General features: G+C 64.4%; 104 protein-coding genes, 2 tRNA genes, 1 pseudogene and 1 riboswitch (1 of these 108 running past the window's edge). Of the genes and pseudogenes, 41 read left to right on the forward strand and 66 right to left on the reverse strand.

What is annotated here, in order from left to right; translation table 11 throughout:
- The 3 genes from KUO17_RS04705 to KUO17_RS04715 form a co-directional block, all read left to right on the forward strand.
- Positions 1-650: ABC transporter ATP-binding protein (locus KUO17_RS04705; protein ID WP_217973947.1), on the forward strand; the 650-nt coding region annotated here is incomplete at its 5' end.
- Positions 647-1,591, forward strand: a complete 945-nt coding sequence (locus KUO17_RS04710) for an ABC transporter substrate-binding protein (RefSeq protein ID WP_217973949.1) — start codon at positions 647-649, stop codon at positions 1,589-1,591. The genes KUO17_RS04705 and KUO17_RS04710, both read left to right, overlap by 4 nt.
- Complete coding sequence (locus KUO17_RS04715; protein ID WP_217973950.1) at positions 1,588-2,601, forward strand: FecCD family ABC transporter permease; 1,014 nt, start codon at positions 1,588-1,590, stop codon at positions 2,599-2,601. The genes KUO17_RS04710 and KUO17_RS04715 overlap by 4 nt, the downstream gene beginning before the upstream one ends.
- A 10-nt stretch (positions 2,602-2,611) precedes the next feature.
- Here KUO17_RS04715 and KUO17_RS04720 read toward each other — a convergent pair whose 3' ends face one another.
- A complete protein-coding gene (locus KUO17_RS04720; RefSeq protein WP_217973952.1) occupies positions 2,612-4,114 on the reverse strand; it encodes a trypsin-like serine peptidase in 1,503 nt (500 codons plus the stop codon).
- A 228-nt stretch (positions 4,115-4,342) separates the two neighbouring features.
- On the opposite strand from KUO17_RS04720, the gene cycA reads away from it, so the two are divergent.
- Positions 4,343-5,764 carry a D-serine/D-alanine/glycine transporter gene (gene cycA, locus KUO17_RS04725; RefSeq protein WP_217973954.1) on the forward strand — a complete coding sequence of 474 codons (1,422 nt, stop codon included), beginning with the start codon at positions 4,343-4,345 and terminating at the stop codon, positions 5,762-5,764.
- Here the strand turns inward: cycA and KUO17_RS04730 are convergent.
- From KUO17_RS04730 to KUO17_RS26545, 3 genes are all read right to left on the reverse strand, one after another.
- Complete coding sequence (locus KUO17_RS04730; RefSeq protein ID WP_217973956.1) at positions 5,755-6,285, reverse strand: hypothetical protein; 531 nt, start codon at positions 6,283-6,285, stop codon at positions 5,755-5,757. The genes cycA and KUO17_RS04730 overlap by 10 nt on opposite strands.
- Before the next feature lie 114 nt (positions 6,286-6,399).
- Entirely contained in the window at positions 6,400-6,726 is a 327-nt protein-coding gene (locus KUO17_RS26540; RefSeq protein WP_255263415.1) for a hypothetical protein, read from the reverse strand.
- Position 6,727: 1 nt separating this feature from the next.
- The gene (locus KUO17_RS26545; protein WP_255263416.1) at positions 6,728-6,922 is read right to left on the reverse strand and encodes a hypothetical protein; all 195 of its coding nucleotides are present in this window, start codon (positions 6,920-6,922) and stop codon (positions 6,728-6,730) included.
- A 245-nt stretch (positions 6,923-7,167) separates the two neighbouring features.
- On the opposite strand from KUO17_RS26545, the gene urtA reads away from it, so the two are divergent.
- The 6 genes from urtA to KUO17_RS04765 all read left to right on the forward strand — a co-directional run bounded on the left by urtA (position 7,168) and on the right by KUO17_RS04765 (position 13,373).
- Complete coding sequence (urtA, locus tag KUO17_RS04740; RefSeq protein WP_217973958.1) at positions 7,168-8,433, forward strand: urea ABC transporter substrate-binding protein; 1,266 nt, start codon at positions 7,168-7,170, stop codon at positions 8,431-8,433.
- 134 nt (positions 8,434-8,567) lie between these two features.
- On the forward strand, positions 8,568-10,070 hold the full coding sequence (urtB, locus tag KUO17_RS04745; protein WP_217973960.1) for an urea ABC transporter permease subunit UrtB: 1,503 nt from the start codon (positions 8,568-8,570) through the stop codon (positions 10,068-10,070).
- Positions 10,070-11,149: an urea ABC transporter permease subunit UrtC gene (urtC, locus tag KUO17_RS04750; RefSeq protein ID WP_217973961.1), complete on the forward strand. Its 1,080-nt coding sequence runs from the start codon at positions 10,070-10,072 to the stop codon at positions 11,147-11,149. The genes urtB and urtC overlap by 1 nt, the downstream gene beginning before the upstream one ends.
- Before the next feature lie 35 nt (positions 11,150-11,184).
- Complete coding sequence (gene urtD / locus KUO17_RS04755) at positions 11,185-12,006, forward strand: urea ABC transporter ATP-binding protein UrtD (protein ID WP_420801209.1); 822 nt, start codon at positions 11,185-11,187, stop codon at positions 12,004-12,006.
- Between the two features lie 111 nt (positions 12,007-12,117).
- Positions 12,118-12,816, forward strand: coding sequence for an urea ABC transporter ATP-binding subunit UrtE (gene urtE / locus KUO17_RS04760; RefSeq protein WP_217973963.1), 699 nt, complete (start codon positions 12,118-12,120; stop codon positions 12,814-12,816).
- A 32-nt stretch (positions 12,817-12,848) separates the two neighbouring features.
- Positions 12,849-13,373, forward strand: a complete 525-nt coding sequence (locus tag KUO17_RS04765) for a GNAT family N-acetyltransferase (protein WP_217973965.1) — start codon at positions 12,849-12,851, stop codon at positions 13,371-13,373.
- Positions 13,374-13,470: 97 nt separating this feature from the next.
- Here KUO17_RS04765 and KUO17_RS04770 read toward each other — a convergent pair whose 3' ends face one another.
- Both KUO17_RS04770 and cbpA read right to left on the reverse strand, forming a co-directional pair.
- Complete coding sequence (locus tag KUO17_RS04770) at positions 13,471-13,776, reverse strand: chaperone modulator CbpM (protein WP_217973966.1); 306 nt, start codon at positions 13,774-13,776, stop codon at positions 13,471-13,473.
- A 2-nt stretch (positions 13,777-13,778) separates the two neighbouring features.
- Positions 13,779-14,738, reverse strand: coding sequence for a curved DNA-binding protein (cbpA, locus tag KUO17_RS04775; protein WP_217973968.1), 960 nt, complete (start codon positions 14,736-14,738; stop codon positions 13,779-13,781).
- A 166-nt stretch (positions 14,739-14,904) separates the two neighbouring features.
- Here cbpA and KUO17_RS04780 point away from each other — a divergent pair, with 166 nt between their 5' ends.
- Genes KUO17_RS04780 through KUO17_RS04790 form a run of 3 tightly spaced genes read left to right on the forward strand, consistent with a single transcriptional unit; the run spans position 14,905 to position 18,050 of the window.
- On the forward strand, positions 14,905-16,170 hold the full coding sequence (locus KUO17_RS04780; protein WP_217973969.1) for an Hsp70 family protein: 1,266 nt from the start codon (positions 14,905-14,907) through the stop codon (positions 16,168-16,170).
- A 27-nt stretch (positions 16,171-16,197) separates the two neighbouring features.
- A complete protein-coding gene (locus tag KUO17_RS04785) occupies positions 16,198-17,112 on the forward strand; it encodes a hypothetical protein (protein WP_217973971.1) in 915 nt (304 codons plus the stop codon).
- A complete protein-coding gene (locus KUO17_RS04790; RefSeq protein ID WP_217973973.1) occupies positions 17,109-18,050 on the forward strand; it encodes a hypothetical protein in 942 nt (313 codons plus the stop codon). Before KUO17_RS04785 ends, KUO17_RS04790 begins: the two co-directional genes overlap by 4 nt.
- Before the next feature lie 124 nt (positions 18,051-18,174).
- On the opposite strand, the gene KUO17_RS04795 is transcribed toward KUO17_RS04790, so the two are convergent.
- Positions 18,175-19,182 carry an AI-2E family transporter gene (locus KUO17_RS04795; protein WP_163947404.1) on the reverse strand — a complete coding sequence of 336 codons (1,008 nt, stop codon included), beginning with the start codon at positions 19,180-19,182 and terminating at the stop codon, positions 18,175-18,177.
- Between the two features lie 166 nt (positions 19,183-19,348).
- On the opposite strand from KUO17_RS04795, the gene KUO17_RS04800 reads away from it, so the two are divergent.
- Positions 19,349-19,888 carry a hypothetical protein gene (locus KUO17_RS04800; RefSeq protein WP_217973975.1) on the forward strand — a complete coding sequence of 180 codons (540 nt, stop codon included), beginning with the start codon at positions 19,349-19,351 and terminating at the stop codon, positions 19,886-19,888.
- Positions 19,881-20,816, forward strand: a complete 936-nt coding sequence (locus KUO17_RS04805) for a hypothetical protein (RefSeq protein ID WP_217973976.1) — start codon at positions 19,881-19,883, stop codon at positions 20,814-20,816. The genes KUO17_RS04800 and KUO17_RS04805 overlap by 8 nt, the downstream gene beginning before the upstream one ends.
- A gap of 2 nt (positions 20,817-20,818) precedes the next feature.
- On the opposite strand, the gene KUO17_RS04810 is transcribed toward KUO17_RS04805, so the two are convergent.
- The 3 genes from KUO17_RS04810 to KUO17_RS04820 form a co-directional block, all read right to left on the reverse strand.
- Positions 20,819-21,247: a hypothetical protein gene (locus KUO17_RS04810; RefSeq protein WP_217973978.1), complete on the reverse strand. Its 429-nt coding sequence runs from the start codon at positions 21,245-21,247 to the stop codon at positions 20,819-20,821.
- A gap of 112 nt (positions 21,248-21,359) precedes the next feature.
- Complete coding sequence (locus KUO17_RS04815; RefSeq protein ID WP_163947414.1) at positions 21,360-21,653, reverse strand: PsiF family protein; 294 nt, start codon at positions 21,651-21,653, stop codon at positions 21,360-21,362.
- A 62-nt stretch (positions 21,654-21,715) separates the two neighbouring features.
- On the reverse strand, positions 21,716-22,609 hold the full coding sequence (locus KUO17_RS04820; protein WP_217973979.1) for an esterase/lipase family protein: 894 nt from the start codon (positions 22,607-22,609) through the stop codon (positions 21,716-21,718).
- A 135-nt stretch (positions 22,610-22,744) separates the two neighbouring features.
- Between KUO17_RS04820 and osmE the strand changes: the two genes are divergently transcribed.
- Both osmE and KUO17_RS04830 read left to right on the forward strand, forming a co-directional pair.
- Positions 22,745-23,086 carry an osmotically-inducible lipoprotein OsmE gene (osmE, locus tag KUO17_RS04825; protein WP_217973981.1) on the forward strand — a complete coding sequence of 114 codons (342 nt, stop codon included), beginning with the start codon at positions 22,745-22,747 and terminating at the stop codon, positions 23,084-23,086.
- An 87-nt stretch (positions 23,087-23,173) separates the two neighbouring features.
- Positions 23,174-23,704, forward strand: a complete 531-nt coding sequence (locus KUO17_RS04830) for a ferritin-like domain-containing protein (RefSeq protein ID WP_217973983.1) — start codon at positions 23,174-23,176, stop codon at positions 23,702-23,704.
- Between the two features lie 101 nt (positions 23,705-23,805).
- Here the strand turns inward: KUO17_RS04830 and KUO17_RS04835 are convergent, their stop codons facing one another.
- The gene (locus KUO17_RS04835; RefSeq protein ID WP_217973984.1) at positions 23,806-25,878 is read right to left on the reverse strand and encodes an AsmA family protein; all 2,073 of its coding nucleotides are present in this window, start codon (positions 25,876-25,878) and stop codon (positions 23,806-23,808) included.
- 155 nt (positions 25,879-26,033) lie between these two features.
- On the opposite strand from KUO17_RS04835, the pseudogene KUO17_RS04840 reads away from it, so the two are divergent.
- The 4 genes and pseudogenes from KUO17_RS04840 to KUO17_RS04855 all read left to right on the forward strand — a co-directional run.
- Positions 26,034-26,258, forward strand: a pseudogene (locus tag KUO17_RS04840) (hypothetical protein); the annotation flags it as partial.
- Positions 26,259-26,376: 118 nt separating this feature from the next.
- Positions 26,377-27,009: a TetR family transcriptional regulator gene (locus KUO17_RS04845; RefSeq protein WP_217973986.1), complete on the forward strand. Its 633-nt coding sequence runs from the start codon at positions 26,377-26,379 to the stop codon at positions 27,007-27,009.
- Between the two features lie 147 nt (positions 27,010-27,156).
- Positions 27,157-28,266, forward strand: coding sequence for an AGE family epimerase/isomerase (locus KUO17_RS04850; RefSeq protein ID WP_217973987.1), 1,110 nt, complete (start codon positions 27,157-27,159; stop codon positions 28,264-28,266).
- A 107-nt stretch (positions 28,267-28,373) separates the two neighbouring features.
- On the forward strand, positions 28,374-28,613 hold the full coding sequence (locus KUO17_RS04855; protein WP_217973989.1) for a hypothetical protein: 240 nt from the start codon (positions 28,374-28,376) through the stop codon (positions 28,611-28,613).
- Positions 28,614-28,624: 11 nt separating this feature from the next.
- Here the strand turns inward: KUO17_RS04855 and KUO17_RS04860 are convergent, their stop codons facing one another.
- From KUO17_RS04860 to KUO17_RS04885, 6 genes are all read right to left on the reverse strand, one after another.
- On the reverse strand, positions 28,625-29,389 hold the full coding sequence (locus tag KUO17_RS04860) for an SDR family oxidoreductase (RefSeq protein ID WP_217973991.1): 765 nt from the start codon (positions 29,387-29,389) through the stop codon (positions 28,625-28,627).
- A gap of 705 nt (positions 29,390-30,094) precedes the next feature.
- Positions 30,095-30,811 (reverse strand): ABC transporter ATP-binding protein, encoded by a 717-nt coding sequence (locus KUO17_RS04865; RefSeq protein WP_217973992.1) that lies wholly within the window; start codon positions 30,809-30,811, stop codon positions 30,095-30,097.
- Positions 30,808-31,683 (reverse strand): ATP-binding cassette domain-containing protein, encoded by an 876-nt coding sequence (locus KUO17_RS04870; protein WP_217973994.1) that lies wholly within the window; start codon positions 31,681-31,683, stop codon positions 30,808-30,810. Before KUO17_RS04870 ends, KUO17_RS04865 begins: the two co-directional genes overlap by 4 nt.
- Entirely contained in the window at positions 31,680-32,963 is a 1,284-nt protein-coding gene (gene livM, locus KUO17_RS04875) for a high-affinity branched-chain amino acid ABC transporter permease LivM (protein WP_217973995.1), read from the reverse strand. The genes KUO17_RS04870 and livM overlap by 4 nt, the downstream gene beginning before the upstream one ends.
- Before the next feature lie 2 nt (positions 32,964-32,965).
- A complete protein-coding gene (locus KUO17_RS04880) occupies positions 32,966-33,880 on the reverse strand; it encodes an ABC transporter permease subunit (RefSeq protein ID WP_217973997.1) in 915 nt (304 codons plus the stop codon).
- Positions 33,881-34,043: 163 nt separating this feature from the next.
- The gene (locus KUO17_RS04885) at positions 34,044-35,180 is read right to left on the reverse strand and encodes a branched-chain amino acid ABC transporter substrate-binding protein (protein WP_217973999.1); all 1,137 of its coding nucleotides are present in this window, start codon (positions 35,178-35,180) and stop codon (positions 34,044-34,046) included.
- 457 nt (positions 35,181-35,637) lie between these two features.
- On the opposite strand from KUO17_RS04885, the gene pncB reads away from it, so the two are divergent.
- Together pncB and nadE are read left to right on the forward strand one after the other, a co-directional pair.
- Positions 35,638-36,840 carry a nicotinate phosphoribosyltransferase gene (gene pncB / locus KUO17_RS04890; protein WP_217974001.1) on the forward strand — a complete coding sequence of 401 codons (1,203 nt, stop codon included), beginning with the start codon at positions 35,638-35,640 and terminating at the stop codon, positions 36,838-36,840.
- A gap of 3 nt (positions 36,841-36,843) precedes the next feature.
- Positions 36,844-37,671: an ammonia-dependent NAD(+) synthetase gene (gene nadE / locus KUO17_RS04895; RefSeq protein ID WP_217974003.1), complete on the forward strand. Its 828-nt coding sequence runs from the start codon at positions 36,844-36,846 to the stop codon at positions 37,669-37,671.
- 108 nt (positions 37,672-37,779) lie between these two features.
- Here the strand turns inward: nadE and azu are convergent, their stop codons facing one another.
- The 11 genes from azu to rnr form a co-directional block, all read right to left on the reverse strand.
- Complete coding sequence (azu, locus tag KUO17_RS04900) at positions 37,780-38,226, reverse strand: azurin (RefSeq protein WP_217974005.1); 447 nt, start codon at positions 38,224-38,226, stop codon at positions 37,780-37,782.
- Positions 38,227-38,620: 394 nt separating this feature from the next.
- Positions 38,621-39,523: a transglutaminase family protein gene (locus KUO17_RS04905; protein ID WP_217974006.1), complete on the reverse strand. Its 903-nt coding sequence runs from the start codon at positions 39,521-39,523 to the stop codon at positions 38,621-38,623.
- The gene (locus tag KUO17_RS04910) at positions 39,523-41,994 is read right to left on the reverse strand and encodes a circularly permuted type 2 ATP-grasp protein (RefSeq protein ID WP_217974008.1); all 2,472 of its coding nucleotides are present in this window, start codon (positions 41,992-41,994) and stop codon (positions 39,523-39,525) included. The genes KUO17_RS04905 and KUO17_RS04910 overlap by 1 nt, the downstream gene beginning before the upstream one ends.
- Positions 41,995-42,173: 179 nt before the next feature.
- Positions 42,174-44,477 carry a YgiQ family radical SAM protein gene (locus tag KUO17_RS04915; protein ID WP_217974009.1) on the reverse strand — a complete coding sequence of 768 codons (2,304 nt, stop codon included), beginning with the start codon at positions 44,475-44,477 and terminating at the stop codon, positions 42,174-42,176.
- Between the two features lie 100 nt (positions 44,478-44,577).
- The gene (dnaB, locus tag KUO17_RS04920; protein WP_217974010.1) at positions 44,578-45,975 is read right to left on the reverse strand and encodes a replicative DNA helicase; all 1,398 of its coding nucleotides are present in this window, start codon (positions 45,973-45,975) and stop codon (positions 44,578-44,580) included.
- A gap of 110 nt (positions 45,976-46,085) precedes the next feature.
- Positions 46,086-46,532 (reverse strand): 50S ribosomal protein L9, encoded by a 447-nt coding sequence (rplI, locus tag KUO17_RS04925; RefSeq protein WP_163946422.1) that lies wholly within the window; start codon positions 46,530-46,532, stop codon positions 46,086-46,088.
- Positions 46,533-46,553: 21 nt separating this feature from the next.
- Entirely contained in the window at positions 46,554-47,444 is an 891-nt protein-coding gene (locus KUO17_RS04930) for a hypothetical protein (protein WP_217974012.1), read from the reverse strand.
- Between the two features lie 36 nt (positions 47,445-47,480).
- The gene (gene rpsR, locus KUO17_RS04935) at positions 47,481-47,711 is read right to left on the reverse strand and encodes a 30S ribosomal protein S18 (RefSeq protein WP_003171373.1); all 231 of its coding nucleotides are present in this window, start codon (positions 47,709-47,711) and stop codon (positions 47,481-47,483) included.
- A 28-nt stretch (positions 47,712-47,739) separates the two neighbouring features.
- A complete protein-coding gene (rpsF, locus tag KUO17_RS04940; RefSeq protein ID WP_010221605.1) occupies positions 47,740-48,165 on the reverse strand; it encodes a 30S ribosomal protein S6 in 426 nt (141 codons plus the stop codon).
- A gap of 273 nt (positions 48,166-48,438) precedes the next feature.
- Positions 48,439-49,191 carry a 23S rRNA (guanosine(2251)-2'-O)-methyltransferase RlmB gene (gene rlmB, locus KUO17_RS04945; protein ID WP_217974013.1) on the reverse strand — a complete coding sequence of 251 codons (753 nt, stop codon included), beginning with the start codon at positions 49,189-49,191 and terminating at the stop codon, positions 48,439-48,441.
- Entirely contained in the window at positions 49,188-51,836 is a 2,649-nt protein-coding gene (gene rnr / locus KUO17_RS04950) for a ribonuclease R (protein WP_217974015.1), read from the reverse strand. Before rnr ends, rlmB begins: the two co-directional genes overlap by 4 nt.
- Before the next feature lie 264 nt (positions 51,837-52,100).
- Here rnr and KUO17_RS04955 point away from each other — a divergent pair.
- The 4 genes from KUO17_RS04955 (at position 52,101) to KUO17_RS04970 (ending at position 55,193) form a co-directional block, all read left to right on the forward strand.
- A tRNA-Leu gene (locus KUO17_RS04955) sits at positions 52,101-52,187 on the forward strand.
- Between the two features lie 87 nt (positions 52,188-52,274).
- Positions 52,275-52,361: transfer RNA gene (locus KUO17_RS04960), tRNA-Leu, on the forward strand.
- A gap of 253 nt (positions 52,362-52,614) precedes the next feature.
- Positions 52,615-53,628 (forward strand): extracellular solute-binding protein, encoded by a 1,014-nt coding sequence (locus tag KUO17_RS04965; RefSeq protein WP_217974017.1) that lies wholly within the window; start codon positions 52,615-52,617, stop codon positions 53,626-53,628.
- Entirely contained in the window at positions 53,628-55,193 is a 1,566-nt protein-coding gene (locus tag KUO17_RS04970) for an ABC transporter permease (RefSeq protein WP_217974018.1), read from the forward strand. Before KUO17_RS04965 ends, KUO17_RS04970 begins: the two co-directional genes overlap by 1 nt.
- 114 nt (positions 55,194-55,307) lie before the next feature.
- Here the strand turns inward: KUO17_RS04970 and KUO17_RS04975 are convergent, their stop codons facing one another.
- From KUO17_RS04975 to KUO17_RS05030, 12 genes are all read right to left on the reverse strand, one after another.
- Entirely contained in the window at positions 55,308-57,242 is a 1,935-nt protein-coding gene (locus KUO17_RS04975) for a methyl-accepting chemotaxis protein (RefSeq protein WP_217974019.1), read from the reverse strand.
- 273 nt (positions 57,243-57,515) lie between these two features.
- Entirely contained in the window at positions 57,516-58,805 is a 1,290-nt protein-coding gene (locus KUO17_RS04980) for an adenylosuccinate synthase (RefSeq protein WP_217974021.1), read from the reverse strand.
- Positions 58,806-58,859: 54 nt separating this feature from the next.
- The gene (locus tag KUO17_RS04985) at positions 58,860-60,047 is read right to left on the reverse strand and encodes an ATP phosphoribosyltransferase regulatory subunit (RefSeq protein WP_217974023.1); all 1,188 of its coding nucleotides are present in this window, start codon (positions 60,045-60,047) and stop codon (positions 58,860-58,862) included.
- Between the two features lie 277 nt (positions 60,048-60,324).
- Positions 60,325-61,194, reverse strand: a complete 870-nt coding sequence (gene hflC, locus KUO17_RS04990; protein ID WP_217974025.1) for a protease modulator HflC — start codon at positions 61,192-61,194, stop codon at positions 60,325-60,327.
- The gene (hflK, locus tag KUO17_RS04995) at positions 61,194-62,360 is read right to left on the reverse strand and encodes an FtsH protease activity modulator HflK (RefSeq protein ID WP_217974026.1); all 1,167 of its coding nucleotides are present in this window, start codon (positions 62,358-62,360) and stop codon (positions 61,194-61,196) included. The genes hflC and hflK overlap by 1 nt, the downstream gene beginning before the upstream one ends.
- 66 nt (positions 62,361-62,426) lie before the next feature.
- Positions 62,427-63,758 (reverse strand): ribosome rescue GTPase HflX, encoded by a 1,332-nt coding sequence (gene hflX, locus KUO17_RS05000; RefSeq protein WP_217974028.1) that lies wholly within the window; start codon positions 63,756-63,758, stop codon positions 62,427-62,429.
- A 12-nt stretch (positions 63,759-63,770) separates the two neighbouring features.
- A complete protein-coding gene (gene hfq / locus KUO17_RS05005) occupies positions 63,771-64,031 on the reverse strand; it encodes an RNA chaperone Hfq (protein ID WP_043863535.1) in 261 nt (86 codons plus the stop codon).
- 92 nt (positions 64,032-64,123) lie between these two features.
- A complete protein-coding gene (gene miaA / locus KUO17_RS05010) occupies positions 64,124-65,098 on the reverse strand; it encodes a tRNA (adenosine(37)-N6)-dimethylallyltransferase MiaA (protein WP_217974087.1) in 975 nt (324 codons plus the stop codon).
- A gap of 1 nt (position 65,099) precedes the next feature.
- Positions 65,100-66,995 carry a DNA mismatch repair endonuclease MutL gene (gene mutL, locus KUO17_RS05015; protein WP_217974029.1) on the reverse strand — a complete coding sequence of 632 codons (1,896 nt, stop codon included), beginning with the start codon at positions 66,993-66,995 and terminating at the stop codon, positions 65,100-65,102.
- Complete coding sequence (locus KUO17_RS05020; RefSeq protein WP_217974030.1) at positions 66,992-68,416, reverse strand: N-acetylmuramoyl-L-alanine amidase; 1,425 nt, start codon at positions 68,414-68,416, stop codon at positions 66,992-66,994. Before KUO17_RS05020 ends, mutL begins: the two co-directional genes overlap by 4 nt.
- A 3-nt stretch (positions 68,417-68,419) precedes the next feature.
- Positions 68,420-68,890 (reverse strand): tRNA (adenosine(37)-N6)-threonylcarbamoyltransferase complex ATPase subunit type 1 TsaE, encoded by a 471-nt coding sequence (tsaE, locus tag KUO17_RS05025; RefSeq protein WP_217974031.1) that lies wholly within the window; start codon positions 68,888-68,890, stop codon positions 68,420-68,422.
- Entirely contained in the window at positions 68,878-69,738 is an 861-nt protein-coding gene (locus KUO17_RS05030; protein WP_217974032.1) for an NAD(P)H-hydrate dehydratase, read from the reverse strand. The genes tsaE and KUO17_RS05030 overlap by 13 nt, the downstream gene beginning before the upstream one ends.
- Before the next feature lie 64 nt (positions 69,739-69,802).
- Between KUO17_RS05030 and queG the strand changes: the two genes are divergently transcribed.
- The gene (gene queG, locus KUO17_RS05035; protein WP_217974033.1) at positions 69,803-70,870 is read left to right on the forward strand and encodes a tRNA epoxyqueuosine(34) reductase QueG; all 1,068 of its coding nucleotides are present in this window, start codon (positions 69,803-69,805) and stop codon (positions 70,868-70,870) included.
- Between the two features lie 109 nt (positions 70,871-70,979).
- Here queG and KUO17_RS05040 read toward each other — a convergent pair whose 3' ends face one another.
- A complete protein-coding gene (locus KUO17_RS05040) occupies positions 70,980-71,591 on the reverse strand; it encodes a trimeric intracellular cation channel family protein (protein WP_217974034.1) in 612 nt (203 codons plus the stop codon).
- Positions 71,592-71,681: 90 nt separating this feature from the next.
- On the reverse strand, positions 71,682-72,224 hold the full coding sequence (gene orn / locus KUO17_RS05045) for an oligoribonuclease (protein WP_217974036.1): 543 nt from the start codon (positions 72,222-72,224) through the stop codon (positions 71,682-71,684).
- 101 nt (positions 72,225-72,325) lie between these two features.
- Between orn and rsgA the strand changes: the two genes are divergently transcribed.
- Complete coding sequence (rsgA, locus tag KUO17_RS05050) at positions 72,326-73,357, forward strand: small ribosomal subunit biogenesis GTPase RsgA (protein WP_217974037.1); 1,032 nt, start codon at positions 72,326-72,328, stop codon at positions 73,355-73,357.
- A 3-nt stretch (positions 73,358-73,360) separates the two neighbouring features.
- On the opposite strand, the gene KUO17_RS05055 is transcribed toward rsgA, so the two are convergent.
- A complete protein-coding gene (locus KUO17_RS05055; protein WP_217974038.1) occupies positions 73,361-73,648 on the reverse strand; it encodes a DUF3077 domain-containing protein in 288 nt (95 codons plus the stop codon).
- A 147-nt stretch (positions 73,649-73,795) separates the two neighbouring features.
- Positions 73,796-74,023, reverse strand: a complete 228-nt coding sequence (locus tag KUO17_RS05060) for a hypothetical protein (protein WP_217974039.1) — start codon at positions 74,021-74,023, stop codon at positions 73,796-73,798.
- A gap of 473 nt (positions 74,024-74,496) precedes the next feature.
- Between KUO17_RS05060 and KUO17_RS05065 the strand changes: the two genes are divergently transcribed.
- Entirely contained in the window at positions 74,497-74,955 is a 459-nt protein-coding gene (locus KUO17_RS05065) for a toll/interleukin-1 receptor domain-containing protein (RefSeq protein WP_217974040.1), read from the forward strand.
- Positions 74,956-75,022: 67 nt separating this feature from the next.
- On the opposite strand, the gene motB is transcribed toward KUO17_RS05065, so the two are convergent.
- Both motB and motA read right to left on the reverse strand, forming a co-directional pair.
- Positions 75,023-76,021 (reverse strand): flagellar motor protein MotB, encoded by a 999-nt coding sequence (gene motB, locus KUO17_RS05070; protein WP_217974041.1) that lies wholly within the window; start codon positions 76,019-76,021, stop codon positions 75,023-75,025.
- Between the two features lie 3 nt (positions 76,022-76,024).
- A complete protein-coding gene (motA, locus tag KUO17_RS05075) occupies positions 76,025-76,876 on the reverse strand; it encodes a flagellar motor stator protein MotA (RefSeq protein ID WP_217974042.1) in 852 nt (283 codons plus the stop codon).
- Between the two features lie 131 nt (positions 76,877-77,007).
- Here motA and KUO17_RS05080 point away from each other — a divergent pair, with 131 nt between their 5' ends.
- From KUO17_RS05080 to asd, 3 genes are read left to right on the forward strand one after another with little or no spacing between them, the layout of a single operon-like run.
- Complete coding sequence (locus KUO17_RS05080) at positions 77,008-78,546, forward strand: HDOD domain-containing protein (protein ID WP_217974043.1); 1,539 nt, start codon at positions 77,008-77,010, stop codon at positions 78,544-78,546.
- Positions 78,547-78,592: 46 nt separating this feature from the next.
- On the forward strand, positions 78,593-79,402 hold the full coding sequence (locus KUO17_RS05085) for a rhodanese-like domain-containing protein (RefSeq protein WP_217974044.1): 810 nt from the start codon (positions 78,593-78,595) through the stop codon (positions 79,400-79,402).
- Between the two features lie 9 nt (positions 79,403-79,411).
- Entirely contained in the window at positions 79,412-80,278 is an 867-nt protein-coding gene (gene asd, locus KUO17_RS05090; RefSeq protein ID WP_217974045.1) for an archaetidylserine decarboxylase, read from the forward strand.
- Positions 80,279-80,443: 165 nt separating this feature from the next.
- Here the strand turns inward: asd and serB are convergent, their stop codons facing one another.
- Positions 80,444-81,658 (reverse strand): phosphoserine phosphatase SerB, encoded by a 1,215-nt coding sequence (serB, locus tag KUO17_RS05095; RefSeq protein WP_217974046.1) that lies wholly within the window; start codon positions 81,656-81,658, stop codon positions 80,444-80,446.
- A 135-nt stretch (positions 81,659-81,793) separates the two neighbouring features.
- Between serB and KUO17_RS05100 the strand changes: the two genes are divergently transcribed.
- The gene (locus KUO17_RS05100; protein ID WP_217974047.1) at positions 81,794-83,293 is read left to right on the forward strand and encodes a histidine kinase; all 1,500 of its coding nucleotides are present in this window, start codon (positions 81,794-81,796) and stop codon (positions 83,291-83,293) included.
- A 167-nt stretch (positions 83,294-83,460) separates the two neighbouring features.
- On the opposite strand, the gene KUO17_RS05105 is transcribed toward KUO17_RS05100, so the two are convergent.
- From KUO17_RS05105 to KUO17_RS05145, 9 genes are all read right to left on the reverse strand, one after another.
- Complete coding sequence (locus KUO17_RS05105; protein ID WP_217974048.1) at positions 83,461-84,168, reverse strand: PqiC family protein; 708 nt, start codon at positions 84,166-84,168, stop codon at positions 83,461-83,463.
- Positions 84,169-84,340: 172 nt separating this feature from the next.
- The gene (parC, locus tag KUO17_RS05110) at positions 84,341-86,605 is read right to left on the reverse strand and encodes a DNA topoisomerase IV subunit A (protein ID WP_217974049.1); all 2,265 of its coding nucleotides are present in this window, start codon (positions 86,603-86,605) and stop codon (positions 84,341-84,343) included.
- Positions 86,606-86,615: 10 nt separating this feature from the next.
- Positions 86,616-87,134, reverse strand: a complete 519-nt coding sequence (locus KUO17_RS05115; RefSeq protein ID WP_217974050.1) for a retropepsin-like aspartic protease family protein — start codon at positions 87,132-87,134, stop codon at positions 86,616-86,618.
- Positions 87,131-88,117: an esterase-like activity of phytase family protein gene (locus KUO17_RS05120; protein ID WP_255263418.1), complete on the reverse strand. Its 987-nt coding sequence runs from the start codon at positions 88,115-88,117 to the stop codon at positions 87,131-87,133. The genes KUO17_RS05115 and KUO17_RS05120 overlap by 4 nt, the downstream gene beginning before the upstream one ends.
- Positions 88,114-90,018, reverse strand: coding sequence for a DNA topoisomerase IV subunit B (gene parE / locus KUO17_RS05125; RefSeq protein WP_217974052.1), 1,905 nt, complete (start codon positions 90,016-90,018; stop codon positions 88,114-88,116). Before parE ends, KUO17_RS05120 begins: the two co-directional genes overlap by 4 nt.
- A gap of 36 nt (positions 90,019-90,054) precedes the next feature.
- A complete protein-coding gene (locus tag KUO17_RS05130) occupies positions 90,055-90,663 on the reverse strand; it encodes a YqiA/YcfP family alpha/beta fold hydrolase (RefSeq protein ID WP_217974054.1) in 609 nt (202 codons plus the stop codon).
- Positions 90,664-90,774: 111 nt separating this feature from the next.
- Positions 90,775-91,590: a 3',5'-cyclic-AMP phosphodiesterase gene (gene cpdA, locus KUO17_RS05135; protein WP_217974056.1), complete on the reverse strand. Its 816-nt coding sequence runs from the start codon at positions 91,588-91,590 to the stop codon at positions 90,775-90,777.
- Positions 91,591-91,688: 98 nt separating this feature from the next.
- A complete protein-coding gene (locus tag KUO17_RS05140; RefSeq protein ID WP_217974057.1) occupies positions 91,689-92,141 on the reverse strand; it encodes a DUF1249 domain-containing protein in 453 nt (150 codons plus the stop codon).
- Positions 92,132-92,749 carry an NUDIX domain-containing protein gene (locus KUO17_RS05145; RefSeq protein WP_217974059.1) on the reverse strand — a complete coding sequence of 206 codons (618 nt, stop codon included), beginning with the start codon at positions 92,747-92,749 and terminating at the stop codon, positions 92,132-92,134. The genes KUO17_RS05140 and KUO17_RS05145 overlap by 10 nt, the downstream gene beginning before the upstream one ends.
- Before the next feature lie 181 nt (positions 92,750-92,930).
- Between KUO17_RS05145 and KUO17_RS05150 the strand changes: the two genes are divergently transcribed.
- The gene (locus tag KUO17_RS05150; protein ID WP_217974060.1) at positions 92,931-93,677 is read left to right on the forward strand and encodes an RsiV family protein; all 747 of its coding nucleotides are present in this window, start codon (positions 92,931-92,933) and stop codon (positions 93,675-93,677) included.
- Here the strand turns inward: KUO17_RS05150 and cytX are convergent.
- Complete coding sequence (cytX, locus tag KUO17_RS05155) at positions 93,646-94,929, reverse strand: putative hydroxymethylpyrimidine transporter CytX (RefSeq protein ID WP_217974061.1); 1,284 nt, start codon at positions 94,927-94,929, stop codon at positions 93,646-93,648. The genes KUO17_RS05150 and cytX overlap by 32 nt on opposite strands.
- Positions 94,930-95,079: 150 nt before the next feature.
- The gene (gene thiC / locus KUO17_RS05160; protein WP_217974062.1) at positions 95,080-96,960 is read right to left on the reverse strand and encodes a phosphomethylpyrimidine synthase ThiC; all 1,881 of its coding nucleotides are present in this window, start codon (positions 96,958-96,960) and stop codon (positions 95,080-95,082) included.
- Between the two features lie 148 nt (positions 96,961-97,108).
- Positions 97,109-97,214: riboswitch (TPP riboswitch) on the reverse strand.
- A gap of 142 nt (positions 97,215-97,356) precedes the next feature.
- On the opposite strand from thiC, the gene KUO17_RS05165 reads away from it, so the two are divergent.
- The gene (locus tag KUO17_RS05165; RefSeq protein WP_217974063.1) at positions 97,357-98,787 is read left to right on the forward strand and encodes a TolC family outer membrane protein; all 1,431 of its coding nucleotides are present in this window, start codon (positions 97,357-97,359) and stop codon (positions 98,785-98,787) included.
- 84 nt (positions 98,788-98,871) lie between these two features.
- Here KUO17_RS05165 and waaA read toward each other — a convergent pair whose 3' ends face one another.
- The gene (gene waaA / locus KUO17_RS05170) at positions 98,872-100,146 is read right to left on the reverse strand and encodes a lipid IV(A) 3-deoxy-D-manno-octulosonic acid transferase (RefSeq protein WP_217974064.1); all 1,275 of its coding nucleotides are present in this window, start codon (positions 100,144-100,146) and stop codon (positions 98,872-98,874) included.
- 141 nt (positions 100,147-100,287) lie between these two features.
- Here waaA and KUO17_RS05175 point away from each other — a divergent pair, with 141 nt between their 5' ends.
- From KUO17_RS05175 to KUO17_RS05190, 4 genes are all read left to right on the forward strand, one after another.
- Complete coding sequence (locus KUO17_RS05175) at positions 100,288-100,620, forward strand: DMT family transporter (protein ID WP_217974065.1); 333 nt, start codon at positions 100,288-100,290, stop codon at positions 100,618-100,620.
- Positions 100,621-100,688: 68 nt separating this feature from the next.
- Positions 100,689-101,864 (forward strand): NAD(P)/FAD-dependent oxidoreductase, encoded by a 1,176-nt coding sequence (locus KUO17_RS05180; protein WP_217974066.1) that lies wholly within the window; start codon positions 100,689-100,691, stop codon positions 101,862-101,864.
- Positions 101,861-102,673 carry an aldo/keto reductase gene (locus KUO17_RS05185; protein ID WP_217974067.1) on the forward strand — a complete coding sequence of 271 codons (813 nt, stop codon included), beginning with the start codon at positions 101,861-101,863 and terminating at the stop codon, positions 102,671-102,673. Before KUO17_RS05180 ends, KUO17_RS05185 begins: the two co-directional genes overlap by 4 nt.
- Positions 102,674-102,713: 40 nt before the next feature.
- Positions 102,714-103,667 (forward strand): metal ABC transporter ATPase, encoded by a 954-nt coding sequence (locus tag KUO17_RS05190; RefSeq protein WP_217974068.1) that lies wholly within the window; start codon positions 102,714-102,716, stop codon positions 103,665-103,667.
- A 123-nt stretch (positions 103,668-103,790) separates the two neighbouring features.
- Here KUO17_RS05190 and hldE read toward each other — a convergent pair whose 3' ends face one another.
- Both hldE and msbA read right to left on the reverse strand, forming a co-directional pair.
- Positions 103,791-105,212: a bifunctional D-glycero-beta-D-manno-heptose-7-phosphate kinase/D-glycero-beta-D-manno-heptose 1-phosphate adenylyltransferase HldE gene (gene hldE / locus KUO17_RS05195; RefSeq protein ID WP_217974069.1), complete on the reverse strand. Its 1,422-nt coding sequence runs from the start codon at positions 105,210-105,212 to the stop codon at positions 103,791-103,793.
- A gap of 122 nt (positions 105,213-105,334) precedes the next feature.
- Complete coding sequence (gene msbA / locus KUO17_RS05200; protein ID WP_217974070.1) at positions 105,335-107,137, reverse strand: lipid A export permease/ATP-binding protein MsbA; 1,803 nt, start codon at positions 107,135-107,137, stop codon at positions 105,335-105,337.
- 115 nt (positions 107,138-107,252) lie between these two features.
- On the opposite strand from msbA, the gene KUO17_RS05205 reads away from it, so the two are divergent.
- Positions 107,253-107,891: a BUD32 family EKC/KEOPS complex subunit gene (locus KUO17_RS05205; protein WP_217974071.1), complete on the forward strand. Its 639-nt coding sequence runs from the start codon at positions 107,253-107,255 to the stop codon at positions 107,889-107,891.
- Between the two features lie 33 nt (positions 107,892-107,924).
- Here the strand turns inward: KUO17_RS05205 and KUO17_RS05210 are convergent, their stop codons facing one another.
- The 5 genes in view from KUO17_RS05210 to KUO17_RS05230 are tightly spaced (at most 34 nt apart) and all read right to left on the reverse strand, a layout consistent with a single transcriptional unit that may run on beyond the window.
- A complete protein-coding gene (locus KUO17_RS05210) occupies positions 107,925-109,091 on the reverse strand; it encodes an O-antigen ligase domain-containing protein (protein ID WP_217974072.1) in 1,167 nt (388 codons plus the stop codon).
- Complete coding sequence (locus tag KUO17_RS05215; RefSeq protein WP_217974073.1) at positions 109,081-109,848, reverse strand: glycosyltransferase family 2 protein; 768 nt, start codon at positions 109,846-109,848, stop codon at positions 109,081-109,083. The genes KUO17_RS05210 and KUO17_RS05215 overlap by 11 nt, the downstream gene beginning before the upstream one ends.
- Before the next feature lie 34 nt (positions 109,849-109,882).
- Complete coding sequence (locus KUO17_RS05220; protein ID WP_217974075.1) at positions 109,883-110,839, reverse strand: glycosyltransferase family protein; 957 nt, start codon at positions 110,837-110,839, stop codon at positions 109,883-109,885.
- Positions 110,836-112,287 carry a PIG-L deacetylase family protein gene (locus KUO17_RS05225; protein ID WP_255263419.1) on the reverse strand — a complete coding sequence of 484 codons (1,452 nt, stop codon included), beginning with the start codon at positions 112,285-112,287 and terminating at the stop codon, positions 110,836-110,838. The genes KUO17_RS05220 and KUO17_RS05225 overlap by 4 nt, the downstream gene beginning before the upstream one ends.
- A protein-coding gene (locus KUO17_RS05230) for an antimicrobial resistance protein Mig-14 (RefSeq protein WP_217974078.1) crosses the window boundary here: on the reverse strand, positions 112,254-112,766 show its 3' portion. The gene runs 384 nt beyond the window's last position; the window shows 513 of its 897 coding nt (coding positions 385-897); its start codon lies beyond the right edge, outside the window; the stop codon is at positions 112,254-112,256. The genes KUO17_RS05225 and KUO17_RS05230 overlap by 34 nt, the downstream gene beginning before the upstream one ends.

Consider the following 112,766-nt stretch of genomic DNA (forward strand, 5'->3'; position numbering starts at 1 on the left):
GCAAGACCAGCCTGCTGCGCTGCGCCTACCGCTTCAATGCGCCCGAACGCGGCCATGTCACCCTCGACGGTCATGACCTCTGGCAGCAAACCCCGCGCTGGTGCGCCCAGCGCATCGCGGTGGTGCTGCAGGAGTTCCCCGACGCCTTTGGCCTGAGCGTCGAGGAAGTGGTCGCCATGGGCCGCACTCCGCACAAGGGGCTGTTCGACGGCGACAGCGCGCAAGACCGCCAGCGCGTGCAGCAGGCCCTCACCGCCGTGGGCCTGCAAGGCTTCGACGGGCACGCCTTCGCCACCCTCTCGGGCGGTGAAAAGCAGCGCGTGATCCTGGCCCGCGCCCTGGTCCAGCAACCCCAGGTGCTGATCCTCGACGAACCCACCAACCACCTCGACCCGCGCTACCAGCTGGCCCTGCTGCACCAGGTGCGCCAGCTGCGCATCGCCACCCTGGCCAGCATCCATGACCTGAACCTGGCCGCCGCCTTCTGCGACCGCCTATATGTGCTCGACCACGGCGGCGTGATCACCAGCGGCACGCCGCACGAGGTGCTCACCGCCGAACTGCTGCGCGAGGTGTTCGGCGTCGAGGCGCTGATCGACCGCCACCCGCTGGCCGACCATCCACGCATCACCTGGATAACCCCACGATGATCCGAACTGCCCTTCTGCTCGGCCTGTGCCTGCTGGCCGGCAGCGCGCTGGCCGAGGCCACCCGCTACCCGCTCACGGTGACCAGTTGCAACCGCGCGGTGACCTTCGCCAAGGCCCCCGAACGGGCCCTGAGCCACGACATCAACATGACCCAGATGATGCTCGCCCTCGGCCTGCGTTCGAAGATGGTCGGCTACAGCGGGGTCAGCGGCTGGAAGGCGGTGACCCCGGCACTGCGCAAGGAACTCGATGGCCTGCCGGAACTGGCCAGCAAGTACCCGTCGGTGGAAACCCTGCTCAACGCCAACGTCGACTTCTTTTTCGCCGGCTGGGACTACGGCATGCGTGTGGGCGGCGACCTCACCCCGCAAAGCCTGGCGCCGCTGGGCATCGCGGTGTATGAGCTGACCGAGTCGTGCGCGTTCGTGATGAAGCGCCCGCCGGCCAGCCTCGACGACACCTACACCGACCTGCGCAACCTGGGCCGGATCTTCGACGTGCAGGCCCGCGCCAGCCAACTGATCGAACAGATGCAGCAGCGCGTGGCGCGCGTGCAGCAGCACCTGCCGGCACACCGCCCGCGGGTGTTCCTGTACGACAGCGGCGAGGACCGCGCCATGACCTCCGGGCGCCTGGGCATGCCCGAGGCACTGATCAACGCCGCCGGCGGGCGCAACATTCTCGATGACGTCGAGGCCAGCTGGACCCGCGTCAACTGGGAGAGCGTGGTGGCGCGCAATCCCGAAGTGATCGTGATCGTCGATTACGGCGAAATCAGCGCCGCACAGAAGCAGCAGTTCCTCGAACAGCACCCGGCGCTGCAGTCGGTGGATGCGGTGCGCAACAGGCGCTTCGTGGTCATCCCGTATGTCGGTGCGACGCCCAGCCTGGACAACGTCGAGGCGATCGAGGCGATCGCCCAGAGCCTGCACGGCGCATGAGTGGCCGCTATCGCCTGATGCTGCTGGCCCTGGCCGGCCTGTTGCTGGTGTCGTGCGTGCTGTCGCTGGGTTTCGGTTCCGCGCCAGTACCGGTGAACGTAGTGTGGCAGGTGCTGCTGTTCAAGGTGTTCGGCATCGCACCTGAAACCCCCGCCTGGACCGCCGGGCAGGAACACATCGTGTGGCTGATACGAGTGCCGCGCATGCTGCTGGGCGCCCTGGTGGGCGGTGGCCTGGCGCTGATCGGCGCGGTGTTGCAGGCGGTCACGCGCAACCCGCTGGCCGACCCGCACCTGCTCGGCGTGACCTCCGGTGCAACCCTGGGCGCGGTGCTGGTGGTGCTGCACGTGGGCGAATTGATCGGCGTGCTCACGCTACCGCTGGCGGCCTTCGTCGGCGCCTTGTGCAGCATGCTGCTGGTGCTGGCGATCGCCAGCCGGCACGGGCGCCTGGACAGCGACCGCCTGCTGCTGTGCGGCGTGGCGGTGGCGTTCGTGATGATGGCGCTGGCCAACCTGCTGCTGTTTCTGGGCGATCACCGTGCCAGCTCTGCAGTGATGTTCTGGATGCTCGGCGGTTTGGGCCTGGCGCGCTGGGAGCTGCTGGCGGTGCCGGCCGCCAGCGTGCTGCTGGGGCTGGTGTTGCTGCTGGGCATGGCCCGTGCGCTCAACGCCCTGATGGCCGGCGAGCAGACTGCCGTGACCCTGGGCCTGAATGCCCGCTCGGTACGCCTGATGGCGTTTCTGATCTGTTCGCTGCTGACTGGCGTACTGGTGGCCATCAGCGGCTCGATCGGTTTTGTCGGGCTGATGGTGCCGCACATCGCGCGGCGCCTGGTGGGCGCCGAGCACCGGCGGTTGTTGCCGGTGTCGTTGCTGCTGGGCAGCCTGTTCCTGATCTGGGTGGATGTGGCGGCGCGCACGCTGATCGCGCCGGAAGACCTGCCGATCGGCATCGCCACGGCGGCCATCGGCGGGTTGTTCTTCATCGGCATGATGCGCCGGCGCTGAGGCCGGGCGCTCAGCGCGCCTGGGCAGCCGGGGTGAAGTCCTCCTGCAACACCGGCCCGCGATTTTCGGCAAGGTCCAGGCCATAGGCACAGAAGCGCCAGGCACGGCCCTTGTCGAGCGTGTGATAGTGATTATTGAGTTGCGGCCGGTAGTCCTGCGCAGCAGCGCAATCCACGGTTTCCAGTGGGCCGTACTTGTACATTACGCTGGACAGCTCGTTGGGCGCCGAGGTGGCCATGACACGCCAGGCTTCTTCACTGTCGCGACGCCCCAGGGCGGGTTTGGCCGTGGGCGGCGTATCGTCGATTTCGCGTAGCGCGAACGAGGCATGCTGCTGCCAGGGTGCGCCCACCGGTTTGCCAATCACACACGCGATGTACACACCCTCTGCCGCCGGTGCCGCCCTGTTCAGCAGCGGCTGCTGGGCAATCGGCACTGCCTCGCCGTAGCCTTGCGGGCTCTCGCAGTCGGTGGCCTGTGCGCCGCCGGTCTTGAACCGCACCTGCTCGAATGCACCGCCCAGGCGCAGGTCCCAGCGCGAGGGGTGCAACGTGCCGTCCGCATCCGGCACCTGGCTGCGGGTGGTCCAGACATGCTGGAAGGGCCGCTCGAACAGCACCTTGGGTTCGGTATCCAGGCCAGCGGCATCGAACGAGCCATCGGCCTGGAAGGCAGGTACCAGGCGTTCGACCGTGGTGAAGTAGCTGCTGCCCTCGCGGGCATGGGCCTGCTGCTGAGCATCGATCTCGCACGGGCGGGCCAGGCCGCAGCCGTTGAACGTGCGCTCGAGGGTGGTATTGAGCACGCCGATGATCCGGTTCTGCAGGCGCTCCACCACCGGGCCGCCTGAGGAGCCCCCCGCTACCCCGTCACACTCATTGCCCACCGCTCGGGGCCAGAACCACGGTGCAAAGGACTCGTAGATCGCCTGGCGCGGCTGCGTGGAACATTCGGCATGGCGCAGAAACTGCTCCTGGGGAGCCACCCCGATCACGGGCACCTGCAGCAGTTCGATCGGGCGTATGTCAGTGTCGAATGTGCGCAGTTGCAACGGTTCGATACGCCGCCTCTTCAACTCTCCGTAGGTGGTGTCCAGTTCCAGGACCGCCAGGTCGACGGCTTTCATCGTGGCATACAGGATGCGCTTGATCGGATAGGCGCGGTGCTGGGCCTGGGTGTCATGGAAGAATGCCGGCGTGAAACGCCAGTGCGCCTCGCCGGGGCGGTCTACCCACACCTCGTTCTGGTCGAAGTAGTTGACACAGTGGCCTGCGGTGAGAATCAGCGCAGGCGCATTGGCCGGCGGCGAGTCGCTCGCCGCGACCAGGGTGGCCGTGCAACTGCTGGCCGCTCGCAACTGCCCCACACCGTGAAAACGCCCCGCGTAATTGTCGGTGGATGCCAACAGGCGTGCAGATGCTGCAGCATCGAGCGCAACCTCGCCTGGCAGTCGCCCGTCAGCGCCCGCCAACGACACCGTACCGAGCCCCGAAACCAGCAGCAGGCAGCTCATCGTATGTAGCGTGCAACCGTGGCGGCCGTCCATACCTTCACCTCACGTGGCGTTGTCCTGTCCTGGGGGCCATGTTGGTGAGAATGCACCCATGCGTCTACTGACAGAAATGCCAGATGCCGCGGGTCAAAGGTTGAGACGTATTGTCGCGGTTCAACAGCAAAAGCCCGTGATAGCCTAACGAGCGTTTGATCCACAATAAGACTGCCCTCAATGGAATGCCAGCCAATGACCGTACATCAGCCCCCCGACACCCCCTCGCACGACCTGCAACGCAACCTCACCAACCGTCACATCCAGCTCATCGCCATTGGCGGTGCCATCGGTACTGGCCTGTTCATGGGCTCGGGCAAGACCATCAGCCTGGCCGGGCCGTCGATCATCTTCGTCTACATGATCATCGGCTTCATGCTGTTCTTCGTCATGCGCGCCATGGGCGAACTGCTGCTGTCGAACCTCAACTACAAGTCGTTCATCGATTTCGCCTCCGACCTGCTCGGCCCCTGGGCCGGCTACTTCACCGGCTGGACCTACTGGTTCTGCTGGATCATCACCGGTATCGCCGACGTGATCGCGATCGCCGCCTATTCACAGTTCTGGTTCCCCGACCTGCCGCAGTGGGCGCCGGCACTGGCCTGCGTGGGCGTACTGCTGTCGCTCAACCTGATCACCGTGAAACTGTTCGGTGAAATCGAGTTCTGGTTCGCCCTGATCAAGATCATCGCGATCCTGGCCTTGGTGTGCACCGGCCTGTACATGGTGTTCGTCGGCTTCCAGTCGCCCGGTGGCAGCAGCGCGCAACTGAGCAACCTGTGGAACGACGCGGGCATGTTCCCGCATGGCCTGATGGGCTTTTTCGCAGGCTTTCAGATTGCCGTGTTCGCCTTTGTCGGCATCGAGCTGGTGGGCACCACCGCCGCCGAAGCCAAGAACCCCGAGCGCACGTTGCCGCGGGCGATCAACTCGATCCCGATCCGCATCATCATGTTCTACGTGCTGGCGCTGATCGCGATCATGGCGGTGACCCCGTGGCGCGACGTGGTGCCGGGCAAGAGCCCGTTCGTCGAACTGTTCGTGCTGGCCGGGTTGCCGGCGGCGGCGAGCATCATCAACTTCGTGGTGCTGACCTCGGCGGCGTCCTCGGCCAACAGCGGCGTGTTCTCCACCAGCCGCATGCTGTTCGGCCTGGCCCAGCAGGGTGATGCGCCAAAAAGCTTCGAGACCCTGTCCAGCCGCAAGGTGCCGGCCAACGGCCTGTACTTTTCGTGCACCTGCCTGCTGCTGGGTGCGGCGCTGATGTATGTGATTCCCGACCTGATCGAAGCCTTCACCCTGGTGACCACGGTGTCGGCGATCCTGTTCATGTTCGTGTGGACGCTGATCCTGCTGTCCTACCTGACCTACCGCAAGGAGCGCCCGGCGCTGCACCAGGCCTCGAAATACAAGATGCCGGGCGGGCGCTTGATGTGCTGGGTGTGCCTGGCCTTCTTCGCCTTCATCCTGGTGCTGCTGTGCCTGGAGAGCGATACCCGCCAGGCCCTGCTGGTGACGCCACTGTGGTTCGTGCTGCTGGCCGTCACCTACCAGAGCGTGCGGCGCAAGCGTCAGGCGCGTGCACCGCTGCCCGCTGCCGCGCCGCGTCAGTCGTAGTCGTATTGTTCCTGCTGGAGGGCCTCGGCAAGCCCCTCCAGCACGCCATCGGCCTCGGCCCGCTGCTCGGGCGAAGGGCCGCTGGCGAACTGGCTGCGCTGCTGGCCCAGGGTGAGGAACGCATTGTCGCCATCACCCCAGATGTACGAATAGACCAGCAGGAAGCTGTCTGACTCCGGCTTGGCGTACTGCGCCATCTGGCGCAGAGGGGCCAGCAGCTGGATCATCTCGCCGTAATTGTTGGTGAACTCCACCAGCGCAAACTGCCAGACCTGCGACGCCTCGTCGTACTGCATCAGGCTCCCGTACATGCAGTCGACCCAGCCCTGGAGCAAATCGCCCAATGCCGGCGCATGTTCAGGCGCCTTCTGCTCAAGATCACGTACCCCGTGCACCTCTGCAGCGTCCAGCCATTGCTGCCAGTCATCGAACTCGCCGGCGCCCACCGCAGGTGAGGTGATCGCGGCCTTATATTGGGCAGGGGTGATGTTGCAGCGAAAGTACAGCGATGACGCTTCCATGGCGAAAATCCTTGAGCCGAGGTGAAGTGAGGGCGCAAGGGTAAACCAAAGCCATGCTCGATGGCTGCGCACAGTTCATCGACACAACCTGGCGCGCCACCCGCGCGAACGGATTCAGTCGTACATCTGCTGGACGGTGTGCATCAGCCCTCCCAGCACGGCATCCGCTTCTGCGCGCTGCTGCGCCGAGGGTGCTTCGGCAAACTGGCTGCGCTGCTGATCGAGGGTGATGAAGGCATCGTCGCCATCCCCCCATAGGTACGAATAGATCAGCACGAAACTGTCGGCCTCGGGGTCGGCGTACTGCGCCGCCCTGCGCAGCGGTGCCAGCAACTGGAGCATCTCGCCATAGTTGTCGGTGAATTCCAGCAGTGCGAACTGCCAGACGCCCTGCGCCGCGTCGTACTGCAGCAGGCTGCCGGGCGTGTCCTGCGTCCACACCTCAAGCCACTCGCCCAGCGCCCCCCCGGCCGCCGCTGTCCAGGTCCTGCTCAGAGAACTCGCCCGCCCCGATGGAGCGCTCCAGCCACTGCTGCCAGTCGTCGAACTCGCGCGGCCTTGCGGCGGGTGCCGCCATCGCGGCCTGGTACTGGGTGGGGGTAAGGGTACAGCGGAAATACAGCGAAGACTGTTCCATGACGGGCGTCCTTGAGCCTGGGCGTGAGAGGGGGCAAGGGTAAACCATCGGTGTGAACTATTGCAGTGCAGGCCTGCGCGCACTGCACCACGGCGGGCGCCATCACGGTGCGCCTGCCCTGCCCTCCAGCGTGCCCACACGCGTCTGGCAGGCCTGTACACGACATCGGCACAGCCCTTGCTAAAGCTCTGTGCAGAAGTCGCCATCGGCCCACCAGAACCATCCGATTCCATGGAGAGAGCACTATGAAGCGTCGCAGTCTGATCAAGGCATTCACCCTCAGCGCGTCGATTGCCGCGATGGGCCTGAGCTGGACGATCCAGGCCGCCGAGACCATCAAGGTCGGCATCCTGCATTCGCTGTCGGGCACCATGGCGATCTCCGAGACTTCGCTCAAGGACATGGCCCTGATGACCATCGAGCAGATCAACGCCAAGGGCGGGGTGAACGGCAAGATGCTCGAGGCGGTGGTGGTCGACCCGGCGTCGAACTGGCCGCTGTTCGCCGAGAAGAGCCGCCAGCTGCTGACCCAGGACAAGGTGGCGGTGGTGTTCGGCTGCTGGACCTCGGTGTCGCGCAAGTCGGTGCTGCCGGTGTTCGAGGAACTCAACGGGCTGCTGTTCTACCCGGTGCAGTATGAAGGTGAGGAGATGTCGCCCAACGTGTTCTACACAGGCGCCGCGCCCAACCAGCAGGCGATCCCGGCGGTGGACTACCTGATGAGCGAGGACGGCGGCGCAGCCAAGCGCTACTTCCTGCTGGGCACCGACTACGTCTACCCGCGCACCACCAACAAGATCCTGCGCGCGTTCCTGCACAGCAAGGGCGTGGCCGACAAGGACATCGAAGAGGTGTACACCCCGTTCGGCCACAGCGACTACCAGACCATCGTCGCCAACATCAAGAAGTTCTCGGCCGGTGGCAAGACCGCGGTGATCTCCACCGTCAATGGCGACTCCAACGTGCCGTTCTACAAGGAGCTGGCCAACCAGGGCCTGAAGGCTACGGATGTACCGGTGGTGGCGTTCTCGGTGGGTGAAGAAGAGCTGCGCGGCATCGACACCAAGCCGCTGGTGGGGCACCTGGCGGCGTGGAACTACTTCGAGTCGGTGGACAACCCGGTCAACACGCAGTTCGTGTCCGACTGGAAGGCCTACGCCAAGGCCAGGAACCTGCCGGGCGCCGACAAGGCCGTGACCAACGACCCGATGGAGGCCACCTATGTGGGCATCCATATGTGGGCGCAGGCCGTGGAAAAGGCCAAGTCCACCGACGTGGACAAAGTGCGCGAGGCGCTGGCGGGGCAGTCGTTCAAGGCGCCGTCGGGCTTCACCCTGACCATGGACAAGACCAACCACCACCTGCACAAGCCGGTGATGATCGGCGAGATCCAGGATGACGGGCAGTTCAGCGTGGTGTGGCAGACCGAGCAGCCGCTGCGTGCGCAGCCGTGGAGCCCGTTCATTCCGGGCAATGACAAGCGGCCGGATTATGCCGTGAAAGGTAACTGAGGCTGGGGGCCGCCTTGCGGCCCCTTCGCTGGCAAGCCTGCTCCCACAGGGATCCAAGGCGCTCACACAACCTGTGGGAGCTGGCTTGCCAGCGAAGAGGCCTGACAGTCACCTCACTTCTCAAGGAAGCCGCCATGCCCAAGGCACTCCACACTCTGCTGCTCGCCCTGCTCCTGCTGCTGCCCCTGGCCGCGCAGGCCGCCGGCGACGCCGACTTCTTCATCGCCGCCAAGCCCAACGAGCAGGCCAGCCTGCTGCAAGGCTGGGCGGCGCAACCCGACCCCGCGCGCCTCGAGCTGCTGACGTCCCTTCAGCAAGGCCGCCTGGGCCCCGACGACAGCCGCAAGCTGCGCCTGAACAACCGCCTGCGCGGGCTGGTCGACAATGCGCTGGCCAGCCATCAACTGCTCAGCAGTGACGTCAAGGTGCGCCTGAGTGCTGCCCAGCAACTGCAAAAAAGTGCACAACCCGCCCAGGTCGCCTTCCTCGACCGGCGCTTCGCCAGCGAGACCGACGCCGCCGTGCACGCCGCACTCGGCCTGGCCCTGGCCAACCTGCAACTGGTCGCCACCGACCCGGCGGTACGTCTGGCCGCCGTGCGCCTGCTGGGCGAAACCGGCGACCCGATGGCCCGCACCCGCCTCGAAAGCCTGCTCGAGCCCGGCGTCGAAACCGACCCCACGGTGCGCACCGCCGCCGAAACCAGCCTGGCCCAGGTCAAGCGCAAGCTGCTGATCGGCGAATTGCTGGGCCAGGCCTTCAGCGGCCTGTCGCTGGGCTCGATCCTGCTGCTGGCCGCGCTGGGCCTGGCGATCACCTTCGGCTTGCTGGGAGTGATCAACATGGCCCACGGCGAAATGCTGATGCTCGGTGCCTACAGCACCTATGTCGTGCAACTGCTGGTACAGCGCTATGCGCCCGGTGCCCTGGAGTTCTACCCGCTGCTGGCACTGCCGGTGGCCTTCGGCGTCAGCGCCGGGGTCGGCATGCTGCTGGAGCGCACCGTCATCCGTCATCTCTACGGCCGCCCGCTGGAAACCCTGCTGGCCACCTGGGGCATCAGCCTGATCCTGATCCAGGCCATCCGCCTGCTGTTCGGCGCCCAGAACGTCGAGGTGGCCAACCCGGCCTGGCTGTCCGGCGGCCTGCAGGTGCTGCCCAACCTGGTACTGCCCTACAGCCGTATCGTGATCATCGGTTTTGCCCTGTTCGTGGTGCTGCTGACCTGGCTGCTGCTGAACAAGACACGACTGGGCCTGAACGTGCGCGCCGTCACCCAGAACCGCAACATGGCCGCCTGCTGCGGCGTGCCCACCGGTCGCGTGGACATGCTCGCCTTTGGCCTGGGCTCGGGTATCGCCGGCCTGGGCGGCGTGGCCCTGAGCCAGATCGGCAACGTCGGCCCGGACCTGGGCCAGAGCTACATCATCGACTCGTTCCTGGTGGTGGTGCTCGGCGGTGTCGGGCAGCTGGCCGGCACCCTCTGGGCCGCCTTCGGCCTAGGGATCGCCAACAAATTGCTGGAGCCGCAGATCGGTGCGGTGCTCGGCAAGATCCTCATCCTTGCGCTGATCATTCTGTTCATCCAGAAGCGCCCGCAAGGTCTGTTCGCCCTCAAGGGACGGGTAATCGACTGATGAACCAGCCACTGCTTGTCACTGCCACGCAAAAAGCCGGCCCGCGCCTGACCCTGGCCATCGGTGCCCTGGTACTGCTGGTGCTGATCGCCCTGCCGCTGCTGTCGCTGCTGCCGGCCGGGCACAGCCTGCAGGTGTCGGCCTACACCCTGACCCTGGTGGGCAAGATCCTCTGCTATGCCGTCGTTGCCCTGGCGCTTGACCTGGTGTGGGGCTACGCCGGGCTGCTGTCGCTGGGCCATGGCCTGTTCTTCGCCCTGGGCGGCTATGCCATGGGCATGTACCTGATGCGCGAAGCGGCCGGTGACGGCCTGCCGGCGTTCATGACCTTCCTCTCGTGGACCGAGCTGCCGTGGTACTGGGCCGGCACCCAGCATTTTGCCTGGGCGCTGTGCCTGGTGGTGCTGGCGCCGGGGCTGCTGGCGCTGGTGTTCGGCTACTTCGCGTTCCGCTCGCGGATCAAGGGCGTGTATTTCTCGATCATGACCCAGGCCCTGACCTTCGCCGGCATGCTGCTGTTCTTTCGCAACGAGACCGGCTTTGGCGGCAACAACGGCTTCACCAACTTTCGCCGCATCCTGGGCTTCGAGATCACCGCCCAGGGCACCCGCGCGGTGCTGTTCCTGCTCACCGTGGCGCTGCTGGTGGGCAGCCTGTACCTGGGCTGGCGGCTGGCGCGCAGCAAGTTCGGGCGGGTGCTCACGGCGCTGCGCGACGCCGAGAACCGCCTGATGTTCTGCGGCTACGACCCACGCGGCTTCAAGCTCTTCGTGTGGGTGCTCAGCGCCGTGCTGTGCGGCCTGGCCGGGGCGCTGTACGTGCCGCAGGTGGGCATCATCAACCCCAGCGAAATGTCCCCGACCAACTCCATCGAGGCCGCCGTGTGGGTCGCGCTCGGCGGGCGCGGCACCCTGATCGGGCCGCTGCTGGGCGCAGGCCTGGTCAATGGCATGAAGAGCTGGTTCACCGTGGCGTTCCCCGAGTTCTGGCTGTTCTTCCTCGGCGCGCTGTTCATCCTCGTGACCCTGTACCTGCCCAAGGGCGTGGTCGGCCTGCTGAAGAAAAGGGGCGAACAATGAGAAGCGTACCGCTGCCCGCCGTGCACCCCGAATTCATGCTCGAACCGATCCTCGACGCCGGTAGCGGGCGCGACGCCATTGGCCTGGGGCAAAGCCGACAGCCGGGCCTGGACGTACGCCACGGCACCGTGCTGACCCTGGAAGACATCAGCGTCAGCTTCGACGGTTTCAAGGCCCTGAACGACCTGAACCTGTACATCGGCGTGGGTGAACTGCGCTGCATCATCGGCCCCAACGGCGCGGGCAAGACCACGCTGATGGACGTGATCACCGGCAAGACCCGGCCCAGCGCCGGCAAGGCCTGGTTTGGCGAGACCCTGGACCTGACGCGTATGAGCGAGGTACAGATTGCCCAGGCCGGGATCGGGCGCAAGTTCCAGAAGCCCACGGTGTTCGAGGCCTTGAGCGTGTACGAGAACCTGGAACTGGCGCAGAAGGCCGACAAGTCGGTGTGGGCCAGCCTGTGCGCGACGTTGAGTGGCGAGCAGAAGGATCGCATCGGCGAGGTGCTGCAGACCATTCGCCTGACGAGCTCGGCGCAGCGCCCGGCGGGGTTGCTCTCGCATGGGCAGAAGCAGTTCCTGGAGATCGGCATGTTGCTGATGCAGGACCCGCAGTTGCTGCTGCTGGATGAACCGGTGGCGGGCATGACCGATGCCGAGACCGAATTCACCGCCGAGCTGTTCAAAAGCCTGGCCGGCAAGCATTCGCTGATGGTGGTGGAGCACGACATGGGCTTTGTCGGCAGCATTGCCGACCATGTGACGGTGCTGCACCAGGGCAGCGTGCTGGCCGAGGGTTCGCTGGAGCAGGTGCAGGCCGATGATCGGGTGATCGAGGTGTATCTGGGCCGCTAAAAAGCTTCGCTGGCAAGCCAGCTCCCACAGGGATTTGCGGCGCTCACAAAACCCTGTGGGAGCCGGCTTGCCAGCGAAGGCGTCGCAACCGTCAGCACAGGATCAACACGCATGTTAAAAATCGACACCCTGCACCAATACTACGGCGGCAGCCACATCCTGCGTGGCCTGTCGTTCGAGGCCAAGGTGGGCGAAGTCACCTGCCTGCTGGGCCGCAACGGCGTGGGCAAGACCACCCTGCTGCGTTGCCTGATGGGCCTGCTGCCCGCCCGTGAAGGTCAGGTGCACTGGGAAGGCCAGCCGATCACCACGCTCAAGCCGCACCAGCGCGTGCAGGCCGGCATCGCCTACGTGCCCCAGGGCCGCGAGATCTTCCCGCGCCTGACCGTGGAGGAGAACCTGCTGATGGGCCTGTCACGCTTCGGCGCGAAGGAGGCACGGGAAGTGCCGGCCTTCATCTACGAACTGTTCCCGGTACTGCTGCAGATGAAGCACCGCCGTGGCGGCGACCTGTCCGGCGGTCAGCAACAGCAACTGGCCATCGGCCGTGCGCTGGCCAGCCGCCCGCGCCTGCTGATCCTGGACGAGCCCACCGAGGGCATCCAGCCGTCGGTGATCAAGGAAATCGGCGCGGTCATCAGCACGCTCGCTGCCCGTGGCGACATGGCGATCCTGCTGGTGGAACAGTTCTACGACTTTGCCGCCGAACTTGCCGACCAGTACCTGGTGATGTCGCGCGGCGAGATCGTGCAGCAGGGGCGTGGGGAAAATATGGAGGCCGAGGGTGTACGCGGCCTGGTAACGATTTAATCTGTTGGCCTGTCCAGTTTCGAGAGCCTTTCATGACTCACCTGATCCGCGACGCCGTACACGCCGACCTGCCGGCCATCCGTGACATCTACAACGACGCGGTACTCAACACCCTGGCGATCTGGAACGAACAGACGGTCGACCTGGGCAATCGCCAGGCGTGGTTCGCGGCGCGTCAGGGGCAGCATTATCCGATTCTGGTGGCTCGCAATGACGCAGGTGACGTGCTGGGCTATGCCTCGTTTGGCGACTGGCGGCCGTTCGAGGGCTTTCGCCATACCGTGGAGCACTCGGTGTACATCCGCAGCGATCAGCGTGGCCAGGGGCTGGGGCCGTTGCTGATGCAGGCGCTGATCGAGCGCGCCAAGGGCTGTGGCAAGCATGTGATGGTGGCCGCGATCGAGAGCGGCAACACCGCCTCGATCCGCTTGCATGAACGGCTGGGGTTCAGGGTGACCGGGCAGATGCCGCAGGTGGGGGTGAAGTTCGGCAAGTGGCTGGATTTGACCTTCATGCAACTGATGCTGGCGCCGGAGGCTGAACCTCCACAGGTTTGAGGCCGCCTTCGCTGGCAAGCCAGCTCCCACGGGGTTGGCGTTGCTCTCAAGCGCCCTGCAGTACCTGTGGGAGCTGGCTTGCCAGCGAAGAGGCCAGTCAGCCTTGCACGAACCTGCCCAGGCGCTGCTTCAACATCGAATTCTCGCTGCGCAACTGCTGCACTTGCTCCAGCAACTCCAGCGCCAGCGCCACCCCTTCCCACTCCAGTTCCAGCTCCTGGTGCAGCTTGACTGCGCGCTTGGCCAGCACCGGCGCACGGTCGTCGAACACCCAGTCCTCCGGCGTTCGCCCCGACGGTTCAACGATGCCATGTTCGACGATCTCGATCACATAGTCGGCCGGTACACCGGCCTCCTGACACAGGGTACGCATGTCCAGTTGAACGATCAGGGTGCTGCTCATGGTCACTTACTCCATTGATTTCGCGGGTTGAACCCGGCCTTCTCCGACAGTTTTGTCCACAATTCACGGGTCGCGGCATCCGACTGCGCCGGCATCACCACCTTCAGTTGCGCGTACAGGTCACCACGCTGGCCCTGCTTGTTGCTCAGGCCCATGCCCTTGATGCGCAGGCGCTGGCCACTCTGGCTGTCCGGGCGAATGGTCAGGTTGAGCTTGCCGGTCAGGGTCGGCATCTCGACCTTGGTGCCCAGCGCGGCCTCCCACGGTGCCAGCGGCACGGTGATGATCAGGTCATGACCTTCGACATCGAACAGCGGGTGAGGTGCCAGGCGAATGATCAGGTACAGGTCGCCATTGGCCCCGCCGCCCACGCCCGGAGCGCCCTGGCCCTTGAGGCGGATACGCTCGCCGTCGGTCACCCCGGCCGGAATCTTCACGTTAAGGGTCTTGGTGGTGTCACCGGTACGCTGCCCGGCCGCGTTGTACTGCGGCACCTGGAAGCTGATCTGCTTCGACTCGTTGGCCAGGGTTTCCTCGAGGAAAACCGCCAGTTCCATTTCCACGTCCTGCCCTCGCCGACCGGCACTGCGTTGCTGGCCGCGGCCAAAAGGGTTGCCGTTGCCACGCCCGGCCGAGCCGAAGATGGAACTGAAGAAGTCCGAAAAATCACCGCCGCCGCCAAAATCGGCACCGCCACCGCCACGGCTTTCCCAACCTGGCGGGCCCTGGAACGGCCGGCCGTGCTGGCCGTACTTGCGCAGTTCGTCGTATTCGGCGCGTTTCTCCGGGCTGCTCAGGGCCTCGTAGGCCTCGTTCACCTCTTTGAACTGGTTTTCGGCGTCACGCTCTTTGCTGACGTCCGGGTGATACTTGCGCGCGAGCTTGCGGTAGGCGGCCTTGATCGCCTTGTCATCCGCCGTCGGCTCAACGCCAAGGATCTTGTAATAGTCTTTGAAGTCCATCTTTACGATTCACCATCGGTTATCGAATGCATCACTGCTGTGAAGATTGGGGTCAAGCATAGCCTTTCAAGTCGGACAAAGGATTGCTGCCAAGCAGATATTCGGTCTTGATTCTGCTGATGGCTGGCATAAACTGCGCGGCCGTTTTTCCCCCGGAAGCACACCCATGAGTCTCACAGCACCGGCCCGCGCCTGCGGTATCGACTTCGGCACCTCCAACTCCACCGTCGGCTGGCACCGCCCCGGCGTGGATTCGCTGATTGCCCTGGAAGACGGCAAGATCACCTTGCCTTCGGTGGTGTTCTTCAATATCGAGGAGCGGCGCCCGGTGTACGGCCGCCTGGCCCTGCACGAGTACCTGGAAGGCTACGAAGGCCGCCTGATGCGCTCGCTCAAGAGCCTGCTGGGCTCCAAGCTGATCAAGCACGACACCAGCGTGCTGGGTACCGCGCTGCCCTTCAAGGACCTGCTGGGGATGTTCATCGGCGAGCTGAAAAAGCGCGCCGAAGCCAATGCCGAGCGTGCCTTCGATGAAGTGGTGCTGGGCCGTCCGGTGCATTTCGTCGACGACGACCAGGCCGCCGACCAGGAAGCCGAAGACACCCTGGCCGAGGTGGCGAAGAAGATCGGCTTCAAGGACGTGTCTTTCCAGTACGAACCGATCGCCGCGGCCTTCGACTACGAGTCGAACATCCAGGGCGAAGAGCTGGTGCTGATCGTCGACATCGGCGGGGGTACCTCGGACTTCTCGCTGGTGCGTCTGGCGCCCGAGCGGCACATGCTCGATGACCGTCACAGCGACATCCTGGCCACGGGCGGCGTGCACATCGGCGGTACCGACTTCGACAAGCAGCTCAGCCTGCAGGGCGTGATGCCGCTGTTCGGCTACGGCAGCCGCATGAAAAGCGGTGCGTTCATGCCCACCAGCCACCACATGAACCTGGCCACCTGGCACACCATCAACTCGGTGTACTCGCAGAAATCACAGCTGGCGCTGGGCAGCATGCGCTACGACATCGAGGACACCGACGGCATCGACCGCCTGTTCAAGCTGATCGAACAGCGCGCCGGTCACTGGCTGGCGATGGAAGTGGAAGCCACCAAGATCGAACTGACCCACAGCGACAGCCGCCTGGTCGACCTCAAGCGGGTGCAGCCCGAGCTCAGTGTCGAGTTGACCCGCGCCCTGTTCGAAGCGGCCATCGACAACCAGCTCGAACGCGTACGTGGCAGTGTCAGCGAACTGCTGAACAAGGCCGGCGTAGGTGTAGCGCAGGTCGATACGGTATTCTTCACCGGCGGTTCCAGCGGCATTCCGGCGCTGCGCCAGAGCGTGGCGGCAATGCTGCCCAATGCACGGCACGTCGAAGGCAACATCTTCGGCAGCATCGGCAGCGGCCTGGCGATCGAAGCCCGCAAACGCTACGGCTAGCCCGCCTTCCCACAAGGATGTGAACAGATGAGTTTCAAACCCCTGGCGCTGCTCGGCGCCCTGCTGCTGGCCGGCTGCAACGATGACCTGATGACCCTGCGCTTTCAGGATTCGGCAGGCTCGGCGGCCGCCGGCCTGGGCACGCTCAAGCAGGCGCAGATCGACGCGCTGCTCACGGCGCGCCAGATCGATCCGCAAAGCCTGCGCTGGCGGGTCGATCTGGAAGACAAGCACCTGGTGTACGTGAGTGAGCTCAAACCGCTCAGCGATGCACAGCACGACGCACTGCGCACGCTGTTCGACCCCCTCATGCAGGCGCGGGCAGCGAGCACGATGGACATCGAGGTGACCCTGGACATCCCGGCGCAGCAGCGCCAGGAGCTCAGCCCCGTGCAGCGCGAGCAGATCGATGGGCTGCCCCAGCCACTGATCATAAAGCTGGCGCTCGACCCCGACATACTGACCATGGCGCAGATGCCCAGAGGCAACGACGACGTGCCGGGGGACCTGATGGAACAGGTCAACTCCAAGGTCAATTGCCAGTTGCAGGCACGCCCGGTGGAGCCCTTGCCGGCCGGCGTGACGGCACTGTGGACGGTGACGCTGGACACGGCGGGCCAGGTCAGCGTGGAGATGGGTGAGTGGAGCTACCCGGCCCGCTACCGCTTCAAGGATGCCGACCTGCAGCGTCGGGTGCAGAGCGGTGAACTGTGGCTGCTGCCGGCCACGTACATGACGGTCAGCTCGCTGACCGTGGAACTGGGCTTCGCTGAGCTGGGGCAGCACCGCCTGTACAGTCATTTCCCGTTGCAGCAGAACGCCTCGGCGCTGATCCGCGAGTGTGAGGTGGCCGCCAATGCATTGCCGCGGCCACTGAGCTTTCATGTGGGCGAAGGCCTGGATCGGCTCGAAACCGTTACCTACAAGGATGCCTCGCAATGAACCTGTGCAAAGCCCTCGCACTCTCCAGCGTGCTGCTGCTTGGCGGCTGCGGTGATGACGCCTTCATGACAGTGCGTTTTCAGGACAAGATCGGCACGGCGCGCTGGGGTCTGGACCCGCAACAGATCGAGCGGCTGAACAAGGCCCTCGAACAGCGTCATATCGACCCCAAAAGCCTGCGCTTCGATGTCGACCGCGAGGACGAGCAACGGGTCCACGTGATCCTCGTACAGCCGCTGGACGAGCAACAGCAAGGCGCCTTGCGCGGGTTGTTCGAGGACATCGTGCAGGCGCGCAATGCCGTCACGTTCGATATCGAAGTGACCCTGCTGCCCACCGCGGCCGAGCGCCAGCGCCTCACGCCCCGGCAGTTGCAGGCGCTGGAGGCAATGCCCGCCTCGTTCACCCTGCCGGCCGGGCTGGGCGACGAAGTGAGCACGGTGGCCGGCATGCCGCAGCAATGGCCTGGCACCACGATGGACGTCAACGAAAGGGTCCTGGCCGAGGTCAGTTGCCTGCTGTACGTCAGCCCTCGCCAGTACTACCCGGGCATGACCGACCTGTATGCGGCCAAGGGCGATGACCCGCAGCGCGTGGTGCTGGAGTTTGGCGAGACAGATGAGGCGCACGAGTTCAGCCTGTGGACGGTGAGTGCGCAGTACCGCTTCAAGCAGGCCAGCCTGCAACAGCAGGTGGACAAGGGCGAGCTCACGCTGTTGCCGGCTGACGAGCAGAACCGCAAGAGCCTGAGCATCGCGTTCAAGCTGGCGGACCTGGGTGAGCACGAGCTGATGCGCGCTTACCAGATCGACTATCGGGTCAAGGATTTGAACAGCCAGTGCTATGCCGAGCAGGAAAAGCTCGGGCGGCCGTATACCTTCTTCCTGGGCTCTGGGCTGGACCGGGTGGAAGCGGTCACCTACCCGCCCAAACGCTGAGCCAGGCTGTACCGGCCCTTTCGCTGGCAAGCCAGCTCCCACAGGTATATCACCATGCTTGAGCGCAGTGATTACCTTGTGGGAGCTGGCTTGCCAGCGAAGGCGGCACCGGAGCTCTCGCGCCCTACACCAGCTCGGCCCGGCGCAACTCGCTCTTGAGGTACGCATAGTAGATCGGCCCCGCCACCACCCCCGGCAAGCCGAACGCCGCCTCGAACACCAGCATCGCCAGCAGCAGCTCCCACGACTTGGCCCGGATCTGCCCACCGACAATGCGCGCGTTCAGGAAGTACTCGACCTTGTGGATGACGATCAGGTAGCCCAGCGCCGCCATCGCCACCCAGATCGACAGCGACAGCCCCACGATGGTGATCAGCGTGTTGGACATCAGGTTGCCGATCACCGGCAGCAGGCCCAGCAGGAAAGTCAGCACGATCAGGGTCTTGGTCAGCGGCAGGTGCACGCCGAACAGCGGCAGCACCACCGCCAGGAACACCCCGGTGAACGCGGTGTTGAGCAGCGAGATCTTGATCTGCGCGAACACGATGTTGCGAAACGCCTGCACCAGCAGCGACAGGCGCTCGAACAGCGCCCCCGCCAGCGGCTTGCGCTGGGTCAGGTCGGGGATGCGCTGCAACGCCACGATGGCGCCCAGGATCATGCCGATCAGCAAGGTCACGAACATGTGCGCCGCGCCCTTGCCCACCAGTTGCAGGTCCGCCAGGTGGGTCCTGAGCCATTCGCCGATGGCGACCTTGAACTCCGCCGCACTGGCCGGCAGGTAGGCGTCGATGAACGGCGGCAACTGCCCGCGTGCCTGGTCCACCAGCAGCATGAACTTGTCCAGCGACGCGCCGGGGTTCTCCGCCTCGTGCAGCAGGAAACTGATCGCCCCGGCGAACAGCAGGGTCAGGGTGCTCACGATCAGCGTGCCCAGCAGCGCCACCGCCAGCCAGCGCGCGCGCTGCCCGGCGATCAGGTGCTGCAGCTTGGGGGTCAGCATGTTGACCAGCTCGAACACCAGCAGGCCGGCCAGCAGGCTCGGCAACAGCTTGAGCGGCAACACCAGCAACAGCCCGGCGAACACGATGATCCAACTGGCCAGGACGACTTGGCGCTGGGTAAAAGTCATACAACCTCGACAGGATGACGAACAGCAAAGAGGGCAGTCTGCCAGCCTTCACCGGGCAGGCATAGGGGCAGGCAAGGCGCAGTGCGCTGGTATTGGCGGGGCAATCTTTCTATGATGCCCGCCCCCAAGGAATGGTGCGCCCCGGGCGCAGATCGCAGGAGCGCGAATGCGAGCAAAGGATATCCTCGAAATACTGGTACCGATCTTCTGTGTGCTGGTGGCGTGGCGCGTCACGCCGATCTTCTGGCGCTTCTTCAAGGCCTGGTACAACGGGATCAGGTACCGCTACAGCGCCACGCCGACACGCCAGCTCAACGAGCAGGAGCGCAAGGCGCTGGCGTTTCTCGGCGGCCCGGCCTACCACTTTCGCGCGCTGGTTGGGGTCACCGACCTGCCCTGGAAGAAGCTCGCCCACGTCACCGGCAAGCGCGCCAACGTCTACCCACTGCAAGGCCCGCTGGTAACCTGGGGCTACACGATGCATCACTTCGGCGAAGTCCACCGCTGCATCCAGGGGGTGCAGGTGCACATGCCGCTGGAAAACATCGACGAGAAGACCGACCCGCACAACGTGGTCGAAGTGCTGTTCAGCAAAGGCGTGGGGATCATTCTCACCTGCAACGGGCGCCCGACCCTGATCCAAACCCACCAGCACTGGCAGTCCCTGCTGGTGCCCGACGATCAAGCCGATACACCCCATGCGTAGGGTACTGCTGTGCGCCCTCGCACTGCTGCTGGCAGGCTGCGAAAAAGAGTTTCTGGTGCTGCATTTCCAGGCTCCGGTGGGCGATCTGTATGCCAGCCAGGACGTGCACTACAGCTTTCGTGACTCGATCCGGGAGGTACTGCACGCACGCAACATCCCCACCGACAGCCTGGTGATGGAAATGGACGCGCACAACGACAAGGTAGTGCACCTGCGCCTGGCCGACGATTCGCTCAGCCCCCGGCAACTGGACGAGATCCGCGAGGTGTTCGAAAGCATCCTGCCGGCGCGCAACGCGGTCACCCTCAAGCTGCGCATGAGCTTCGACACCGAGCGGTTGCAGGGGCTGGACATCAACCGCCGCGCCACCGGCCAGCCGCCGCGCGACTTCGACAAGGCCGTGCTGAGCCCGCTGGACCTGAGCATCGTGCTGGGCCGCGACTACAGCACACCACCGTTCCGCAACACCTTCCTGCACGTGCAGCCAGGCAGCGGCGACGACATGCTCTGCACCCTGGAGACCGTCATCGCGCCGGCCCTGCCGTTCAACCTGATCGGGTTCACACCCGCCACCGCCGGCACGGCTGAGCACGGCCTGTTGCGCGTGGTCAGCCGCAACTTCCAGGCCGCCCAGGTACCGGTCCACCTGAGCTTCATCGACGCGGCACTGCGCCGCCAGATCGACGACGCCAGCCTGCGGGTGACGCTCGGCGCCAAGGACTGGACCGACTTCAAGAGCCCGGACAAGGACCGCCTGTACTTCGTGCTCGGTGCGCCGCTCGAATCGACCGGTTCACCCAGGGCAGATGCCGCCCGGATGTACAGCGAGTGCCATCGGCGCCTGCGTGCACTGGGGCGTCCCTTCTCGTTCTTCCTGGGGGCCGGCGTGGACCGGCTGACCTACGTGGGCCTGCCGGCGACCGACTGACCTCACGCCACGACGATGTCGCCGGCCTTGGCCTGCATCAGGTAGTCGCCAAACGCCTCGGCGTTCTCGATATTGAAGCGCGCCAGCCGGCGCGAGCCGGTGAAGTCGACGATCAGGCGGTTGCACAGCAGCAGGTTCTGTACCTTCACGCCGGTGACCTCGGCCACCGGTACCGACACACGGTACTGCTTGCCGTCGAAGTAGCACACCTGGTCACCCTCGACGCTGAGCGTGGTGGCCACGTCCGCGCTGCAAAGGATGTTGAACAGGCCACTGATGCCCAGCAGGCCCATCAGGCCGAAGAACAGCACGTCGTTGACGCTGGTCCAGTAGTTGAAGATGGCGATGCTGTAGAGGCCGAAAAGGCCGGCGCAGGTGGCCGACACATAGAACAGCGTGCGCTGGCGCTTGAAATTCAAGTCCGTTTTCATGGATATCCCGTGTATGAAACCCCGAGGGCGCTCGGGGCACGGGATGATGGGAGCAATTGCCCGGTGATTCAAGCGCCACCGGCAATTGCTCGCACTGGCGTTCAACCTCGGGTCATTTTTTCTTCAGGCACGTACTCATGAATGCCTTGCGCTCGTCGCCCTTGAGCGCCTGGGTGGTGGCGTCCTTGTTGCAGAAGGTCATCTTCTCCTGCTGGGTCATTGGCTTGGCCGGTTCGGCCTTCTTCAGGCAGGTGCTCATGAATGCCTTGCGTTCGTCGCCCTTGAGCGCCTGGGTGGTGGCGTCGGCGTTGCAGGTCTTCATCTTTTCCTGCTGGGCAGTGGCGGCAAAGCCTTGTGAACACATCAGCACACCCAGCAGCAACAGCGGCACACGCAACATTTTCATGGCGTTTTCTCCTGGTCGCCACGCCGTTCGCGCAGCCTCGACACCAGTGTAGACAAGAATCTTTACAGCCCCGCCGCCTTCAGCCGCGCCGCATGCTCAGTGAACAACCTCACCGGCTGTGCGCCTTTGCCTACCGCCCCGAGCGACTGGTTGACGATGTCCAGGTGGTCGAGCGGGTAGTCGTCACCGATCACCTGGCCCAGGTGCGAGCTGAAACGCCCGACCATGCCGTCGCACTGGCCAGGCTCACGCACGAAGGTGCGGGCGAACAACCGGCAGAAGCGGTTGCTGCCATCGAAGCGGTTGCGCCCGCTGTCGGTGATGCCCGGCTGCAAGGTGCCGGACCAGGAGTAATAGCGCACACCGTTGACCTCGGCCGGGCCCTCGCCGCCCCAGGTCAGTGGCAGGCCCTGTGGATAACGCTGGTTGAAGCGCGCCACGCCCTCGAAGGTCAGCGCCTGGTGCGAAGCGTGCACATCGATCGGCAGGCCAGCGCCGCGCCAGCCGGTCTCCAGCCAGCCCATCAGCCGCGCCAGGCCATGCAGCAGCACCTTGAGCAGACGCCCGCGAACAGAGTGACCAGGCGCGTGCTTTTCCAGGTAGTCGGCCAGTTCCGAGCCGTGGTTGGGGCCGGCGATGGAGGTGACCGAGGCCACCCATTCCGGGCGTTTGGCCGCCGCATAGCGGGCGGTCAGTGCGCCCTGGCTGTGGCCGATCAGGTTGACCTTGTCGGCGCCGGTGGTGCGCCGCAGGTGTTCGATGATGCGCAGCAACTGCTCGCCGCGTACCTCGTCGCCGTGAAGGGGCGATACCTGCACCGGGAACACCGTGGCGCCGCCACGGCGCAGGGCCCCGACGATGCCGAACCAGTAGGGGTACAGCAGCAGGCGCACGAAACCGAGCATGCCCGGCACCAGTACCAGTGGATAACGCGTTGCAAGCGCTTGCGACGACATGGCGGCACTCCCCCGATCCGTGGAACGAAGCCCACCCTACAGGCATAGCAATGGCAACTGCAATCGAACTCCCGGCACGCGCTGCGGTTCCAATCCAGTATCGGGCCACGAGGGCCTCAACGAGGGAGCGAGACCATGTACAAGCACGCCCTGGCAGCACTGCTGGCAAGCGCCACCCTGGTCGGTTGCGGCAGCCGTCCGGAAAACCCGGTGGACTACGTGACCTATCGCGATGAGCCGCTGGTCAAGCAGGTCGAGAACGGCATGACCATGCAGCGCGTGATCGCCATTGGCGGCAGCCCCTCGACGGTGATCGACCTGCCCCATGGCGGCACCTGCAACAACTACGTGCTCAACCGCGAAGGCCACCAGCAGCCCTATTACGTGCGCTTCGATGCCACCGGGCACGTGGACAGCAAGGGCTTCAAGACCTGCGAGCAGCGCGAGAAGGATGAGAAAGCCATCTCTGGCGCGTAAAACTTTTTGTCGCGCCCGCCACTCACACCCTGGTGCACCCGACGCGCCGTCAGAGCGTGAAACCCCGTATTGAGCTTGGAGAACATGATGAGCAACGTTGAACTGACCGATGTACAGACCTTGCGCCAGCGCGCCCGCCAGAACGTCGAAGACGGCGCGGTCACCCAGGGCTACAGCGCAGACCGTGAAGAGATCCTGCGCTTGCTGAACGAGTCGCTGGCCACTGAATGGGTGTGCGTGCTGCGCTACAAGCGCCACTACTTCATGGCCGAGGGGATCAAGGCGAACGTCGCCGCCGAGGAGTTCCTGGAGCATGCCAACCAGGAGATGCAGCATGCCGACAAGCTGGCCGAGCGCATCGTGCAGCTGGGCGGCGAGCCGGACTTCAACCCCGACAACCTGAGCAAGAACTCCCACGCGCAGTACGTGGCGGGCAAGAACCTCAAGGAGATGGTGCTCGAAGACCTGGTCGCCGAGCGGATCGCCATCGACAGCTACCGCGAGATCATCCAGTACATTGGCGAGAGCGATCCGACCACGCGGCGCATCTTCGAAGACATCCTGGCCCAGGAAGAAGAGCACGCCGACGATATGGCCGACTTGCTCAAAGGGCTGTAAACCGCGCGCCCCCTTCGCTGGCAAGCCAGCTCCCACAGGGTAACCACTGATCTTGATGGCAGTGCGGTACCCGTGGGAGCTGGCTTGCCAGCGAAGCTCTTTCAGCGGGCCTTCACGGTCTTGGGCGCCTTGCCTGCCTTCATCTGCTCCAGCAACGGCGTGCACTGGTTCGGCTCACCCCCACTGGGCGCCACCAATGCCAGCAACCCGGCCGCCGGTGCCACCGCAACGGCCAACGCAACCATCCCCGCCCCACGCAATGCCAGCGGAATCGCCTGCACCCCGGCATCGGGCCTGGCGAACGGCCCGCGCACATACAGGGGCGAGCGCAGCGAGAACAGGCGCAGGCCCTTGGACTCGGGGTTGATCTTCAGATCCAACTGCTCGGTGGCGAAATTGGCCGTGCCATCGATGTAGATGATCGCGTTCTCGGTGTCGAACACGAACAGGCGGGTACTGGCCAGGCCATCCTTGATGCCGAAGTCCGCCGCCGCGCAGTTGATCTTCACCTCATTGTCGCCAAACAGCTTGCCGACCACGTAGTTGCCCACGTTGAGCCCGGCAATCTCCATCAGCCCGCGGCTGATCGCACCGTCGTTGATCAACAGCTTCAGTTCGCCGTTGGAACTGCCCAGCAAGGCCGCCACCGAGTTGCCACGGCCACTGATGTCGGCATCGCCGTTGAGCGCGCCGAAGCTGGTCTTCATCGGCTCGAAGGTAGGGAACAACTGCTTGAGCTTGAAGTTGCGCGCCGTCAGCCGGGCGCGGCCCTGCATCGGCACCGCGCGGCCATCGAGGCGGATCTGCGCATCGAGCTTGCCGCCGGCCACGCCGAAGCTCAGCGGCTCCAGGCGCAACACGCCATCGTCGAGCACGACATGCGCGTTCAGGTCCTTGAACGGCAGCTCCTCGCTGTGCACGATGCGCTTGCCGCTGAAGGTGACGTCTGCATCCATGGCCCGCCAGCGTTCGGTACGGAACGCTTCCACCGGCAGCACCTTGCCCGTGGGCTGTTTGCTGGCGCCGCCGCGGGCTTTCTGTTCGGCATTCGAGTCGGCACCGATCAACGGCCCGAGGTCCTTGAACAGCAACTGGTTGGACACCAGCTTGCCCGTGAGCCTGGGCCGCGGCTGGCTGGCGACGAAGGCCAGGTCGCCATGGATATCGCTGTCGCCGATCTTGCCGTTGAAGCCGTCATAACGGAACAGCGCGCCACCGGGCTCATGCAGCTTGGCGATCAGGTGACCATCGGTGGCGTAGGCCGGCGAGTCGGGCAGGGTCACGCCGGTCAAGGGGTACAGGTTGCCTAGGCTGGCGCCCGACAGACGCAGGCGCAGGTCCAGCGCACCGAGGTTGCGCGGGTCGGTCAGGGTACCGGCCACGGCGATGCGTGTATCGGCGATGCGCACGTCGGCCTGCAACGGAAACGGCAGGCTCGCGTCCTGCAGCGCCAGCAGGCCGCCGATCTTGCCGGTACCGCTGAGCGGCTGGCCCTTGTAGCGGCCGTCGACCTTGAGTGCAAACGCATAATCCTGCGGCGCTGTGCCCGCACTGGCGGCCTTGTCGGCCGACGCCTTGCCGACGATGTCGCTGTAGGCGATGGGCTTGCCCAACGGGTCGATCTGTACCTTCAGCGCAGTCTTGAGGGTTTGGTCATCCAGGCTCACCTGGCCCTTGTCGAAGCCGATGGCGCCGATGTCCAGCATCCACTTCGAGGGCTCTGCGTTCTCGTCCTTGGCCCCGAAGTCGAAGGTCCAGTTGGCACGCCCGTCGGCCAGGCGCTTGAGGCTGGCACTGGGCAGGGTCAGGTCGATACGCGGGATCACGATGCGCTGGGCCAGCAACGGCAGCGGCGACAGGCGAAACTCGACGCGCTGCAGGGTGACCATCTGCGGCGCCTTGAGCCACTCGGGATTGCCCAGGGTAAGGTCGTCGGCAATGAACCGCGGCCACGGCAGCCAGGCGCGCCAGCCCCCCTCCTCGGGCTCGCGCTGCCAGCGCACGGCGAGGTTGCCATTGATCGCGAAGGGACGGTGCAGGGCCTCGGAGACCTTTGCGTTGAGGGTCGGCTTGATGCGGTTCCAGTCAAAGGTGGCGATGACGATGACCAGGACCGCCAGCACCAGCAGCAGGCTGGCGAGGGTCCAGGAAATGATTTTGGCGGGGCGCGTCATTGCACGAATCTCCTGATGACAGCAGTGGCACTTAACAGCTGGGACTATCAACGCCGTCGATTGTTACCATTATGTTTATGAACTTTTCTATCTGACGCCCAAGCGTAGCATTGGCCCCGTACCCACTTTCCAGCCCTCCCAAGGAGCGCCAGACCATGAAACGCCAATTGCTGCTCAGCCTTACCCTGTCCCTGCTGGCCGCCAACGCCTTCGCCGTACCGGCAACCGAACAGAACCTGTCTGCCGAGGCCCGCGACAGCGCCACGGTCATTTCCCAGCCGCTCGGCAGCCTGGCCGAAGGCGGTTCTGACCGCCTGATCGAACGCAGCAAACGCGTTGCCGAAGGTGGCTCGGATCGCCTGCGTGAACGCAACAGCCGGTCGAGCTGAGCCTGTGCGCCAGCGTGGCGGCACCACGCCCGGTCCATTGACCGGGCTTTGTTTTTACCTGCCGACACAATAAAGTGCAGGGCTGTTTGACTGTGAACCGATACTCGCCATGCTGCCGCGCGCTGAACAAAAGCAACAGACCCGACAGGCCCTGCTGGATGCCGCCCGCCACCTGATGGAAAGCGGCCGAGGCTTCGGCAGCATCAGCCTGCGCGAAGTGGCCAGGAGCGCCGGTATCGTGCCGACCGGGTTCTACCGTCACTTCACCGACCTGGATCAACTGGGCCTGGCCCTGGTCAACGAGGTCGACGACACCTTCCGCCAGACCATCCGCCTGGTGCGCCACAACGAGTTCGAGCTGGGGGGGATCACCGATGCGTCGGTGCGCATCTTTCTCGACGTGGTGGCGGCCAATCGGGCGCAATTCCTGTTCCTGGCCCGCGAGCAGTACGGCGGTTCGCAGCCGGTGCGCCAGGCGATTGCCAGCTTGCGTGAAGCGATCAGCTCGGACCTGGCCGCCGACCTTGGGCGCATGCCGCGCTGGCAGCACCTGGACGAGGCGGCACTGGAAGTGATGGCAGACCTGGTGGTCAAGACCGTGTTTGCCACCTTGCCCGAACTGATCGATGCGCCGGTCGAGCCTGAGCCGGGGCAGTTGAGTGCGCAGGCGAAGATTACCCAGCAGCTGCGGTTTATCTTTGTCGGGGCCAAGTACTGGCAGGGACTCGGGGACCGGCGGTGAGCCCTTCGCTGGCAAGCCAGCTCCCACAGGGTTCTGCGCTGCTCACAATACCCTGTGGGAGCTGGCTTGCCAGCGAAGGGGCCCTCAAGCCGAACCGCAATTCCTGCTACCATGCGCCACAAACGCCCACCGCGACGACGCCTTTCCATGCCAGACCTTCGTACCGCACAGCCTGAACTCCCTGCCCTGCTCGACAGTGCCCAGCAGCACTTCGCCCAGCGCATCGTGCCGCTCTGGCAAGGCCCGGGCTGGAACGCAGACATGGCGCTGCCGTTCGAAGCCCTCGACGCACAGCACCAGCCCCTGCCGGTGCAGCGCTACCGCGCGATGGCCTGCGCGCGCCAGCTGTACCTGTTCAGCAGCCGCATCGAGCAGCCCGGCGCCGCCGAGCGCGCTGGCGCCCTGCTGCGCACCCTGCAACGTCACTTCCACGATGCCGAGCACGGTGGCTGGTTCTACAGCATCGACGCCCAGGGCAAGCCGCTGGACCGTACCAAGGATCTGTATACCCACGCCTTCATCGTGTTCGCCTGCGCGCATTACTGGGGCAAGGTGAACGAGCCGATGGTCGAGTCGACCTTGAATGCCGCCCTCGAAGTGGTACTGGAACGCTTTGCCACTGACGATGGGCTGTACCAGGCCAGCCTGGCCGAAGACTGGTCTAGCCTGGGTAGCGGGCCGTTGCAGAATCCGCTGATGCACCTGGCCGAAGCCTTCCTCGCAACCCTGGCGGTACGTCACGACACGCAAGTGCAGCAAGCGCTGCTGAACCTCACCGAGGCCCTGCAGGCACGCTTCATCGACCCCACGCACGGGGTCATGCTGGAAAAACCGCGCGAGGCTGTGGATAACTGGTTCGAACCGGGGCACCAGTTCGAGTGGTTCTACCTGCTGGAGTCTTCACCGCTGCTGCGTGGCAGCGCGCTGCACGGCTCGCTGAGCCGGGCGTTCGGCTATGCCGAGCAGTGCGGTGTAAAAGACGGCGCGGTACTGGCGATGCTCAATGTCGATGGCAGCGTGCGCGATGCCACCCAGCGCATCTGGGCCCAGGCCGAATACCTGCGTGCACTGGCCTTGCGGTCCGACAGCGCGGGCAAGGTGCTGGCGCAGTTGCAGGCCTTGCAGCAGAACTTTTTGCATGCCGGTGGCTGGCATGAATGCCGCGACGCCAGCGGCGCGGTGAGCCGGCACGATATGCCGTCGACCACGCCGTATCATCTGGCGACGTGCCTGGAAGGGTTGCAGCGCGCCCTCTGACGCCTTGCTGGCGAAGGGGCCACTCGCCCCACCTGTCATTTATGCCAGTATCAGCCAAAGCAGCAGTTTGCTAGGTTCGGCTCTCCTGTCACGCAAGGAGCGCCATCATGGACCTGAGCAAACTGATCGCAGACACCGCCGACTACCAAAGCATCACCAAACCCGACAAGCAGGCCTTTACCAAGGCCAAGCACGACTTCTATCTAAGCCTGCAGCGCATTCTGGAGAAGAAAGCCGACCATGCCGACGCCGGGCTGCACGATGCCATCAATGACCTGCTCAAAGATCAGGGGCTGCTCAAGACCAAGTACTACTACGATGGTCTGAAATCGGCCCCTGCGCAGTAGGCCACCTGGCCTCACGCCTTCGAGCGATCGATCGAGAACCCCGCCCACGCCTGGCTCACCGGCATCAGCTCGAGGCTGTTGATGTTGATGTGGGCCGGCTGGTTGAGAATCCAGAAGATGGTCTCGGCGATATCCTGCGGCTGGATCGGCTCGGCGCCAGCATAGGTGGCGTCGTAACGCGCCTTGTCGCCCGCGAAGCGCACCAGCGAGAACTCGCTTTCGCACAGCCCCGGCTCGATATTGCTCACCCGCACGCCAGTGCCCTGCAAGTCGCAGCGCAGGCTCAGCGAGAACTGCCCGACGAATGCCTTGGTGCCGCCATACACGTGGCTGCCCGGGTACGGGTAGTTGCCCGCCACCGAACCGACGTTGAGGATGGTCGCACCACGCCCGTGGGCGATCAGGCGCGGCAGCAACAGGCGGGTGCTGTACATCAGGCCCTTGATGTTGGTATCGACCATGGTGTCCCAGTCGTCCAGGTCGCACGTGGGCGCAGGGTCCGCGCCCAGGGCCAGGCCGGCGTTGTTGATCAGCCCGCGCAGCGTGGCAAAGGTGGGCGGCAAACCTTCGATGGCCGCTTCCATGGCCTTGCGGTCACGCACATCGAGCACCAGGCCGTGCACTTCGGTCTGTTGCGACAGCTCCGCACACAGCGCCTCCAGGCGCTCCTGGCGCCGACCGGTCAGCACCAGCGACCAGCCGGCCTGGGCGAAGCGACGCGCACAGGCTTCGCCGAAACCGGACGTGGCGCCGGTGATGAATACGGTGGAAGTCATCGAAATCTCCTTGGGAAACAGTGGAACGACAAGGTTTGCAGCATGCCCCGCCGGCCATCTGGGCAGCAAGCCGAATATCAACTGTACAAAAAACGAACAAACCTTGGAAACCCTTGCTGCACAAGGCCCCGCACAAGCTGTGCGCATCTTATCCACAGGCCTTTGCACACAGACTGGGGGCAACTGTACAACGCTGGAAGCCACGACTTTCGTGGGTCGCAGCCGGCTTTTGCAAGTATTTAGCTTGACCTGGGACGGGTCACTTGAGCAACGGCGCCGGACAGGTCGATAAAGGATAACTTCGGTGATGGCCAGAGGCCTTGAACTACGGCCCCTGCGCCACTCTTTCCAAGGCTTGCCCACAGACTTATCCACAGGCCTTGATGCGCCTTGACCAGGGAAATGACGCCCCGATAAAAGCCTTGACAAATAACCTTGCAGGCGTCAGAAAAACCACTGATCAAAAAACGAACAACAGCCTGGAAGCCTTATGATACGTGGCCTGCAGCGAGGTACTACCAAGTTACCCACAGTCACCTCCACACGAAACGGGGACAACTCCAAACCCCGTGAAAACAAGCGCTTGGAGCGACGTTGTGTCGCGCCACTTGCACAGGTTCAAATAACTTTTCCACAATGTCCAAGCGGCCTGCACGCACACAAAGAAAGACCCCGGCAAGCCGAGGTCCCTTTTACCAGCCGCTGTCAGTGCCCGCCCAGATACGCGTTGCGCACCTCTTCGTTCACCAGCAGCTCCTGCCCCGTACCGGTCATGCGGATCTGCCCGTTGACCATCACATAGGCACGGTCCGACAGCTTGAGCGCATGGTTGGCGTTCTGCTCCACCAGAAAGATGGTCATGCCGGTCTTGGCCAGCTCGCGCAGCGTCGAGAAGATCTGCTTGACCACGATCGGCGCCAGCCCCAGCGACGGCTCGTCCAGCAGCAACAGCTTGGGCCGGCTCATCAGCGCACGGGCGATCGCGAGCATCTGCTGCTCGCCACCGGACATGGTCATCGCCCGCTGGTTGCGCCGCTCCTTGAGCCGCGGGAACAGCTCGAACATGCGCTGCATGTCCTCACCGGCGAACGTGTCGCCGATCGGGATGGTGCCCATCATCAGGTTCTCTTCCACCGACATGTCCGGGAACACCCGGCGCCCCTCCGGCGACTGCGCAATGCCGTTGGAGGCAATGTAGTGCGAGGACTTGTGGGTAATGTCGGTGCCGCGGTAGATGATCTGCCCCGACGCCGCACGCGGCTGGCCAAAGATCGACATCAGCAGCGTCGACTTGCCCGCGCCGTTGGAGCCGATCAGGCTCACCGTCTCGCCTTCGTCGATGTGCATCGAAACCTGCTTCAGGGCCTGGATCGGCCCGTAGAACACGTCCAGCGCCTTGAGCTCGAGGATCGGTCCGCTCATGCCAGCTCCTCTTCGTCAGCACCCAGGTAGGCCGCGATCACCGTCGGGTTGTTGCGGATGTCCTGCGGCGCGCCCTCGGCAATCACGTTGCCGTGGTCCAGCACCACGATATGGTCGGAAATGCTCATTACCATGCCCATGTCATGTTCGATCAGTACCACCGTCAGGTCATGCTCGTCGCGCAGCACCCGGATCATCTTGCTCAACGCCTCGGTCTCCTGCGGGTTGAGGCCCGCTGCCGGTTCGTCCAGGCAGATGATCTGCGGCCGCGTGCACATGGCCCGGGCGATCTCCAGGCGCCGCTGCTGGCCGTACGACAGCTCGCCGGCCAGGCGGTTGGCGCAGTCGACCAGGTCGACCACCTCCAGCCAGTAGAAGGCATGGTCCAGCGCATCGCTCTCGGCCTTGCGGTAGGCCTTGGTGTTGAGCACCCCGGCCAGCAGGTTGCGGTTGACCCACATGTGCTGGGCCACCAGCAGGTTCTCCACCACCGACATTTCCTTGAACAGGCGAATGTTCTGGAAGGTGCGCGCCAGGCCGGCACGGTTGACCAGATGGGTGCCGCCGAACATCTTGTAGTACAGCCGGCTGGCGAAGCGAGCGGGCGACACGAAGTCGGTCGCCCGGAAACGCTCGCCCAGCAGCTGGATCACGTTGGTGCGGCTACCGCGCAGGTTCAGCTCGATCCTGCCACCACTGGCCTTGTAGAAGCCGGTAAGGCAGTTGAACACGGTGGTCTTGCCCGCGCCGTTGGGGCCGATCAAGGCGAAGATGGCGTTGCGCCTGACCTTCAGGCTCACGTCGCTGAGCGCCTTGATGCCGCCGAACTGCATCATCAGGTTGTCGACCGAAAGAATCACTTCGTCGCTCATGGCGCCACTCCTTTACGCGGGACCACACCGGCACGACTGATGCGGATCAGCCCACGCGGTCGCCAGATCATCATCAGCACCATCAGCACGCCGAACAGCAGCACGCGGTACTCGGAGAAACTGCGCAGCAGCTCTGGCGCCACGGTCAGCACGAAGGCGGCGATCACCACCCCGACCGTCGAGCCCATGCCGCCGAGCACCACGATGGCCAGGATCAGCGCCGACTCGAAGAAGGTGAACGAGGACGGGTTGACGAAGCCCTGGTAGCTGGCGAAAAACACCCCGGCAAGGCCCGCGGTAGAGGCCCCGATGGTGAACGCCGAGAGCTTGACCAGCACGTGGTTCAGGCCCATCGAGCGGCACGCGATCTCGTCTTCGCGCAGCGCTTCCCAGGCGCGTCCTACCGGCATGCGGGTGAGCCGATGTTTGATGTAGAGCACCGCCAGCACCACCAGGAACAAGACGATGTAGATGAACAGGAATTTGAGGTTGGGGTTGTAGTCCACCCCGAAGAACTCGTGGAACGGCACCCCGCCGTCCTTGGCCCGGCGCCCGAACTCAAGGCCGAAGAAGGTCGGCGACGGCACCGGCATGCCGTTGGGCCCACCGGTGAACGACAGCCAGTTGTTGAGCACCAGGCGGATGATCTCGCCAAAACCCAGGGTCACGATGGCCAGGTAGTCACCGTGCATCCTGAGCACCGGGAAGCCCAGGATGCACCCGGCCAGCGCCGCGGCAATCGCCGACAGCGGCAGTACCGTCCAGAAGCCCAGGCCCAGGTACTGGTAGCCCAGCGCCAGGCCATAGGCACCGATGGCATAGAACGCCACGTAACCCAGGTCGAGCAACCCGGCCAGGCCCACCACGATGTTCAGGCCAAGGCCCAGCAACACGTAGATCAGCCCCAGGATCACCACGGTAAGCAGGTACTTGTTGGCGAAAAAGGGGAACACGATGGCGATCACGATCAGCGCCGGGATGATCCAGCGCAACCGCGACTTGTAGTCCGGCGCCAGCACATGCACGCCGGAGCCGCTGCTCTCGAAGCCCTGCAGGATGGCCTGGCCCTTGGGGGTCTGCAGGAACAGGCTCAGCGCGAAGCGCCCCAGCATGACCCCGGCCACCAGCCAGGCGACGCGGGTGGGTTGCAGGTTGAAGCTGTAGCCGTCGAGCACCACGCCGACGATGGGGCCGAACACGATGAGGGAAATCAGCCCGGCAAGAACCGCATCGACCAGGCTGCGCTTGATGTCGATGGAAGCGTTATTGGCAGCAGACATACTTACACCTTCGCCACGAGTGGGCGACCCAGCAGGCCTTGGGGACGGAAGATCAGGATCAGCACCAGCAGCGAGAAACTGAACACGTCTTTGTAGTCGGAGTTGATCATGCCGGCGAACAGCGACTCGGAAATACCGAGGATGATGCCGCCCAGCATCGCACCGGGCAGCGAGCCGATGCCGCCCAGCACCGCCGCGGTAAACGCCTTGATGCCGATGATGAAGCCGGCGTAGAAGTCGAACGTGCCGTAGTTCATGGTGATCAGCACACCGGCCAGGGCGGCCATCACCGCACCGATGATGAACACGTAGGAGATCACCCGGTCGGTATTGATGCCCAGGATCGAGGCCATCTTGCGATCCTGCTGGGTGGCCCGGCACATGCGCCCCAGCTTGGTGAACTTGATGATGTAGGTGAGCGCCGCCATGCCGACGAAGGCCGCCACCAGAATGAAGATCTTGGTGTAGGTCAGTTGCACGAAGCCGGTGCCCACGTCGAGGCGCCAGGCGCCTTCGAGCAAGGTCGGTACACCCTGTTGGCGGGCGCCCTGGCTGATCTGTGCATAGTTCTGCAGGATCAGCGAAATGCCGATGGCACTGATCAGCGGTGCCAGCCGGGTGGAGTTGCGCAGGGGTTTGTAGGCGATGCGTTCGATGGTCCAGCCGTATACACCGGTGACCACCACCGTGAAGATCAGCGTCCCGAGCATCAGCAGCGGGAAGGATTCGATACCGAAATACGCCAGCAATGCCAGGCTGATTGCCGCCAGGTACGCGGAAATCATGTACACCTCGCCGTGCGCGAAGTTGATCATGCCGATGATGCCATAGACCATTGTGTAGCCGATGGCGATCAGACCATAGACCGACCCCAGGGTCAGCCCATTGATCAGTTGCTGCAGGAAAATACCATCCATAACGCGATCTCACGTATTTGAGAGTGCACACCCGCCGACCCCGTCGTACCGCGGATGAAGCGGCCCAGACGGCGCCGGGTTGTGCAGCTCCACGAGAAAAGACAGGTACGGCAGAAAACCGGGGCGCGCCCCGGGCAGCGAAGGCCCGAGGCGCCGGCCGTTGTTATTTTTGTTTTTCCAGTTGGTGGTACTTGCCGTCCTTGTCCCACTGGTAGACCACGTAGTCGGACACGGTCAGGTCGCCCTTGGCGTCCCACTTCTTCTCGCCCATCACGGTTTTCACCGGGTTGGCCTTGAGCCATTTGGCGGCGTCTTCGCCCTTGGTCGACTTGGCGCCGTTGAAGGCGGCGGCCAGGGCCTGGACCGAGGCGTAGGCATACAGGGTGTAGCCCTCGGGTTCGGTACCGGCCTTGCGGAACTCGTCCACCACTGCCTTGCTGTCGGGCAGCAGGCGCGGGTCGGCGCCGAAGGTCATGTACACCCCATCGACGAACTTGGCGCCGCCGGCGGTGGCCACCAGCTCGTCGGTCACGATGCCGTCGTCGGACATGAACTTGACGTCGTTCAGCCCCGCCTCACGCAGTTGCCGCACCAGCGGGCCGGCTTCCGGGTGCAGGCCACCGAAGTAGACCACGTCGGCACCGGCGCCGCGGATCTTGGTGACCACGGCGCTGAAATCCTTCTCGCCACGGGTCAGGCCTTCGTACAGCACCGGCTTGACGCCGCGTTTTTCCAGCTGGGCCTTGGTCGCATCCGCCAGGCCCTGGCCATAGGTGTCCTTGTCGTGCAGCACCACGACCTTCTTGCCCTTGAGCACATCGACGATGTAGTCGCCGGCCACGATGCCCTGCTGGTCGTCACGCCCGCACATGCGGAACATGGCGCTCAGGCCGCGTTCGGTGACCTGCGGGTTGGTCGAGCCCGGGGTGATCGCGATGATGCCGGCCTCGTCATACACCTCGGAGGCCGGGATGGTGTTGGAGGAGCAGAAGTGCCCGACCACGCCCACGACCTTTTCCTGGTCGACCAGGCGGTTGGCCACGGCCACGGCCTGCTTGGGCTCGCAGGCATCGTCACCGGCCACCAGCTTGATCTGCTCGCCATTGACCCCGCCCGCCTTGTTGATGGCATCGGCCGCGGCCTGGGCACCTTTCATGTATTGCTCGCCAAACGCTGCGTTGGCACCGGTCATCGGGCCCGCTACGCCGATCTTGATGTCGGCCTGTACATACGAAGACACGCCCAGCGCCGTTGCCACGGCGAGGGCCAGAAAGCCTTTCTTGTAAAACGTCTGCGACATGAGGTGGTGCTCCTGAGTTTTTTTGGTTGGCACTACAACGTTCAGCAATTGCGATGAGCAAGGGCCGTGCCATTGGATTTTTATTCTGGAAAAACTCGCGATCAGGTTCCGATACGTCGGCTTGCACGCCTTCTTTACAGGTCGTGAAACCGTCTGCGGTGCACATGGCGCCACCGACGAAGCAGATAAAGCGCAACCTTGCCGTGCCATCATTGCAACCCTGACCTGTGTTTACGTGCAACCAGCCTGTAACAGGATGCGTAACCGAACTGCACATCCTTGGTGCGCCTCTGCAACAGCGGGCACCATTAGAGGCTAGCTGGCCAACGCGAAACGTGCCGCTACCCATAGCCTGCTACCGAATTACCCTGCGCCGGCCGGCAACACCGGCGAAAAGACTGGCACAATGGGCGCCATTGGCGGCCTGGATGGCGGCACGCCCGACCTGGAGTGTTTTATGAGCGAAAGCGCATTTGCCGACCGCATCGTGCAGAGCCTGCTCGATACCGATTTCTACAAGCTGACGATGATGCAGGCGGTGCTGCACAACTACCCCAACGTCGATGTGGAATGGGAGTTCCGATGCCGTAACGGCGAAGACCTGCGCCCTTATCTGGCGCAGATCCGTACCCAGATCGAGCACCTGTGCGACCTGAGCATCAGCCCTGAGCAATTGGATTTCCTGGAACAGATCAGCTTCATGAAGCCGGACTTCCTGCGCTTTCTGGGCTTGTTCCGCTTCAACCTGCGCTACCTGCACCTGGCCATCGAGCACGATGAGCTGGTGCTGCGCCTGCATGGCCCGTGGCTGCATGTGATCCTGTTCGAAGTGCCACTGCTGGCAATCATCAGCGAGGTGCGCAACCAGCATCGTTATCCCCTGGTGAAGGTCAGCGACGCACGCGACCAGTTGCACCGCAAGTTCGACTGGCTGCGCGCCAACGCCAGCAGCGAAGAGCTGAGCGAGTTGCAGGTGGCCGATTTCGGCACCCGCCGGCGCTTCTCCTACAAGGTCCAGGAAGAGGTGGTGCAGGTGCTGGCGGCCGACTTCCCGGCACGCTTCGTGGGTACCAGCAACGTGCACCTGGCACGCAAACTGGATATCAAACCGCTCGGCACCATGGCCCACGAATGGATCATGGCGCACCAGCAACTGGGGCCACGGCTGATCGACAGCCAGATCGCCGCCCTCGACTGCTGGGTGCGCGAGTACCGTGGGCTGCTGGGGATCGCCCTGACCGACTGCATCACCATGGACGCGTTCCTGGGCGATTTCGACCTGTACTTCGCCAAGCTGTTCGACGGCCTGCGCCATGACTCCGGCGACCCGGTGCAGTGGGCCGAGAAGGCCATCGCGCACTACCGCAAGCTGGGGATCGACCCGATGACCAAGACCCTGGTGTTCTCCGACGGGCTGAACCTGACCAAGACCCTGGAGATCTTCCGGGCGTTGCGCGGGCGCATCAACGTCAGCTTCGGCATCGGCACCAACCTGACCTGTGACATTCCCGGGGTGGCGCCGATGAGCATCGTGCTTAAAATGACCGACTGCAACGGCCAGCCGGTGGCGAAGATTTCCGACGAGGCGGCCAAGACCCAATGCCGCGACGCCAACTTTGTCGCCTACCTGCGCCACGTATTCAAAGTGCCCAAGGAGTAACCCATGCAAGCCGTCCAGCGAGAGATTGCGCAGCAGCTCAAGGTTCAGCCGCCGTTCGCCGACGCGGCCGCGCTCGAGGCCGAGAAGGCCCGGCGTGTGGCCTTTATCCAGCAGTGCCTGAAAAATGCCGGGCTCAAGACCCTGGTGCTGGGCATCAGCGGCGGGGTCGACTCGCTGACCGGCGCCCTGCTGGCCCAGCGTGCGGTGGCGCAGCTGCGCGAGCAGACGGGTGATGCGCAGTACCGTTTCATTGCCGTGCGCCTGCCGTACCAGGTGCAGCATGACGAGCATGATGCCCAGGCGTGCATCGACTTCATCCAGCCGGACGAATGCCACACCGTGAACATCGCCCCGGCCGTGCAGGCGCTGGCGGCCGAGGTCGAGGCGCTCAAGGACGGCAAGCCGGCGATGGTCGATTTCGTGGTGGGCAACACCAAGGCACGCATGCGCATGGTGGCGCAGTACACCATTGCCGGTGCGCGCGGCGGGCTGGTGATCGGTACCGACCATGCGGCCGAGGCGGTAATGGGGTTCTTTACCAAGTTCGGTGATGGCGCGTGCGACCTGGCGCCGTTGAGCGGGCTGGTGAAAAACCAGGTACGCGCGATTGCACGCAGCTTTGGCGCGCCCGAATCACTGGTGGAGAAGGTGCCGACGGCCGACCTGGAAGACCTGGCGCCGGGCAAGCCGGACGAGGCGTCGCATGGGGTGAGCTATGCGCAGATCGATGCGTTCCTGCAGGGCGAGGCGGTGAGCGAGGAAGCGTTCGAGATCATCAAACGTACGTACGAGAAGACCCATCACAAGCGCGAGATGCCCTTCGCCCCTTGAGCTCCATTCGCTGGCAAGCCAGCTCCCACAAGGACAGTGCAGTACCTGTGGGAGCTGGCTTGCCAGCGAAGAGGCCAGGTCAGGCAACCCTGAACTGGCACTTGAAGCTTACTTCAGCGTAACAGTGCCTTTCATCATCGAGATGTGCCCCGGGAACGAGCAGAAGAAACCATACTTCTCGTTGGCATCGAGCTTGGACACGTCGAAGGTCACCGCGTCGGTTTCCTTGGCGCCAATCACCTTGGTGTGGGCGATGATGCGTGCGTCGCCTTCCTTCAGGTAATCCTTGTCGATACCGGCGCTCAGGCCGTCGGTGGCGATCGGCTGCATGTCAGCTTCTTTGCTGATCACCAGGTTGTGGCCCATGACGTTCTTCGGCAGGTTGCCGGAGTGGGTCAGCTCGACGGTGAAGGTCTTGCAGCTCTTGTCGATTTCAATGGCCTTGGTGTTGAAGGACATCTGGTCGGTGGAGTCGACCGTGACCTTGCACTCGGCGGCGAACACCTGGGCGCTGGCGAGGGTCAGCAGGGATACCGCTACAGCTTTGGCAAACATCGTGAATCTCCTTGGCAGGGGTTTTTTATCTGTTTCGATACTGCCCCAAACGTCTGCACGGGCGCCTGATATGAGTCAAAGGCGGGTCGAGGCGTTTGGTAGTAAATTTTCGCTATGGATTGTATACACAAAATCCGCACGACCATCATGCTCCAATCAGGGACGATGAGACAACCTCTCATTTAGGAGTATCGAACATGTCCCTTGGTAGCTTGATGCGCGGCCTGCTGGCCGCTTATGCCTGTGGTGCCACTGGCAGCCATGTGGAATTTGCGCGGCCGGAGTGATGCGCCAGCAGGTCTGGCCCCTTCGCTGGCAAGCCAGCTCCCACAAGGTCAGCGGTGCTCACAAAACCTGTGGGAGCTGGCTTGCCAGCGAAGGGACCGGTGCGGTATCAGACCTGGCCTTCATCCAGCGGCAACACCGTCACCTGCACCTGCGGGTCATGGCTGCCGCCGCCCAGGATCACCCCGCGCAGCGGCGACACATCGGAAAAGTCCCGGCCCCACGCCAAAGTGATGTGCTCAAGTGCCGGCAGCATGTTGTTGGTAGGGTCGAAATCCACCCAGCCCTGCACCGGGCAATACACCGATACCCACGCGTGCGAGGCATCCGCACCGATCAGCCGCGCCTGCCCCGGCGGGGGGCGGGTCAGCAGGTAGCCACTGACGTAACGCGCCGCCAGGCCACGCGAGCGCAGGCAGGCGAGCATCAGGTGGGCGAAGTCCTGGCACACCCCGCGACGGCGCTCCAGCACCTCCACCAGCGGCGTGGCGACCTGGGTGGCCCCCGCGTCGAAGGTGAACTCGCTGAAGATCTTCTGCATCAAGGCCTGCACGCCCAGCAGCAACGGCCGGCCAGGCGGGAAGCACGGCTCGGCGAACGCCACGAAGCGCTGCTTGAGGCGCACGTAGGGCGACTCGAAACGAAAGCGGCAGGCATCCAGCATGGCCACCGACAGCGCCTGGCCCGAGTAGGTCAGCGCCTGGCACGCCTGCTCCCAGGGCAGCGACGCGTCCAGCTCGGGTAGCGGCCGTGTCAGCACCTCGACCTGTACCCGGGTCACCACGCGCAACTGATCATGCGGACGCTCCAGCGCCAGGCGCGTCAGCGGGTTGCCGAAGCCGTCGAACTCGTCGCGCCGCCGCGTAGGCAGCGGGTCGACCTGCAACTGCTGGTCTTCGCACTGCTGCCAGGCGCACGCCCGCGGCCACAGGTGCACCAGTTGCTGGGCCAGCGACACCGGGCTGTCGTAGCGGTAATGGGTATCGTGCAGAACCTGGTAGCGTGCACTCATCAGGCAGACACCGTCTGTTGGCTTACATCGTCGACATGCACGAAGTGGCGCAGCGCCAGGCGCTCGGAGGCCTGCACACTGGCCTGCACGACGTCTTCAAGCAAGCCGGCCAGGCCATCGAGCACCGCCCGCACGCTGGCATTGCCGAACAGCGGGTGCTCCAGGCTGGCGAGCTCGAAATGCTGCAGCCGCTCGGCCAGCACGCCCAATGCAGGGTCACGCGGGCTGCCGAACTCCTTGCTGCAGCGCTCCAGCGAGCGCACCAGCAACTTGAGCTGGAACAGCACCGCATGCGGGTTCTGCGGGTCGAGCAGGAGCAGGTCGAGCACCGGGATCAACTGTGCCACCGCCAGGTAGCGCGAGCGGTAGGTGATGCTGCTGTTACCCAGCTCCAGCAGCCATTCCAGGCCGGCCTGATCGAACACGCCAGGGCCACGCAGAAAGCTCGCCAGGCTCAGGCTCAGCGATTGCAGGCGCTCGATGCGGCGTCCGATCATCAAAAAACGCCAGCCTTCATCGCGGGTCATGTCGTCCAGGGCAAAGCCCGACAGCGCCGCCAGCGACATCACCAGGCGGTTGAGAAAGTCCAGCAGCTCGCCCAGATCCGCCGTGTCACCGTCCAGGGTCTGGGCTTCACGCTGCAGCTCCACCAGGGCCTGCCAGTTCTCGCGCGAGAGCTTGCCGCGCACCTGCGCGGCGGTCCACTGCAGGCGCTGCAGGTTGGCGCGCAGGCTGAACACCCAGTCGGGGGCCAGCAAGGCGGCACGCAGGCGTTCGGCCAGGGACCCCTGGGGCGGCAGCAGTTCCAGCTCTTCGGCCAGCGCCACCGCCGCCTGCCAGGTCGAGGGATGGTCGCCGTCCAGGTAGCGGCTGAGCAGCACCCGCAGCAACCGCGCACTGCTGTCGCAGCGCTCGCAGTAGCGGCCGAACCAGAACAGGTTTTCCACCACCCGCGAGGGCAGGTACGGGTCCTGGCGCACCAGGTCGGCGACCCCGAGGCTGCGGCTGGCCTGCCATTGCTCGCCGACCGGCGCGGCATCACCCAGCACCCAGGTGTCCTTGCTGGCACCGCCGCGCTGCATCGACACCACTTCGGCATCGGCCTGCGCGGCCACTCGGCTCAGGCCACCGGGCAGCACCCGGTAACCGTCAGCAGTGGCCACTGCATACACGCGCATGCCGATGGGGCGGGCCTGCAACTGGCCCTGCCAGACCGGTGCCTGGGACAACTGCGCCAGTTGCTGTGCAACATAGGCGTACGGGCGTGCGCGCAGGCGTTCGGCCAGGGCTTCGCGCGCCACACTGTCCAGGTCGCGCCCCAGCAGCGGGGCGAAACTCTGCGACGGGAACGCCGGCTTGATCAGCAGTTCAGGCAGTTTCTCCAGGGCCTGGGCCAGGGCCGCAGGCTCGCCGCACCACCAGGTGGCAATCGACGGCAGGCTCAGCTCTTCGCCAAACAGGCGCTGATTGATCGCCGGCAGAAAGCCCAGCAGGCCGGGCGACTCCAGCACGCCACTGCCCAGCGCATTGGCCACCAGCACCCGGCCCTGGCGTACCGCATCGAGCAGGCCCGGCACGCCGAGCGCCGAGTCGGTGCGCAGCTCCAGCGGATCGCAGAAGTCGTCGTCCAGGCGCCGCATGATCGCGTGCACCCGGCGCAGCCCGCCAAGGGTCTTGAGGTACACCGTGGCATCGCGCACGGTCAGGTCGCTGCCTTCGACCAGCGGGTAGCCCAGCTGGCGGGCAAGGAACAGGTGTTCGAAATAGCTCTCGTTGAACCGCCCGGGCGTCAGCAGTACCACCAGCGGCGGTTCCTGGTCGCTGGGCGCCAGGCGCAGCAGGCTTTGCTGCAGGCTGCGAAAGAAGCCGGCCAGGTGCTGCACGTGCAGGTCGCGGTACAGGTCGGGCAGCGTGCGGGTCACCAGGGTGCGGTTTTCCAGCGCGTAGCCGGCCCCGGAGGGCGCCTGGGTACGGTCGGCAGTGACCCACCAGCGCCCGTCGGGGCCGCGTGCCAGGTCAACCGCGTACAGGTGCAGAAAGGTCCCGCCGGGCGGGCTGATGCCCTGGCAGGGCCACAGGAAGTTGTTGTGCCCATACACCAGTTCGGCGGGCAGCAGGCCTTCGCCGATCAGCTGTTGCGGGCCGTAGATGTCGGCCAGCACCGCGTTGAGCAACTGCGCACGCTGGGCGATGCCGGCGGCCAGCGCTTGCCATTCCTGCGCCGGGATCAGCTGCGGCAGCAGGTCCAGCTCCCAGGGGCGATCGGTACCCTCGGGGTCGGCGTAGATGTTGTAGGTAACGCCGTTTTCCTGCAGGTGGCGCGTCAGCAGGGCCTGGCGCTGGGCCAGCTGGGCCGGGCCGCTGCGCTGCAAGGCGTCATGCAGGCGCTGCCAGTGCGGGCGCACGCTGCCGTCTGCCGCGAACATTTCGTGGTAGGTAGCGGGGCTTGGTGAGGCCAGCGGGTCAGCCATGGGCGTGCTCGGGAATGGCGGGTGATGCAGGGTAGCGTGTAGCGAGGGCCGGGTGAAGGATAGATGTGGCCTTGCGGGCCTCTTCGCTGGCAAGCCAGCTCCCACAGGGTAATCAGTGGCCTATGGATCTGCACTGTACCTGTGGGAGCTGGCTTGCCAGCGAAGGCCGCGACGCGGTATCAGCGTGGCAACACGGGCTCGCGGGTTTTCTTGCCTTTGCCCTTGCCGCCCTTGGCTGCATCCTTGCGCGCCTTGGCCGCTTCCTGGTTCTTGGCAAACGCCGCCGCCTTGGCCTGCTCGCGCTTGTCCCACGGCTTGGCGCCATCGCTGGCACGCGGTGGCAAGCCGGTGTGCTGGGTCAGGATCTTCTGTTCCTTGGCCACCTTGTGGCTGCCCGCCGGCGTCGAGTTCTTGCGCCGTGCACTCTGGTAGCTGTCGGTCGCCGGCTGGTGCAGCGGGATCAACTGGTGCTTGGCAGGCCCGATCAGGTCGGCACGGCCCATGCGCTGCAGCACTTCACGCAGCATCGGCCAGCCCTTCGGGTCGTGATAGCGCAGGAACGCCTTGTGCAGGCGGCGCTGCTCTTCGCTCTTGACGATGGTCACCGCATCGCTCTTGTAGGTGACCTTGCGCAGCGGGTTCTTGCCCGAATGGTACATGGCCGTGGCAGACGCCATCGGCGACGGGTAGAACGCCTGCACCTGGTCGGCACGGAAGCCGTTGCCCTTGAGCCACAGTGCCAGGTTCATCATGTCTTCGTCGGTGGTGCCCGGGTGCGCTGCAATGAAGTACGGGATCAGGTACTGCTCCTTGCCCGCCTCCTTGGAGTACTTCTCGAACATGCGCTTGAAGCGGTCGTAGCTGCCGATACCAGGCTTCATCATCTGGTTCAGCGGGCCTTCCTCGGTGTGCTCCGGGGCGATCTTGAGGTAGCCACCGACGTGGTGGGTGACCAGCTCCTTGACGTACTCCGGCGACTCGACCGCCAGGTCGTAGCGCAGGCCCGAGGCGATCAGGATCTTCTTCACCCCCGGCAGGTCACGCGCACTGCGGTACAGCTGGATCAGCGCCGAGTGGTCGGTGTTCAGGTTGGGGCAGATACCCGGGAACACGCACGACGGCTTGCGGCACGCGGACTCGATCTCCGGGCTCTTGCAGGCAATGCGGTACATGTTCGCGGTCGGCCCGCCAAGGTCGGAGATGACCCCGGTAAAGCCCGGCACCTTGTCGCGAATTTCTTCGATCTCGCGAATGATCGAGTCGTGGGAACGGTTCTGGATGATGCGCCCCTCGTGCTCGGTGATCGAGCAGAAGGTGCAGCCACCAAAGCAGCCACGCATGATGTTCACCGAAAAGCGGATCATGTCGTAGGCCGGGATCTTCTCCTTGCCGTACGCCGGGTGCGGGACGCGCGCATAGGGCATGCCGAACACGTAGTCCATCTCTTCGGTGGTCATCGGGATGGGCGGCGGGTTGAACCACACGTCCAGCTCGCCATGGCGCTGCACCAGCGCACGGGCGTTGCCCGGGTTGGTCTCCAGGTGCAGCACGCGGTTGGCGTGGGCATACAGCACGGCGTCGCTGCGTACCTTCTCGTACGACGGCAGGCGGATCACGGTCTTGTCGCGGGTCATGCGCGGGCTGGCCAGGATCTGCACCACCTTGGCTTCCTGCGGGTCTTCGACCGGGCCCTTCTCCTGCTCGATGGCGCAGGCCTGGGTGTCCTGGGTGTTGACGTACGGGTTGATGATCTTGTCGACCTTGCCCGGACGGTCGATCCGCGTGGAGTCCACCTCGTACCAGCCCTGCGGGGTGTCACGGCGCACGAACGCGGTGCCGCGGATGTCGGTGATGTCTTCGATCTTCTGGCCGTACGACAGGCGCTGGGCCACTTCGACGATCGCGCGTTCCGCGTTGCCGTACAGCAGGATGTCGGCGCAGGCATCGATCAGGATCGAGTGGCGCACCTTGTCCTGCCAGTAGTCGTAGTGCGCGATGCGGCGCAGCGACGCCTCGATGCCGCCGAGCACGATCGGCACGTGCCTGTAGGCTTCCTTGCAGCGCTGGCTGTAGACCAGGCTGGCGCGGTCGGGGCGCTTGCCGGCCAGGCCGCCGGGGGTGTAGGCGTCGTCCGAACGGGTCTTCTTGTCGGCGGTGTAGCGGTTGATCATCGAGTCCATGTTGCCGGCCGCGACACCGAAGAACAGGTTCGGCTCGCCCAGCTTCATGAAGTCGTCTTTGCTCTGCCAGTTGGGCTGGGCAATGATGCCGACCCGGAAGCCCTGGGCTTCGAGCAGACGGCCGATGATCGCCATGCCGAACGACGGATGGTCGACGTAGGCATCCCCGGTCACGATGATGATGTCGCAGGAATCCCAGCCGAGCTGATCCATCTCCTCCCTGCTCATGGGCAGGAATGGCGCTGGCCCGAAGCATTCGGCCCAGTACTTGGGATAGTCGAAAAGTGGTTTGGCTGCTTGCATGTCAGTGACCGGTTCTTGGTATCAGGGAAATCGCGGGCGCGGAATATAGCACAAATTTTGACCAATTCCGACGTCAGGAGTCGGAATTGATCATCTGTGCTTATTCGTCGTCGTCGAAGTTGTAGCTGCCCGGTGCCAGGTTCTCGAAGCGTGTGTACTTGCCGATGAACGCCAGGCGGATAAAGCCGATCGGGCCGTTACGCTGCTTGCCGATGATGATCTCGGCAATGCCCTTGTGCTCGGTCTCGGGGTGATACACCTCGTCGCGGTAGACGAACATGATCACGTCGGCGTCCTGCTCGATTGCACCCGATTCACGCAAGTCGGAGTTCACCGGGCGCTTGTTGGGGCGTTGCTCCAGGGAGCGGTTGAGCTGCGACAGGGCGATGACCGGGCAGTTGAATTCCTTGGCCAGGGCCTTGAGCGAGCGCGAGATCTCGGAAATCTCGTTGGTACGGTTGTCGCCGCTGGAGCCCGGGATCTGCATCAACTGCAGGTAGTCGATCATGATCATCGCGATATCGCCATGTTCACGCACCAGGCGTCGGGTACGCGCACGCATCTCCGAGGGGCTGATGCCAGCGGTGTCGTCGATGAACAGCTTGCGGTCGTTGAGCAGGTTGACCGCCGAGGTCAGGCGTGGCCAGTCATCGTCGTCCAGTTGGCCGGAACGTACCTTGGTCTGGTCGATACGCCCCAGCGAGGAAAGCATACGCATGATCAGCGATTCGCCTGGCATCTCCAGCGAGTACACCAGCACGGCCTTGTCGCTGCGCAGTACGGCGTTCTCCACCAGGTTCATGGCGAAGGTGGTCTTGCCCATCGATGGACGGCCGGCAACGATGATCAGGTCGGCCGGCTGCAGGCCGCTGGTCTTCTCGTCCAGGTCGGTGTAGCCGGTGGAAATACCGGTGATCGCGCTGTCGGAGTTGAACAGCGTGTCGATGCGGTCGATGGCCTTGGTCAACAGCTCGTTGACCCCTACCGGGCCGCCGGTCTTGGGCCGCGCCTCGGCGATCTGGAAGATCTGGCGCTCGGCCTCGTCGAGGATCTCGGCGGCGTTGCGCCCTTGCGGGTTGAACGCGCTGTCGGCGATCTCGCTGCTGATGCTGATCAGCTGGCGCAGCGTGGCGCGCTCGCGAATGATCTGCGCATAGGCCTTGATGTTGGCCACCGACGGGGTGTTCTTGGCCAGCTCGCCCAGGTAGCCCAGGCCGCCGATCTGCGAGCTCTGGCCTTCCTTGTCGAGCTGCTCGTGCAGCGTCACCACGTCGAACGGGGTATTGAGGTCGGCGAGCTTGTGGATCGCGCGGAAGATCAGACGGTGGTCATGCCGGTAGAAGTCGCCATCGGAGACTTGATCGAGCACGCGCTCCCAGGCGCTGTTGTCCAGCATCAGGCCACCGAGCACGGCCTGTTCGGCCTCGATGGAATGCGGCGGCACCTTCAGGGCAGCGGTTTGCAGATCATATTGCTCGGGGGCGGTTATCTCGTTCATGGCCACTTGGAAATCAGGGTGTTGAAAAAGACAAAGGGCACGACCTGCAAAGCAGGATCGTGCCCGATGTTAACCGGCCGGCACCTGGGGTGCCAGTCGATTAGTCCAGCTTAGGCTGCGACAACAACCACACGTACGGTGGCTTCTACGTCGCTGTGCAGGTGCACGGCTACGTCGAATTCGCCAACGTTACGGATGGTGCCGTTCGGCAGACGCACTTCAGACTTGGCCACTTCAACGCCGGAGGCGGTCAGGGCGTCAGCGATGTCGTGGGTGCCGATCGAACCGAACAGCTTGCCTTCGTCACCGGCGGTGGCAGTGATGGTCACTTCCAGCTCGGCCAGTTGGGCAGCGCGGGTTTCAGCCGAAGCTTTCTTGTCTGCAGCCAGTTTTTCCAGCTCGGCACGACGCTCTTCGAACGCAGCCAGGTTGGCAGCGGTCGCAGCGGTAGCTTTGCCGAATGGCAGCAGGTAGTTACGGCCGTAACCGGCCTTAACGTTTACCTTGTCGCCCAGGTTGCCCAGGTTGGCGACTTTTTCCAGCAGGATCAGTTCCATTAGGTATAAACCTCTTAACTTTTAACCTTCACCGTTCGCGTCATCTGCACCCTTGGATGCAGAACGACCGCGAAAATCAATCAGGCTGTCGACAATGGCCAGAACCACGAGCAACGGATAAATCAGCTGCATGAACAGCACCAGCGTTACGTACATCCCCACCAGCCAGAACCTGGCCAGTCGCTTTTGCGCCACCAGCCCATGCATCAGGGCCAGCCCGGCGAACACCAGCGGTACGCTGCACAACGGTGTCAGCATGGCCAGTTCGGTACCGAAATTCGGCGCCACCAGCATGCACACCAGCAACAGCAACGCCGGCATCAGCGGCAGTCTTGTGGCGCGAAACTCGCTGCCAAAGCCTCCCGGGTTATACAACGCGGCCTGCCAGTAGCGACCCAGCATCAGGGCCAGCAGACTGACAGCTTGCAGCAACGACGCAATCAGGCCGGTAAGCACCGGTGCAATGACGCTGCCGAGGCGGGCCCGCTCTTCTACCGACATCTGCTGGTAGAGCCCGTCGAGCATCTGCGGCAGGGCTTTTTCAAGCGCCTGCGCCAATGCATCGATCGGTTCGCGGAACACCGAACCCAGAACAACCCCGTACACCAGGCCCCAGGCGATGCTGAACAACAGCACCCGGTTCCAGGACTGCCCGGCGCGTAGCAACGCAGCCAGACCAAAGGTACCCAGCAACACCATCAAGGTGCGCGGCTCACCGAAGAACCACCAGACCAGCGCCGGCAGCAATGCCAGGGCGAGGATCCCGGAGGCGTCCTTGAAACCGCGCCGCAGCAGCACAAGGCTCCCGGCGGCGGCACTCAACCAGAACAACAGCGGCATTGCCGCACAACCGACCACTACCAGCGTGGCCTGCACGCGACCGCGCATGATGAAATCAGCTAACGCTCGCATGCACTTTATCCCTTGCTACCTGTCGACGACCCGGTCTCAGCGGCCGTGGCTGTCGGTGTAGGCCAGCAGGGCCAGGAAGCGGGCGCGCTTGATAGCGGTAGCCAGCTGACGCTGATAACGAGCTTTGGTACCGGTGATACGGCTTGGAACGATCTTGCCGGTTTCGGATACATAAGCTTTCAGGGTGTTGAGATCTTTGTAATCGATCTCTTTCACTTCTTCAGCAGTGAAGCGGCAGAATTTACGACGACGGAAGAAACGTGCCATGTAATAGGCTCCTCAAAAGGTCCGTGGATTACTCGTCAGCGTTATCGCTGTTGTCGCTGTCATTGCTGTCGTCGCCATCGGCGCTGTCAGCATGCTCAGGACGGTCGCGACGCTCACGGCGCTCACTGCGGTTTTCTTCAGCCTTGAGCATCTCGGACTGGCCGGTAACGGCTTCGTCGCGACGGATGACCAGGTTACGGATCACGGCATCGTTGTAGCGGAAGTTGTCTTCCAGCTCGGCCAGGGCCTTGCCGGTGCACTCAACGTTCAGCATCACGTAGTGAGCCTTGTGAACATTGTTGATTGCGTAGGCCAGTTGACGACGGCCCCAATCTTCCAGACGGTGGATTTTGCCGCCGTCTTCTTCGATCAGCTTGGTGTAACGCTCAACCATGCCGCCGACTTGCTCGCTCTGGTCAGGGTGGACCAGAAAGATGATTTCGTAATGACGCATGAATGCTCCTTACGGGTTGTAGTCTGCCACCAGGGTGGTCAGACAAGGAGTGAATGACACTGTTTGTCTTGCCTTGGGCGGTGGGCACTTGCGCGCCCGCCAGCGTGGCAAGGGGCGCAATTGTAGAGAAGCGCCGATGCACACGCAAGGTAATTGGTGATTATTTGAACAGATCCTGAGGCCCCTTCGCTGGCAAGCCAGCCCCCACAGGGTTTCGCGGCGCACGCAAAAACTGTGGGGGCTGGCTTGCCAGCGAAGGACACAACGCCACTATCAGGCCTTGCGCTTGGCCTGACGCTGACGCACCGCCTCGAACAGGCACACGCCCGTCGCTACCGACACGTTCAGGCTGCTGACGCTGCCTGCCATCGGCAGCTTCACCAGGAAATCACAGTGCTCGCGGGTCAAGCGGCGCATGCCCTTGCCCTCGGCGCCCATGATCAGGATGGTCGGGCCGGTCAGGTCCTGCTGATACAGCTCCTGCTCGGCCTCCCCTGCCGTGCCCACAACCCACAGGCCGCGCTGCTGGAGTTTCTCCAGGGTCCGCGCCAGGTTGGTCACCGCCACCAGCGGAATCACTTCGGCCGCGCCACACGCTACCTTGCGCACCGCAGGGGTCAGGGTCGCCGACTTGTCCTTGGGCACCACCACCGCCAGTGCACCCGCCGCATCGGCGGTACGCAGGCAGGCGCCCAGGTTGTGCGGGTCGGTCACACCGTCCAGCACCAGGATCAGCGGCGCGCCTTCGGTACGGTCCAGCAGCTCTTCGAGCATCGCCTCGCCCCACACCTGGCTCGGGCTCACCTCGGCGACCACGCCCTGGTGCACGCCCTCGACCCAGGCATCCATCTCGCGTCGCTCGGCCTGGCCGACCGAAACGCGGTTCTGCGCTGCCAGCTCCAGCAGCGCCTGCACCCGCGGCTCGCTACGGCTGTCGGACAACCACACCTGCTTGACCCGCTTGGGGTGGTGACGCAACAGCGCTTCCACGGCATGCACGCCGTAGATCTTTTCCAGCTGACTCATGACTTGGCCTTGGGTTTACGTGGGGCGCCACCCGCCTTGGGTGGCCCCTTGCGGTGCTTGCTCGGCTTGTCCGACGATGCCTTGGAACCCTTGGCCGCAGGCTTGCCGCCGGCGTTCTTGGCATCGGACAACAAGGCCTTTTTCATTTCCCGGCTCTTGCGCACTTCGGCGTTCTTGGCCGCGGCATCGGCCGGGAAGTAGGCGTCGGAGGCTTCGTTCTTGCGGCTGCGACGCGGCGGCTCGGCGGCAGTGACCGGTGCGGTTTCAGCCTTGGCCGCCTTGGCAGGCGAGGTGTACGGCTTGGCAGCACCATTGGACTTGACCGGGGCGGCGCCCGACTTGCCCTTGGCAGCAGGCTCGGCACCCCGCGGCTTGCGACCGATCGGCGCATTCAGGGTGTTTTCGGCCATCTCGAAGTCGATCTTGCGCTGTTCCAGGTCGACGCGCATCACGCGCACCTCGACCGTGTCGCCCAGGCGGAAGCTGCGCCCGGTGCGCTCGCCCGCCAGGCGGTGGTGTACCGGGTCGAAGTGGTAGTAGTCACCTGGCAAGGCACTGACGTGCACCATGCCTTCGACGTAGATGTCGGTCAGCTCGATGAACAGGCCGAAACCGGTCACCGCGGTGATCACGCCCGGGAAGCTCTCACCCACGCGGTCCTTCATGTACTCGCACTTGAGCCAGTTGGTCACGTCGCGAGTGGCTTCGTCGGCGCGTCGCTCGCTCATCGAGCACTGCTCGCCCAACTGTTCCAGCGCCGCCTCGTCGTACGGGTAGATACGTGCCTTGGGAATGCTCATCGCGCCGGCCCGCTTGACGTGCGGGGTTTCCTGACGCGAGCGGATCACGCTGCGGATCGCACGGTGGGTGAGCAGGTCCGGGTAGCGCCGGATCGGCGAGGTGAAGTGGGTGTACGCCTCGTAGTTCAGGCCGAAGTGGCCGTTGTTGTCGGCGCTGTACACCGCCTGGCTCAGCGAGCGCAGCATCACGGTCTGGATCAGGTGGAAGTCCGGGCGACCGGCGATCTGCGACAGCAGTGCCTGGTAATCCTTGGGCGACGGACCGTCCTTGCCCTTGTGCAGCGACAGGCCCAGCTCGCCGAGGAAGGCGCGCAGTTTTTCCAGGCGCTCTGGCGGCGGGCCATCGTGCACCCGGTACAGCGCGGGGATTTCATGCTTCTTGAGGAACTCGGCGGTGGCCACGTTGGCCGCCAGCATGCACTCTTCGATCAACTTGTGCGCATCGTTGCGCACGGTCGGGCGAATTTCCGCAATCTTGCGCTCGGAGCCGAAGATGATACGGGTTTCCTGGGTCTCGAAGTCGATCGCGCCACGGGTGTGACGGGCCGCCAGCAGCACCTTGTACAGCGCATACAGTTGCTTGAGGTCCGGCACCACATCGCTGTACTGCTCGCGCAGGGCCTTGCCCTCACGGGTGCGCGAGTGCTCCAGCATGCTGCTGACCTTGTTGTAGGTCAGCCGTGCGTGGGAGTGGATCACCGCTTCGTAGAACTGGTAGTCGACCATCTGGCCAGACTTGTTGATGGTCATTTCACAGACCATCGCCAGCCGGTCGACGTTCGGGTTCAGCGAGCACAGGCCGTTGGACAGCTCCTCGGGCAGCATCGGGATCACGCGCTCGGGGAAGTACACCGAGTTGCCGCGCACCTGGGCTTCGTTGTCCAGGGCAGAGCCCAGGCGCACGTAGCTGGACACGTCGGCAATCGCCACGAACAGGCGCCAGCCGCCGGAGAACAGGCGCAACTTGCCCAGGCTCTCGCAGTACACGGCATCATCGAAGTCGCGTGCGTCTTCGCCGTCGATGGTGACGAACGGCAGGTGACGCAGGTCGATGCGGTTCTCCTTGTCCTTCTCCTCGACTTCAGGCTTGAGCTTGCGCGCCTCCTTGATGACCGCTTCGGGCCATACGTGCGGAATGTCGTAGCTGCGCAGCGCCACGTCGATTTCCATGCCCGGCGCCATGTAGTTGCCGATCACTTCGACGACATCGCCCTGCGGCTGGAAGCGTGCAGTCGGCCAGTGGGTGATCTTCACCTCGACGAACTGGCCGACCTTGGCGTTGGCGTTGCGGCCCGGGGTGACCAGCACTTCCTGCTGGACCTTGGGGTTGTCGGGGGTCACGAACCCCACGCCGCCTTCTTCGAAGTAGCGGCCCACGATGCTTTCGTGGGCACGCGAGATCACTTCGACGATCACGCCTTCGCGCCGGCCGCGCCGGTCCAGGCCCGACACACGTGCCAGTGCGCGGTCGCCATCGAACACCAGACGCATCTGCGCCGGGCTCAGGAACAGGTCGTCGCTGCCATCATCAGGGATGAGAAAACCGAAACCGTCGCGGTGGCCACTGATGCGACCCAGGATCAGGTCCAGCTTGTCTACCGGGGCATAGGTGCCGCGCCGGGTATAGATCAGCTGACCATCACGCTCCATGGCACGCAGACGGCGGCGCAGGGCTTCGATCTGGTCCTCGGTGTGCAGGCCGAACTCCTCGGCCAGCTCCTCGCGCGCAGCGGGAGAGCCACGCTCGTCGAGGCGCTGGAGGATCAGCTCACGGCTAGGAATAGGGTTTTCGTATTTTTCCGCTTCACGAGCGGCCTCGGGATCGAGGGTCTGCCAATCGGCCATTAGTAGGGGTTCACCTTGTCTATATAGGGTTAGTTTGGCATAGGCGTATTGAAACCGGAAATTTCAGGCTTGGACAGCCCTGTCAGAGCCCTCGAACGATGCCAAAACAGCCCAAGGAACAACGACTTGAATTTTTTGAGATTTTTTCCAAACGGGGCTTTACAGCCCTTTGGAGCATCCGTATAGTGCGCACCACAACGACGAACACCGTCGTTATAGTTGAGAAGCGCCGTGATGTGAAGCATCATGAAGCCTCAGCGAAATGCCCAGATGGTGAAATTGGTAGACACGCCAGCTTCAGGTGCTGGTGACCTTACGGTCGTGGAAGTTCGAGTCTTCTTCTGGGCACCAATTTCAAATTTCAGATGCATTTTCAAGTCTGGAATTTACGCGACACGCTACACCGTTTTCTGTTTCAATGCTTCAACTGCTTTACTTGCCCAGATGGTGAAATTGGTAGACACGCCAGCTTCAGGTGCTGGTGACCTTACGGTCGTGGAAGTTCGAGTCTTCTTCTGGGCACCATATTCTAGAGAAACCCGCGAAAGCGGGTTTTTTTATGCCTGGGATTTGCCCCCATGCGCCCGGGCAGCCCCTCCCCTACTCGCCCATCGGTTGCATCCCTTGCATCGTGTTTCTCCATTGACCTGCAAAAACAGCCGCTTCGCCCGCGTGACCGGTAGGCGGCTCATGAATTTTTCCTCACGGGCGTACTTGAGAACCTATATCGTTTATTATTGTTTCAAGATTTGTAGCCCGCAAGCGAGGAAATACCCGCATGACGATCCGCTCTAACCCGATTCTGCGCGGCCTGGCCGTTTCCGTTTTCAGCCTGGTACTGGGCGCACCCGCCGCCATGGCGGCCGACCCGGTGGCGCTGACCTTGTACAACGGCCAGCACAAGGAAATCGGCGAAGCCATCGCCAAGGCCTACGAGGCCAAGACCGGTATCCACATCAATATCCGCAAGGGCAGCAGCAACCAGCTGGCCAGCCAGATCATCGAAGAAGGCGAGCGTTCGCCCGCCGACGTCATCTACACCGAAGAATCCCCGCCGCTGAACAACCTCGGTCAACTGGGCCTGCTGGCCAAGATCGACGATACCACCCTGCAGGTGCTGCCCAAGGAATACGTGGCCAGTAATGGCACCTGGATGGGCGTGACAGCGCGCACCCGTGTGGTCGCCTTCAACCCCAAGGTGATCGACGAGAAAGACCTGCCCGCCTCGGTCATGGACTTCGCCGACCCCGAGTGGGACGGCAAGGTCGGCTTCGTGCCCACCAGTGGCGCGTTCCAGGAACAGGCCGTGGCCATCCTCAAGTTGCACGGGCGTGAAGCCGCCGAAGAATGGCTGACCGGCCTCAAGGCGTTCGGCAAGACCTACACCAACAACATGGTCGCCCTCAAAGCGGTGGAGAACGGTGAAGTCGCGGCCGTACTGGTGAACAACTACTACTGGTACGCCCTGAAAAAAGAGCGCGGCCAACTCGATTCCAAACTGTATTACCTGGCCGACGGCGACGTCGGTGGCCTGGTGACCATCTCCAGCGCCGCCGCCGTCAAGGCCAGCAAACACCCCAAGGAAGCCCAGGCTTTGCTCGCGTGGATGGCCAGCGAAGAAGGCCAGCGCGTGATCACCCAGACCACCGCCGAGTACCCGCTGCACAAGGGCATGGTCTCCGACCAGGGCCTGAAGCCGTTCGAAGACCTGCGCCCGCCGAAAATCACCCCGGCAGACCTGGGTAACGCCGAAGAAGCCCTGGAACTCGAGCGTGAGGTCGGCCTGCTCTGATGGACGCCGTACTGCCTGCGCCGGCCCTGCCGCGCTTTGTACCCCGGCGCAAGCGCCCCTCGATCTGGGTGGTGCTGCCGGTGCTGTTGCTGGTGGGGCTGAGCCTGCTGCCGCTGCTGTATGTCGGGCTCAAGGCCTGGCAGGCCGGCTGGCGCGAAGCGCTGTACCTGCTGTGGCGGCCCTTCGTCTGGGGCCTGATGAAGAACACCCTGCTGCTGATGGCCGGGGTCACTGTGGCGTGCGCGGTGGTCGGCCTGGCCCTGGCCTGGCTGCTGGAGCGCAGCGACCTGCGCGGGCGCCGCCTGTGGGGCGTGATCCTGTGCCTGCCGTTCGCCGTGCCGGCGTTCGTCAGCGGCTTTACCTGGGTCTCGCTGAGCCCGCGCTTCGAAGGCCTGGGCGGAGCGATCCTGGTGATGGCACTGTCCAAGTACCCGCTGGTGTTCCTGCCGGTGGCCGCCACCCTGCGCAACCTCGACACCTCGCTGGAGGAGTCGGCGCGCACCCTGGGCTACAACCGCTGGGGCGTGTTCCGCCGGGTCACCCTGCCGCTGCTGTGGCCGTCGATTCTGGGCGGCAGCCTGCTGATCGCCCTGCACATGCTGGTGGAGTTCGGCGCGCTGTCGATTCTGGGCCTGCAGACCTTCACCACCGCGATCTACCAGCAGTTCGAACTGGAGTTCAGCAACGCCAATGCGGCGATGCTGTCGGCAGTGCTGCTGTTCATGTGCCTGCTGATGCTGTGGCTGGAACTGCGGGTGCGCGGCAAGGCCCGCCACGTGCGCATCGGCCAGGGTGTGGCGCGCCGTGCCAAGCCGATCCGCCTCGGCGGCTGGAGCCTGCTGGGCCAGCTCAGTTGCCTGCTGCTGGCGGTGCTGGGCAGCGGCATCCCGCTGGGCATGCTGGGGTACTGGCTGAGCGTGGGTTCGTCGGCGGCGTTCCCGGTGGCCGACATCAGCCGGGCGCTGTTCTCGTCGCTGTCGCTGGCACTGGGCGGTGCCGGGGTGAGCCTGCTGCTGGCGTTGCCGGTGAGCTTCCTGGTGGTGCGCTACAAGGGCCGCCTGGCGATCTGGGCCGAACGCCTGCCGTACCTGTTGCATGCGCTGCCGGGGCTGGTGATTGCGCTGACCCTGGTGTACTTCGCGCTGCACTATGTGCCGGCGATGTACCAGACCACCGGCCTGTTGCTGCTGGCGTATGCGCTGCTGTTCCTGCCGTTGGCGCAGGCACCGGTGCGCACGGCACTGACCAAGGCGGCGCCGCAGCTCGAAGAGGCGGCGCGAACCCTGGGGGCGACACCGTTCAAGGCGTTCTGCCGGGTAACCCTGCCGATTATCTTCCCGGCACTGGCCGCGGCGTTTGCGCTGGTGTTCCTGGATGCGATGAAGGAGCTGACGGCGACCCTGCTGCTCAGCCCGACCGGGATGACCACGCTGGCGACCGAGGTGTGGGCGCATACCGCCAACGTCGAGTTCGCGGCAGCGGCGCCCTATGCGGCGCTGCTGATTCTGGTGTCGGGGTTGCCGGTGTATCTGCTGACGACGCGGATGTACCTGAACCGGGCCTAGACCGCGTCGCGCCCTTCGCTGGCAAGCCAGCTCCCACAGGAACCCACTGTATTCAAGGGCAGTGGAGAACCTGTGGGAGCTGGCTTGCCAGCGAAGGGGCCGGTACAGCTGACCTCAGGCCCGGAACTGCCCCAGGCTGGCCTTCAACTGCGCCGCCAGGTCGTCCAGCACCTTGCTGCTGGCCGTGGTCTGCATCACCACCTGCGCCGCGCGCTCGGCCTGCGCATGAATCGTCTCGACCCGACCGCGTACCGCCTGCGCCCCTTGCGCCTGCTGCTCGGCCGCGCGCGTGGCCAGGCCAATCGCCGCATGCACCTGCTCCACCGACACCTGCACCGACTGCTGCAGCCGCGCATTGTCCTTGAGCACCGTCAGCCCTTCGCTGGCCTGGCGCCCGGCCTGGCTGATCGCCGCCACCGCTTCGCGCGCGCCCTGCTGCAAGGCACCGATATGCGCCTGGATATCGCCCGTGGAGCTTTGGGTCTTGCTCGCCAGTGCACGCACCTCGTCGGCCACCACGGCAAACCCGCGCCCGGTCTCACCGGCTCGCGCCGCCTCGATCGCCGCATTGAGCGCCAACAGGTTGGTCTGCTCGGCAATCCCGTGAATCACCTCCAGCACCACTTCGATCTGCTGGCTCTGCTCGGCCAGCCGCTCGATCACCTTGGCCCCGGCGCCCACCTGCCCGGCCAGCGCCTCGATCAGCTTGGCGACCTGAGCAGAAGTACGGCTGTTCTCATCGGTGGCCTGGCGAATGTCGACCACCTGCTGCAACGCCGCCTGCATGGCATGGCTTTCAGCCTGGGCCTCATCGGCCATGCTCGACAGCGCACGCAGGCTCTCGGCCACTTCATCGCGCTGGGAGGCCGCGGCCGCATCGGCGCCGGCATTGTGCTGCGCCATGGTGCCGATCTCGACCCCGGTGCGCTGCGCCACTTCTCCGGCTTCGCGCACGATCGGTTGCAACTTGTCGACGAACTGGTTGACCGCCGCCGCCATGTCGCCGATCTCGTCGCGGCTGTCGATCTGGACACGCTTGGTCAGGTCGCTTTCACCGGCCGCCAGGTCATTGAGTGCGGCAATCAGCAAGCGCAACTTGCTCAACACCCGGCGCCCGAGCACCACGGCCACGACCAGCAGCACACCCAGGCCCACCAGTGCCAGGCCCAGGCCGATGTTCCAGCGCAGGGTTGCCGCCGCTTGCTGCACGGTCTGCGAGGTGTTGGCCTGCATGCCCGCCGCACTCGCCTGGGCCGCCTGCAAGCGGGCTCCCAGGGCCTTGTTGCTGTCTGCCGCGGCGCCCACCAGGCTATCGCCCACCAATTGCCCGGCGCTGGCGATCAGCGTCGAGAAACGTCCGTCCAGGGCCTTGAGTTCAGTCTCCACTGCGGCGGTCGAGACGCCCATCACCACCTTGCCGATCTCGGCGCCGTTGGGGTTGATCGGTGCCTCGATGATGTACACCCCCGGGTCGTTGCGCGCCGCGTCCAGCACCCGGTCCAGCGCACGCTCGCCCTGGCCTTTTTCCAGCAGGGCCTGGTTGATCGGGTTCTGCCGGTTCAGGTAGCGGGTAAGGTGCTGGCCCTGGGCGTCGTCGTAGACCACGAACAGCACGTTGGGATTGCGCTGGGCGCGCCGGGAGAACTCCGACAGCGCCGGCACATCGTTATCCCACATGGCGCGCGGGGCAACGGAGGCCAGCAGCTCGGCCATGTCGTTGGCCGACTCCTTGAGGTTTTTCTGCAGGCTGGCGCGCAACTGCGCCTGCTCCTCTTCGAGACGCGCCGACAGCCCGGCGCTCAAACGCTCGCGCGTACTCGCCGAAAGGCTGTCCAGACCCGAGCTGAGCTCGCGCCCGGCCTGCTCCAGTTCGGCTGACAGTTTTTGGCTGTCGGCGCCCAGACGCTCACCCAAATCGGCTTCCAGTGCAGTCACCGTGCTCCGGGTCAGCGCGACCGCGACCAGCACCTGCACCAAAAGAGCGATACCCAAGGCAACAAACACAGGCCGCAACAGGCGGCTTCGTAACAATGAGAGTACGGCCGACACAAAAGAACCCTCCACATCGCGGGGCCATTATAGTGATGGCACCTATAAGGGGATTCTTACAGCAAAGGTCGTGCCGAACAGCAGGCATACTGGTCAAATACATCGCCAGGAGTGACCGTTATGGCCCTTTCGCTGGCAAGCCAGCTCCCACAGGTGCTCCACCGACCTCAAGATCAGTGCTATCCCTGTGGGAGCTGGCTTGCCAGCGAAGGGGCCAAAAAAAAACGCCGCTGCCCCAAAGGGGCAACGGCGTTTTCGACTGCCTACAGCGAATCAGGCAAACGGATGACGCAGCACGATGGTCTCGTTGCGGTCCGGGCCGGTGGAAACGATGTCGATCGGCGCGCCGATCAGCTCTTCCACGCGCTTGATGTAGGCACGGGCATTGGCCGGCAGTTCTTCCAGGGTCTTGGCACCCACGGTCGACTCGCTCCAGCCTGGCACTTCTTCGTATACAGGCTGCAGGCCCACGTAGCTGTCGGCGTCAGTCGGCGCAACGTCCTTGCCTTCTGCATCCTTGTAACCGACACAGATGTTGATGGTTTCCAGGCCGTCGAGCACGTCCAGCTTGGTCAGGCAGATGCCCGAGATGCTGTTCACATCGATGGCACGGCGCAGGATGACCGCGTCGAACCAGCCACAACGACGAGCACGGCCGGTGGTTGCGCCAAATTCGTGACCTTGCTTGGCCAGGTGTGCACCGACGTCGTCAAACAGCTCCGTCGGGAACGGGCCCGAACCTACGCGCGTGGTGTAGGCCTTGGTGATGCCCAGGATGTAGTCCAGGAACATCGGGCCAACGCCCGAACCGGTCGCAACGCCACCGGCGGTGGTGTTGGAGCTGGTCACGTACGGGTAGGTACCGTGGTCGATGTCGAGCAACGAGCCCTGGGCACCTTCGAACATGATGTCTTTGCCGGCGCGGCGCAGTTCATGCAGCTCGGCAGTGACATCCAGCATCAGCGGCTTGAGCAGCTCAGCGTATTCCTTGCACTCGGCCAGGGTCTTTTCGAACTCGATGGCGGGCTCTTTGTAGTAACCCACCAGCATGAAGTTATGGTAGTCCACCAGCTCACGCAGCTTGTGCTCGAAGCGCGGCATGTTGAGCAGGTCGCCCACACGCAGGCCACGACGCGCGACCTTGTCTTCGTAGGCCGGGCCGATGCCGCGACCGGTGGTGCCGATCTTCAGCTCGCCACGGGCCTTTTCACGAGCCTGGTCCAGCGCGACGTGGAAGGACAGGATCAGCGGGCAGGACGGGCTGATGCGCAGGCGCTCGCGCACCGGTACGCCCTTCTCTTCCAGCTTGGTGATCTCGCGCAGCAGGGCATCCGGTGCAACCACCACGCCGTTGCCGATCAGACACTGCACGCCTTCGCGCAGCACGCCCGACGGGATCAGATGCAGTACGGTCTTCTCACCGTCGATCACCAGGGTGTGGCCCGCGTTGTGGCCACCCTGGTAGCGCACTACGGCGGCAGCATGTTCGGTCAGCAGATCAACGATCTTGCCTTTGCCCTCATCACCCCATTGGGTGCCCAGGACTACGACATTCTTACCCATAACACTTGTCCTCATTCGCGCAAACTTGGCGCCGGCTCATACCGGCGGGGAATCTCAAATGGCCAGCGGCAGAACCTGCCAAAGCCCGTTTTGCTGAATCAATTGCCGATCGCAATCCGCCTCGACGGCGGCGGCCTGCGGCTGCCCAGGCAAGGCCTGTACCACCCGCTGACCCTCGCTGCGCAATTGGCAGACCAACTGCCAAAGTGCTGCGTCGGTGCTGTCGGGCATCCAGATCCCGCCAGACGGCAACACCACCTCGGCTCGCCCCAGTGTGACCAGGGTCTTCAAATCCGTGGAGAAACCGGTGGCCGGGCGCGCCCGGCCAAAGTCCGCGCCGATGTCGTCATAGCGACCGCCCTGGGCGATCGACTGGCCGACACCCGGGACGAACGCGGCAAACACCACACCGGTGTGGTAGTGGTAACCACGCAGTTCGCCCAGGTCGAAGTACAACGGCAGCTCGGGGTAACGCGCCGACAGCCGCTCGGCAATCGACAGCAGGTCATCCAGCGCTGCCAGCACCGCCGCCGGCGCTCGGCCCAGGCGTACGCGTGCCGCCTCCAGTACTTCACGCCCGCCACACAGCTCGGTGAGCGCGCGCAGCATGCCGGCAAGGTCGGCCGGCAGGTCGGCGGTGAGCGCAATCACTTCGTCGATGGCCTTGCGCTGCAGGGCATCGAACAGCTGCTGCTCGACCGAACCGGACAACCCGGCGGCACGCGCCAGGCCGCGGTAGATCCCCACATGCCCCAGGTCCATGTGCACATCCGGCACATCGGCCAGTTGCAGCATGCCGAGCATCAGGCTGATGACCTCGACGTCGCTGACCGGGCTGGCATCGCCGTACAGCTCGGCGCCCAGCTGGATCGGGCTGCGCGAGGTCGACAGGGCACGCGGCTGGGCGTGCAGCACGCTGCCGGCGTAGCACAGGCGGCTCGGCCCTTCACGGCGCAGGGTGTGCGCATCGATGCGCGCAACCTGTGGCGTGATGTCGGCACGAAAGCCCATCTGCCGGCCCGACTGCGGGTCGATCACCTTGAAGGTACGCAGGTCCAGGTCCTGGCCGGCACCGGTGAGCAGCGATTCCAGGTACTCGATATGCGGGGTCACGACGAACTCGTAACCCCAGCTCTGGAACAGGTCCAACACCTGACGACGCGCGATTTCGATACGCGCCGCCTCAGGTGGCAGTACTTCTTCGATGCCATCTGGCAGCAGCCAGCGGTCTACCGTTGCCATTACGCCATTTCCCCTATGGTCCGGGCGGCCTGCCCACGGGCGAGCCTTGAGTGAAGCAGGTATCGGCAGACAATGACGGGCAGCGCTGATTCCAGCGAAACCGCCGTGCCAATACCCTCTTAGATCCTGGGTCGCGCCACAAGCCTGCGGCCCTTGCGGGCCAATCGATCTTGCAGACGCAAAAAAGCCGGGAATTTCCCGGCTGCCGCATCATACACCCGTTTTCTCGCGGGGGCACCCCGCCCGACGTTTTAGCCGCCGGGCGGGGTGTGCATGCTTACGGTTTGGTCTTGCCCATGAAGCGGAAGAACTCGCTGCTCGGGTCCAGTACCAGTACGTCGCTCTTGTCGGCGAAGCTTTCGCGGTAGGCCTTCAGGCTGCGGTAGAACGCATAGAAGTCCTGGTCCTGGCCGTAGGCCTTGGCGTAGATGGACGCTGCCTGGGCATCGCCATCACCACGGGTTTCTTCCGACTCGCGATAGGCTTCGGCCAGCAACACGCGGCGTTGACGATCGGCGTCGGCACGGATGCCTTCGGCCAGCTCGTTACCCTTGGCGCGGTGCTCGCGAGCTTCACGCTCACGCTCGGTGCTCATACGTTCGAACACGCTGCGGTTGACTTCCTTGGGCAGGTCGATGGCCTTGACGCGAACGTCGACCACTTCGATACCCAGCTCCTTGCTGGCCATGCGGTTCAGCGAGGCAGTGATATCAGCCATCAGCGCGTCACGCTCACCCGACACGACTTCGTGCAGGGTGCGCTTGCCGAACTGGTCGCGCAGGCCGCTTTCCAGACGACGCGACAGGCGCTCGTCGGCGATCTGCTTCATACCCGAGGTAGCGGTATAGAAGCGCTCGGCGTCCTGCACGCGCCATTTGGCGTAGGCATCGACCATCACCGCTTTCTTCTCCAGGGTCAGGAACCGCTGGGTCGGGGCGTCGAGGGTCATCAGCCGCGCGTCGAACTTGCGCACCTGGTTCACGTACGGCACTTTCACATGCAGGCCAGGCTGGACATCGGCCTGTACCACACGGCCGAATTGCAGCAGCACGGCACGTTCGGTCTGGGCCACGATGTAGAAGCTGTTCCAGGCGACGATCGCCAGCACCACGGCGACGATCACGGCGATCAGGGATTTATTGCTCATCAGCGGCTCTCCCTGGAGCGCGTCTCGCGCTGTTGCTGTTGCAGGTCTGCGGCGGCACGGTTGGCGGCGTCATTGGCCGACGGCGTTGCGCTGGTGACCGGCGCGCTGCCACTGCGGCGGCTGTCGATCATCTTGTCCAGCGGCAGGTAGAGCAGGTTGCTCTGACCGTCCTTGCCCGATACCAGCACCTTGCTGGTGTTGCTGTAGACTTCCTGCATGGTGTCCAGGTACAGACGCTGACGGGTCACCTCAGGGGCCTTGCGGTACTCGGTGACCAGCTTGGTGAAGCGGTCAGCCTCACCCTTGGCACGCGAGACCACTTCATCGCGGTAGCCATTGGCATCCTCGATGATGCGCTGCGCCTGACCACGGGCCTCTGGCACCACGCCATTGGCGTAGGACTCGGCCTGGTTGCGCGCACGCTGCTCGTCTTCACGGGCACGGATCACGTCGTCGAAGGCTTCCTGCACTTCACGCGGGGCTGCCGCGCTCTGCACGTTGACCTGGGTCACGGTGATACCGGTGCGGTAGGTATCGAGGAAGCGTTGCAGGCGCTCCTTGATTTCCACGGCCATCTGCTCACGGCCTTCGGTCAGCACCTTGTCCATCGCGGTGGAACCCACCACATGGCGCAGGGCACTGTCGGTGGCGTGCTGCAGGCTGACTTCAGGCTGATCGACGTTCAGCACGAAATCCTGCAGGTTGGTGATCTTGTACTGCACGGTCAGCGGCACCTCGACGATGTTCTCGTCTTCGGTCAGCATCTGCCCCTGCTTGGTATAGGCACGCTCACGGGTGACGTTTTCCATGTACTTGCGATCGATCGGCGGGAAGTAGATGTTCAGGCCCGGCCCTACCGTCTCGTAGTACTTGCCGAAGCGCAGCACCACGGCCTGCTCCTGCTCGTCGACCACATACACGGCACTGTACAGCCAGATAGCCGCCAGCACGGCCAGGCCGATACCCAGCAGACCCAAGCCGGCACCCTTGCCCGAGCCGCTGTCGCCGCCCCGTTTCTTGCCACTGCCGAACATGCCGTTCAGGCTATCCTGCAGCTTGCGGAAGGCCTCGTCGAGATCCGGTGGACCCTTCTTGTCGCCGCCACCACGGCGCCCACCCCAAGGATCCTGATTGTTCGAGTTGCCACCCGGCTCATTCCAAGCCATAGCGCTCTCCATCTGATAAAGCAAAGACGCGCCCACGGCGCGCCGTCCAATGCTACAGAATGCCTGTCACGGCTGCCCGACCGCGAGGTCAGGCTTGTATTGCAAAGTGTGTTGCTCGATGAACTCCAGCGGCTTCATCCCCTCGCGGCTCACCAGGCGATTGAACTCGACCCGGGACAAGCGCACCGCCAGCAAGGTGTTGCCGTCTTCGTCATGTGCTTCGCTCTGCACCGCACCGAGGTCGAAGAACAGCGCGCGCAACCGCGCGAAACGCTGCTCCAGGCGCAAGGTGCCGATGAAAAGATCATCCCCCAGCAGTTCGGCGACGGCCTGCCCCACCAGCTCCAGGCCACGCCCGTCACGGGCCGAGACCCAGACCCGCTGCGGCTTGCCGTCGGCATCGCGCTGAATCTGCGGCTCGACCCCTTCGAGCAGGTCGAGTTTGTTATACACCTCGAGGATCGGCAAGCCTTCGGCACCGATCTCGCCCAGTACCGCCATGACCTGTTCGATCTGCTCCATGCGGTCCGGCTCGTGGGCATCGATCACGTGCAGCAGCAGGTCGGAGTTGCTCGACTCTTCGAGCGTAGCCCGAAATGCCTCGACCAGCTTGTGCGGCAGGTGACGAATGAAGCCCACGGTGTCGGCCAGCACGATCGGCCCGACGTCATCCAGCTCGAGCCGGCGCAAGGTCGGGTCGAGGGTGGCGAACAGCTGGTCGGCCGCGTAGACCTCGGACTGGGTCAGGGCATTGAACAGGGTGGACTTGCCGGCGTTGGTGTAGCCCACCAGCGATACCGAGGGGATATCTGCGCGCTTGCGCCCGCGGCGTGCCTGCTCGCGCTGGCTGCGCACCTTCTCCAGGCGCCCCTTGATCTGGCGCAGGCGAACCCGCAGCAGGCGCCGGTCGGTTTCGAGCTGGGTTTCACCCGGCCCACGCAGGCCGATACCGCCCTTCTGCCGCTCCAGGTGAGTCCAGCCGCGCACCAGGCGCGTGCTCATGTGCTCGAGCTGGGCCAGTTCGACCTGCAGCTTGCCTTCATGGGTACGGGCGCGCTGGGCGAAGATATCGAGAATCAGACCCGTGCGGTCAAGCACGCGACACTCGAAAACGCGTTCGAGGTTACGTTCCTGACTGGGCGTGAGGGTGTGATTGAAAATGACCAAATCGGCCTGTTCGGCTTTGACCAGGTCGCGAAACTCCTCGACCTTGCCGCTGCCAATCAGGAACTTGGCGGTAGGCTGGTGTCGCGCCACATTGGCGAACGCGACAATGTCGGCACCGGCCGACAAGGCCAGCTCACGGAACTCCTGCGGGTCTTCGCGCGCCTCAGGGCTCTGACCTTCCAAGTGAACGAGGATCGCCCGTTCACCACCACCGTGGCGCTCAAAGAACAAAGCAGACTCCTATCAGGCGTTACCTGGCTCAGCGTCGCCCTGTTCGGCATCGGCTGCGCTTGGCAGACGGATCGGACGAACCGGCACCACTGTCGAGATCGCGTGCTTGTAGACCATCTGGCTGACGGTGTTCTTCAGCAGGATCACGAACTGGTCGAACGATTCGATCGTGCCTTGCAGCTTGATGCCGTTGACCAGATAGATCGAAACACCGACCTTCTCTTTTCTCAAAGTATTCAAGTAAGGGTCTTGTAGCGAATGCCCTTTTGACATATGCCGCACTCCTGTAAGGATCAATAATAAAAAATCAAGAAATCTGATGGCTTTGGCCGCCCCACCCAAGCGTAGACGGCAATTGCAGGGACTCAGCCCAATATGGAGACCGTTCCCAGGTATTTCAAGGTGCGCGGCAGATTGTCGCAAGCCAGGCTGTCCAACCAGTGCAGATCGGCCCAACTGCGCAACCAGGTAAACTGCCGCTTCGCCAACTGGCGGGTGGCAATGATGCCGCGCTCCTGCATTTCAACCGCACTCAACTTGCCATCAAGGTGATCCCAGACCTGGCGATAACCGACTGCCCGTATAGACGGTAGCCCTGCATGCAAGTCACTTCTGGCACGCAGCGATCGGACCTCGTCAACGAAGCCCTGTTCCAGCATTTGCTCAAATCGTAGCGCAATTCGCGCATGCAGCACCTGCCGGTCCTGCGGGGCGATTGCCAGGCTGGCGACAGTATAGGGCAATTGTTCATGCGCCGAAGCGCCTGCGACGCTACTTTGCGCCAATTGACGCTGGCGATGTGACGTCATCGTCATGCCGCTGACCCGGTACACCTCCAGCGCCCTGACCAGCCGCTGCGGATCATTGGGGTGAATGCGCGCCGCCGACTCCGGGTCGACCTCGGCCAATTGTGCGTGCAGCGCGTGCCAGCCCAGGCGGGCGGCCTCGGCTTCAAGCTCGGCACGCACCTGCGCATCGGCCGCCGGCATGTCGGCCAGGCCCTCCAGCAACGCCTTGAAATACAGCATGGTGCCGCCCACCAGCAGCGGAATATTGCCGCGCGCGGTGATTTCGCCCATGGCCTGCAGCGCATCACGCCGAAAATCGGCGGCCGAATAGCTTTGCGCCGGGTCCAGAATATCGATCAGCCGATGCGGGTGCGCCGCCAGCAGCTCCCGGGAGGGCTTGGCGGTACCGATGTCCATGCCGCGATAGACCAGCGCCGAGTCGACGCTGATCAGCTCGCACGGCAGCACCTTGGTCAGCTCGATGGCGAGGTCGGTCTTGCCGGCGGCGGTGGGGCCCATCAGGAAGATGGCCGGGGGATTGCGAACTGCCATATCAGCGACCGCGCAGGAACAGTTTGTCCAGATCGTCCAGGCCCATCTGGGTCCAGGTCGGTCGGCCATGGTTGCATTGACCGCTGCGCTCGGTGTTTTCCATATCGCGCAGCAGGCCGTTCATTTCAGGCAGGGCCAGACGCCGGTTGGCGCGAATCGCGCCGTGGCAGGCCATGGTGCCGAGCAGTTCGTTCAGGTGCGCCTGGATACGGTCGCTGGTGCCGTACTCCATCAGGTCGGCGAGCACGTCCTGCACCAGGCGGTTGGCCTCGGCCTGCTTGAGCAGTGCCGGGATCTGCCGGATCGCCAGGCTTTCCGGGCCCAGGCGCTGCAACTCGAAGCCCAGGCGCTGGAACCACGCGGCGTGCTCTTCGGCGCAATCGGCCTCGCGCTGGCTGAGGGCCAGGGATTCGGGCACCAGCAGCGGCTGGCCGCTCAGGCCTTCGCTGGCCATGGCCACCTTGAGGCGCTCGTACATGATGCGTTCGTGAGCAGCGTGCATGTCCACCAGCACCAGGCCCTGGGCGTTTTCGGCGAGGATATAGATGCCCTTGAGCTGCGCCAGCGCGTAGCCCAGCGGCGGAATATCGCCCTGGCCCTGGGGCAGGCTGCTCGGCTCGGCCCCAGGCAACGGGGCGAAGAACTCACGGTACACGCCCTGGGCTTCGGCCGCGGGCAAGGCCTGGGCCGGGCGCGGGGTGTACGGGTACTGATAGCCGGCGCCCGCACCGCTGCCGGCAGGCTGCAGCGTCGGCTGCGCCTGGGGCTGTTCGAGCAGGTTGGCGGCCAGGCGCATTTCGCCCTGGGGGCCGAACTCGCCGGCCTGCAGGCCACTGGGGCGCTCCTGCTCAGGCGCGGCAGCCGGGGCGCCCTGATGGTCCTGCGGACGCACATCGGCCAGCGCACGGTGCAGGGTGCCGTAGAGGAAGTCATGCACCATGCGCCCGTCACGAAAGCGCACTTCGTGCTTGGTCGGGTGCACATTCACGTCGACGCCGGCGGGGTCGACCTCCAGGAACAGCACGAAGGTCGGGTGCCGGCCGTTGAACAGCACGTCACGGTAGGCCTGGCGTACCGCGTGGGCGACCAGCTTGTCGCGCACCGCACGGCCGTTGACGAAGAAGTACTGCAGGTCGGCCTGGCTGCGCGAAAACGTCGGCAGGCCGACCCAGCCCCACAGGTGCAGGCCATTGCGTTCCACTTCGATGGGCAGGGCCTGCTCCAGGAAGCCCGGGCCGCAGATCGACGCCACGCGGCGCGCGCGGGCGGTGTCGTCGTGGGCCTCATGCAGGCTGAGGATGCTCTTGCCGTTGTGGCGCAGGTGGAAGGCCACGTCGAAACGCGCCAGCGCCAGGCGCCGGATCACTTCCTGCAGGTGGTCGAACTCGGTCTTTTCGGTCTTGAGGAACTTGCGCCGCGCCGGGGTATTGAAGAACAGGTCGCGCACCTCGACCGAGGTGCCCACCGGGTGCGCGGCGGGCTGGACACGCGGGGCCATGTCGCGGCCCTCGGTTTCCACCTGCCAGGCCTGCTCGGCGTCACGGGTACGCGAGGTCAGGGTCAGGCGCGCCACCGAACTGATCGACGCCAGCGCCTCACCGCGAAAGCCCAGGCTCATTACCCGCTCGAGGTCTTCAAGGTCGCGGATCTTGCTGGTGGCATGACGGGCCAGCGACAACGGCAGGTCTTCGGCGGTGATGCCGCTGCCATCGTCACGCACCCGCAGCAGCTTGACGCCGCCCTGCTCGACCTCGACGTCGATGCGCCGGGCACCGGAGTCGAGGCTGTTTTCCAGCAGTTCCTTGATCACCGAGGCCGGGCGCTCGACCACCTCGCCGGCGGCGATCTGGTTGGCCAGGCGCGGGCTGAGCAGCTCGATGCGGGCGCTGCTGCTCATGGCTGGCCAGCCAGGGTGGTGGCCGGTACATCGAGGTTCTGGCCGACTTTCAATTCGTCGGTCTTGAGCCCGTTGGTACTGCGCAGGCTGGCCACGCTGACCTGGTAGCGCACGGCGATCATGGCCAGGGTTTCACCCGGGCGCACGGTGTGCTCGCGCGGCCCCTGGGCGATCTTGCCGCTGTCACGCAGGAAGGCGATGTAGGTACCCGGCGGCGGGTTCTGCTGGAAGAACTGGCGCACGCCACTGTGGATCGAGCGCGCCAGCGACTGCTGGTGGCTGGCGGTGGCCAGCTTGGAGGCTTCGTTGGCGTTGGAGATGAACCCGGTTTCCACCAGGATCGACGGAATGTCCGGCGACTTGAGCACCATGAACCCGGCCTGCTCGACGCGACGCTTGTGCAGCGGCGTGACCCGGCCGATGTTGCCCAGCACCTTCTGCCCCACGTTCAGGCTGGAGCTGAGCGAGGCGGTCATCGACAGGTCCAGCAGTACCCCGGCCAGCATGCGGTCCTTGTCATCGAGGCTGACGTTGCCGGCACCGCCGATCAGGTCGGAGCGGTTTTCACTGTCGGCCAGCCAGCGCGCGGTCTCGGAGGTGGCACCACGGTCGGACAGGGCGAACACCGAGGCGCCGAAGGCGGCCTTGGACGGCGCGGCGTCGGCGTGGATCGAAATGAACAGGTCGGCGCCCTTCTTGCGGGCGATCTCGGTGCGCTTGCGCAGCGGGATGAAATAGTCGCCGGTACGCGTCAGTTCGGCGCGGAAGCCTTTTTCAGCGTTGATCTGGCGCTGCAGTTCCTTGGCGATGGCCAGCACGATGTCTTTTTCATGCTGGCCACGCGAACCCGAGGCACCGGGGTCTTCACCGCCGTGACCGGCGTCGATGGCAATCACGATGTCACGCTTGCCGTTGGGCACCGGGGTCAGCTTGATCGCCGGCTGTGCCGGGGTCACCGGCACGGCCGGGGTGGTGGCCACCGACGGCGTCGGGGGCGGCGGCGTGGCATCGGCTTCCTGGTCGAACAGGTCGACCACCAGGCGATTGCCGTACTGCGCGTTGGGCGCCAGGGTAAAGCTCTTGGGCGTGACCGACTTTTTCAGGTCGATGACCACGCGCAGGTCGGTGGGCGTGCGCTGCGCCGAACGCACGCTGGTGATCGGGGTGTTGGAGGTCGACACATTCAGGGGCGCGGCCAGCGTCGCGCCATTGATGTCGATCACCAGCCGGTCCGGTGCGGACAGGGTGAACACACTGTGCTGCACGGGGCCCGAGAGGTCGAACACCAGACGTGTGTTGTCTGGCGCACGCCATAGACGGACACTCTTGACTTGCGTGATCGCGAAGGCGTCCACCGTGACTGCCATCATCAACAGTCCTACAACGCCAACCAGTGCGCGAAAGCGCATACCTATCCCCATTTTCTAATTGAATTCCAAGGCCAGAGCGGCACACCAGGCTTCACCGCGCGAACCCTGCGCCGACAAGTTCAGCGAACGACCGCCCGCCTGGGGGCTTATGGTAATGGTCAGGTCAGGCTTTGGCAAAATGCCCGCCCCTTTCTCGGGCCATTCGAACAGGCACAAGGCGTCGCCTTCGAAGTAATCACGAATGCCCATGTACTCGAGCTCCTCGGGATCGACCAGTCGATACAGGTCGAAATGGAAGGCACGAATGTCACCAATCTCGTAGGGCTCAACCACGGTAAAGGTAGGACTTTTCACCGCACCCGCGTGCCCCAGCCCACGAATGATGCCCCGTGACAGGGTCGTCTTGCCCGCCCCGAGGTCGCCCTCGAGGAAAATCACGCCGTGACCTTGGGTCACACTGGCGATACGGTGGCCGAAGGCGACCATGGCCGCTTCGTCGACCAGAAACAGGGTTACACCTGACACGCTGAATGCTCCTCCAAAACTTGTCGAATCGCCGGTACCAGGTCGCTGGCGGCAAGCCCCCGGCCCTGTACGCCCAACCGCTCACCGGCGCAGGCATGCAGCCACACGCCCAGGCAGGCAGCATCCCAGGCGTGCATGCCCTGGGCCAGCAAGGCAGCGAGCACACCACTGAGCACATCGCCCAGGCCCGCACCGGCCATGGCCGGGTGGCCGCGGTCGCATAGCGCCAGTTGCCCGGCCGGGCTTGCCACCAGCGTGCCTGCGCCCTTGAGCACGCACACGGCGGCGTATTTGCGCGCCAGCTTGCGCGCAGCACCGGGGCGGTCGACCTGCACCGCCTCGGTAGAGATCCCCAGCAGGCGCGCGGCCTCCCCCGGGTGCGGCGTGATGATGCTGCCCGGCGCCAGCGGCAACGGTGCGCGTGCCAGCAGGTTGAGTGCATCGGCATCCCACACCTGCGCAATCGGCGCACCCACCACCGCCGAGAGCAGGCTGCGCCCCCAGGCGGCCTGCCCCAGCCCAGGTCCGACCACCAATACCGACGCGCGTTCGATCGGCGCCATCAACTGATTGGCCGAGTGCACGCCCAGGCTCATCACCTCGGGCAGGCGTGCCAGCGCTGCCGGCAGCTGTTCGCTGCGGGTAGCCAGCGAGACCAGGCCGGCGCCGCAACGCAACGCCGCTTCTGCACTGAGCAGCACCGCACCGCCCGTGCCACGGTCACCGCCCACCACCAGCACATGGCCGAAATCGCCCTTGTGCGCGGCGTGCGCGCGCGGCGCCAGGCTCGCCAGCGTCACGCGGGTAAGTAATTGCGGCTGATTTGCAGGGTGTTTGGTCTGAGGCATGCGTCGTTCGGCTCCGATGTCTGGCAGAATTATACGCACCTGAGTCACCGTTGCCCTATTTCGCATGTCTGCTCCCCTGATCGATCTACCTGCCCTCGCCCATTCCATCAAGGAGTGGGGCCGTGAACTGGGCTTCGCGCACGTCGGCATTGCCGGCGTGGAGCTGGGCGAGCACGAACAACACCTGGAACGCTGGCTGGCCGAGGGCTACCACGGCGAGATGGAGTACATGGGTGCGCATGGCAGCAAACGCTCGCACCCGGACGAGCTGGTGCCGGGTACCTTGCGCGTGGTGTCGCTGCGCATGGATTACCTGCCCGGTGACACGCAGATGGCGCAGTTGCTGGCCCAGCCTGAAAAAGCCTACATCTCGCGTTACGCCCTGGGCCGCGACTACCACAAGCTGGTGCGCAAGCGCGTGCAGCACCTGGCCGAGCGCATCCAGAAAGACATCGGGCCGTTCGGCTTTCGCGCCTTCGTCGACAGCGCACCGGTGTTGGAGAAGGCCATCGCCGAACAGGCCGGGCTGGGCTGGATCGGCAAGAACACCTTGCTGCTCAACCGCAAGGCCGGCAGCTACTTCTTTTTGAGCGAATTGTTCGTCGACTTGCCGCTGCCGGTGGACGAGGCCCAGGCCACCGAGCATTGCGGGCGCTGCAGCGCCTGCCTGGAGATCTGTCCCACCCAGGCGTTCGTGGGGCCCTATGTGCTGGATGCGCGCCGGTGCATTTCGTACCTGACCATCGAACTCAAGAGCGCGATCCCCGAAGAGCTGCGGCCGCTGATCGGCAATCGGGTGTTCGGTTGCGACGATTGCCAGATCGTGTGCCCGTGGAACCGCTTTGCGCGGCCGACCGGCGAGGCGGACTTCAAGCCGCGCCATGGGCTGGACAATGCCGGGCTGGCCGAGCTGTTCATGTGGGATGAAGAACGCTTCCTGGCCAGCACCGAAGGCTCGCCGCTGCGCCGGGCGGGGTACGAACGCTGGTTGCGCAACTTGGCGGTGGGGCTGGGCAATGCGCCCTCCACCATACCGGTGCTGGAGGCACTGCAGGCGCGGCGCGAGTATCCGTCGGAGCTGGTGAGGGAGCATGTGGAGTGGGCGTTGCGCCAGCATGCGGCACGCGCCTAGAGCGGCGGCGCGGCCTTCGCTGGCAAGCCAGCTCCCACAGGGTCTTGGGTGCGCGGCATAACCCTGTGGGAGCTGGCTTGCCAGCGAAGAGGCCAGCACCGGCGATAGATCAATGCTCGTCGTTGTACTGGAACTTCGGCATTTCCCAGTGAAAGCGGATCGCCAGCAACCTGATCAGGAACCCGCCAAACAGCGTCAGCAGAATCGCCTGCTCACCCGGCACCTTGAAGTACACACAGCCCAGGTAGAACCACGCGGCCAGGAACGACACGCTGGCATACAGCTCGCGCCGGAAGATCAGCGGAATATCGTTGCAGAAGATATCCCGCAAAATCCCGCCAAACACCCCGGTGATCACGCCGCTGATCGACGCCACAAGCATGCCCTGGCCCATTTCCAGTGCCGTCATGCAGCCGATCAGGGTAAAGGCCACCAACCCCAGCGCATCGAGCACCAGGAACAATGAACGCAAGTGGCGCATCAGCGGGGCGATGAAGATGGTGGTCAACGCCGCCACGCTGGTCAGCACCAGGTACTCCGGGTGCTTGACCCAGGTGAGCGGGTAGTGCCCCAGCAGCACATCACGCACCGAACCGCCCCCCAGGGCGGTGACGCAGGCGATCAGCACCACGCCGAACCAGTCCATGCCGCGCCGGCCAGCCGACAACGCGCCAGTCATGGCTTCGGCGGTGATGGCAATCAAGTAGAGCATCAACAACATGGTGCAGGTCCGTGCAAAGAGGCGCGCAGTCTACCCAGTTGCCTCAGGCACCAAAAGGGGGCGCGCCAACGATTGTTGACGCAACCCGGGTCAGAACTTGATGAAGTGCTCGCGGTAGTGACGCAGTTCGGCGATCGACTCGCGAATATCGTCAAGCGCCAGGTGCGTACCGCCCTTCTTGAAACTGTCGCGTACCTCCGGGGCCCAGCGCGCGGCCAGTTCCTTGAGGGTCGAGACATCCAGGTTGCGGTAATGGAAGAAGTTCTCCAGCTCGCGCATGTGGCGGTACAGGAAACGGCGGTCCTGGCAGATGCTGTTGCCGCAGATCGGCGACTTGCCCTTGGGCACCCACTGCTCCAGGAAGCTGATGGTCTGGGCCTGGGCCTGGGCCATGCTGACCTTGCTCTCGCGCACGCGCTGGGTCAGGCCCGAGCCGCCGTGGGTGCGGGTGTTCCACTCGTCCATGCGCGCCAGCACTTCATCGCTGTGGTGGATGGCGATCACCGGGCCTTCGGCCAGGGTGTTCAGGTCACTGTCGGTGACGATGGTGGCCATCTCGATGATGACGTCGCTGTCCGGATCCAGGCCGGTCATTTCCAGATCGATCCAGATCAGGTTTTGTGGATTCTGCATGGTTATGCTCCTCGGTAGGTGCGCAGTTTAGCCTAGTGGGGCGTGCTAGACTCGACGCCGTTGCACCCTCACACGCTTTGCTTTAACGACACGAGACTTTCATGGCCAAACGCCAGCTCAATCGCCGCCAGAACTGGCGCATCGAAAAAATCCAGGGTGAGCGCGCCGCCCGCGCTGCCAAACGCGAACAGCACACGCTGGACACCCTTGAAGGCGGTGATTTGGGCGCCGAGCAACTGGGCCTGGTGATTGCGCACTTTGGCGTACAGGTCGAAGTCGAGGCCCAGGACGGCGACGTGGCGGGCCAGGTGTTCCGTTGCCACCTGCGCGCCAACCTGCCGGCGCTGGTCACCGGCGACAAGGTGGTGTGGCGCGCCGGCAACCAGGGCATTGGCGTGATCGTGGCGCAGATGCCACGCCATACCGAGCTGTGCCGCCCCGACAGCCGTGGTCAGCTCAAGCCGGTGGCGGCCAACGTCGACCTGATCGTGATCGTGTTCGCACCGGCGCCCGAGCCGCATGCCAACCTGATCGACCGCTACCTGGTGGCGGCCGAGCATGCCGGCATTCGCCCGTTGCTGCTGCTGAACAAGGCCGACCTGATCGACGAGCAGAATGCGCCGGCGCTGAATGCGCTGCTGGCGGTGTACCGTCAGTTGGGTTATCCGTTGCTGGAAGTGTCGGCGCACCACGGTGACGGCATGCAGCAGCTGCAAACGCTGCTCGATGGGCACATCAGCGTGTTCGTCGGCCAGTCTGGCGTGGGCAAGTCGTCGCTGGTCAACAGCCTGCTGCCCGATGTCGACACCCGCGTGGGCGAGCTGTCGGAGTGGTCGGGCCAGGGCCAGCACACCACCACCACCGCACGCCTGTATCACTTCCCGGGGGGCGGTGAGCTGATCGACTCGCCGGGTATTCGCGAGTTTGGCCTGGGGCATGTGAGCCGTGCGGATGTCGAAGCCGGCTTCATCGAGTTCAACGACCTGATCGGCACCTGCCGCTTCCGTGACTGCAAGCATGACCGCGAGCCAGGTTGCGCGCTGCTCAAGGCGCTGGAAGACGGGCGCGTGCAGCAGCAGCGCATGAACAGCTACCGCTCGATCATTGCCAGCTTGCCGCAGGACACCTACTGACGGTCATGGCGCACGCGTTTGCTCGGTGAACATCGCGTGCGCCACATCCTCGACCAGCGCCTTGGACATACCGGTCAGGTAATGCGCCGCCCAGATCAGCTTACCGTCCGGCTCGATACCGGCTTGCAGGGTGAGCTTGCAGGCGCAACTGAGCAGCAGGGCCGATTGCTCCAGCGCGTAGTCGGCATTGTGGCCGGGCTGTACGCGAAACAGGCACTCGGCGGTTGGCCCGCCCTCACCTTCACCGAAGGTGCCCACGCCCAGGGTGACGAAGACTGAATCGTTTTCCATTCGTGAATCTCCCGAAGAACACCTTTCATTGACTGTTCCGACGCTTTCGCTGGCAAGCCAGCTCCCACAGGGATAGCGCTCATCTTGAGGGCGGCGGGTTACCTGTGGGAGCTGGCTTGCCAGCGAACGAGCGCGAAGCGCTCGCGATCAGTGCCTGACCTGAACCTTGCTCAGGGCCATTTCAAGCAGGCTGCGCGCATGCTCGATCTCGTGCATGGCCGCCATGCTCAACTGCAACTGGGGTGGTTTGGCATGCAACTGCACCGCCTGCTGGGTCACGGTGAGTGCGCAGGACAGGTACTCCGATACCTGGACGAGGATGTCCTCAAGGGAGAGATGAATGTGATGCGGTGGATCGGGGACGATTTTCAGCATGGGACCTCCGGTGGTGGAGTCGCCCACATCTGCTGTCAAACAAATGGGTGGCAACTGTACGCGGGTTGACAGACCGATCACCGGGACTCGGCGCACACGAGTGTGCCCCACGCACAGTCGCCATAAGCGCTTGCATGTCCACGATAAGATCGGCCTGTCAAAACCGGTCGCTGAGTGTCAACGACCACCTGAGACTAGAGCCCTACCGTGACCACCGCAATGGCTGAAAAGCGGCAAAAGTATGATTGGGAAGGAGCCTACAGGGAATAGGGAAATTCCGAAGATTCTTGTCATCCACAGCCCTGTAGGAGCCGGCCTTGCCGGCGAAGGTGGCAGGGGCTGCAACAAACTTGTAAGCCCTTTCTCTTGGTCGCGTAGGCAACGTCCTGATTCCATCCAGTGACTTGCACCAGGGGCCGTAATCATCAAAGGTAGCCCGGCCCTGAACACTGCCTCCACCAAGGGACACCCGGATGCCCGTCTCACTCCTCTACTGCCGCACCGACCTGGACGCCGCCCTGGCCATCAGCGAGCACCTGCGCCTGGAAGGTGTCACCACCTGCCTTGAAGCCATCGACACCCCGGCCGACGATGCCTGCACCGTCAGTGCACGGGTGCGGCGCAACCTGCACCACTGCACACACCTGATCGCGCTGGTGTCCAGCAACACCTGCAACGCCTGGTGGGTACCCTTCGCGCTGGGTGTGGCCTGCGCCGTCGAACGCCGCGTGAGCACGTTCCAGCTGGCCGCTCCGGATGCCCCCGGCTACCTCCATGCGTGGCCGCGAATGGCCCACGCCTGGGACCTGGACCTGTTCATCAGCGCCTATCGCCTGGAGCACACACTGGGCCGACTGCACGGCACCGGCGCCGAGGACAGCGCACAGCGGTTCCATGCCGAGCTCAAGGCCAGCATCGGGCGCGGTTACTGAAATGCCAACGCCCACACAGCACAAGGCCCGCCAGGATCACTCCGGGCGGGCGCCGCCGACAGCCGTTCTACGGCTGCTTGGGCTCGTCCATCTTCAACACGCCATCCTCGAAGATGTTCAGCTTCTCGCGCAACTCGCGCGGCTGCATCGGCTCGGGGGCCGGCACCGCAGGTGCCGCACCAGGCTCAGGTGCAGCGTCCGGGGTCGCCGGCGAAGTCTGCTCGCCTTCGATGTTGCGCTGCGCCTTCTTGGTCAGCACGATGATGTCGATACGACGGTTCACCGGGTTGAACGGGTGCTCGCGGTCGAACAGCGACGAGGACGCATAGCCCACCACACGCGCCACCTGCGGGTCCGGGTAGCCACCGGCAACCAGCGCACGACGCGCCGCGTTGGCCCGGTTGGCCGACAGCTCCCAGTTGCCGTAGTCACCAGTGCCGGCGTACGGCTTGGCATCGGTGTGGCCACTGATGCTGATCTTGTTCGGCACCGCCTTGATGGTGTCGGCCATGGCCAGCAGGATGTCTTCGAAATACGGCTGCAGGCGCGCACTGCCCAGGTCGAACATCGGCCGGTTCTCGGCATCCATGATCTGGATGCGCAGACCGTCCTGGGTGATCTCGAACAGGATCTGGTCCTTGAACTTCTGCAGTTGCGGGTTTTCTTCGACCTTGTTCTGCAACTCCTGCAGCAACAGATTCAGGCGCTCTTTCTCGACCTGCTCGGCCATGGTCTCGACCTTGTCCTGGTCCATCTGGAGGCTGGTGTCAGGCGTCGGCTCGGACTGTACCTCGGGGTTGATGGTCTTTTCCGGCGCAAGCTCGGGCGAACCACCCAGGTCGATGATGTACGGCGTACCGCTCTCGGAGAACCCGATCGGGTCCTTGAAGTAGCCGGCAATGGCGATCTTCTGCTCGGGTGTGGCGGTCGACAGCAACCACAGCACCAGGAAGAACGCCATCATCGCCGTGGCGAAGTCGGCGAACGCGATCTTCCAGGCGCCGCCGTGGTGGCCGCCGCCAAAGCGCTTGACGCGCTTGATGATAATCGGCTGATTGTTTTCCATGGATCAGCGACCGCGAACTGCTTGTTCCAGCTCGGCAAAGCTCGGACGGTGCTTGGGGTACAGCACCTTGCGACCGAACTCCACGGCCAGCGACGGCGGCATGCCGGACGCCGACGCCACCAGCGACGCCTTGATCGCCTCGTACACGTTGACCTCTTCCTTGGCATCGTGGGCCAGGGAGGTGGCCAGCGGGCCGAAGAAGCCGTACGCCGCCAGAATACCGAAGAAGGTACCCACCAGCGCCGCCCCCACGTGCAGGCCGATGGACGCCTGGTCGCCCTCGCCCAGCGAGGCCATGGTCACCACGATACCCAGTACCGCCGCGACGATACCGAAGCCGGGCATGCCGTCGGCGATGCCGGTGACGGCGTGCGACGGATGCTCGAGCTCTTCCTTCATGCTCAGCAGCTCCATGTCGAACAGGCCCTCGAGTTCGTGCGGGGCCATGTTGCCGGTGGACATGATGCGCAGGTAGTCGCAGATGTACGCGGTCATGCGGTCATCCTTGAGCACCGCCGGGTACTTGGCGAAGATCGGGCTGGCCGAGGCGTCTTCGATGTCGCCCTCGATCGCCATCATGCCTTCGCGGCGGCTCTTGTTGAGAATTTCGTAGACCAGGCCCAGCACTTCTATATAGAAGGTGTGCGAGAAGCGCGAACCGAACATGCTCAGCGACTTCTTGATCACATGCATGGTCATGTAGCTGGGGTTGGCCTGCAGGAACGCACCGAAGGCCGCACCACCGATGATCAGCACTTCGAAAGGCTGAATCAGTGCCGCGATCTTGCCGTGAGAAAGAACATATCCGCCAAGCACGCTCGCGAATACGACGATGATGCCGATAATTTTAGCCATAGATTGGAAGCACTTACTGTCGTGGTCAGGGTCGGGGGCGCAAGTTCGTAAAACTCTTCTTCTACTTATCGGCAGTTCTGCGCCAGACTATAGCCAGTCAAAGTGAAAAGCCAGTTCGGCCACCGTCCAGCATGCCTAGTGAAACTAACGTGCCAACTCAAACTCCGAAGACGCTAGACGCCTGGGTCAGATTGCTCGACAACGTGCAACTGCCGGTTCCGCTGGACAGCCACGAGCGGGTGCGCAACGCCATCGGCGACAGCCGCCGCTCGCTGCGCGACATCGCCGACCTGATGCAGGACAGCCCTGCGCTGGTGCTCAGCGTGATGCGCGAGGCCAACCGACACACCCATGGCAGCATGGCCGAGCCCGCCGAAAGCCTCGAAATCGCCCTCAACCGGCTGGGCCTCAAGCGTGCCGAAGAGCTGTTGCAACGCCTGCCCACCTCGCCACCGGCACAGATCCCGCCGGCCTTGCGCCACTTGCAGATGATCAGCCAGCACGCCAGCCAGCAGGCCAGCGGCCTGTTCGCCAGTCAACTGGCCAGGCTCTGGCAGGAAATCCACTGGGGCAGCCTGCTGTTTCTCTCGCCGCTGTGGCCACTGGCGCTCGCCTGCCCCAAACTGCTCGAAGAGTGGGAGCTGCGCGTGGTGCACAAGGGCGAGCCGGCGCTGCGGGTCGAGCGCGAGCTGTTCGGCGTGCCGTTGCTTGCGCTGTGCCGCACCCTGGCCGACTTCTGGCGCCTGCCGGCCTGGGTCACCCAGGGCTACCGGGTGCTCAGCGAAGAACGCCGGCTGCTGGTGAAGGTGATGCACATCGCCCGCCTGCACGAACAACCGCTGCGCCAACAGCAACGGCTGGATGCCGACCCGGCCCTGCGCCGCTGGCTCAACCAGCCGGCCAACACAGTGTTGATGGCCAACGGCCTGGCCCTGGCCGCTCAACACGCCTGGGACTGCCCGCACAGCCAGCGCTGGCAGCGCCTGACCAGCCTGTACCTGCAGGCACCGCTGAGCGAGGTGCAGCAACAGGTCCACCAGCAGGCCGCGCACAGCGCGCGCCTGCATGCCGACCCCGACCTGTATCACCCTGCCGAGTCGCTGATCTGGCCAACCGGCACGCAACGCGTGCATCGGCGCCTGTTACCGGCCGACGTGCCCTCCACCGAGTCGCTCGGGGCCTGGCGCAAGTACTGCGCCGACCTGCTGGTGGAACCAAGCGCCTTCAGCAACGCCATGCACCTGACCACCTATGCCCGTGACGCCCTGGCAGCGTGCGGCATGCAGCGGGTGATGATGCTGATGGCCGACAAGGGCCACACCCACCTGCGGGTGCACCAGATCTGCGGCCTGCCCCCCGAGACGGCCAGCCTGGTGATACCGGTGGCCCAGAGCAAACTGTTGCAGCGCTTGCTGAGCCAGTCGGCGCAACTGCGCCTGACCCCCGACAACTACGCCCAGTTCGGCGCCCTGCTGCCGGGCAACCTGCGCGTGCTGTTCCGTGGCGAGCACCTGCTGCTGCGGTCACTGTCGAGCAACGGCAAGGTGATCATGCTGGTGCTGGCCGACCAGGGCGGCGGGCCGTTCTCCGAGATCAGCGTGCAGGCGTTCGCCAAGACGGCCCAATGCGTGGAGCGCGCCCTGACCGCCTTCAGCAACCGCAGCGCCTGAGCCATGCGCTACAATCGCCCACTCTGTTCCGCTCTGGAGACTCTGGATGACTGACTTTTCCGGCTTGCCCCTGGTGATTGAACCCACCGACCTGCAAGCCCGCCTGGCGGCGCCGGGGCTGATCCTGGTCGACCTGACCAGCATCAACCGCTATGGCAGCGGGCACATCCCAGGAGCTCGCTTCGTCGACCCCAAGCGCACCCAGCTGGGCCAGCCCCCGGCACCGGGGCTGCTGCCGGCCAAGGGCGACCTGGAAAAACTGTTCGGCGAGCTGGGCCACAGCGCCGACGCGGTGTACGTGGTGTATGACGACGAAGGCGGCGGCTGGGCCGGGCGTTTCATCTGGTTGCTGGATGTGATCGGCCATACGCGCTACCACTACCTCAATGGCGGTGTGCAGGCCTGGCCGGCCGACAACCTGTCGACCGAGGTGCCCGCGCCTGCCATCGGCAGCGTCAGCCTGACCTTGCACGACGAACCCACCGCCACCCGCGAATACCTGCAAAGCCGCCTCGGCGCTGCCGACCTCGCGATCTGGGATGCGCGCAGCCCCGGGGAATACAGTGGCCAGAAAGTGCTGGCGGCCAAGGGCGGGCATATCCCTGGCGCGGTCAACTTCGAGTGGACCGCCGGCATGGACCTGAACGACCACCTGCGCATCCGCCAGGACATGCCCCAGATCCTCGCACAGCTGGGCATCAGCAAAGACAAGGAAGTGGTCACCCACTGCCAGACTCACCACCGTTCCGGCTTTACCTACCTGGTGGCCAAGCACCTGGGCTACCCACGGGTCAAGGCGTATGCCGGCTCCTGGGGCGAATGGGGCAACCATCCGGACACGCCCGTAGACGTTTAAGGAAATTCAATGAAATCCCGCTTGTTCATCATCAGCCAATACCTGCTGCCCCACCACCTGCTCTCGCGCCTGGCCGGCTGCGTCGCCGAATGCCGCGTGCGCTGGTTCAAGAATGCCTTCACCGCCTGGTTCGCCAAGCGCTATCAGGTCGACATGTCCCAGGCCCAGGTCGAAGACCTGACCGCCTACGAGCATTTCAACGCCTTCTTCACCCGTGCGCTCAAGCCGGGCGCGCGCCCGCTGGACCAGACCCCTGGCGCGATCCTGTGCCCGGCCGACGGCGCGGTGAGCCAACTGGGCCCGATCGAGCATGGTCGCATCTTCCAGGCCAAGGGCCACAGCTTCAGTGCCGTGGAACTGCTGGGCGGCGACCCGACGAATGCCGCGCCGTTCATGGGCGGCGAGTTCGCCACCATCTACCTGTCGCCCAAGGACTACCACCGTGTGCACATGCCACTGGCCGGTACCCTGCGCGAGATGATCTATGTGCCGGGGCGCCTGTTCTCGGTGAACCAGACCACCGCCGAGAACGTGCCCGAGCTGTTTGCGCGCAACGAGCGCGTGGTGTGCCTGTTCGACACCGAGCGCGGGCCGATGGCCGTGGTACTGGTGGGGGCGATGATCGTGGCGTCGGTGGAGACGGTGTGGGCTGGGCTGGTCACGCCGCCCAAGCGCGAGCTGAAGACGTTCCGTTACGACGAAGCGGCGCGTGCGCCGATCCATCTGGAGAAAGGCGCCGAGCTGGGCCGCTTCAAGCTGGGTTCGACCGCCGTGGTGCTGTTCGGGCCAGAGCAGGTGAAGTGGGCCGAGTCGCTGGGCGCAGGTTCTGCGGTGAGCATGGGTGAGTGCCTGGCGTTGCCGACACAGCAAGCCTGACCCACAAAAAAGCCCGCAGCGATGCGGGCTTTTTTTTGTAGTCGACTTTCGGGCCTCTTCGCTGGCAAGCCAGCTCCCACAGGATCATCACCGCCTTCTGGAGCTATGGCAAACCTGTGGGAGCGGGCTTGACCCGCGATGGGCCGCAAAGCGGCCCCGCCTTGTTCAGTCGCGCCCGTCGCGGTCGCGAAAGCCGAGCAAATACAGCACCCCATCCAGCCCCAGGGTCGAAATCGCCTGCTTGGCCGACTGCTTGACCAGCGGCTTGGCCCGGAACGCCACGCCCAACCCGGCAATCGCCAGCATCGGCAGGTCGTTCGCGCCATCGCCCACGGCAATCGTCTGCTCCATCTGCAAGCCTTCCTTGCGCGCCAGTTCGGTGAGCAGGTCGGCCTTGCGCTGGGCATCCACGATCGGCTCCACGGCAACGCCGGTGACCTTGCCATCAACCACTTCCAGCTCGTTGGCGAACACATAGTCGATGCCCAGCTTTGCCTGCAACTGCTTGGCAAAGTAGGTGAAGCCGCCGGACAGGATGGCCGTCTTGTAGCCCAGGCGCTTGAGTTCGGCAAACAGCACCTCGGCCCCCTCGGTCAGGCGCAGCGAAGCACTGATCTGGTCGAGCACGTTGACGTCCAGCCCCTTGAGCAGCGCCAGGCGCTCCTTGAAGCTGGCGCGAAAATCCAGCTCGCCACGCATCGCGCGCTCGGTGATTTCCGATACCTGCTCGCCCACGCCAGCGGCCTTGGCCAGCTCGTCGATCACCTCGGCCTCGATCAGCGTCGAGTCCATGTCGAACACCGCCAGGCGGCGGTTGCGACGGAACAGCGAATCCTGCTGGAAGGCGATATCGACGTTCAATTCCTGCGCCACGCTGAGGAACTCGGCGCGCAGGGCCTGCGGATCGGCCGGCTCGCCGCGCACCGAGAACTCGATGCAGCCCTTGCCCTGATCGGCCGGCGTGTCCAGCGCGATGCGACCCGACAGACGGTCGATGTGGTCGATGTTCAGGCCATACTGGGCCGTGATCGAGCTGACCCGCTGCAACTGTTCGGCGGTGACCTTGCGCGTGAGCAGGGTGACGATATGGCGGGCCTTGCCCTGGCCATCGACCCACTGCTGGTAGTCCTGCTCGGACACCGGGGTGAAGCGCACCTGCTGGTCGAGCTTGTAACCGGTGAACAGGATGTCCTTGAGTACGGCAGACGCCTGTTCGGTGCTGGGGATTTCCACCAGGATGCCGAACGACAGGGTGTCATGGATGACCGCCTGACCGATATCGAGGATGTTGACCCCGCCCTGGGCCAGCACGCCGGTAATGGCTGCGGTAAGACCCGGGCGGTCCTCGCCGGTGATGTTAATCAGAACGATTTCGCGCAAAACAGGCTCCGACTCAGTGACAAAACCCGCATTCTACCCACATTCGCAGACCATCGGGCGCAGTCGATACTTTGCCCGCCCATGGCCTGTCGCTATACTGCGCAGCAACTTCTCCGACATAAAGAGCCGCGCTCTGTGAACCGGCCCACGCCCGTTAAAACCGACAACTTCTTCCTGCTGATCTTCCGTGCCCTGCGCCAGCGCCGTGTACCGTTGGCCCTGCGGATCGCCTGCCACAACGTGTTTCTGGTGGCGTTGGCGCTGGTCATCTATGCCGGGGTCATGGGCCTGCAGTTCAAGGAAGCCATGCACCAGCAGGCCGATGCCCTGGGGCAGAGCCTGACCACGCAGACCGCCACGTCGGCCACCGAACTGCTGGTGTCCAACGACATCCTCAGCCTCAACGTGCTGCTGGGCAACCTGGTGAAGAACCCGCTGGTGGCGCATGCGGCCATCTACAGCGTCGACAACCGGATCCTCGCCGAGGCTGGCCAGCGCCCGAAAAACGGACTGCTGGGTGAAGCCGAAGGGCTTTACCAGACCAAGATCACCTTTCAGGACGTGACAGCCGGGCAACTGCGCATCAGCCTGGACATGAGCCAGTTCCAGCAGCCGCTGACCATCAGCCTGCAGAGCATGGGCATTCTGGCCGCCATCCTGCTGGCACTGGCGCTGGCCCTGAGCCTGCGGCTTGGGCGTTTCATCTCCACCCCGTTGCTGCAACTGCGGGTGTGGCTGCGCGACCTCGATGCCTACACCCCGGCCACGGATCGCCAGGACGAGATCGGCGACCTGGCGCGCCAGTTGCACTCGCGCTTCGCCCCGCCGCCGCCCGAACCGGAAATCGAGCCCGAAGAAGACGAACTGGACGAGGATGAACAGGAGCCGGCCTTCCAGGTGCGCAATCTGCGCGACCCGAGCTTCGACCAGTCGCCGGTCGTGGCAAAGCCTGCGGCCAGACCCGTGCTGGACGAAGACGATGACGACGCCTTTGCCGACCTGCGTGATGACAGCGAGGCCGCGCCGCGCCCGCTAGTACCGGCCGCGCCGCGCCAGCCACAAGCCAGCGCCGTGCTGGCGGTGCAACTGGGGTCGCAGGAGCAGTTGCGGCGTTTGCCGCGGGCCCGCCTGACCGAACTGCTGGACCGCTACCGTGACTGCCTGGAGCAGGCCGCGTCGCTGTATGAAAGTGAAGTGCACACGCTCAACGATGGCAGCACCCTGCTGCTGTTCCACAGCGCGGACGCCGGTGAGGACTACCTGACCAACGCCATCTGCTGTGGCGAGTTGCTGCGCGCGCTGGGCCATGCGCTGCAGGTGGAGGTCGCGGACAGCGGCATTACCTTGCAATTGCAACTGGGCCTGGCGCTGGGCGAAGACTTGCACGGCCTGAGCCAGATCGACCTGCTGCTGACCGACAAGGCCCAGGACGCCCTGGCGCTGTCGCAGCACAGCCGCAACCTGCTGCTGGTGGAGCGCAAGGTCAGTGGTGATGCGCTGATCCGCCAGCGTGCGCGTATCCGGCCGATTGCCAGCCCTGAAGGCGCGTGCTGTGTGGAGCGATTGATGGAGCCGTATCCGTCGATGCTGGAACGCCAGCTGGCACGCATGCACGAGCGCCAGATCAAGACCTGAGGCGCGCTTTGGGGCCCCTTCGCTGGCAAGCCAGCTCCCACAGGGTACTGCGCCGGTCTTAAGGGTGCTGGAGTACCTGTGGGAGCTGGCTTGCCAGCGAAGAAGTCACCCCGGTTTTTCGTCAGCCACAAAAAAGCCCGCATCGCTGCGGGCTTTTCTATGTCCGGTCAGAACCGGAACACTTCCATCTCGGTCCGGATCGGCGTCGCCATCGGAATCCGCGGTTTTTCCGGCTCCTTGCGCACCTGCACCGGCGCCGCCTTCTTGGGCTGCTCCTGCACGATCGGCGGCTGGTTGGCCAGCGGCTTCAACGCCACGCTCAACTGCTCGGCCAGACGCTGCAGCAACTGCCCCTGAGCCTGCACCTGCGCCGCCGAGCTGCCTTCATGGGCCTGCTCCAAATGCACGATGCGGTTGTCGCGCACCTGGCCACGACGGTCAAGCAAGCGCCACTGCGCATCCAGGATCGCCGGCTGGTTGGCACCCGAGTCCAGCCGCGTGATCGACAGCAGCACCTGCACATCCGGGCTGAAACCCGTGCTGGCCGGGGCCAGCACCACGCGCTGGCTGTCCAGGCGCCAGGCCAGCTGACGCACCAGCAATTGGTCGATATCACGTGACAGGCTACCCGCCCAGCGACCATCGGTCGCCGCAGTCAGGCTGCCATCACGCTGGCGTTGCAGCAACGTCTCGCGCTGCAGGTAGTCAGCCACCGACACCGGCCCCAGCACCACGGCCATGCCGCTGCTCTGGGTCGGTTGCCCCGGCTCGCCACTGTCGAGCTGATAAAGCGCTACCGGCTGGTGCATGCTGCAACCGGCCAAGCCCAGCACGCCACTGAGCAGTAGAACAAATGGAAGGCGCAGAAAAGTCATCATCCCATCCAGGCGGTGGCCACACGGCTAACCGCAGTGATACTCATGAATTCATCGGGCACACAGCCACGCCGGCGCCACAGGGTGCCTATCATCCGCGAAAGTACGGTGCGACTCCAGTGTTTCAGCCGCGAACGGGCAGGAAAATACCCGTTCGAAGCCTCTGCAGCGCTTATCCGAGGCTTTCGACCAACAGCGCATCGACCCGCTGGAAGCCACGCGGCAGCTTGTTGCCACGGCGCCCACGCTCGCCCTTGTAGTGCTCAAGGTCCTCGCCCTTGAGTGACAGGGTACGCTTGCCGGCCTGCAATACAAGGGTCGAACCCTCGGCAATCACGGCCAGGTCAGTCACAAATTCTTCACGGCTGGCAACCCGATCACCGGGAATACCGATGATCTTGTTGCCCTTGCCCTTGCCCAACTGCGGCAGGTCGCTGACCTTGAAGACCAGCAGCCGGCCTTCGGTGGTCACGGCGGCCAGCCAGTCGTTCTCGCGATCGCCCACCTGGCGCGGCAGGATCACCTTGGCGTTGTTGGGCAGGCTCAACAGGGCCTTGCCGGCCTTGTTCTTGGCCTGCAGGTCTTCCCCCTTGACCACGAAGCCGTAGCCGGCGTCCGAGGCGATGACGTACAGGCCATCGTCTTCGGGCATCAGCACGCACTCGAACGTGGCACCCGGTGGCGGCGTAAGACGACCAGTCAGCGGCTCGCCCTGGCCACGCGCCGACGGCAAGGTGTGCGAGGGCACCGAGTAGCTGCGACCGGTGGAGTCGATGAACACCGCATACTGGTTGGAGCGCCCCGCTGCCGCCGTCTTGAAGCCGTCCCCGGCCTTGTAGGAGAGCCCCGTGGCGTCGATGTCATGGCCCTTGGCCGAGCGCACCCAGCCCTTCTCCGACAGTACCACGGTGACTTTTTCGTTGGGCAGCAGGTCGTGCTCGGTCATCGCGCGGGCTTCGGCGCGCTCGACGATGGGCGAGCGACGGTCATCGCCATAGGTTTGGGCGTCTTGCAGCAGCTCGGTACGCACCAGCTTCTTGAGCTTGGCTTCGCTGCCCAGCAAGGCCTGCAGCTTGGCCTGCTCCTTGAGCAACTCGTCCTGTTCGTTGCGCAGCTTCATTTCTTCCAGGCGCGCCAACTGGCGCAGGCGCGTGTCGAGGATGTAGTCGGCCTGGATCTCGCTCAGGGCGAAACGCTCGATCAGCCTGGCGCGCGGGTGCTCCTCGGTACGGATGATGTGGATCACTTCGTCCAGGTTGAGGTAGGCGATCAGCAAGCCGTCCAACAGGTGCAGGCGACGCTCCACCTTGTCCAGGCGGAACTGCAGGCGCCGACGCACGGTTTGCACGCGAAACTGCAGCCACTCCACCAGCAGCGTGCGCAGGTTTTTCAACTGCGGCTTGCCGTCCAGGCCGATGATGTTGATGTTGACCCGGTAGCTGGACTCAAGGTCGGTACTGGCAAACAGATGCTGCATCAGTGCGTCGTGGTCGACCCGGCTGTGTACCGGGATGATCACGATGCGGCATGGGTTCTCGTGGTCCGACTCGTCACGCAGGTCGGCCACTTGCGGCGCCTTGGACGGCTTGGCCTGCATCATCGCGGCAATCTGTTCCAGCACCTTGGCGCCCGACACCTGATGCGGCAGCGCGGTGACCACGATGTCGCCGTCCTCGATGTGGTACACGGCGCGCATGCGCACCGAACCACGGCCGGTCTCGTAGATTTTCAGCAGGTCGGCGCGCGGCGTGATGATTTCCGCTTCGGTGGGGTAGTCCGGGCCCTGGATGTGCTCGCACAGTTGCTCGACCGTGGCCTTGGGCTCGTCGAGCAGGCGCACGCAGGCGGTGGCCACTTCGCGCAGGTTGTGCGGCGGCACATCGGTGGCCATGCCCACGGCAATGCCGGTGGTGCCGTTGAGCAGGATATTCGGCAAACGTGCCGGCAACACCAGCGGTTCGTCGAGGGTACCGTCGAAGTTCGGGCCCCAGTCGGCAGTACCCTGGCCCAGCTCGCTGAGCAGTACCTCGGAATAGCGCGACAGGCGCGCCTCGGTATAGCGCATGGCCGCGAACGACTTCGGATCGTCCGGCGCACCCCAGTTGCCCTGGCCGTCGACCAGGGTGTAGCGGTAGCTGAACGGCTGCGCCATCAGCACCATGGCTTCGTAGCAGGCCGAATCGCCGTGCGGGTGGAACTTGCCGAGCACGTCACCGACGGTACGCGCCGACTTCTTGTGCTTGGAGTCGGCGTCCAGCCCCAGCTCGCTCATGGCGTAGACGATGCGTCGCTGCACCGGCTTCAGGCCGTCGCCGATGTGCGGCAGGGCACGGTCCATGATCACGTACATGGAGTAGTTGAGGTAGGCCTGTTCGGTGAAGTCAGCCAGTGACCGGCGCTCTACGCCATCGAGGCTGAGATCAAGGGAGTCGCTCATGCGGGCCTCATCATTTCAGGGTCTGGCGCAGCAGCAAGGTGCCGCCGCGCTGGGTAAATTCGAGTTGTTTCAGGGCACTCATGCCCAGCAATACCTGTTCGCCGTCCAGCCCCGGCACCACCAGGGCACGTACGTCGCGCAAAAGAATGTCGCCCAGCTGCAGGCTGTCGAGCCGGGTACGGTAGCCCTCGGCACGACCATTGGCGGTGCTCAGCGTCACCGGGGCACCGCGCGTCAGGTTGAACTGCCGGGCCAGGGACTCTGGGATCGCCACGTCGGTGGCGCCAGTATCCAGCAGAAAATGCACCGCCTGACCGTTGATCAGACCATCGGCGACAAAGTGCCCCTGGCCATTGCCCAGCAAGCGCACCTCGACGTAACCGTCGCCATGCTGCGAGCTGATTTCGCTGTTGGGGTTGGCCTGGCGCTGCTCCCACTCGCCGAAAAAGCGCGTGGCCAAAAACAGCCCGGCCGCCCAGGCCAGCACCAGCAACACCCGGCCGGCACGCTTGCCCGGTGGCTGGCTCATGATTTGCCACTCCAGCCGCCCTTGGGCGCTGCGAAGCGCCACACTACCGGGCGGTTTTCACCGTCGGCGCGAGTACCGCCATTGTTGTCCAGCCCCACCCAGGCACCTTCGGCATCGATCACCAGCGCCTCGGCCAGGCCGAACGGCTGCGAATAACGTCGCGGCTCGGTCAGTGCCTCGGCGGCAAACGACCAGCAGCGCTCGACACTGCCACTGTCGGCATCGCGCCGGCAGATGCGAAACGCATTGCGCTCCAGGGTGAACAGCTTGCCGCCAAACAGCGCCAGGTCGGCAAAGTCGCGCGGCAGCTCGCGCGCCCTTGGCATCTGTGCCGGCTGCATCTCGGTGCCCGCCTCGCTCAACAACACGCAGCCATCGCCGCAGTGCCAGGTAGTCTGCCGGCGATTGATCGAAATCAGCCCGCGCCGCTCGCGCTCGGCGGCCAGCCACAGGCGATCACCGGCCGGGTTGATCGCAATGCCTTCGATCAGCGCATTGAAATGCAGCAACATGCCGCTGGCGCGGGCCTGGCGTACCATGCTCGGGTCGATTTTCAGCCAGTTGGGGTCACCCGCCACCGGCACCTGCAGCACCGCAGCGTTGGTTTCGCTGACCAGGTAGTGGTTGCCGGCGGCATCGCACGTGATGCCTTCGTAGTCCAGCTCACCGCCGCGTACATAGGACATCGCCCAATTGCTCGAGCGCAGGCCCCACGGCAGGCCGCTTTCGGGCACTGGCGGCACGTCCAGCTGGATGCCCTCGGCGCGCCATACCGGCTGCGAGGTATCGAGCCGGTACAGCAGGTCGTCGTCACGGTCCGAGACGCTCCACAGCACCCCGTTGCACAGGGCCAGGCCCGACAGGTTGCCGCCGCGCATGCCCTCTACCGGGTGCTCCGATTGCAGCGCCAGCTCAGGCCAGGGTTCGGCCAGCGCAGGCACGGCAAGCAGTGACAACAGCGCCGTCAGGAGCCGAGCAATCAAGCCAGTACCTCGGCCAGGTTGCCTTTGGACTCCAGCCACGTCTTGCGATCGCCGGCGCGCTTCTTGGCCAGCAGCATGTCCATGATTTCGCGGGTACCTTCCAGGTCTTCCAGGGTCAGTTGCACCAGGCGCCGGGTGTTCGGGTCCATGGTGGTTTCACGCAGTTGCGGCGGGTTCATCTCGCCCAGGCCCTTGAATCGGGTGACCTGCGGCTTGCCGCGCTTCTTCTCCGCCACCAGGCGATCGAGAATGCCGTCGCGCTCGGCTTCGTCGAGTGCGTAGTAGATTTCCTTGCCCAGGTCGATGCGGTACAGCGGCGGCATGGCCACGTACACGTGACCGGCCTCCACCAGCGGGCGGAAGTGCTGCACGAACAGCGCGCACAGCAAGGTGGCGATGTGCAGGCCGTCGGAGTCGGCGTCGGCAAGGATGCAGATCTTGCCGTAGCGCAGTTGGCTCATGTCGGTGGCACCCGGGTCGACCCCGATGGCCACCGCAATGTTGTGCACCTCCTGGCTGGCCAGCACTTCGCCGCCGTCGACTTCCCAGGTGTTGAGGATCTTGCCGCGCAGCGGCAGGATGGCCTGGAACTCCTTGTCGCGCGCCTGCTTGGCCGAACCACCGGCCGAATCACCCTCGACCAGGAACAGTTCGGCGCGCATCGGGTCCTGCCCGGCGCAGTCGGCCAGCTTGCCCGGCAGCGCCGGGCCCTGGGTCACACGCTTGCGCTCGACCTTCTTGCTCGCCTTGAGCCGGCGGCCGGCGTTGTTGATGGCCAGTTCCGCCAGTTGCATGCCCACTTCGGGGTGAGCGTTGAGCCACAGGCTGAAGGCATCCTTGACCACCCCGGAAACGAACGCGGCCGCCTCGCGCGACGACAGGCGCTCCTTGGTCTGGCCGGAGAACTGCGGCTCCTGCATCTTCATCGAAAGCACGAAACTGATGCGCTCCCAGACGTCTTCGGGTGCCAGCTTGACCCCGCGCGGCAGCAGGTTGCGGAACTCGCAGAACTCGCGCATGGCGTCCAGCAGGCCCTGACGCAGGCCGTTGACATGGGTGCCGCCCTGGGCCGTGGGGATCAGGTTGACGTAGCTTTCCTGCACGCTGTCGCCGCCCTCGGGCAGCCACAGCAGGGCCCAGTCGACGGCCTCCTTGTTGCCGGCCAGGCTGCCGCAGAACGGCGCGTCGGGCAGGCGCAGGTACTCGCTCACCGAGTCTTCGAGGTACGAGCGCAGGCCGTCCTCGTAATGCCACTCGACCTTCTCGCCGGTGCCCTTGTCCTCGAAGCTGACCAGCAGCCCCGGGCACAGTACGGCCTTGGCCTTGAGCACGTGCTTGAGGCGGCTGATGGAGAACTTGGGCGAATCGAAATACTTGGGGTCGGGCGCAAAATACACGCTGGTACCGGTGTTGCGCTTGCCGACGCTACCGATCACTTCGAGCTCGCTGGCCTTGAAGCCGTCGGCGAAGGTCATCTGGTACTCGTTGCCGTCGCGCTTTACCCGTACCCGCACCTGGTTGGACAGGGCGTTGACCACCGAGATGCCCACACCGTGCAGGCCACCGGAGAACTGGTAGTTCTTGTTGGAGAACTTGCCGCCGGCGTGCAGCTTGGTGAGGATCAGCTCGACGCCCGAAACGCCCTCTTCGGGGTGGATGTCCACCGGCATGCCGCGACCATCGTCGGACACTTCAAGGGAGTGGTCGGCATGCAGGATGACCTGCACCGAACGCGCGTGGCCGGCCAGGGCTTCGTCGACGCTGTTGTCGATGACTTCCTGGGCCAGGTGGTTGGGCCGGCTGGTGTCGGTGTACATGCCCGGGCGCTTGCGCACCGGGTCAAGGCCGGAGAGGACTTCGATGGCGTCTGCGTTATAGGCGCTAGCGCTGGGATTGGCCATGGGTTCTCGTCGTCAGTCGTAGGTGAAAATGATGAGTCAACATACAGAAAAATCGAGTGCCTGGTACGCCTGCGGCGACACCCCGGCGAAACTCAGCAAGGCCGGCAGGCAGTGGGCAAAACCCTGGAAACTGTGATCGCCCCCGGCCTGGATACGCAAGGCACAGGCCCGGTAGAAGCGCTCGGCGCGACGGTAGTCCAGGGTTTCGTCGCCGGTCTGCAGCCACACCTGGAAGCGCTCGGCATCGGCCGGCGCGGGCACTTCGAGCTCAGCCAGGGCCTGCACGTGGTCCAGGGTCAGTTCCCAGGTTTCGCCGGTGTAGAAGTTCTGCTGCGCGCCCAGGTAACCGTCGAACAACTGGTGCGGGTTGACCGCCGGGTTGACCAGCAAGGCCTTGAGGCCATGGCGCTCGGCCAGGTGGGTGGCATAGTAGCCGCCGAGCGAGCTGCCGACCAGCAATGGCGAACCCAGCTCGGCAATGGCGCTTTCGAGCTGGGCGATGGCCTGGCGCGGGTGATTGTGCAGCGCAGGCACGCGCAGGCTGTCGGCCAGCCCCGCCTGCTGCATCACGCCGATAAGCTGTTGGGCCTTCATGGATGTGGGTGCGCTGTTGAACCCGTGGATATACAGAATCGAACCCGACATGACCGCCCCCGATGCCCATGCAACGCCCGTCGCAGCGGGCACAAAAGATGCGCAGTTTAGCCTGTTCGCAGGCCAAAGGAGCAGTTTTAGGCGTTTGGCAACAATTAAGGCTCAGTAACCCTCGCTGCCGTAATCGACGCTAAAGGCAAAGTCGCTAACCCGCGAGACACCGGTATCGAGCCGGCCATCCTCGTGCAGGCGCAGCCAGCGGTAACCCGGCGCCTGGTCGCCCACCTTGAAGTCGTCGCTGCCGGGCTCGAACTGGATGCAGGTGGACGGCGAGGCCAGCAGGCGCACACCGTCGCGCAGCTGGTCCCACTCCTGATGGATGTGCCCCCACAGCAGTGCGCGCACCTGTGGATAACCTTGCAGCAGGTCGAACAGCGCATCGGCGTTGCGCAACCCGATCGGCGCCATCCAGGCGCATTCGATCGACACCGGCTGGTGATGGAAGCAGATCAGGTGATGACGCTCGGGCGCCTCGCGCAACGCACGCGCCAGCAACTGCAACTGGTCTTCGGCCAACAGGCCCGGCACCGAACCCGGCACCGCGGAATTGAGCATGATCACTCGCCAGTGGCCGATATCCACCACCGGATCGAGCACATCGCTGCCTGCGGCCGCCTGCTCCATCGGCAGCGGCTCGTCGTGATTGCCGGCCAGCCAGCGCGTCGGCGCACCAATCTGCCCGCTCAGCGCGCTGAACCACCGGTACGACTCGACGCTGCCGTCCTGCGACAGATCACCCGTGGCCAGTACCAGGTCGACCACCGGCTGCTCCTCCAGCACCCGCTCCACCACCCGACGCAGGCTGTCGCGCGTATTCATGCCCAGCAGCGTGGCGTCGGCCTCGGCGAACAGATGGCTGTCGGACAGCTGCACCAGCAGCACCGAGGCGTCACGTGAGGGAAGGGTCGAGTGCGGCAAGGCCGTCTCCTTGGGCGGATTCAGCACGATTATGGTGGGGAAGAATCACTGGAGCAAACCCGCGCCAAGGACACACGTCACATTTTCAGCGAACGGCGTCAGCGAACCTCGGCAAGCTCATGGCCACAGGCCAGGCAATGACTCAGCCATTCGCCCAGAAACAGATTGAGCTGGGCCTTTTCGTCGGGCTGGTGCATGGCGGCGTTCGGGTACGGGTAAATGCTGCGAAACCGCCGTGCGTGCTCGGCGCTGACCACTTCGGCCATGCGCGCATCGTGGTACACCTGCACCTCCAGCTGCGGCACCGGCAGCCACGGCAGGCTGTGCTCCTGGCGCACGCGCAAGGTGGTGGTATACGGGCACGCCAGCACCACATCGAGCACCAGCACACCGAGCATCTGGTCACCCTGGGTCATGCCGATGCGGCGCGAGCTCTGGGCCGTGCGCATGTCCGGCAACAGGCGCATCAGGCGCGCATAGTTGGCCTCGCAGGCTGCCTGCAACCCGACCAGATCGACCCGGTAGCGCTCGCGCAACAGATTCACGACCATAGCCCCCTGACTTCATCGCGGTTCAATGCCAGCCATTGCAAGGCAATGATGCTCGCCGCGTTGGCAATGTGCCCATCGCGCACGGCCTGCAGCGCATCCTCGAACGCCCAGGCCTTCACGCGAATATCCTCGCCCTCTTCTTCCAGCCCGTGCAGACCGCCCGCCCCGGCGCTTTGGCAACGACCCAGATACAAGTGCACGAATTCATCGCTGCCGCCAGGGGACGGAAAATACTTCGTCATCGGCCACAGCGCACTGAATACCAGCCCAGCTTCCTCCTGCGCCTCGCGGTGCGCAACTTCTTCAGGCTGTTCATCCTTGTCGATCAGACCAGCGACCAGCTCGATCAGCCACGGGTTGGCGACCTTGCCCATGGCCCCCACACGAAACTGCTCGATCAGCACCACTTCGTCGCGCTGCGGGTCGTAGGGCAGCACGCACACCGCATCGTGGCGCACGAACAGCTCACGACTGATTTCGCGCCCCAGGCCGCCGGCGAACAACTCGTGGCGCAGGTGCACCCGGTCGAGCTGGTAGAAGCCCTTGAAGCAGTTCTCGCGCCGTACGATCTGGATGTCGCTCGGCGCGGCTTTAAGCGTGTCTGTCATGAAGACCTCGTTACCTGTTGCCACTTCGCGCCATCCTAACCTGCACGCTGCGCGGTTTCACCCCTTTCAACCAAACCCGCAGCCTGCGAGGATAGGCACAGCCGGTGTTATCAGCTTAGTGGCGAACCGAAGGCGTTGCCGACGGTCCAACCCCGATTACCGTTGCACTACAAGGATCATCATGTCGCTTGCGAAATTAGCCGGCGTAGCCGCCCTGGCCCTGGCCCTGGGCGCCTGCCAAAGCCTGTTCCAGCCCAACTTCCGGGCCCCGCTGGAGGTCAAGCGCGAGGCCTGGGAGCACATCAAGCCCGGCTGCACCGCGCAAGACTGCCCGCTGGTGAACATCGACACCGTGCACTTCCCGGCACTGCCCAAGCTGGATGCGATCGTCGAGCGCAGCCTGCTCAAGCTGACCAGCGACGGCGAAGGCGCACCGCTGCCCGCCTCGCTCAAGTCCTACGAGGACAGCTACCTGCGCTCGGCGCAGCACCGCAACAGCAGCTATCTGCAAGCCAAGGTACGCGAGCAGCATGACGGCTTGGTGATCATCGAGCTGTCCAGCTACCTGGACAGCGGCGGCGCGCATGGCGAGCCGGGCCGCGGCTTCATCAACTATTCACGCCAGCAGGACAAGGTGCTTGGCCTGCAGGACATGCTGGTGCCGGGCCAGCAAGCAACGTTCTGGAAGACCGTCGAAGAGGCCCACAAGGGCTGGCTGATCAGCACCGGCATGGACAAGGACGCCGACTTCGTGAAGAACTGGCCGTTCCAGAAGTCGCCGCACATCGCCCTGACCTACGGCGCGGTGATCGTGAAGTATGAAGTCACGGCCATCGCCCCGTACTCCATGGGTCACATCGAGCTGAAGATCCCCTACCCGCGCCTGAATGGCGTGATCAGGCCCGAGCTGTTTCCCGGCCGCGGTTGAACCCCAGCAGCAGGTGCAGCGCACCTGCCAGCAACAAGGCTGGCAGGGTCGCGCCGAAGTCGGCCGCATAGCTCGCCAGCAGGTGATAGGTGGCCACGCCGCAGGCCCAGGCCAGCAACGCACCGTAGTGCAGGCCGTCGATCACACCCGGCAGGCGCCGACGGCGCAGCACGTAGTGATCGCTCAGCACCACGCCGAACAGCGGCGCGAACACCGAGCCGATCAGCAGCAGGAAGTTTTCATACTGGCCCAACGGCGCGAAGCAGGCGATCAGGGTGCACACCGCGCCGATCGCCAGCGCCAGGTGCTCGACCTTCAGGCGCAGCAGCAGGCTGCTGGAGACGGCGGCCGAATGGATGTCGGCAAAGGCCTTTTCCGACTCGTCGAGCAGTACCAGCAACAGAGGGATGCCAAACCCCGCACCCGCCAGCGCCAGCAGCAGGGTATTGGCCTCGCCGTCGCTGGCGAACGCCAGGATGTAGGCAACCCCCAGGCTCATCATCCACAGGTTGCCGATGAAATAGCCCAGCGCAGTGCCGACGAATACCTGCGATGAACGTTTGCCGAAGCGCGAATAGTCGGCGATCAGCGCCAGCCACGACAGCGGCATGGCGATGGCGATATCAAAGCCCACCCCCAGCGACATCGAGCCATCCCCCGCACGCGCCCAGAGTGCGCCCAGGTCGGCCTTGGCAAACAGGTTCCAGGTCAGCCACAGGCACGCGCCCAGCAGCAGCCAGATCCCCCATTGGCGCAGGATGCGGCGCACGAACGTCAGCGGCCCGGCGACTGCCAGTGCGGTGGCCAGGGCGCCGAAGCACAAGGCCCACAGCAATGGGCTGACCCAGGCGCTGTCGGCCCCGAAGGCGCGTGCACCGAGCAGGCTGGCGGCGTCCCGCATGACGATGATTTCGAACGCGCCCCAGCCGATCAGTTGCAGCAGGTTGAGAATCGCCGGCAGGGCCACGCCATGGCGGCCCAGGCTCAGGCGCAGGGTGCCCATGGCCGAGAGGCCGGTGTCGCTGCCGATCACGCCGGCCGCGGCCAGCAGCAGCACACCGACCAGCGTGCCCAGCGTGATCGCCAGCAAGGCGCCGGACAGGCCCAGGCCGGGGCCAAGCAGGGCGCCGGTCTGCAAGACCATCAGGCCGATGCCCAGGGAGAACCACAGGGAGCACAGGTCCCGCGCGCCGAACACGCGCTGGCTGTCGGGGATGGGGGAATCGGGGGAATAGTGGCTGGGTGTGCTCACGATGAGGACTCGGCAGGAAAAGAATGGGTGATCTGTTGGGCCCTTTCGCTGGCAAGCCAGCTCCCACAGGGTTTCGCGGCGCTCACAAAACCCTGTGGGAGCTGGCTTGCCAGCGAAGCGGTGTGCGCAGCACACCGCCGGTAACGGGCCTCAGACCTTCTGGTACAACTGGCTGCCTTCCTGGCGGAACCGCTCGGCCTGCTCGCGCATGCCCTCTTGCACCGCCGCCTCGACCGGCTGGTTGGCGGCGTATTCACGCACTTCCTGGGTAATCTTCATCGAGCAGAACTTGGGCCCGCACATCGAACAGAAGTGCGCGACCTTGGCCGAATCCTTGGGCAGCGTCTCGTCGTGGTAGGCCCGCGCAGTGTCGGGGTCCAGGCCCAGGTTGAACTGGTCTTCCCAACGGAACTCGAAACGCGCCTTGCTCAACGCATTGTCGCGAATCTGCGCGCCCGGGTGCCCCTTGGCCAGGTCTGCCGCATGCGCGGCGATCTTGTAGGTGATGATGCCGGTCTTGACGTCATCCTTGTTCGGCAGGCCCAGGTGCTCCTTGGGCGTCACGTAGCACAGCATCGCGCAACCGAACCAGCCGATCATCGCCGCACCGATGCCCGAGGTGATGTGGTCGTAACCCGGCGCAATGTCGGTGGTCAGCGGGCCCAGGGTGTAGAACGGCGCCTCGTCGCAGCACTCCAGCTGCTTGTCCATGTTCTCCTTGATCAACTGCATCGGCACGTGGCCCGGGCCTTCGATCATGCACTGCACGTCATGCTTCCAGGCAATCTTGGTCAGCTCGCCGAGGGTTTCCAGCTCACCGAACTGCGCCGCGTCGTTGGCGTCGGCAATCGAGCCCGGGCGCAGGCCATCGCCCAGCGAGAAGCTGACGTCGTAGGCCTTCATGATTTCGCAGATTTCGTCGAAGTGGGTGTAGAGGAAGTTCTCCTTGTGGTGCGCCAGGCACCACTTGGCCATGATCGAGCCGCCGCGGCTGACGATGCCGGTGACGCGCTTGGCGGTCAGCGGCACATAGCGCAGCAGCACGCCGGCATGGATGGTGAAGTAGTCCACACCCTGCTCGGCCTGTTCGATCAGGGTGTCGCGGAACAGCTCCCAGGTCAGGTCCTCGGCCACGCCGTTGACCTTCTCCAGTGCCTGGTAGATCGGCACGGTACCGATCGGCACCGGCGAGTTGCGGATGATCCACTCGCGGGTTTCATGGATGTGCTTGCCGGTGGACAGGTCCATCACCGTGTCCGACCCCCAGCGAATGCCCCAGGTCAGCTTGGCCACTTCCTCTTCGATGGACGAGCCCAGCGCACTGTTGCCGATGTTGCCGTTGATCTTCACCAGGAAGTTGCGGCCGATGATCATCGGCTCCAGCTCCACGTGGTTGATGTTGGCCGGGATGATCGCGCGGCCACGGGCGATTTCTTCACGCACGAACTCGGCGGTGATCTCTTTCGGGATGCTGGCGCCAAAGCTGTGCCCGGCATGCTGCTGGTCGAGCAGGCCGGCGGCGCGGGCCTCCTGCAGCTTCATGTTCTCGCGGATGGCCACGTATTCCATCTCGGCGGTGATGATGCCCTGGCGTGCGTAGTGCATCTGGCTGACGTTGGCCCCGGCCCTTGCCCGGCGCGGGTTGCGCACATGGGCAAAGCGCAGCTTGGTGAGTTCGACATCGTTCAGGCGCATCTTGCCGAAGTTGGACGACAGGCCGCCCAGGCGCTCGGTATCGCCGCGTGCGTCGATCCAGGCCGAACGCACATCGCCCAGGCCCTTGCGCACATCGATCTGCACGGTCGGGTCGGTGTAGGGGCCGGAGGTGTCGTAGACCAGCACCGGCGCATTGAGCTCGCCGCCGAAATCGGTGGGGGTGTCGTCCAGGCTGATTTCGCGCATCGGCACCTGGATGTCCGGGCGCGAGCCTTGGACATAGATCTTGCGCGAACGGGTAAACGGCTGCACGGACTGCTCGTCGACCTTGGCCGATTCGCTCAGGTGGGCGGGGTATTTTTGTTTTTGGCTCATCACAGGCTCTCCAGACGGGTTGGCAGTCGGAGTGAACCTGAAAGGCACGGGCGCACCATGGCTGGTGCTGTGCCGAAAACGGAAGGTGCCACTGCAGCCACACTGGCTGACATGACAATCCCGGAGCCGACACAAGAGGGCTCGCGGGAAGACGAGCAATCTTGTTCCCTACGCAGGCGCTAACCTGATCAGGTTCAACGGGATCCGGAATTATCCGATCTCAGCCTCAACGCAAGGCACCCCGACAAGAACGCGCCCAGCATAGACTGACCCGGCACGAAACGCCAACAGTGCAAACAGCACCACGATAAAAGGCGCAAATAGCCGATTGTTGCAAAATGCCGGCGCTACTACACTCACCGGTTCAGAAATACTCAATCGCTCAAGGACTGCCCTATGCTGCGCAAACTTTCACTGGCCCTTGCCGTGTCTTGTGCTACCAACGCGATGGCCTGGGCAGCAGAAGCGCCCCTGTCGGCCAAGACCGACCTGGTCAGCGTGTACCAGGAGGCGGTGAGCAACAACGCCGACCTGGCCGCCGCCCGTGCCGACTACGGCGCACGCAAGGAAGTGGTGCCCCAGGCCCGCGCCGGCCTGCTGCCCAACCTCTCGGCCGGTGCCGAGATGATGAACAGCCGTACGAAGATCGACCAGCCTTCGGTCACCTCCAACCGCAGCGGCAATTCGTGGCAGGCGACCCTGGCCCAGCCGATCTTCCGTGCCGACCGCTGGTTCCAGTTGCAGGCGGCCGAAGCGGTCAACGAACAGGCAGCGCTGGAGCTGTCGGCCACCGAGCAGAACCTGATCCTGCAAACGGCCGAAAACTACTTCGCGGTCCTGCGCGCGCAGGACACCCTGGCCTCGACCAAGGCCGAGGAAGCCGCGTTCAAGCGCCAGCTCGACCAGAGCAACGAGCGTTTCGATGTGGGCCTGTCGGACAAGACCGACGTGCTGCAGTCCCAGGCCAGCTACGACACCGCGCGAGCCAACCGCATCGTCGCGCAGCGCCAGGTGGATGACGCGTTCCAGGCGCTGGTGACCCTGACCAACCGTGACTACAACGCGGTGCAGGGCGTGGTGCACACCTTGCCTGTGCAGGTGCCCTCGCCCAATGACGCCAAGGCCTGGGTAGACACCGCCGCGCAGCAGAACCTGAACCTGCAGGCCACCAACTATGCCGTCAGCGCAGCCGAAGAGACCTTGCGCCAGCGCAAGGCCGGGCATGCGCCGACCGTGGATGCGGTGGCACGCTACCAGAAGGGCGACAACGACAGCCTGGGCTTCACCAACCCCAACCTGACCGGGCAGAACTACCGCGGCGATGTGGAGCAGAGCAGCATTGGCCTGCAACTCAACATCCCGATCTACAGCGGCGGGTTGACCAGCTCGCAGGTGCGCGAGGCGTATCAGCGCCTGAGCCAGACCGAGCAGCAGCGCGAGAGCCTGCGTCGCCAGGTGGTGGAAAACACGCGCAATCTGCACCGTGCGGTGAACACCGATGTGGAGCAGGTGCAGGCGCGCAAGCAGTCGATCATCTCCAACCAGAGTGCGCTGGAGGCGACCGAGATCGGTTACCAGGTGGGTACGCGCAACATCGTCGATGTACTGGATGCGCAGCGTCAGCTGTATACCTCGGTGCGTGACTACAACAACACCCGGTATGACTACATTCTCGACAACCTGCGCCTCAAGCAGGCGGCGGGCACGCTGAGCCCGCAAGACCTGAGCGACCTGGGACGCTACCTGAAGCCGGACTACAACCCGGACAAGGACTTCCTGCCGCCCGACCTGGCCAAGGCGGCGCAAGCCAATTTCGAAAGGCCCTGAAAAGCTTCGCTGGCAAGCCAGCTCCCACAGGGTTTTGTGAGCACCGCAAACCCTGTGGGCGCTGGCTTGCCAGCGAAGAGGCCATCACCGCCTCAGCAACTCTCCCAGCCCATCCAGCAGGCGCTTCAACGCCCCCTGATTGGCCCGCATCACCCCGACCCCCGCCTCGCCCATCTTCAGCGCATCACGCGGCAGCTCGATCAACCGGCGCACTTCGGTGGCCAGTCCCTGCGCATCATCCACCTCGCACAACGCCCCCGCCTCGCGCAGCATCGCCGCGATCTCGAGGAAGTTGAACAGGTGCGGCCCGCTCAGCACCGGCTTGGCCAGCGCCGCCGGCTCCAGCAGGTTGTGCCCGCCGTTGGGCACCAGGCTGCCGCCGACAAAGGCGATATCCGCCACGGCATACAGAAACAGCAGCTCGCCCATGGTGTCGCCCAGCAACACCTGCTCATCCGTCGTCACCAGCGCACCGCCCGAGCGGCGCACCGTGGCGAACTGCGCCGCGCACAGCGCATGCACGCTGTCGAAGCGCTCCGGATGACGCGGCACCAGGATCAGCAAGGCATCCGAATGATGCGCCAGCAACTGCCGGTGCGCCGCCAGGATCACTTCGTCCTCGCCTTCATGGGTACTCGCCGCAATCCATACCGGCCGCTGCAGCGCCTGCCATTGTTCACGCAGCGCCCTGGCGCCAACGGGCAGTTGCGAATCGATGCTCAGATCGAACTTGATCGAACCGGTCACCTTTACGCATTCAGTGCGCGCGCCCAGCTGGCGGAAGCGCTCGGCCTCGGTTTCGGTCTGCACCGCGATCAGGCTCATCTCGGCCAGCATCGGCCGGGTCAGCCCGGCAAACCGCGCATAGCCCTTGGCCGAACGTGCCGACAGCCGCGCATTGGCCAAGGCCACCGGGATACCACGCCTGGCGCACTGGTGAATATGGTTGGGCCACAGCTCGGTCTCCATGATCACCGCCAGCTGCGGGCGCACACGATCCAGAAAGCGCGCCGCCGCCCAGGGCAGGTCATACGGCAGGTAGCAATGCTGGATGCGCGGCTCGCCGGCGAACAGTGCCTGGATGCGCTCGGAACCGGTGGGGGTCATGCAGGTGATGGTGATCGGCAGCTGTGGATAACGTTGCAGCAAGGCGCGAATCATCGGCGCCGCAGCGATGCTCTCGCCCACCGACACCGCATGCACCCAGATACCGCCCGGCTGCAGCGCCGGCAACCTGAAGCCGAAGCGCTCGCCGATACGCCGGGCATACGCCGGCGCCTTGCGCGAACGCAGGTACAGGCGCAGCGCGACCAGCGGCAGGCCCAGGTGAAACAGCAGGGTATAAAGGGTTCTGTTCATGGCGCGCAAGTGTACTAGCCAATCGCTCGCAAGTGCACTGCGAAGCGTTCGGCCCTCCACCCCCTGCTACTGCTAGGCAGGTAATGACTTTACCCCATGCGGCCATCCTCTAGAATGCGTGACCCAACGGAGGACTCCCCAATGAACCCCTACATCTACCTGGCCATTGCCATTTGCGCCGAAGTCATCGCCACCGCCTCCATGAAGGCGGTCAAGGGTTTCAGCACGCCCCTGCCGCTGGCGCTGATGGTGGGCGGCTATGCCATCGCCTTCTGGATGCTGACGCTGGTGGTGCGCACGGTGCCGGTGGGCATCGCCTACGCGCTGTGGTCAGGCCTGGGCATCGTGCTGATCAGCATCGCGGCGCTGGTGATCTACGGGCAGAAGCTGGACCTGCCGGCGATGCTCGGCATGGCCATGATCGTCGGCGGCGTGGTGGTGATCCAGCTGTTCTCGAAAAGCACCGGGCATTGATCCCTGACCGGGTAGGAATGCTCACAGGCTGTATACTGCGCTCCTGTCTTTGCTTGTGAGGTGAGTGCATGCCAACCGTTATTTCCACCGACGTGCTGATCGTCGGCGCAGGGGTCGCAGGCCTCTGGCTCAACGCCCGCCTGCGTCGCCTGGGCTACTCGACGGTGCTGGTGGAACGTGCCAGCCTCGGTGGCGAGCAGACCCTCAAGTCCCAGGGCATCATCCATGGCGGCGCCAAGTACGCCCTGCATGGCGCCCTGACCGGCGCCTCCGAGGCCATCGCCGACATGCCGCGGCGCTGGCGCGAGGCACTGGCCGGCGACGGCGAACTGGACCTGTCCGGTGTACGCCTGCTGTCCGAGGCGCATTACCTGTGGTCGCCCGGCACCCTGGCCGGCAACCTCACCAGCTTCTTCGCCAGCAAGGCCGTGCGCGGCCGCGTCGACCAGGTCAAGGGCGACCAGTTGCCACCCGCCCTGCAGGACCGCGCCTTCAAGGGCAAGGTGTATCGCCTGGCCGAGCTGGTGGTGGACGTGCCGAGCCTGCTGCAGCGCCTGGCGCAACTGGCCGGCGACAGCCTGCTGGCCGGTGAACGCATCGAGCCGCTGCATGACGGCAGCGAGCTGGTCGGCCTGAACGTCGATGGCCGCGAGATCCGCGCCCAGCGCATCGTGCTCAGCGCCGGCGCCGGCAACGCCGCACTGCTCGACAGCCTCGGCCTGAGCCAGCCGGCCATGCAGCGCCGACCGCTGCACATGGTCATGGCCAAGGGCCCGAGCCTCAAGCCGCTGTATGCCCACTGCCTGGGCGGCGGACCCAAACCGCGCATCACCGTCACCACCCACCCGGCCGCCGACGGCCAGTGGGTGTGGTACCTGGGCGGCGACCTGGCCGAAGCCGAGGGCGTGGCACGTGAACCCGAAGCGCAGATCGCCGCGGCGAAAAAAGAGGTCGCCGGCCTGCTGCCGTGGGTCGACCTCGCCCCGGTGCGCTGGGCCACGGTACGCATCGACCGCGCCGAACCCGCGCAATCGGGCCTGGTGCGCCCCGACAATGCCTTCCTCGCCGAGCAGCAGCGCCTGCTGGTGGGCTGGCCGACCAAGCTGGCCCTGGCACCGGATTTCGCCGACCGTGTGCTGGCCAACCTCGAGCGTGACGGCATAAAGCCCGGCAACCAGCCCGCGCTGCCCGAACTGCCCAAGCCACCACTGGCACAACCTGTCTGGGAGCAACTGCTGCCATGAGCCTGCCCAGCCTGCACGACCATCATCGCCCGCTCGGCAGTACCGGCCTGCGGGTGTCGCCACTGGGCCTGGGCACGGTCAAGCTGGGCCGCGACCAGGGTGTCAAGTACCCCAACGGCTTCACCATCCCCGATGACCGCGAAGCGCGCCTGCTGCTCGACCAGGCCCGCGAACTGGGCATCAACCTGATCGATACCGCCCCGGCCTATGGCCGCAGCGAAGAGCGCCTCGGCCCGCTGCTGCGCGGGCAACGCGACGCGTGGGTGATCGTGAGCAAGGTGGGGGAAGAATTCGACGATGGCCTGTCGCACTTCGACTTCAGCGCCGCTCACACGCGCCGCTCGGTAGAGCGCAGCCTCAAACGTCTTGAAACAGATTGTATCGATCTGATGCTGGTGCATTCGGACGGCAACGATCTGCGCATTCTTGAGCACGAAGGCGTCTACGACACCCTCGCCGCGCTCAAGCAGGAAGGCAAGATCCGTGGCTTCGGGCTCTCCGGCAAGACCGTCGAAGGCGGGCTCAAGGCCCTGCAGCAGGGTGATTGCGCCATGGTCACCTACAACCTCAACGAGCAGGGCGAACGCCCGGTACTGGACTATGCTGCCCAACACGGCAAGGCCATCCTGGTGAAAAAAGCGCTCGCCAGCGGCCATGTGTGCCTGAGCCCGGGGATCGACCCGGTACGCGCCAGCTTCGAGCTGCTGTTTGGCCACCCCGGGGTGAGCAGTGCTATTGTCGGCACCATCAACCCTGTGCACCTGGCCCACAACGTGGCCGTGGTCGCCAGGATCCTGAGCACGCGCTGAGCCGCCGTCGCGGCCGACCCCAACGCAAGAAGGAGCCGAGATGCCGCGCACGCTGATCCGCAAGAACCCGAGCAACTTCAAGACCCTGCCACTGCAGGTCGAGGCCGGCCCGGACGGCCTCAGCTATCAGGGCATCGGCCTGCCGCTGAACTTCGCCCAGACCCTGCAACGGCGCAAGGCCATCCAGATTGGCGACAGCGAACGCTTTGCCGTGGAGCTGGCGAACCTGGGCGTATCGGTGCGCCTGACCCTTAGCTGGCAGAACCGCGACTACTGGGTACTGGTGCGCCAGCGCCGGCAGGACCGCGGCGATGTGGTGCTCAAACTGATCTCCGGCTACGTGCCGGCGCAGGAACTGAACCTGCCGTTGCTCACGGCGGTACAGGAAGTTGCCGAGGAGTGCCTGCTGGAAACCCCCGAGGGCTGGCTGGGCGGGCGTTTCAACGAAACCTGGCTGCCAGCGCCGTATGCCGATGCCCTGCACTACCGCGAGGCGCTGCCCTTCGTGCTGACCCCGGCCTCGGGCGCAGCGCGGCCGGTGCGCTGCGCCAACCTGCAGTTGATCGAGCGGCCAAGGGCGTATGTGCACCTGCCCACGGCATCGCTGCAACTGATCTACGACCTGCGCCTGCAGGTGCCGCGCGAGGCCAAGTCGCTGAGCCTGTTCCATGTGGACGAGCGCCTGGAGGGCGATCAACTGGTGGCGCGGCTCAACCGCAGCCGACCCGACCTGTACCTGATGCCGCTGGAAGACGGCCAGCCCAGGGCCGAGCTGTATACCCTGAAGAAGGACCGGCTGGTGCCGGCCAGCACGCGGGGGCTGTACCTGGCCGAGAGCTTTGCACGCCAGGATGGCTGGCTGGTGCGCGAGGAACGGATTCGCTGGAAGGACTGGCTGAGGCAGCAGGGGCTGGTAGCGGCCAAGCCGGATTCGAAGCTCAAAAGGCTGACGGGCAAGGCGCGGCAGCTGTTGGGGCTGGCGTTGCAGAAATAGGGCCTTTGCGGGCCTCTTCGCCGGCAAGCCAGCTCCCACAGGAGCCCCACTGGTCTTCAGGACAGTGCAGTACCTGTGGGAGCTGGCTTGCCAGCGAAGGGCTGCAAGGCAGCCCAATAGCACTCAGTTCTTGCGGATCTTTTCCACGATGGCGGTGGTCGAGCTGTTTTCCACCAGGCCCAGCACCTTCACCGTGCCGCCATAGGCGTTGACGATATCGGCGCCCACCACCTGGTCGATGCCATAGTCACCCCCCTTGACCAGCACATCCGGCCTGACCTGGCTCAGCAGGTTTTCCGGCGTGCCTTCGGCAAAGCTGATCACCCAGTCCACCGCACCCAACCCCGCCAGCACCGCCATGCGGCGGTCGACGCTGTTGATCGGCCGGCCCGGCCCCTTGAGGCGGCTGACCGAGGCGTCGTCGTTGACCGCGACGATCAGGCGATCGCCCTGCGCCCGCGCCTGCTCCAGGTACGTCACGTGCCCGGCATGCAGGATGTCGAAGCAGCCATTGGTGAACACGATCTTCTCGTTGTGCGCACGCGCATCATCGATGGCCAGCAGCAACTGATCAAGGCTCAGCACGCCCCGCTCCGAACCCTCTTCACGCTGGATCGCGCGACGCAGCTCGGGCGCACTGATGGCCGCGGTACCCAGCTTGCCAACCACGATGCCCGCCGCCAGGTTGGCCAGGCCAACCGCATGCGGCAGCTCTTCGCCAGCCGCGATCGCCGCCGCCAGGGTCGAGATCACCGTATCGCCGGCACCGGTCACGTCGAACACTTCACGCGCACGCGCCGGCAGGTGCATGGCTGGGTGCCCAGGGCGCAGCAAGGTCATGCCATGCTCGCCACGGGTCACCAGCAGGGCGCCCAGCTCCAGCTGCTGCATCAGCTCGCCGCCCTTGTGCACCAGCTCGTTTTCGTCAGCGCAATGCCCGACGATCGCCTCGAACTCGCCCAGGTTCGGCGTGATCAGGCTGGCGCCACGGTAGATCGAGAAATCCCTGCCCTTGGGGTCGGCCAGCACCGGAATGCCCTTGGCACGCGCCGCCTGGATCAGGCTCTGGTGGTTCTTCAACGCGCCCTTGCCGTAGTCGGAGAGCACCAGCACCTTGACCCCGTCGAGCAAGGCATCGACTTCAGCGCCCAGCGACAAGGGGTCGGTGGCGAACGGCTCTTCGAAATCGATGCGCAACAGTTGCTGGTGACGGCTCATGACCCGCAGCTTGACGATGGTCGGCTGGTGCGCGATGCGCTGGAAGATCGAGCGCACGCCCGCAGCCTGCAGGCTGTTGGCCAGGCTGTCGGCCGCCTCGTCCTGGCCGGTGACGCCCACCAGCGAGGCCGGCGCACCCAGCGCGGCAATGTTCAGCGCAACGTTGGCCGCACCACCCGGACGGTCCTCGATCTGCTCGACCTTGACCACCGGTACCGGGGCTTCAGGTGAAATGCGAGAGGTACCGCCATGCCAGTAGCGGTCGAGCATGACATCGCCGACCACCAGTACCGGAGCTTGATCGAAACGCGGCATGGACAACTTCATGGGCAACCCATATAGACAAAATGAACAGGGGCGGGATATTAGCACAGCCCTGGCACCGGCCTGTTCGGCGCCGGTAACCTGCTGTGACAGCCAGGGCGCAGAACGCGCCCCGGCAAGGTCCATCAGGTAATGTCGGCCTTGGCCGGCTCGTCCAGGCCCATGGCATGCAGGCGGGCGTAATAGCCGTTCTCGGCCAGCAGCTGGGTGTGCGTGCCGCGCTCGACGATACGCCCCTGGTCCATCACCAGGATCAGGTCGGCCTTCTCGATGGTCGACAGGCGGTGGGCGATCACCAGCGTGGTACGGCCCTTCATGACCTGGTCCAGCGCCGCCTGGATATGGCGCTCGGACTCGGTATCGAGGGCCGAGGTGGCTTCGTCGAGAATCAGCAGCGGCGCGTTCTTGAGCAAGGCCCGCGCAATCGCCAGGCGCTGGCGCTGGCCGCCCGACAGCAGCACGCCGTTCTCGCCGACTTCGGTGTCCAGCCCCTGCGGCAACTGGTCGATGAATTCCTTGGCATAGGCATCGGCGGCGGCGGCCTCGATCTGCTCACGCGGCGCGCCGGCCAGGTCGCCATAGGCGATGTTGTTGGCCACGGTGTCGTTGAACAGGGTGACGTGCTGGGTCACCTGGGCGATATGCCGGCGCAGGTTGCGCAGGCGGTACTCCTCGACGTCCACGCCATCGAGCAGGATCTCGCCTTCGGAGTGGGGATAGAAACGCGGGATCAGGCTGGCCAGCGTCGACTTGCCGCTGCCCGAGCGCCCCACCAGCGCGATCATCTGCCCGGGGTCGGCCGAGAAACTGATGTCATTGAGCACACGACGCTCGGTGCCCGGGTAGGTAAAGCTGAGGTTGCGCACCTCCAGGCGACCGGAAACACGGTCACGCTCGACAGTGCCGTTGTCGACTTCCGGCTCGACATCCAGCTGTTCGAAGATGCTTTCGGCGCCGGACACACCTTTCTGGATCGTCGAGCTGACTTCCGACAGCTGGCGGATCGGCTTGGGCAACAGGCCCGCGGCGGTGATATAGGCCACCAGATCACCGGCAGTGGAGTCACCACGCAGGTACAGCACCAGGAACATCAGCACGGCCATGGCCGAGTAGATCACCAGTTGCAGCATCGGCGTGTACACCGCGCTGGTCTTGGTCATGCGCAATTGCTTGTCGGTGTTGCTCTGGCTGGCGACGTTGAAACGCTGCTCCTCGTAGCCTTCACCGCCGAAGCTGCGCACCACGCGATAGCCCTGGATGGTCTCGGAGGCCACATGGGTCACATCGCCCATGGCTACCTGGATCTTCTTGCTCTGCTTGCGGAACTTCTTGCTGGAGCTGCTGACCATGAACGCGATCAGCGGCAGGATCGCCAGCATCACCAGGGTCAGGTGCCAGTTCATCCACAGCAGGTAGGCAAACAGGAACACCACGGTCAGGCCTTCGCGAATGACCACCTTGATGGCATCGGTGGCGGCGCCGGTGACCATGGTCACGTTGAAGGTGATACGCGAAATCAGGTGGCCGGAGTTATGGCTGTCGAAGTAGCGGTTGGGCAGTACCAGCAACTTGTTGAACAATTCCACCCGCAGGTCGTGCACCAGGCCCAGGGAGACCTTGGCCAGGAAGTAGTTGCCCAGGAACGAGCCCAACCCCTGCCAGGCGGCGATCAGCACGATCAGCAGCGGTACTGCCTGCAGCAGTTGCAGATCGCGCAGGTACGGGACGTTGGGGAACAACACCGCTTCGGGGTTGCTCAGGCCGTCGACGAAATACTTGAGGATGCCCGCCAGCATTGGCTGGGTGGAGGCAAATATCACGAAGCCCAGGATACTCACCAGGAAAATGCCCACGTAGGGCTTCACGTAGCCGAGCAGACGAAAATAGATTTTCAGGCTCGAAGGCGCGGACGATTCGGGGGCGGTCATGAGAATCCGTCGTGTCAAAAAGAGGCGCGATTGTATCACAAGCGGTTTTCGCCACTCGGTGCTGGGGTAATATAGCCGGCCGATCAAGCCTCAGGCCCCAGACACCGGAGTATCGATGCAAGCGCTTGAACATGCCCGCTACCTTGCCCTGCGCGAAGGCGCCCAGGTCCTGGAGGCCGACGGCACAGGAGACAAGGTGTTACGCCTGCAGGACGGCTCGATGCTGAAGCTGTTCCGCCGCAAGCGGCTGATCACCTCGGCAGCCTGGTACCCCTACGCCCGGCGCTTTGCCGATAACTGCACCACGTTGGCCGAACGCGCCATTCCCTGCCCGCACGTACGCCAGGTGTACCGGATTGCCGAGATTGCCCGTGATGCAGTGCATTACGATCCGCTGCCGGGCCACACCCTGCGCCAGCTGCTGGATCAGCCACAAGGCAGCGAGCAGTTGCGCGCGCAACTGGGCGCTTTCATTGCCCAACTGCACGAAAAAGGCATCTACTTTCGTTCGGCGCATCTGGGCAACGTGGTACTGACCCCCGAAGGCGAGCTGGGCCTGATCGACATTGCCGACCTGCGCACCTACAGCCGCCCCCTTCACAAGCGCCTGCGCCTGCGCAACTTCAAGCACATGCTGCGCTACCCGCAGGACCGTGCCTGGCTGCTGGGCAGTGGCAGCGACGCCTTCAGCAGCGCCTACCTGGCCCATCAGCGTACCTGCAGCGCCACCGAACTGAAGGCGGCGCTGGCCTGAAGCAAATCGACCACCCGAAGGTGGTCGACAAGGTCACAGGCGCGTGCGCGCCGAACGCTGCACGACCCGTCCCAGCACCATCGCCGCCGGCAGCAGCACCAAGGGCCAGAGCTCATCCGGGTTGCCCACCAGCTTGCTGCCATCGAAGTTGAGCATCACCAGCGCGCAGGCCAGGTACATGCCCCAGGCATCCCGATGATGCCAGGCTTGCCACAGAGTAGCGCCCATCACCACCAGGAACAGCACCAGCGACACAGCACCCGTGTACAACCCCATGGCAACGAAGATGTTGTGCGGATGCTGGATCGGCATGCCGCCGGCCAGGGTCTGGGTGGTCTTGAAATCAACCCCGCAGCCCAGCAGCCAGCCGCAGTTGCGCCATTCGCCAACCATGATCTGGAACAGTTCGGTGCGGTAGGAATCGCCACGCTTGAACAGTGACAGGAACCAGGCCTGCTCATGCACCAGCCATACGCTCAAGGCCAGCAGCACGAGCGCCACCAGTACGCCGACCAGGCCAATCCTTGGGAAGCGCAGCACCCCGTACAGCGCCCAGATCCCCATCAGGAACGCTGCGCCGACCAATGCCGTGCGGGTTTGCAGCACAAACGCCACCGCAATCAGGGACAACACGACAGCGACAGCCGCCTCGATCCAGCGGCGCTCCTTGATCCATCCCGGCAGGGCCAGCGCCAAGGCACATAGCAGCCAGATGCTGGCATAGATGACGTTTTCCATGCGTGATGGCAGCAGACGTACACGCTCCCCGAAGCCGAAGATACCGGTCGTGTAGGCGTAGATGGCATAGCCGAAAATATACGCGCAGATGACCCAGAACAGCCCTCGGGTGAACGCTGGCGAGCGGAAAAACTCAGGGTTGGCCAGCCCCGCGACCACGAACACGAACACGCTCACATACAGAATGTGCTTGTAGAACTGGCCCTGGCCGGCAATGACCGCAGGCACCAGGAACCACAGCAGGAACACCAGCCAGGCCCAGCCAAGCCCTTGCTTGAACAGCCCCGCACCACGCTCCTTGACCAGGAACACCAACCCCGGCACGGCGATGAACGCGTAGAAGATGTTGTTCGTCCATTTGGACGAGTCCATCAGGATGAAGCTGAGCAGAAACACCACGATTGCCGCGCCAAAATAGCGCCGGCTGTTACTGTTTTCCAGGAAAACCCCATTAAGCGACATTCAACATCCAGCCTATTACCAATCCCATGATCAACGCCCCAAGCAGCTTGAAGCGATCCCTGCGCTTGCGGCGCAACTTGTTCTCACGTTCCTGCGCCAACTCGACATGGCCACCGAAGCCGGTATGCAGCACCGCATCGCTCTCCAGTATCAGCGCGTAGCGGTTCTCGCTGGCGTACAGACGCGAAAGGCTCTTCTCACCGGTGTGCCCGGCATAGGGCGCATGCTGCTGGTAGTCGGCCAGGCGACGCAGCCCCGGATTGAAGGAAAACCCCTGCCAATCCGGCTTGTGCGAGCCCAGCTGGTAGAACGCGATCCCCTGCAGTACCTGGCGTTCGTTGAGGAATACATACGGGCTGTGCACCTGCAGGTCGTGATTGAAACTGCGCAGCCATACCTGCAACGCCTGCGGGTCGGCCTCCAGCAGGGCCTGGGAGTCCTCGATGAAACCGGGGCGATAGAAGTCCCAGTCGTCTTCGCAATGGAACACCCAGCGCGTCTTGATCTGCGCATAGGCGGCATCGATCGAGCGCAACTGGCCAAGCTTGGGGTTGTTGACGATACAGGTGGTGTGCTCGCGCCAGTGCGCCGGCACACAGTCTCGCACCGCTTCATCGCCCGAGTCCTCGGTGATGAACACCTCGCGAATCGGTGCCGTGTTGAAGCGATCGAAGCTTTCCAGCGTACGCTTGAGCAGATCGAACCTGCCGCAACTGGTCACCATCAGAGTGATTTCGCTGCTTTCGCTGAAGACCATAGTGCTTCCTCGATGAATTGACGGTTGAACGGCCTCAGAGGCCTGTGGCGCTGCGCAGGCGTTCCCACCAGCCCGGCTGGCTGCGCAGGCGCAGCGGCGCACGCATGCTCTGGGCAATGACCTTGCCCAAGGCATGAAAGGTAAAACGGGTTTCGGCCAGTTGTTGCCCATTGCACGAGATCGCGTCGGCCAGCTCGGGCTGCTCGCGCAACTGGTGCAACTTGGCGCGCAGCTCGGCCAGGTCGCGATACAGCACAATGTTGTGCATATCGACCAGGCCCAGCGCCTGATTCTCTTCTTCGCCCTGGTCGTAGGCGAACAGCACGCAGCCACAGGCCATGGCTTCGAAATTCTTGATCATGTACTCGCCCATGCCCACGTCGGCACTGACGAAAAAGCGAATGCGGCTGAGGGTCTGGCTGTACTCCTCGCCTGACTTGGTACGGGTGATGACCAGGTCCTCGACCGCCGCCAGCGATTCGAGCATGGCCTTGCGCCCCGAATAGGCCACACTGCGCAGGCTGCCGACGAAGGCAAGTTCGATATCCCGCGGGCGCTGTTCGTTGTGCAGCAGCGCCTGGTCGTAGCCCTTGGGCACGAACACCGCATCGACGCCCTCGTCACACAGGCGCCGGGTGACGACCGCCCCGGAGGTGATCACCCGTGCCCACGGCAGTTGGCGGTAATGCTTGCTGAACTTGCCGGTGTACTTGCACGGGATATAGTTCTGGTAGGCGTCGTGCTCCAGAATCACCAGGTTGGGTAGGCTGCGAATGAACCCGACCTGACGAATTTCCTTCTTGAAGCGCAGGAAGAACAGAATGCGGTCGTACTGCTCGAGGTTGACATGGCGCTTGAAATAGCCGCGCAGATCGTCCTGCTCGGCGTCGGTCAACCAACGGATATCACAGTCGCACTCTGCGCCGATGCCTTCGTACAAGCGATCGAGAATGGCCCGTTGTTCTTTCTGAACCAGGAATAGGACTTTCACTCTTGCTCTCTCTTGTCGGTCTTGGTGCCGACCCAGAACAGCTCGTGCCGGCGCACGGCCTTGCGGAAAAACTCGTTGTCGCCCGTAGCAGGCCAACGCCTGCCGGCCAGCAAGCGCTGCAGCAAGCGACGCAGGCGACGCTTCAGAGGAAGGCGCGGTTGCAGGTCATGCATCATGCCCAAAGACATAGCCTTATGCCATTGCTTTTCCCCGGACAATGACAGCACCCAGGGGCGCATCGCCACCTGCCCGTCGAAGTGGGGTGGCAAGGCCACCCCGCTGCCCGCGTCGCCCATCGGCCAGCGGTCGTTGTCGTGCAGGTGATTGGCATAGTGCAGCAGCGTGCGAGGCTGATGGCGGGTCAGTGCAAGGGCTTCAAGCACTGCATTGCGGGCGCAGACATGATCAGGGTGCGGGTCGAGCAGCGGCTCAGGCAGCACGAGGGTTTGCGGGCGGATCCGTTCGATCAGTTCGCACAGGTCCTGTACCAGGTTGTGCCACGAGGGGATACCATCGGCATCGCTGGCCAACGCGACGCGGTTGAAGCGCCGCAACGGTCGCGTATCGGCCATGTCCGCCTCACGCGAACCCAGCGCCTGGGCCGGCGCGGCCTGCATGGCCTGCAATTGCATGCAAAAGTAGCCAAGCTGCACGCAGCGCTCGGCCGGCACACCGGCCCACAGCGGTACGGCAATACTGTCCCAACTGCGCAGCTGGCCTTTGAGGCGGGCCGCAGCCACCGCGTCCAGGCCCATGGCGCGGTAGTGCTCGGTCTCCACTTCGCCAGCGGTGAGCGTGACGATCCAGCTTTCTTCGGCTTGCTCGTAGGCGCCGAAGGCAGCCAGTTCGGCATCGTCGGCATGCGGTGCGATCACCAGCAGTGGCCCGGCCAGGTAGTCCGGATGCTGGCACACCAGCAACTCCACCTGCTCATCCAGGCGGCAGTGCTGGCCACGCAGACGCACGCGCCCCTCGACCAGGGCAGCATGCTGGCCGGTCAGGTTGAGGTAACGCACCCCCTTTACACCGCGCTCGAACACCTGCGTATCGGCCGGGTCGCCGTCAATGCGCACCGCCGGGTCAAGCAGGCGACCAAGCAGGGAGGCGCGCAGGCGCACCTTGAGCAACAGCGTATCGCCCGCCTCGAGACGGCACCCGGCCGGCACGCTCAGGCGGCCCTGCGCCAGGCGCAGGGCATGGGATTGGTCGCTGTCGATGCGGTAGTCGTAATCACTGGCCGGCGCATAGAACAGATGGTCACTGAACCACGCCTCGTGCGCGGCCCAGGCAATCACGCCAAGTACCAGCGCCAGCCACCAGGCAATAAGGGTACTGGCCAGCAGAACGACCAGCAGGCCCACCAGTGTCAGACGCTTGCGCTGACGGTGGCGCTTGAGCAACTGCTGCTTGCGGCTCACACCTGAAACACCGGCACGGGGTTGCACCATCGGTCCTTGTACTCGCGATCGGCGCGGCCAAAGGAGAAACGCAGCGGCTTGTTCAGCGCACGCGCCGCTTCCCACGCGCTCTGGGTGTTGAGGAAGCTCAGCACACTGCCAGGGCTGAACGCACGGGTTTCAGGGTCTACACCGCCGTTGACGTACTCGACGCTGACCCACTCGGGCGCTTCGACGCGGTACACCAACTGAATCGCGATCGGCTTGTCATCCAGCAGCACCACCGAGCCGATCAGCAGCGAGCGCAGGCGCTCGATCACCTCGGCCATGCGCTCGGCCCCGGTGGCCGCAAAGCCCCAACGGCGCAGGAACAGGTCGCAATACATCGCCGCAATTTCGGCACTGCTGAAGTCGGTGATCGCGCGCACCTGGCCGCCCGCCTCTTCCAGCAGACGCAGTTCGCGGCGCTGGTTGTAGCGAAACTTCTTCGACAGTTCTTCAGGCTGACGCGCCATGGCCAGGGCCTCGGT

It is taken from the genome of Pseudomonas aegrilactucae (assembly GCF_019168305.1).
Taxonomy (GTDB): Bacteria; Pseudomonadota; Gammaproteobacteria; order Pseudomonadales; family Pseudomonadaceae; genus Aquipseudomonas; species Aquipseudomonas aegrilactucae.

What these genes read in the sequence shown, in the direction of transcription:
- nadE (WP_217974003.1), top strand. Translation starts at nt 36,844, where the DNA reads ATGCAAGCCGTCCAGCGAGAGATTGCGCAGCAGCTCAAGGTTCAGCCG.
- KUO17_RS05060 (WP_217974039.1), bottom strand. Translation starts at nt 74,023, where the DNA reads ATGCTGAAAATCGTCCCCGATCCACCGCATCACATTCATCTCTCCCTT.
- thiC (WP_217974062.1), bottom strand. Translation starts at nt 96,960, where the DNA reads ATGAGCCAAAAACAAAAATACCCCGCCCACCTGAGCGAATCGGCCAAG.
- motA (WP_217974042.1), bottom strand. Translation starts at nt 76,876, where the DNA reads ATGGCTAAAATTATCGGCATCATCGTCGTATTCGCGAGCGTGCTTGGC.
- hldE (WP_217974069.1), bottom strand. Translation starts at nt 105,212, where the DNA reads ATGAAGTTGTCCATGCCGCGTTTCGATCAAGCTCCGGTACTGGTGGTC.
- KUO17_RS05145 (WP_217974059.1), bottom strand. Translation starts at nt 92,749, where the DNA reads ATGACAGACACGCTTAAAGCCGCGCCGAGCGACATCCAGATCGTACGG.
- KUO17_RS04870 (WP_217973994.1), bottom strand. Translation starts at nt 31,683, where the DNA reads ATGAGCGACGAAGTGATTCTTTCGGTCGACAACCTGATGATGCAGTTC.
- KUO17_RS05215 (WP_217974073.1), bottom strand. Translation starts at nt 109,848, where the DNA reads ATGGTCTTCAGCGAAAGCAGCGAAATCACTCTGATGGTGACCAGTTGC.
- KUO17_RS05130 (WP_217974054.1), bottom strand. Translation starts at nt 90,663, where the DNA reads ATGTCGGGTTCGATTCTGTATATCCACGGGTTCAACAGCGCACCCACA.
- rpsF (WP_010221605.1), bottom strand. Translation starts at nt 48,165, where the DNA reads ATGCGTCATTACGAAATCATCTTTCTGGTCCACCCTGACCAGAGCGAG.
- KUO17_RS04885 (WP_217973999.1), bottom strand. Translation starts at nt 35,180, where the DNA reads ATGTCGCAGACGTTTTACAAGAAAGGCTTTCTGGCCCTCGCCGTGGCA.
- KUO17_RS04970 (WP_217974018.1), top strand. Translation starts at nt 53,628, where the DNA reads ATGGACGCCGTACTGCCTGCGCCGGCCCTGCCGCGCTTTGTACCCCGG.
- KUO17_RS04865 (WP_217973992.1), bottom strand. Translation starts at nt 30,811, where the DNA reads ATGAGCGGACCGATCCTCGAGCTCAAGGCGCTGGACGTGTTCTACGGG.
- KUO17_RS04905 (WP_217974006.1), bottom strand. Translation starts at nt 39,523, where the DNA reads ATGAGTGCACGCTACCAGGTTCTGCACGATACCCATTACCGCTACGAC.
- pncB (WP_217974001.1), top strand. Translation starts at nt 35,638, where the DNA reads ATGAGCGAAAGCGCATTTGCCGACCGCATCGTGCAGAGCCTGCTCGAT.
- KUO17_RS04715 (WP_217973950.1), top strand. Translation starts at nt 1,588, where the DNA reads ATGAGTGGCCGCTATCGCCTGATGCTGCTGGCCCTGGCCGGCCTGTTG.
- queG (WP_217974033.1), top strand. Translation starts at nt 69,803, where the DNA reads ATGTCTGCTCCCCTGATCGATCTACCTGCCCTCGCCCATTCCATCAAG.
- KUO17_RS05115 (WP_217974050.1), bottom strand. Translation starts at nt 87,134, where the DNA reads ATGAGCCAGCCACCGGGCAAGCGTGCCGGCCGGGTGTTGCTGGTGCTG.
- KUO17_RS04850 (WP_217973987.1), top strand. Translation starts at nt 27,157, where the DNA reads ATGCCAGACCTTCGTACCGCACAGCCTGAACTCCCTGCCCTGCTCGAC.
- orn (WP_217974036.1), bottom strand. Translation starts at nt 72,224, where the DNA reads ATGCAGAATCCACAAAACCTGATCTGGATCGATCTGGAAATGACCGGC.
- KUO17_RS04815 (WP_163947414.1), bottom strand. Translation starts at nt 21,653, where the DNA reads ATGAAAATGTTGCGTGTGCCGCTGTTGCTGCTGGGTGTGCTGATGTGT.
- KUO17_RS04965 (WP_217974017.1), top strand. Translation starts at nt 52,615, where the DNA reads ATGACGATCCGCTCTAACCCGATTCTGCGCGGCCTGGCCGTTTCCGTT.
- rsgA (WP_217974037.1), top strand. Translation starts at nt 72,326, where the DNA reads ATGGCCAAACGCCAGCTCAATCGCCGCCAGAACTGGCGCATCGAAAAA.
- KUO17_RS04930 (WP_217974012.1), bottom strand. Translation starts at nt 47,444, where the DNA reads ATGCGAGCGTTAGCTGATTTCATCATGCGCGGTCGCGTGCAGGCCACG.
- KUO17_RS05105 (WP_217974048.1), bottom strand. Translation starts at nt 84,168, where the DNA reads ATGACTTTTCTGCGCCTTCCATTTGTTCTACTGCTCAGTGGCGTGCTG.
- KUO17_RS05150 (WP_217974060.1), top strand. Translation starts at nt 92,931, where the DNA reads ATGTCGCTTGCGAAATTAGCCGGCGTAGCCGCCCTGGCCCTGGCCCTG.
- hflC (WP_217974025.1), bottom strand. Translation starts at nt 61,194, where the DNA reads ATGAGCAATAAATCCCTGATCGCCGTGATCGTCGCCGTGGTGCTGGCG.
- KUO17_RS04845 (WP_217973986.1), top strand. Translation starts at nt 26,377, where the DNA reads ATGCTGCCGCGCGCTGAACAAAAGCAACAGACCCGACAGGCCCTGCTG.
- KUO17_RS04765 (WP_217973965.1), top strand. Translation starts at nt 12,849, where the DNA reads ATGACTCACCTGATCCGCGACGCCGTACACGCCGACCTGCCGGCCATC.
- KUO17_RS05185 (WP_217974067.1), top strand. Translation starts at nt 101,861, where the DNA reads ATGAGCCTGCCCAGCCTGCACGACCATCATCGCCCGCTCGGCAGTACC.
- miaA (WP_217974087.1), bottom strand. Translation starts at nt 65,098, where the DNA reads ATGGCAGTTCGCAATCCCCCGGCCATCTTCCTGATGGGCCCCACCGCC.
- urtC (WP_217973961.1), top strand. Translation starts at nt 10,070, where the DNA reads ATGAACCAGCCACTGCTTGTCACTGCCACGCAAAAAGCCGGCCCGCGC.
- osmE (WP_217973981.1), top strand. Translation starts at nt 22,745, where the DNA reads ATGTACAAGCACGCCCTGGCAGCACTGCTGGCAAGCGCCACCCTGGTC.
- KUO17_RS04915 (WP_217974009.1), bottom strand. Translation starts at nt 44,477, where the DNA reads ATGCAAGCAGCCAAACCACTTTTCGACTATCCCAAGTACTGGGCCGAA.
- motB (WP_217974041.1), bottom strand. Translation starts at nt 76,021, where the DNA reads ATGGAAAACAATCAGCCGATTATCATCAAGCGCGTCAAGCGCTTTGGC.
- hfq (WP_043863535.1), bottom strand. Translation starts at nt 64,031, where the DNA reads ATGTCAAAAGGGCATTCGCTACAAGACCCTTACTTGAATACTTTGAGA.
- KUO17_RS04770 (WP_217973966.1), bottom strand. Translation starts at nt 13,776, where the DNA reads ATGAGCAGCACCCTGATCGTTCAACTGGACATGCGTACCCTGTGTCAG.
- KUO17_RS05205 (WP_217974071.1), top strand. Translation starts at nt 107,253, where the DNA reads ATGCAAGCGCTTGAACATGCCCGCTACCTTGCCCTGCGCGAAGGCGCC.
- KUO17_RS05055 (WP_217974038.1), bottom strand. Translation starts at nt 73,648, where the DNA reads ATGGAAAACGATTCAGTCTTCGTCACCCTGGGCGTGGGCACCTTCGGT.
- KUO17_RS05180 (WP_217974066.1), top strand. Translation starts at nt 100,689, where the DNA reads ATGCCAACCGTTATTTCCACCGACGTGCTGATCGTCGGCGCAGGGGTC.
- KUO17_RS04985 (WP_217974023.1), bottom strand. Translation starts at nt 60,047, where the DNA reads ATGGCAACGGTAGACCGCTGGCTGCTGCCAGATGGCATCGAAGAAGTA.
- KUO17_RS05165 (WP_217974063.1), top strand. Translation starts at nt 97,357, where the DNA reads ATGCTGCGCAAACTTTCACTGGCCCTTGCCGTGTCTTGTGCTACCAAC.
- urtD (WP_420801209.1), top strand. Translation starts at nt 11,185, where the DNA reads ATGCTCGAACCGATCCTCGACGCCGGTAGCGGGCGCGACGCCATTGGC.
- KUO17_RS04855 (WP_217973989.1), top strand. Translation starts at nt 28,374, where the DNA reads ATGGACCTGAGCAAACTGATCGCAGACACCGCCGACTACCAAAGCATC.
- dnaB (WP_217974010.1), bottom strand. Translation starts at nt 45,975, where the DNA reads ATGAACGAGATAACCGCCCCCGAGCAATATGATCTGCAAACCGCTGCC.
- KUO17_RS04800 (WP_217973975.1), top strand. Translation starts at nt 19,349, where the DNA reads ATGCGAGCAAAGGATATCCTCGAAATACTGGTACCGATCTTCTGTGTG.
- KUO17_RS04795 (WP_163947404.1), bottom strand. Translation starts at nt 19,182, where the DNA reads ATGACTTTTACCCAGCGCCAAGTCGTCCTGGCCAGTTGGATCATCGTG.
- rnr (WP_217974015.1), bottom strand. Translation starts at nt 51,836, where the DNA reads ATGGCCGATTGGCAGACCCTCGATCCCGAGGCCGCTCGTGAAGCGGAA.
- urtA (WP_217973958.1), top strand. Translation starts at nt 7,168, where the DNA reads ATGAAGCGTCGCAGTCTGATCAAGGCATTCACCCTCAGCGCGTCGATT.
- rpsR (WP_003171373.1), bottom strand. Translation starts at nt 47,711, where the DNA reads ATGGCACGTTTCTTCCGTCGTCGTAAATTCTGCCGCTTCACTGCTGAA.
- rlmB (WP_217974013.1), bottom strand. Translation starts at nt 49,191, where the DNA reads ATGAGTCAGCTGGAAAAGATCTACGGCGTGCATGCCGTGGAAGCGCTG.
- KUO17_RS04730 (WP_217973956.1), bottom strand. Translation starts at nt 6,285, where the DNA reads ATGGAAGCGTCATCGCTGTACTTTCGCTGCAACATCACCCCTGCCCAA.
- KUO17_RS05085 (WP_217974044.1), top strand. Translation starts at nt 78,593, where the DNA reads ATGACTGACTTTTCCGGCTTGCCCCTGGTGATTGAACCCACCGACCTG.
- mutL (WP_217974029.1), bottom strand. Translation starts at nt 66,995, where the DNA reads ATGAGCAGCAGCGCCCGCATCGAGCTGCTCAGCCCGCGCCTGGCCAAC.
- KUO17_RS04710 (WP_217973949.1), top strand. Translation starts at nt 647, where the DNA reads ATGATCCGAACTGCCCTTCTGCTCGGCCTGTGCCTGCTGGCCGGCAGC.
- livM (WP_217973995.1), bottom strand. Translation starts at nt 32,963, where the DNA reads ATGTCTGCTGCCAATAACGCTTCCATCGACATCAAGCGCAGCCTGGTC.
- waaA (WP_217974064.1), bottom strand. Translation starts at nt 100,146, where the DNA reads ATGAACAGAACCCTTTATACCCTGCTGTTTCACCTGGGCCTGCCGCTG.
- KUO17_RS05020 (WP_217974030.1), bottom strand. Translation starts at nt 68,416, where the DNA reads ATGGGGATAGGTATGCGCTTTCGCGCACTGGTTGGCGTTGTAGGACTG.
- KUO17_RS04720 (WP_217973952.1), bottom strand. Translation starts at nt 4,114, where the DNA reads ATGAGCTGCCTGCTGCTGGTTTCGGGGCTCGGTACGGTGTCGTTGGCG.
- KUO17_RS04835 (WP_217973984.1), bottom strand. Translation starts at nt 25,878, where the DNA reads ATGACGCGCCCCGCCAAAATCATTTCCTGGACCCTCGCCAGCCTGCTG.
- hflK (WP_217974026.1), bottom strand. Translation starts at nt 62,360, where the DNA reads ATGGCTTGGAATGAGCCGGGTGGCAACTCGAACAATCAGGATCCTTGG.
- KUO17_RS04820 (WP_217973979.1), bottom strand. Translation starts at nt 22,609, where the DNA reads ATGTCGTCGCAAGCGCTTGCAACGCGTTATCCACTGGTACTGGTGCCG.
- KUO17_RS04910 (WP_217974008.1), bottom strand. Translation starts at nt 41,994, where the DNA reads ATGGCTGACCCGCTGGCCTCACCAAGCCCCGCTACCTACCACGAAATG.
- KUO17_RS05225 (WP_255263419.1), bottom strand. Translation starts at nt 112,287, where the DNA reads ATGGTGCAACCCCGTGCCGGTGTTTCAGGTGTGAGCCGCAAGCAGCAG.
- msbA (WP_217974070.1), bottom strand. Translation starts at nt 107,137, where the DNA reads ATGACCGCCCCCGAATCGTCCGCGCCTTCGAGCCTGAAAATCTATTTT.
- KUO17_RS05065 (WP_217974040.1), top strand. Translation starts at nt 74,497, where the DNA reads ATGCCCGTCTCACTCCTCTACTGCCGCACCGACCTGGACGCCGCCCTG.
- asd (WP_217974045.1), top strand. Translation starts at nt 79,412, where the DNA reads ATGAAATCCCGCTTGTTCATCATCAGCCAATACCTGCTGCCCCACCAC.
- KUO17_RS04810 (WP_217973978.1), bottom strand. Translation starts at nt 21,247, where the DNA reads ATGAAAACGGACTTGAATTTCAAGCGCCAGCGCACGCTGTTCTATGTG.
- azu (WP_217974005.1), bottom strand. Translation starts at nt 38,226, where the DNA reads ATGTTTGCCAAAGCTGTAGCGGTATCCCTGCTGACCCTCGCCAGCGCC.
- urtE (WP_217973963.1), top strand. Translation starts at nt 12,118, where the DNA reads ATGTTAAAAATCGACACCCTGCACCAATACTACGGCGGCAGCCACATC.
- KUO17_RS05175 (WP_217974065.1), top strand. Translation starts at nt 100,288, where the DNA reads ATGAACCCCTACATCTACCTGGCCATTGCCATTTGCGCCGAAGTCATC.
- KUO17_RS04980 (WP_217974021.1), bottom strand. Translation starts at nt 58,805, where the DNA reads ATGGGTAAGAATGTCGTAGTCCTGGGCACCCAATGGGGTGATGAGGGC.
- rplI (WP_163946422.1), bottom strand. Translation starts at nt 46,532, where the DNA reads ATGGAACTGATCCTGCTGGAAAAAGTCGCCAACCTGGGCAACCTGGGC.
- cbpA (WP_217973968.1), bottom strand. Translation starts at nt 14,738, where the DNA reads ATGGACTTCAAAGACTATTACAAGATCCTTGGCGTTGAGCCGACGGCG.
- KUO17_RS04790 (WP_217973973.1), top strand. Translation starts at nt 17,109, where the DNA reads ATGAACCTGTGCAAAGCCCTCGCACTCTCCAGCGTGCTGCTGCTTGGC.
- KUO17_RS26545 (WP_255263416.1), bottom strand. Translation starts at nt 6,922, where the DNA reads ATGGAACAGTCTTCGCTGTATTTCCGCTGTACCCTTACCCCCACCCAG.
- KUO17_RS05040 (WP_217974034.1), bottom strand. Translation starts at nt 71,591, where the DNA reads ATGTTGTTGATGCTCTACTTGATTGCCATCACCGCCGAAGCCATGACT.
- KUO17_RS05080 (WP_217974043.1), top strand. Translation starts at nt 77,008, where the DNA reads ATGCCTAGTGAAACTAACGTGCCAACTCAAACTCCGAAGACGCTAGAC.
- KUO17_RS05190 (WP_217974068.1), top strand. Translation starts at nt 102,714, where the DNA reads ATGCCGCGCACGCTGATCCGCAAGAACCCGAGCAACTTCAAGACCCTG.
- KUO17_RS05210 (WP_217974072.1), bottom strand. Translation starts at nt 109,091, where the DNA reads ATGTCGCTTAATGGGGTTTTCCTGGAAAACAGTAACAGCCGGCGCTAT.
- parE (WP_217974052.1), bottom strand. Translation starts at nt 90,018, where the DNA reads ATGGCCAATCCCAGCGCTAGCGCCTATAACGCAGACGCCATCGAAGTC.
- parC (WP_217974049.1), bottom strand. Translation starts at nt 86,605, where the DNA reads ATGAGCGACTCCCTTGATCTCAGCCTCGATGGCGTAGAGCGCCGGTCA.
- urtB (WP_217973960.1), top strand. Translation starts at nt 8,568, where the DNA reads ATGCCCAAGGCACTCCACACTCTGCTGCTCGCCCTGCTCCTGCTGCTG.
- KUO17_RS05140 (WP_217974057.1), bottom strand. Translation starts at nt 92,141, where the DNA reads ATGGTCGTGAATCTGTTGCGCGAGCGCTACCGGGTCGATCTGGTCGGG.
- cycA (WP_217973954.1), top strand. Translation starts at nt 4,343, where the DNA reads ATGACCGTACATCAGCCCCCCGACACCCCCTCGCACGACCTGCAACGC.
- KUO17_RS05030 (WP_217974032.1), bottom strand. Translation starts at nt 69,738, where the DNA reads ATGCCTCAGACCAAACACCCTGCAAATCAGCCGCAATTACTTACCCGC.
- KUO17_RS04805 (WP_217973976.1), top strand. Translation starts at nt 19,881, where the DNA reads ATGCGTAGGGTACTGCTGTGCGCCCTCGCACTGCTGCTGGCAGGCTGC.
- KUO17_RS04880 (WP_217973997.1), bottom strand. Translation starts at nt 33,880, where the DNA reads ATGGATGGTATTTTCCTGCAGCAACTGATCAATGGGCTGACCCTGGGG.
- KUO17_RS04830 (WP_217973983.1), top strand. Translation starts at nt 23,174, where the DNA reads ATGAGCAACGTTGAACTGACCGATGTACAGACCTTGCGCCAGCGCGCC.
- KUO17_RS04780 (WP_217973969.1), top strand. Translation starts at nt 14,905, where the DNA reads ATGAGTCTCACAGCACCGGCCCGCGCCTGCGGTATCGACTTCGGCACC.
- KUO17_RS04860 (WP_217973991.1), bottom strand. Translation starts at nt 29,389, where the DNA reads ATGACTTCCACCGTATTCATCACCGGCGCCACGTCCGGTTTCGGCGAA.
- KUO17_RS04785 (WP_217973971.1), top strand. Translation starts at nt 16,198, where the DNA reads ATGAGTTTCAAACCCCTGGCGCTGCTCGGCGCCCTGCTGCTGGCCGGC.